108 protein-coding genes, 2 tRNA genes and 1 riboswitch (1 of these 111 running past the window's edge) are annotated in these 113337 nt (G+C 68.4%); of the genes, 40 read left to right on the forward strand and 70 right to left on the reverse strand.

Going from position 1 to position 113337, the window contains the following annotated elements; all coding sequences use genetic code 11:
* Positions 1 to 1489: 1489 nt before the first annotated feature.
* Positions 1490 to 1996 carry a hypothetical protein gene (locus ACH34W_RS22540; RefSeq protein ID WP_395962936.1) on the forward strand — a complete coding sequence of 169 codons (507 nt, stop codon included), beginning with the start codon at positions 1490 to 1492 and terminating at the stop codon, positions 1994 to 1996.
* Positions 1997 to 1999: 3 nt separating this feature from the next.
* Here ACH34W_RS22540 and ACH34W_RS22545 read toward each other — a convergent pair whose 3' ends face one another.
* The 4 genes from ACH34W_RS22545 to ACH34W_RS22560 all read right to left on the reverse strand — a co-directional run bounded on the left by ACH34W_RS22545 (position 2000) and on the right by ACH34W_RS22560 (position 5695).
* Positions 2000 to 2494, reverse strand: a complete 495-nt coding sequence (locus ACH34W_RS22545; protein ID WP_395962937.1) for a DUF6578 domain-containing protein — start codon at positions 2492 to 2494, stop codon at positions 2000 to 2002.
* 757 nt (positions 2495 to 3251) lie between these two features.
* Entirely contained in the window at positions 3252 to 3647 is a 396-nt protein-coding gene (locus ACH34W_RS22550; RefSeq protein ID WP_395962938.1) for a PaaI family thioesterase, read from the reverse strand.
* A gap of 49 nt (positions 3648 to 3696) precedes the next feature.
* Positions 3697 to 4665: an anti-sigma factor RsbA family regulatory protein gene (locus ACH34W_RS22555; protein ID WP_395962939.1), complete on the reverse strand. Its 969-nt coding sequence runs from the start codon at positions 4663 to 4665 to the stop codon at positions 3697 to 3699.
* A gap of 121 nt (positions 4666 to 4786) precedes the next feature.
* Positions 4787 to 5695, reverse strand: a complete 909-nt coding sequence (locus ACH34W_RS22560) for a LysR family transcriptional regulator (protein ID WP_395962940.1) — start codon at positions 5693 to 5695, stop codon at positions 4787 to 4789.
* Positions 5696 to 6268: 573 nt separating this feature from the next.
* Between ACH34W_RS22560 and ACH34W_RS22565 the strand changes: the two genes are divergently transcribed.
* The 3 genes from ACH34W_RS22565 (at position 6269) to ACH34W_RS22575 (ending at position 9544) form a co-directional block, all read left to right on the forward strand.
* The gene (locus ACH34W_RS22565) at positions 6269 to 7336 is read left to right on the forward strand and encodes a TDT family transporter (RefSeq protein ID WP_395962941.1); all 1068 of its coding nucleotides are present in this window, start codon (positions 6269 to 6271) and stop codon (positions 7334 to 7336) included.
* 59 nt (positions 7337 to 7395) lie between these two features.
* Entirely contained in the window at positions 7396 to 7995 is a 600-nt protein-coding gene (locus ACH34W_RS22570) for an NAD(P)H-dependent oxidoreductase (protein WP_395962942.1), read from the forward strand.
* A 121-nt stretch (positions 7996 to 8116) separates the two neighbouring features.
* Positions 8117 to 9544 (forward strand): carboxypeptidase-like regulatory domain-containing protein, encoded by a 1428-nt coding sequence (locus ACH34W_RS22575; protein ID WP_395962943.1) that lies wholly within the window; start codon positions 8117 to 8119, stop codon positions 9542 to 9544.
* Between the two features lie 100 nt (positions 9545 to 9644).
* On the opposite strand, the gene ACH34W_RS22580 is transcribed toward ACH34W_RS22575, so the two are convergent.
* On the reverse strand, positions 9645 to 10721 hold the full coding sequence (locus tag ACH34W_RS22580) for an adenylate/guanylate cyclase domain-containing protein (RefSeq protein WP_395962944.1): 1077 nt from the start codon (positions 10719 to 10721) through the stop codon (positions 9645 to 9647).
* A 40-nt stretch (positions 10722 to 10761) separates the two neighbouring features.
* Between ACH34W_RS22580 and ACH34W_RS22585 the strand changes: the two genes are divergently transcribed.
* Entirely contained in the window at positions 10762 to 11592 is an 831-nt protein-coding gene (locus ACH34W_RS22585) for a MerR family transcriptional regulator (RefSeq protein WP_395962945.1), read from the forward strand.
* A 105-nt stretch (positions 11593 to 11697) separates the two neighbouring features.
* Here the strand turns inward: ACH34W_RS22585 and ACH34W_RS22590 are convergent, their stop codons facing one another.
* The 3 genes from ACH34W_RS22590 to ACH34W_RS22600 form a co-directional block, all read right to left on the reverse strand.
* A complete protein-coding gene (locus ACH34W_RS22590) occupies positions 11698 to 13545 on the reverse strand; it encodes an RNA polymerase sigma factor (protein WP_395962946.1) in 1848 nt (615 codons plus the stop codon).
* Between the two features lie 355 nt (positions 13546 to 13900).
* The gene (locus tag ACH34W_RS22595; RefSeq protein ID WP_395962947.1) at positions 13901 to 15523 is read right to left on the reverse strand and encodes a long-chain fatty acid--CoA ligase; all 1623 of its coding nucleotides are present in this window, start codon (positions 15521 to 15523) and stop codon (positions 13901 to 13903) included.
* A 111-nt stretch (positions 15524 to 15634) separates the two neighbouring features.
* Positions 15635 to 16156, reverse strand: a complete 522-nt coding sequence (locus ACH34W_RS22600) for a SigE family RNA polymerase sigma factor (RefSeq protein ID WP_395962949.1) — start codon at positions 16154 to 16156, stop codon at positions 15635 to 15637.
* A gap of 407 nt (positions 16157 to 16563) precedes the next feature.
* On the opposite strand from ACH34W_RS22600, the gene ACH34W_RS22605 reads away from it, so the two are divergent.
* Together ACH34W_RS22605 and ACH34W_RS22610 are read left to right on the forward strand one after the other, a co-directional pair.
* Positions 16564 to 17604, forward strand: coding sequence for a hypothetical protein (locus tag ACH34W_RS22605; RefSeq protein ID WP_395962950.1), 1041 nt, complete (start codon positions 16564 to 16566; stop codon positions 17602 to 17604).
* A gap of 3 nt (positions 17605 to 17607) precedes the next feature.
* Positions 17608 to 18447 (forward strand): MauE/DoxX family redox-associated membrane protein, encoded by an 840-nt coding sequence (locus ACH34W_RS22610; protein ID WP_395962951.1) that lies wholly within the window; start codon positions 17608 to 17610, stop codon positions 18445 to 18447.
* Between the two features lie 174 nt (positions 18448 to 18621).
* On the opposite strand, the gene ACH34W_RS22615 is transcribed toward ACH34W_RS22610, so the two are convergent.
* Both ACH34W_RS22615 and ACH34W_RS22620 read right to left on the reverse strand, forming a co-directional pair.
* Positions 18622 to 19815 (reverse strand): ATP-binding protein, encoded by a 1194-nt coding sequence (locus ACH34W_RS22615; RefSeq protein ID WP_395962952.1) that lies wholly within the window; start codon positions 19813 to 19815, stop codon positions 18622 to 18624.
* Between the two features lie 569 nt (positions 19816 to 20384).
* The gene (locus ACH34W_RS22620) at positions 20385 to 21356 is read right to left on the reverse strand and encodes a pirin family protein (protein ID WP_395962953.1); all 972 of its coding nucleotides are present in this window, start codon (positions 21354 to 21356) and stop codon (positions 20385 to 20387) included.
* Positions 21357 to 21503: 147 nt separating this feature from the next.
* On the opposite strand from ACH34W_RS22620, the gene ACH34W_RS22625 reads away from it, so the two are divergent.
* Complete coding sequence (locus ACH34W_RS22625) at positions 21504 to 21965, forward strand: MarR family winged helix-turn-helix transcriptional regulator (RefSeq protein WP_395962954.1); 462 nt, start codon at positions 21504 to 21506, stop codon at positions 21963 to 21965.
* Positions 21966 to 22107: 142 nt separating this feature from the next.
* Here the strand turns inward: ACH34W_RS22625 and ACH34W_RS22630 are convergent, their stop codons facing one another.
* Positions 22108 to 22518, reverse strand: a complete 411-nt coding sequence (locus ACH34W_RS22630; protein WP_395962955.1) for a hypothetical protein — start codon at positions 22516 to 22518, stop codon at positions 22108 to 22110.
* A 168-nt stretch (positions 22519 to 22686) separates the two neighbouring features.
* Between ACH34W_RS22630 and ACH34W_RS22635 the strand changes: the two genes are divergently transcribed.
* Positions 22687 to 23436: a M15 family metallopeptidase gene (locus tag ACH34W_RS22635; protein ID WP_395962956.1), complete on the forward strand. Its 750-nt coding sequence runs from the start codon at positions 22687 to 22689 to the stop codon at positions 23434 to 23436.
* Positions 23437 to 23654: 218 nt separating this feature from the next.
* Here the strand turns inward: ACH34W_RS22635 and ACH34W_RS22640 are convergent, their stop codons facing one another.
* The 8 genes from ACH34W_RS22640 to ACH34W_RS22675 all read right to left on the reverse strand — a co-directional run bounded on the left by ACH34W_RS22640 (position 23655) and on the right by ACH34W_RS22675 (position 30512).
* Positions 23655 to 23822 (reverse strand): hypothetical protein, encoded by a 168-nt coding sequence (locus ACH34W_RS22640; RefSeq protein WP_192809922.1) that lies wholly within the window; start codon positions 23820 to 23822, stop codon positions 23655 to 23657.
* A gap of 51 nt (positions 23823 to 23873) precedes the next feature.
* Complete coding sequence (locus ACH34W_RS22645; RefSeq protein ID WP_395962957.1) at positions 23874 to 24767, reverse strand: metal-dependent hydrolase; 894 nt, start codon at positions 24765 to 24767, stop codon at positions 23874 to 23876.
* Positions 24768 to 24868: 101 nt separating this feature from the next.
* A tRNA-Ser gene (locus tag ACH34W_RS22650) sits at positions 24869 to 24957 on the reverse strand.
* Between the two features lie 118 nt (positions 24958 to 25075).
* Positions 25076 to 26203, reverse strand: a complete 1128-nt coding sequence (locus ACH34W_RS22655; protein WP_395962958.1) for an NAD(P)/FAD-dependent oxidoreductase — start codon at positions 26201 to 26203, stop codon at positions 25076 to 25078.
* A gap of 48 nt (positions 26204 to 26251) precedes the next feature.
* On the reverse strand, positions 26252 to 27118 hold the full coding sequence (gene sigJ, locus ACH34W_RS22660) for an RNA polymerase sigma factor SigJ (RefSeq protein WP_395962960.1): 867 nt from the start codon (positions 27116 to 27118) through the stop codon (positions 26252 to 26254).
* Between the two features lie 12 nt (positions 27119 to 27130).
* Positions 27131 to 27496 (reverse strand): signal peptidase I, encoded by a 366-nt coding sequence (locus ACH34W_RS22665; RefSeq protein ID WP_395963132.1) that lies wholly within the window; start codon positions 27494 to 27496, stop codon positions 27131 to 27133.
* A 124-nt stretch (positions 27497 to 27620) separates the two neighbouring features.
* The gene (locus ACH34W_RS22670) at positions 27621 to 27995 is read right to left on the reverse strand and encodes an SCO4225 family membrane protein (protein WP_395962961.1); all 375 of its coding nucleotides are present in this window, start codon (positions 27993 to 27995) and stop codon (positions 27621 to 27623) included.
* A 66-nt stretch (positions 27996 to 28061) separates the two neighbouring features.
* Positions 28062 to 30512: an AAA family ATPase gene (locus tag ACH34W_RS22675; RefSeq protein ID WP_395962962.1), complete on the reverse strand. Its 2451-nt coding sequence runs from the start codon at positions 30510 to 30512 to the stop codon at positions 28062 to 28064.
* Positions 30513 to 30702: 190 nt separating this feature from the next.
* On the opposite strand from ACH34W_RS22675, the gene ACH34W_RS22680 reads away from it, so the two are divergent.
* Complete coding sequence (locus ACH34W_RS22680) at positions 30703 to 31659, forward strand: NAD(P)H-quinone oxidoreductase (protein ID WP_395962963.1); 957 nt, start codon at positions 30703 to 30705, stop codon at positions 31657 to 31659.
* A 13-nt stretch (positions 31660 to 31672) separates the two neighbouring features.
* On the forward strand, positions 31673 to 32206 hold the full coding sequence (locus tag ACH34W_RS22685) for a bacterial proteasome activator family protein (RefSeq protein ID WP_395962964.1): 534 nt from the start codon (positions 31673 to 31675) through the stop codon (positions 32204 to 32206).
* 350 nt (positions 32207 to 32556) lie between these two features.
* Here the strand turns inward: ACH34W_RS22685 and ACH34W_RS22690 are convergent, their stop codons facing one another.
* The 10 genes from ACH34W_RS22690 to ACH34W_RS22735 form a co-directional block, all read right to left on the reverse strand.
* Positions 32557 to 32955 (reverse strand): hypothetical protein, encoded by a 399-nt coding sequence (locus ACH34W_RS22690; RefSeq protein ID WP_395962965.1) that lies wholly within the window; start codon positions 32953 to 32955, stop codon positions 32557 to 32559.
* Between the two features lie 378 nt (positions 32956 to 33333).
* Positions 33334 to 34137 (reverse strand): Cof-type HAD-IIB family hydrolase, encoded by an 804-nt coding sequence (locus ACH34W_RS22695; RefSeq protein WP_395962966.1) that lies wholly within the window; start codon positions 34135 to 34137, stop codon positions 33334 to 33336.
* 257 nt (positions 34138 to 34394) lie between these two features.
* Entirely contained in the window at positions 34395 to 35654 is a 1260-nt protein-coding gene (gene serS / locus ACH34W_RS22700; RefSeq protein WP_395962967.1) for a serine--tRNA ligase, read from the reverse strand.
* A 49-nt stretch (positions 35655 to 35703) separates the two neighbouring features.
* Positions 35704 to 36345, reverse strand: a complete 642-nt coding sequence (locus ACH34W_RS22705) for a hypothetical protein (RefSeq protein ID WP_395962968.1) — start codon at positions 36343 to 36345, stop codon at positions 35704 to 35706.
* Positions 36346 to 36372: 27 nt separating this feature from the next.
* Complete coding sequence (locus ACH34W_RS22710) at positions 36373 to 37176, reverse strand: class I SAM-dependent methyltransferase (protein WP_395962969.1); 804 nt, start codon at positions 37174 to 37176, stop codon at positions 36373 to 36375.
* Between the two features lie 75 nt (positions 37177 to 37251).
* The gene (locus ACH34W_RS22715; RefSeq protein WP_395962970.1) at positions 37252 to 38916 is read right to left on the reverse strand and encodes a hypothetical protein; all 1665 of its coding nucleotides are present in this window, start codon (positions 38914 to 38916) and stop codon (positions 37252 to 37254) included.
* A 74-nt stretch (positions 38917 to 38990) separates the two neighbouring features.
* Positions 38991 to 40628, reverse strand: a complete 1638-nt coding sequence (locus ACH34W_RS22720) for a hypothetical protein (RefSeq protein ID WP_395962971.1) — start codon at positions 40626 to 40628, stop codon at positions 38991 to 38993.
* Positions 40629 to 40691: 63 nt separating this feature from the next.
* Positions 40692 to 41615 carry a prephenate dehydratase gene (gene pheA / locus ACH34W_RS22725; RefSeq protein ID WP_395962973.1) on the reverse strand — a complete coding sequence of 308 codons (924 nt, stop codon included), beginning with the start codon at positions 41613 to 41615 and terminating at the stop codon, positions 40692 to 40694.
* A 95-nt stretch (positions 41616 to 41710) separates the two neighbouring features.
* Positions 41711 to 42160 (reverse strand): DUF4446 family protein, encoded by a 450-nt coding sequence (locus tag ACH34W_RS22730; protein WP_395963133.1) that lies wholly within the window; start codon positions 42158 to 42160, stop codon positions 41711 to 41713.
* Positions 42160 to 43548 carry a glycosyltransferase 87 family protein gene (locus tag ACH34W_RS22735; RefSeq protein WP_395962974.1) on the reverse strand — a complete coding sequence of 463 codons (1389 nt, stop codon included), beginning with the start codon at positions 43546 to 43548 and terminating at the stop codon, positions 42160 to 42162. The genes ACH34W_RS22730 and ACH34W_RS22735 overlap by 1 nt, the downstream gene beginning before the upstream one ends.
* Before the next feature lie 93 nt (positions 43549 to 43641).
* On the opposite strand from ACH34W_RS22735, the gene ACH34W_RS22740 reads away from it, so the two are divergent.
* Positions 43642 to 45870, forward strand: coding sequence for a hypothetical protein (locus tag ACH34W_RS22740; protein ID WP_395962975.1), 2229 nt, complete (start codon positions 43642 to 43644; stop codon positions 45868 to 45870).
* Here ACH34W_RS22740 and ACH34W_RS22745 read toward each other — a convergent pair.
* The 3 genes from ACH34W_RS22745 to ACH34W_RS22755 form a co-directional block, all read right to left on the reverse strand.
* On the reverse strand, positions 45752 to 47311 hold the full coding sequence (locus ACH34W_RS22745; protein WP_395962976.1) for a hypothetical protein: 1560 nt from the start codon (positions 47309 to 47311) through the stop codon (positions 45752 to 45754). The two genes, ACH34W_RS22740 and ACH34W_RS22745, sit on opposite strands and share 119 nt — an antisense overlap.
* The gene (locus ACH34W_RS22750) at positions 47308 to 48039 is read right to left on the reverse strand and encodes a glycosyltransferase family 2 protein (protein WP_395962977.1); all 732 of its coding nucleotides are present in this window, start codon (positions 48037 to 48039) and stop codon (positions 47308 to 47310) included. Before ACH34W_RS22750 ends, ACH34W_RS22745 begins: the two co-directional genes overlap by 4 nt.
* A gap of 150 nt (positions 48040 to 48189) precedes the next feature.
* Positions 48190 to 48528 (reverse strand): STAS domain-containing protein, encoded by a 339-nt coding sequence (locus ACH34W_RS22755; RefSeq protein ID WP_395962979.1) that lies wholly within the window; start codon positions 48526 to 48528, stop codon positions 48190 to 48192.
* A 332-nt stretch (positions 48529 to 48860) separates the two neighbouring features.
* Between ACH34W_RS22755 and ACH34W_RS22760 the strand changes: the two genes are divergently transcribed.
* Entirely contained in the window at positions 48861 to 49232 is a 372-nt protein-coding gene (locus tag ACH34W_RS22760) for a hypothetical protein (protein WP_395962981.1), read from the forward strand.
* Between the two features lie 121 nt (positions 49233 to 49353).
* On the opposite strand, the gene ACH34W_RS22765 is transcribed toward ACH34W_RS22760, so the two are convergent.
* Together ACH34W_RS22765 and ACH34W_RS22770 are read right to left on the reverse strand one after the other, a co-directional pair.
* The gene (locus ACH34W_RS22765) at positions 49354 to 50472 is read right to left on the reverse strand and encodes a sensor histidine kinase (RefSeq protein ID WP_395962982.1); all 1119 of its coding nucleotides are present in this window, start codon (positions 50470 to 50472) and stop codon (positions 49354 to 49356) included.
* Positions 50469 to 51179, reverse strand: coding sequence for a response regulator (locus tag ACH34W_RS22770; protein WP_395962983.1), 711 nt, complete (start codon positions 51177 to 51179; stop codon positions 50469 to 50471). Before ACH34W_RS22770 ends, ACH34W_RS22765 begins: the two co-directional genes overlap by 4 nt.
* Positions 51180 to 51394: 215 nt before the next feature.
* On the opposite strand from ACH34W_RS22770, the gene ACH34W_RS22775 reads away from it, so the two are divergent.
* Positions 51395 to 51565 (forward strand): hypothetical protein, encoded by a 171-nt coding sequence (locus ACH34W_RS22775; RefSeq protein ID WP_395962984.1) that lies wholly within the window; start codon positions 51395 to 51397, stop codon positions 51563 to 51565.
* A 131-nt stretch (positions 51566 to 51696) separates the two neighbouring features.
* Positions 51697 to 53259, forward strand: coding sequence for a long-chain-fatty-acid--CoA ligase (locus tag ACH34W_RS22780; RefSeq protein WP_395962985.1), 1563 nt, complete (start codon positions 51697 to 51699; stop codon positions 53257 to 53259).
* A gap of 275 nt (positions 53260 to 53534) precedes the next feature.
* Here ACH34W_RS22780 and ACH34W_RS22785 read toward each other — a convergent pair whose 3' ends face one another.
* The 5 genes from ACH34W_RS22785 to ACH34W_RS22805 all read right to left on the reverse strand — a co-directional run bounded on the left by ACH34W_RS22785 (position 53535) and on the right by ACH34W_RS22805 (position 59214).
* Entirely contained in the window at positions 53535 to 54383 is an 849-nt protein-coding gene (locus ACH34W_RS22785; protein WP_395962986.1) for an endonuclease/exonuclease/phosphatase family protein, read from the reverse strand.
* Positions 54384 to 54703: 320 nt separating this feature from the next.
* Entirely contained in the window at positions 54704 to 55888 is a 1185-nt protein-coding gene (tuf, locus tag ACH34W_RS22790) for an elongation factor Tu (protein ID WP_395962987.1), read from the reverse strand.
* Between the two features lie 153 nt (positions 55889 to 56041).
* Positions 56042 to 56167, reverse strand: coding sequence for a hypothetical protein (locus ACH34W_RS22795; RefSeq protein ID WP_395962988.1), 126 nt, complete (start codon positions 56165 to 56167; stop codon positions 56042 to 56044).
* Positions 56168 to 56744: 577 nt separating this feature from the next.
* On the reverse strand, positions 56745 to 57779 hold the full coding sequence (locus ACH34W_RS22800; protein ID WP_395962989.1) for an NBR1-Ig-like domain-containing protein: 1035 nt from the start codon (positions 57777 to 57779) through the stop codon (positions 56745 to 56747).
* A gap of 109 nt (positions 57780 to 57888) precedes the next feature.
* The gene (locus ACH34W_RS22805; protein ID WP_395962990.1) at positions 57889 to 59214 is read right to left on the reverse strand and encodes an MFS transporter; all 1326 of its coding nucleotides are present in this window, start codon (positions 59212 to 59214) and stop codon (positions 57889 to 57891) included.
* A 68-nt stretch (positions 59215 to 59282) separates the two neighbouring features.
* Between ACH34W_RS22805 and ACH34W_RS22810 the strand changes: the two genes are divergently transcribed.
* The gene (locus tag ACH34W_RS22810; RefSeq protein WP_395962991.1) at positions 59283 to 60497 is read left to right on the forward strand and encodes an arginine deiminase; all 1215 of its coding nucleotides are present in this window, start codon (positions 59283 to 59285) and stop codon (positions 60495 to 60497) included.
* A 232-nt stretch (positions 60498 to 60729) separates the two neighbouring features.
* Here ACH34W_RS22810 and ACH34W_RS22815 read toward each other — a convergent pair whose 3' ends face one another.
* The 4 genes from ACH34W_RS22815 to ACH34W_RS22830 all read right to left on the reverse strand — a co-directional run bounded on the left by ACH34W_RS22815 (position 60730) and on the right by ACH34W_RS22830 (position 65828).
* Positions 60730 to 61275 carry an ATP-binding protein gene (locus tag ACH34W_RS22815; protein WP_395962992.1) on the reverse strand — a complete coding sequence of 182 codons (546 nt, stop codon included), beginning with the start codon at positions 61273 to 61275 and terminating at the stop codon, positions 60730 to 60732.
* 548 nt (positions 61276 to 61823) lie between these two features.
* The gene (locus ACH34W_RS22820; RefSeq protein WP_395962993.1) at positions 61824 to 63686 is read right to left on the reverse strand and encodes a PAS domain S-box protein; all 1863 of its coding nucleotides are present in this window, start codon (positions 63684 to 63686) and stop codon (positions 61824 to 61826) included.
* A gap of 115 nt (positions 63687 to 63801) precedes the next feature.
* A complete protein-coding gene (locus tag ACH34W_RS22825; protein WP_395962994.1) occupies positions 63802 to 65328 on the reverse strand; it encodes a purine-cytosine permease family protein in 1527 nt (508 codons plus the stop codon).
* A riboswitch (TPP riboswitch) is annotated at positions 65323 to 65469 on the reverse strand. It overlaps the preceding gene by 6 nt.
* 26 nt (positions 65470 to 65495) lie before the next feature.
* Positions 65496 to 65828, reverse strand: a complete 333-nt coding sequence (locus ACH34W_RS22830) for a rhodanese-like domain-containing protein (RefSeq protein WP_395963134.1) — start codon at positions 65826 to 65828, stop codon at positions 65496 to 65498.
* Positions 65829 to 65931: 103 nt separating this feature from the next.
* Between ACH34W_RS22830 and ACH34W_RS22835 the strand changes: the two genes are divergently transcribed.
* Positions 65932 to 66345 (forward strand): SSI family serine proteinase inhibitor, encoded by a 414-nt coding sequence (locus ACH34W_RS22835; protein ID WP_395962995.1) that lies wholly within the window; start codon positions 65932 to 65934, stop codon positions 66343 to 66345.
* Positions 66346 to 66486: 141 nt separating this feature from the next.
* Here ACH34W_RS22835 and ACH34W_RS22840 read toward each other — a convergent pair whose 3' ends face one another.
* Positions 66487 to 67350, reverse strand: a complete 864-nt coding sequence (locus tag ACH34W_RS22840; protein ID WP_395962996.1) for an Fpg/Nei family DNA glycosylase — start codon at positions 67348 to 67350, stop codon at positions 66487 to 66489.
* A 324-nt stretch (positions 67351 to 67674) separates the two neighbouring features.
* On the opposite strand from ACH34W_RS22840, the gene ACH34W_RS22845 reads away from it, so the two are divergent.
* Genes ACH34W_RS22845 through ACH34W_RS22855 form a run of 3 tightly spaced genes read left to right on the forward strand, consistent with a single transcriptional unit; the run spans position 67675 to position 71276 of the window.
* Entirely contained in the window at positions 67675 to 67881 is a 207-nt protein-coding gene (locus ACH34W_RS22845; RefSeq protein ID WP_395962997.1) for a heavy-metal-associated domain-containing protein, read from the forward strand.
* Positions 67882 to 67888: 7 nt separating this feature from the next.
* Positions 67889 to 68920 (forward strand): hypothetical protein, encoded by a 1032-nt coding sequence (locus ACH34W_RS22850; RefSeq protein ID WP_395962998.1) that lies wholly within the window; start codon positions 67889 to 67891, stop codon positions 68918 to 68920.
* 46 nt (positions 68921 to 68966) lie between these two features.
* Positions 68967 to 71276, forward strand: coding sequence for a heavy metal translocating P-type ATPase (locus ACH34W_RS22855; protein ID WP_395962999.1), 2310 nt, complete (start codon positions 68967 to 68969; stop codon positions 71274 to 71276).
* Between the two features lie 110 nt (positions 71277 to 71386).
* Here ACH34W_RS22855 and ACH34W_RS22860 read toward each other — a convergent pair whose 3' ends face one another.
* Both ACH34W_RS22860 and ACH34W_RS22865 read right to left on the reverse strand, forming a co-directional pair.
* The gene (locus ACH34W_RS22860) at positions 71387 to 71632 is read right to left on the reverse strand and encodes a hypothetical protein (RefSeq protein ID WP_395963000.1); all 246 of its coding nucleotides are present in this window, start codon (positions 71630 to 71632) and stop codon (positions 71387 to 71389) included.
* A gap of 71 nt (positions 71633 to 71703) precedes the next feature.
* Complete coding sequence (locus ACH34W_RS22865) at positions 71704 to 72081, reverse strand: hypothetical protein (RefSeq protein WP_395963001.1); 378 nt, start codon at positions 72079 to 72081, stop codon at positions 71704 to 71706.
* A 207-nt stretch (positions 72082 to 72288) separates the two neighbouring features.
* Between ACH34W_RS22865 and ACH34W_RS22870 the strand changes: the two genes are divergently transcribed.
* Together ACH34W_RS22870 and ACH34W_RS22875 are read left to right on the forward strand one after the other, a co-directional pair.
* Positions 72289 to 73065: a hypothetical protein gene (locus ACH34W_RS22870; protein WP_395963002.1), complete on the forward strand. Its 777-nt coding sequence runs from the start codon at positions 72289 to 72291 to the stop codon at positions 73063 to 73065.
* 86 nt (positions 73066 to 73151) lie between these two features.
* Entirely contained in the window at positions 73152 to 73919 is a 768-nt protein-coding gene (locus ACH34W_RS22875; protein ID WP_395963003.1) for an SDR family oxidoreductase, read from the forward strand.
* A gap of 64 nt (positions 73920 to 73983) precedes the next feature.
* Here ACH34W_RS22875 and ACH34W_RS22880 read toward each other — a convergent pair whose 3' ends face one another.
* Together ACH34W_RS22880 and ACH34W_RS22885 are read right to left on the reverse strand one after the other, a co-directional pair.
* Positions 73984 to 75519 (reverse strand): M28 family metallopeptidase, encoded by a 1536-nt coding sequence (locus tag ACH34W_RS22880; protein WP_395963004.1) that lies wholly within the window; start codon positions 75517 to 75519, stop codon positions 73984 to 73986.
* 215 nt (positions 75520 to 75734) lie between these two features.
* Complete coding sequence (locus tag ACH34W_RS22885) at positions 75735 to 76157, reverse strand: MarR family winged helix-turn-helix transcriptional regulator (RefSeq protein ID WP_395963005.1); 423 nt, start codon at positions 76155 to 76157, stop codon at positions 75735 to 75737.
* A gap of 107 nt (positions 76158 to 76264) precedes the next feature.
* Between ACH34W_RS22885 and ACH34W_RS22890 the strand changes: the two genes are divergently transcribed.
* Both ACH34W_RS22890 and ACH34W_RS22895 read left to right on the forward strand, forming a co-directional pair.
* Positions 76265 to 76651, forward strand: coding sequence for a RidA family protein (locus tag ACH34W_RS22890; RefSeq protein WP_395963006.1), 387 nt, complete (start codon positions 76265 to 76267; stop codon positions 76649 to 76651).
* Between the two features lie 98 nt (positions 76652 to 76749).
* Positions 76750 to 77856 carry an alkene reductase gene (locus tag ACH34W_RS22895; protein WP_395963007.1) on the forward strand — a complete coding sequence of 369 codons (1107 nt, stop codon included), beginning with the start codon at positions 76750 to 76752 and terminating at the stop codon, positions 77854 to 77856.
* A 13-nt stretch (positions 77857 to 77869) separates the two neighbouring features.
* On the opposite strand, the gene ACH34W_RS22900 is transcribed toward ACH34W_RS22895, so the two are convergent.
* Positions 77870 to 78478, reverse strand: coding sequence for a TenA family protein (locus tag ACH34W_RS22900; protein WP_395963008.1), 609 nt, complete (start codon positions 78476 to 78478; stop codon positions 77870 to 77872).
* A gap of 303 nt (positions 78479 to 78781) precedes the next feature.
* Between ACH34W_RS22900 and ACH34W_RS22905 the strand changes: the two genes are divergently transcribed.
* Entirely contained in the window at positions 78782 to 79588 is an 807-nt protein-coding gene (locus ACH34W_RS22905; RefSeq protein WP_395963009.1) for a transporter substrate-binding domain-containing protein, read from the forward strand.
* A 239-nt stretch (positions 79589 to 79827) separates the two neighbouring features.
* On the opposite strand, the gene ACH34W_RS22910 is transcribed toward ACH34W_RS22905, so the two are convergent.
* The 4 genes from ACH34W_RS22910 to ACH34W_RS22925 form a co-directional block, all read right to left on the reverse strand.
* Positions 79828 to 80370, reverse strand: coding sequence for a carboxymuconolactone decarboxylase family protein (locus ACH34W_RS22910; protein ID WP_395963010.1), 543 nt, complete (start codon positions 80368 to 80370; stop codon positions 79828 to 79830).
* Positions 80363 to 81223 carry an SDR family oxidoreductase gene (locus ACH34W_RS22915; RefSeq protein WP_395963011.1) on the reverse strand — a complete coding sequence of 287 codons (861 nt, stop codon included), beginning with the start codon at positions 81221 to 81223 and terminating at the stop codon, positions 80363 to 80365. The genes ACH34W_RS22910 and ACH34W_RS22915 overlap by 8 nt, the downstream gene beginning before the upstream one ends.
* Before the next feature lie 62 nt (positions 81224 to 81285).
* Entirely contained in the window at positions 81286 to 81915 is a 630-nt protein-coding gene (locus ACH34W_RS22920; protein ID WP_395963012.1) for a TetR/AcrR family transcriptional regulator, read from the reverse strand.
* 16 nt (positions 81916 to 81931) lie between these two features.
* Positions 81932 to 82207, reverse strand: a complete 276-nt coding sequence (locus ACH34W_RS22925; protein ID WP_395963013.1) for a helix-hairpin-helix domain-containing protein — start codon at positions 82205 to 82207, stop codon at positions 81932 to 81934.
* 165 nt (positions 82208 to 82372) lie between these two features.
* On the opposite strand from ACH34W_RS22925, the gene ACH34W_RS22930 reads away from it, so the two are divergent.
* Complete coding sequence (locus tag ACH34W_RS22930) at positions 82373 to 82846, forward strand: hypothetical protein (RefSeq protein WP_395963014.1); 474 nt, start codon at positions 82373 to 82375, stop codon at positions 82844 to 82846.
* A gap of 263 nt (positions 82847 to 83109) precedes the next feature.
* Entirely contained in the window at positions 83110 to 83391 is a 282-nt protein-coding gene (locus tag ACH34W_RS22935; RefSeq protein WP_395963015.1) for a hypothetical protein, read from the forward strand.
* 72 nt (positions 83392 to 83463) lie between these two features.
* Here the strand turns inward: ACH34W_RS22935 and ACH34W_RS22940 are convergent, their stop codons facing one another.
* Complete coding sequence (locus ACH34W_RS22940; RefSeq protein ID WP_395963016.1) at positions 83464 to 84468, reverse strand: hypothetical protein; 1005 nt, start codon at positions 84466 to 84468, stop codon at positions 83464 to 83466.
* Positions 84469 to 84876: 408 nt separating this feature from the next.
* On the opposite strand from ACH34W_RS22940, the gene ACH34W_RS22945 reads away from it, so the two are divergent.
* Positions 84877 to 85266, forward strand: coding sequence for an ankyrin repeat domain-containing protein (locus tag ACH34W_RS22945; protein ID WP_395963017.1), 390 nt, complete (start codon positions 84877 to 84879; stop codon positions 85264 to 85266).
* Here the strand turns inward: ACH34W_RS22945 and ACH34W_RS22950 are convergent.
* Together ACH34W_RS22950 and ACH34W_RS22955 are read right to left on the reverse strand one after the other, a co-directional pair.
* A complete protein-coding gene (locus tag ACH34W_RS22950) occupies positions 85235 to 85495 on the reverse strand; it encodes a DUF397 domain-containing protein (RefSeq protein WP_395963019.1) in 261 nt (86 codons plus the stop codon). The genes ACH34W_RS22945 and ACH34W_RS22950 overlap by 32 nt on opposite strands.
* A gap of 11 nt (positions 85496 to 85506) precedes the next feature.
* On the reverse strand, positions 85507 to 86370 hold the full coding sequence (locus ACH34W_RS22955) for a helix-turn-helix domain-containing protein (protein ID WP_395963020.1): 864 nt from the start codon (positions 86368 to 86370) through the stop codon (positions 85507 to 85509).
* 147 nt (positions 86371 to 86517) lie between these two features.
* On the opposite strand from ACH34W_RS22955, the gene ACH34W_RS22960 reads away from it, so the two are divergent.
* Positions 86518 to 86790 (forward strand): hypothetical protein, encoded by a 273-nt coding sequence (locus ACH34W_RS22960; protein ID WP_395963021.1) that lies wholly within the window; start codon positions 86518 to 86520, stop codon positions 86788 to 86790.
* A complete protein-coding gene (locus ACH34W_RS22965; protein WP_395963022.1) occupies positions 86787 to 87164 on the forward strand; it encodes an ATP-binding protein in 378 nt (125 codons plus the stop codon). The genes ACH34W_RS22960 and ACH34W_RS22965 overlap by 4 nt, the downstream gene beginning before the upstream one ends.
* A 233-nt stretch (positions 87165 to 87397) precedes the next feature.
* On the opposite strand, the gene ACH34W_RS22970 is transcribed toward ACH34W_RS22965, so the two are convergent.
* The 7 genes from ACH34W_RS22970 to ACH34W_RS23000 all read right to left on the reverse strand — a co-directional run bounded on the left by ACH34W_RS22970 (position 87398) and on the right by ACH34W_RS23000 (position 97092).
* On the reverse strand, positions 87398 to 88240 hold the full coding sequence (locus ACH34W_RS22970; RefSeq protein WP_395963023.1) for a carbohydrate ABC transporter permease: 843 nt from the start codon (positions 88238 to 88240) through the stop codon (positions 87398 to 87400).
* A complete protein-coding gene (locus ACH34W_RS22975; protein ID WP_395963024.1) occupies positions 88237 to 89196 on the reverse strand; it encodes a carbohydrate ABC transporter permease in 960 nt (319 codons plus the stop codon). The genes ACH34W_RS22970 and ACH34W_RS22975 overlap by 4 nt, the downstream gene beginning before the upstream one ends.
* Before the next feature lie 80 nt (positions 89197 to 89276).
* The gene (locus tag ACH34W_RS22980; RefSeq protein ID WP_395963025.1) at positions 89277 to 90587 is read right to left on the reverse strand and encodes an ABC transporter substrate-binding protein; all 1311 of its coding nucleotides are present in this window, start codon (positions 90585 to 90587) and stop codon (positions 89277 to 89279) included.
* Positions 90588 to 90643: 56 nt separating this feature from the next.
* Entirely contained in the window at positions 90644 to 92803 is a 2160-nt protein-coding gene (locus ACH34W_RS22985) for a glycoside hydrolase family 36 protein (protein WP_395963026.1), read from the reverse strand.
* Positions 92804 to 92980: 177 nt separating this feature from the next.
* Positions 92981 to 95140: a CBM35 domain-containing protein gene (locus ACH34W_RS22990; protein ID WP_395963027.1), complete on the reverse strand. Its 2160-nt coding sequence runs from the start codon at positions 95138 to 95140 to the stop codon at positions 92981 to 92983.
* Between the two features lie 255 nt (positions 95141 to 95395).
* Complete coding sequence (locus ACH34W_RS22995) at positions 95396 to 96448, reverse strand: LacI family DNA-binding transcriptional regulator (protein ID WP_395963028.1); 1053 nt, start codon at positions 96446 to 96448, stop codon at positions 95396 to 95398.
* 32 nt (positions 96449 to 96480) lie between these two features.
* The gene (locus tag ACH34W_RS23000) at positions 96481 to 97092 is read right to left on the reverse strand and encodes a TetR/AcrR family transcriptional regulator (protein WP_395963029.1); all 612 of its coding nucleotides are present in this window, start codon (positions 97090 to 97092) and stop codon (positions 96481 to 96483) included.
* Between the two features lie 142 nt (positions 97093 to 97234).
* On the opposite strand from ACH34W_RS23000, the gene ACH34W_RS23005 reads away from it, so the two are divergent.
* Entirely contained in the window at positions 97235 to 98626 is a 1392-nt protein-coding gene (locus ACH34W_RS23005; RefSeq protein WP_395963031.1) for an MFS transporter, read from the forward strand.
* A gap of 10 nt (positions 98627 to 98636) precedes the next feature.
* A complete protein-coding gene (locus ACH34W_RS23010; protein WP_395963033.1) occupies positions 98637 to 99113 on the forward strand; it encodes a pyridoxamine 5'-phosphate oxidase family protein in 477 nt (158 codons plus the stop codon).
* Positions 99114 to 99155: 42 nt separating this feature from the next.
* On the opposite strand, the gene ACH34W_RS23015 is transcribed toward ACH34W_RS23010, so the two are convergent.
* Together ACH34W_RS23015 and ACH34W_RS23020 are read right to left on the reverse strand one after the other, a co-directional pair.
* On the reverse strand, positions 99156 to 100025 hold the full coding sequence (locus tag ACH34W_RS23015) for an aldo/keto reductase (RefSeq protein WP_395963034.1): 870 nt from the start codon (positions 100023 to 100025) through the stop codon (positions 99156 to 99158).
* A 587-nt stretch (positions 100026 to 100612) separates the two neighbouring features.
* Positions 100613 to 100698 (reverse strand) — tRNA-Leu (locus ACH34W_RS23020).
* A 133-nt stretch (positions 100699 to 100831) separates the two neighbouring features.
* Between ACH34W_RS23020 and ACH34W_RS23025 the strand changes: the two genes are divergently transcribed.
* The 7 genes from ACH34W_RS23025 (at position 100832) to pknB (ending at position 110290) form a co-directional block, all read left to right on the forward strand.
* Complete coding sequence (locus tag ACH34W_RS23025; protein ID WP_395963035.1) at positions 100832 to 101584, forward strand: FhaA domain-containing protein; 753 nt, start codon at positions 100832 to 100834, stop codon at positions 101582 to 101584.
* An 11-nt stretch (positions 101585 to 101595) separates the two neighbouring features.
* The gene (locus ACH34W_RS23030) at positions 101596 to 102075 is read left to right on the forward strand and encodes an FHA domain-containing protein (RefSeq protein ID WP_395963036.1); all 480 of its coding nucleotides are present in this window, start codon (positions 101596 to 101598) and stop codon (positions 102073 to 102075) included.
* On the forward strand, positions 102072 to 103661 hold the full coding sequence (locus ACH34W_RS23035; RefSeq protein WP_395963037.1) for a Stp1/IreP family PP2C-type Ser/Thr phosphatase: 1590 nt from the start codon (positions 102072 to 102074) through the stop codon (positions 103659 to 103661). The genes ACH34W_RS23030 and ACH34W_RS23035 overlap by 4 nt, the downstream gene beginning before the upstream one ends.
* Entirely contained in the window at positions 103658 to 105304 is a 1647-nt protein-coding gene (locus ACH34W_RS23040) for an FtsW/RodA/SpoVE family cell cycle protein (protein ID WP_395963039.1), read from the forward strand. The genes ACH34W_RS23035 and ACH34W_RS23040 overlap by 4 nt, the downstream gene beginning before the upstream one ends.
* A gap of 52 nt (positions 105305 to 105356) precedes the next feature.
* Positions 105357 to 106814 (forward strand): penicillin-binding transpeptidase domain-containing protein, encoded by a 1458-nt coding sequence (locus ACH34W_RS23045; protein ID WP_395963040.1) that lies wholly within the window; start codon positions 105357 to 105359, stop codon positions 106812 to 106814.
* A gap of 349 nt (positions 106815 to 107163) precedes the next feature.
* Positions 107164 to 108456 (forward strand): serine/threonine-protein kinase, encoded by a 1293-nt coding sequence (locus ACH34W_RS23050; protein WP_395963041.1) that lies wholly within the window; start codon positions 107164 to 107166, stop codon positions 108454 to 108456.
* Positions 108457 to 108478: 22 nt separating this feature from the next.
* Positions 108479 to 110290, forward strand: coding sequence for a Stk1 family PASTA domain-containing Ser/Thr kinase (pknB, locus tag ACH34W_RS23055; protein WP_395963042.1), 1812 nt, complete (start codon positions 108479 to 108481; stop codon positions 110288 to 110290).
* A gap of 299 nt (positions 110291 to 110589) precedes the next feature.
* Here pknB and ACH34W_RS23060 read toward each other — a convergent pair whose 3' ends face one another.
* From ACH34W_RS23060 to ACH34W_RS23075, 4 genes are read right to left on the reverse strand one after another with little or no spacing between them, the layout of a single operon-like run.
* Complete coding sequence (locus ACH34W_RS23060) at positions 110590 to 111165, reverse strand: anthranilate synthase component II (RefSeq protein WP_395963043.1); 576 nt, start codon at positions 111163 to 111165, stop codon at positions 110590 to 110592.
* 12 nt (positions 111166 to 111177) lie between these two features.
* Positions 111178 to 111363 carry a hypothetical protein gene (locus ACH34W_RS23065; RefSeq protein ID WP_395963044.1) on the reverse strand — a complete coding sequence of 62 codons (186 nt, stop codon included), beginning with the start codon at positions 111361 to 111363 and terminating at the stop codon, positions 111178 to 111180.
* 7 nt (positions 111364 to 111370) lie between these two features.
* Positions 111371 to 111991, reverse strand: coding sequence for a class E sortase (locus ACH34W_RS23070; RefSeq protein WP_395963045.1), 621 nt, complete (start codon positions 111989 to 111991; stop codon positions 111371 to 111373).
* Positions 111979 to 112287 carry a DUF881 domain-containing protein gene (locus tag ACH34W_RS23075; RefSeq protein ID WP_395963135.1) on the reverse strand — a complete coding sequence of 103 codons (309 nt, stop codon included), beginning with the start codon at positions 112285 to 112287 and terminating at the stop codon, positions 111979 to 111981. The genes ACH34W_RS23070 and ACH34W_RS23075 overlap by 13 nt, the downstream gene beginning before the upstream one ends.
* Before the next feature lie 295 nt (positions 112288 to 112582).
* On the opposite strand from ACH34W_RS23075, the gene ACH34W_RS23080 reads away from it, so the two are divergent.
* Positions 112583 to 112840 carry a cell division protein CrgA gene (locus ACH34W_RS23080; protein WP_395963046.1) on the forward strand — a complete coding sequence of 86 codons (258 nt, stop codon included), beginning with the start codon at positions 112583 to 112585 and terminating at the stop codon, positions 112838 to 112840.
* Positions 112841 to 113223: 383 nt separating this feature from the next.
* Here the strand turns inward: ACH34W_RS23080 and ACH34W_RS23085 are convergent, their stop codons facing one another.
* Positions 113224 to 113337, reverse strand: the end of a protein-coding gene (locus ACH34W_RS23085) for a rhomboid family intramembrane serine protease (protein WP_395963047.1). The gene runs 789 nt beyond the window's last position; the window shows 114 of its 903 coding nt (coding positions 790-903); its start codon lies beyond the right edge, outside the window — the gene reads right to left on this strand; its stop codon occupies positions 113224 to 113226.

Below are 113337 nucleotides of genomic sequence, written 5' to 3' on the forward strand. Positions count from 1 at the left end.
TGGTGCATATCTGATGGTGACGGAGCGTCAAGCTGAGAGTAGGGAAATGAAAGGAACTCCCGGTAGCTATGTCGACGTCACGGCACGATTTCGGTTGCCGGAATGACGTCTAGCGAGGTTTATCAGGAACTAGTCCGAGAGCTCAGGCGATATCCTGCGCAGGGGTCTAGTGGCGCCGACATCCTCCGTCGGCTCCATGCGAGGTTGATAACGATCCAGGGCAGGGACCTGAGTGCGTTCACGTTTACTACCTGCCTGATCAAGGCATTCGAAATCGACCTCCCTCTTGCGCAGAAGGCCCTCTGCTGGCAGGAGCTCGGTTGGGGCGGCCAGTTGTCGGATGAAGAGCTGAATCAATTGCTTGGACATTTGGTTCCGCGCTCGGAAGGGTAGATCTTGCGCGGACGAGTCTGAGCGGCGCTCAACCCTGACGGCGCAATGAGGCCCAGAAGTGAGCTTAGTGATCTCGGCCAGCAGACGAAGAAGCGGCTGGGGCGGCAGATTGGTATTCCAGCTGTACTTAACGATCTTTGGCGTGTCGTTATTGGTAGTGGCTTTGTCGGGCTCGGGTTTGGTGGCGTAGCCGCCAGCGGGGCCAGTGCTGGATGTGTCGGATGTCGGTGCTGGATGTGTCGGATGTCGGTGGGCGAGCGGGTGCGTGCTGCGAACAGGCGGCGGATCTCGTTGACTGAGACCGGTGTCGGACTGTGGTCGGGTGTTTGCCCGGCTGGGCGGGGCGTGGTGCTGACCGTGGTGGCACGGGTGACGGCCAGGAAGGCCAGGGCGAGCATGGCCAGGGTGATCTACCGATACCAGGCCGGATAGCGACGGACTGGTAGCGGTACACGGCAGCCTCGTTCTTGGCCGCCTGGAACTCCGCGATGCTCCAACGGGCTCCAGCCACCTGAACCGGACACTGCAAGGTGACCCGCCGGGCGCTGTGACACGGGAAGAACGGCAGCCTCTGCCCGGTCGCGCAGCGGACGGCGGATCAGCAGGGACGTGCTGGGCGGGTGCTGGTCATCAACGCCCAGGCGACGCTGCTGTTGGACATGGACACGCACCGGACCGTCGACATGCTCGACGACTGGCGGGCCGACACTCCTGGCCGCCTGGCCCCAGTCTCACCCAGGAGTACGCGTGATCTGCAGAGACAGGGCGGGGGCCTGTGCCGAAGCGCCCGCCTCGGGGAACTCCTTCCTTGCGATGTCGGCCTTGTCATACGCGCTGGCGTACCTCCTCCATTGGTTGTCAGTCACGACGTCGCCGTTCAGACGCCGCGTGCCACCGGTCCAGCACGTCAGCCACGGCGCCGCAACCACACCGGCTTCCCCCGGAATTGGCTCGTTGCCGTGCTCCGGTACGGGGGGAGGCGCCCGGACCACAAATTGGGCCCCCTGAAGATCTTTTACCCGGCGGCGGTCATCTGTGATCATGGTTCGCTCATCCGCCAGAACGACACCCCGAGAACATGAAGAGGATTCTCATAGTGACTGCGCGTAGAAGGTCGGCCCTGGTCTGTTCAACCCTCATCGCTTCGGCGATCGGCGTCACCGCCCTCCCCGTCGGCTCCGCAACAGCGCACGCCGAGCGAGTGGCAGGCCAGTCATCATCGGTGGACGCCGCCGCCGCCAAGCCGAACTGCAAGCGCAAGCCCGCTGCTACGCCGATCACCGACTACTGGAGGTTCGTCAAGAAGGGCTCCCCGCCCAAGGGGGCCGTGCTGCGATGCGGAACCAAGAAGTGGGGATACCGGCACTTCAGCAAGCGCTGGAGCAAGAGCTTCGAGCGCAACATCTCCAAGACACTGCAGGCACCGAAGCGCATCAAAAAGAGCGGCAGCTCGCTGATCTATTGCCGCAGGTACAACATCAGCACCGCCAAGTACAACTTCAAGGTCGTCTACTCGACCAAGGAGGTCCCCGGGACCTCCACCGGCGACACGGGCATCATCACCTCCACCTGGGACAAGAAGGGCGGCTCCTGCGACCGATGACCCTCACCGCCCGTGGCTGACTACTTCGGCCATGAGAACGAAATCGGCGGGAGGCGGGCAGTCGTCCGCCCCGCCGATTTCGGTCGGCCGCTCGTGCCCCGTGACCTGAACCGTGCGCGAGTCCGTCCGCTGAAGGATCTGCCGAGCGCAGCACACCCTGCGCACAACAACCCGGTACGGCTCGCCGATTCCGAAGTCCTCATGCGCACGGTGCCACAGGAAACCGGTCCCCTGAAAACGCCCGGTCTGAACCGGGCCGTCGACCGCCGACGAGATGCCTCCGAAGTCGGCTCGCGGATACGGTTCGCGTCGGCCGAAATCGGCGACGAACTCGACCGCACCCGATTCGGCCGCCCGCCAGCCGAGCGGCTGCCCACGGTCGGTCGGCTCCGCGGTGAAACCCTCCAGCACCAGGTTGACGCTCAGCTCGGCCCCAGGCTCGAGGGAAGGGCCGCAGCATTCGTACTCCCAGGCGGCGTACCAGATCGGCAAGTGCATCCCCGCCAACCTACCGTTCCGCGTTATGCCCAGGCCGACGAGCGTGAACGGCCGCGATGAACGCATCCCTCGCGGTATCGGCCTTCTCTCACGCGACGTCCAGTTCGTTTCGATCGCGATGGCGGCGCTAGCAGGGCCGTCGAGTTCGATACGTGGTGCCCCGCTACAAAAGCCCTATGCAGGAAACAATCACCACAAACGACACTCTGTTGTCGTTCGGTGCATGTTTCGCCCCGTGCACAGGGGTACGCCAGCACGCATCTGCTCGGCACCATCAGCGAACGTGCCAGACATCCACCGTCCTGGATGGAGGCGAGAACGATCGTCGCAGCACTCCTCACTCCGGCAGCCGGCCTGCTCTTGATGATCTTGATGGAGCATCTGGAATCGGCCCTGCTCCCAAGCTCGGACAACACCCGTTCCGACGACGGTGCATCACCGAGAGACACCACGGCATCGGCAAACGACCGACGTGCCACAGCCCGGCCTGCGCACCGAGCCGCCGCTCGCCGGCATCTGCGCGTCGCCCAATCACCGCGGCGGCTTCGCCGGGATCGACACGAATCCGCGCCACAGGAACTGCGCACCATCCCTCATTGCCCTGTCACGCGTGTTCCTGCGCGCTCGGCGGCTTCCTGCACTGCGAACGAAGTGGCCGTGAAGCAACGCCCGCAGTAACGGAAGCAGCTCCTTCGGAGTAGCGCAGGTCTAGTGGCACCGGCGCCGCCAAGGGGGCGGAGGCTGTTGGCGGGCAGGGTCAGGCTGGGACTGGCATGAAGAGACCGGTCACGTTGGCTATGACACGGCCGGTCGTGAACGTCGCGGTACCTGAGGCGAGCTTTCGGCCTACGCGGGTCGGAGTGACCGTGATGTCGACCCATTCGCCCTCGCGAGCCGTACCCAGAAGGTCGCAGGAGAGGTTGATGGTGACGAGGCGAGCCGGAGGGTCGGTCTGAACGGCCAGGGCGTGCCCGATCACCACGTCGCCGATGGTGGCGATCACGCCGCCGTGGAGCAGGCCGCGGGCGTTCATCTTGGGACCCTCGACGGTGAAGCCCGCGCGGAGGGGATCGTCGGGATGACGGGAGAAGCCGCCGATCGCAGTGAGCAGTGGGCTGGGCCGGTGCCAGGGAACGAAGCCCTCAGAGACCATGCGGACACCGTAGCGGATTTCGGATCAGTGATCTGAAAAAGAGCCGTGGTCAGGTCAGCGCCATGCGGAGGCGTACCAGGGAGCCGTTCGGGCCGGTCCGGATCTCTACCTCGTCGCAGAGCCGGCGGGCGATCCACACGCCGAGGCCGCTGGTGGAGTCCGGGGAGGGGGGCCGGTGACCGACGGCGTGGTAATCCCAGACGGTCCCGCGGCGATCGATCACATCGCAGACGACGACGTCGCCGTCGAGCCAGACGCTGGCCGTTCCGTCGCCGCCGCCGTGTTCGACCACATTCGTCGCGATCTCCTGCACGGCGGCCGCGAAGTCGTCGAGCCGCTCTCCGTTCAACCCATGGTCGAGTGCGGTCAGCATCACCAACCGGCGTGCACGCCTCAGCTCAGAACGGCTGATGTAGTGGGTGGTGACTGGAGGACGAGCCGGTGCCAAGGGCCGCTGGTCGCACTCGGCCGAGAACACGACGGGCTCGACGTAGGCATGGCTCCAGGCAGTGCGGTGACGGTCGACGATCTCGGGATGTGTACGCCGGGCGCCCTCGACGACGTCACGCGGCAGGACACGGGTGTCGTACGGGCACAGGATCCAGGCGGAGCTCTGCGCGAGCGTCAGATTGACGACCGATTCGTAGCGCTGCCAGGCGAGGACCTGGGATGGCGTACGGCCAACCCACCTCGGTTCGCCGATGAGGCGAATCCGACCCGGGCCGGTGTGCTCGCGCAGGCGGCGAAGGTAGGCGCTGAGCGTTCGGCCGGGCGAGGTGTACCAGTCCGCCGCGTTCACGTACATGATGTTGTGCGGATTCCGCACAGTGCGTTGGAGCAGCGAGATGTTGTGCGGGGTGACGACGACGAACGCGGGTTCGCCGCGAGCGAGACCGTCATGCAGGAAGGCACCCGCTCGTTCCGCGAACGTGCGGTCTGAGTCGTACAGAAACGCCTGGTGCACGAATCGGCGATTGCCCCCGTGGCCGTTCGGCCCGGCTGCTCGCGTGGCGACCATTGCAGATCCTCACACGATCGGCGACCACGTCTCGCAGTGTAAGACGGCACAGACGGCCCGTCGAGTAATGACGCCGGTTGCCGCAGAACAAAAGAATTCACCGGATACCTAAATCGTGGTGTCAGCGGCGCGAGCGGCGCGTCAGTGCGAGCAGGTCCCTGGCGGGACCGGCAGGCCGCTGCCCCATCGGCCAGACGGCACGCAGCGGCCGGCTGAGGTCCAGCTCCGGCACCGGAACGGCGATCAGGCGGCCGTCGGCCAGTTCCTCCACAACGGCGAGTTCGCTGACGGCTGCCGGGCCCGCGCCGGAGACGGCCGCAGCCTTGAGCGCGGTGGTCGATCCCAGCTGCAGGAGGGGCGGAGCCGTTCCGCCGTACGAGGCGAGCGCACGATCGATCACCTCGCGCGTACCGGAGCCCTCCTCACGCAGCAGCAACGGAGTGGCGGCGAGCTCGGCGGCACCGACACCGCTGCGACGGCGGGCCCACGCATGGGCGGTGGAGACCACGACGAGGAGCCGGTCGGTCGTCACGACAGCGCCTCCGAGACGCTCGGGAGCGTTCACGCCCTCGACGAAGCCCAGGTCGGCCTCACCGGCGAGGACCTGCTCCGCAACGGCAGCGGAATTGGCGGCGCGGAGCGTGACGGCGGTGTCCGGGCGTGCATGGCGCAGCGCCAGCAACCACCCCGGGACCAAGTACTCGGCGATCGTCATGCTCGCGGCAACCCGCAGATGGCTGTCACGGCGCTCGCGCAGGGCTTCAACCCCGGCGTCCAAGGCGTGCGCGGCGTCCATCACCTGCTGGGCCCACTCCGCCACAAGAGAACCCGCCTTGGTGGGGCGCGAGCCGCGGGGTGAACGCTCCAGGAGAGCCACGCCGAGCTGCCGTTCCATCGACTTGATCCGGCCGCTGGCCGCCGGCTGGGTGATGCCCAGCTCGTCCGCCGCACGGCCAAGGCTGCCCAGCCGGACGACGGCCAGCAGCAGTTCCAGAGCACTCAGCTCCGGTACGCGGTGCGACAGGGACATGATCCCAGTGTAGGCGCAGTCATAAGTTGAGCTTATGTACTCATAGGTCGATGACCTCTACTGATGCCTCCAGTACCGAGCGATCGTCGAGATATGACCACGGCCGTTCCCGTAACCCCGATATCTCCAGCACCCGCACCAACCTCCACGGCCTCCAGACTTCCGCCCCTCACTGCTCCAGCGCCCACGCTTACGGCCAACAAGCCCCCGGCGACCACGGGACAACCGGCCACGATCCCGGCGGCCACCGTTGGCGTGACCACGGCCCCAGAGCCCACGGGCCTGGCCGCCGCAGCCCTCGCGACCACAGCCCCTGCGGCCACGGTCTCGGTGGCCACCGTTGGCGTGACCACGGCCCCAAAGGCAACGGGCCTGGCGGCGACGGGCCCAACCGCCACGCGCCCGGTGGCCGCCGTTGGCGTGACCACGGCCCCAGCGGCCACAGTCCCGGCGGCCACAGTCCCGGCGGCCGCCGTTGGCGTGACTGCGGGCCCGGCGTCCACGGACCCGGCGACCACAGCCCTTCCGACCGGGCGGGGGGCGGGGCTGCGGGCTGGCTTGGGGCGTCTTTCGGTGGGGAGGTTCCGGCACTTTGGGCCGAATTGGTACGCGTGCGTGATGGGGACGGCGATCATCGCTAACGGGGCCAACGCGCTGCCGGTTCGCGTGCCCGGGCTCCATGCGTTCGCGGTCGTTGTCTGGATCATGTCGTTCGTCCTGCTCATCGCGGTCGTCGCCGCCCGTGGCGTTCATCTCGTCTGGCACCGCGACGAGGCTCGGGTCCGGCTCTTCGACGATGCGGCCACCGCAGTCTTCTACGGCTGCCCGCCGATGGCCCTGCTCGCGGTCGGGTACGGCACGCTCGTGCTCGGACCCGACGTCATCGGAACCACCGCCGCCGTGGGGATCAACGCGGTGCTGTGGACAGCCGGGACGTTCTACTCCCTGGCCGTCGCGTTCGGCATCCCGTACCTGATGATCACCCGGCACAGGGTCGGCAGCGCCAATCCCACGTGGCTGCTGCCGGTCGTGGCGCCGATGGTGGCTGCGGCGCTCGGCCCGGCGCTGGTCCCCCACCTGCCGGCGGGCGAGCCGCGGGCCCTGATGGTGTACGCCTGCTACGCGATGTTCGGCGGGAGCCTGCTGGCCGTGCTGATCATCTTGCCGGGGATCTGGTCGCGCCTGGTGGATGAGCGCTCGTTCACGATCACTCTCGTCCCGACGCTGTTCCTGGTACTCGGGCCTCTTGGGCAGTCCGTCACCGCCGTCAACCAGCTCGCCGACGCCGCCCCGGCAGCCGTGCCGCAGTACGCGGACGCCATGGCCGCGTTCGCCGTCCTCTACGGGACCCCGGTGATCGGCTTCGCACTCCTCTGGCTGGCCATCGCGGCGGCCGCGTCCGTTCGGGCCCTCCGCGACGGGATGCCGTTCGCCATGACCTGGTGGGCGTACACCTTCCCGCTCGGCACCTGCGTCACCGGCGCCGCCGCGCTGGCCCGGCGACTGGACCTCGGCGCGATGGCGGCGATCGCGGTCGGGCTCTACCTTCTCCTACTGGCCGCCTGGGCGGTCACCGCGACACGGACCCTCCGCGGCGTGCTGACCGGTCGGCTCCTCCCTCCGCCCGGCCAGTCCAGCTAACGTGATCAAGTCCGGCATCCCGACCATCAGTTCGACATCCCGACCCCCGGAGCTCGCAGATGCGTATCGCCGTCTATCTGGCCCACCCCCGGCCGGGCAGCTTCAACCACGCCCTGTCCGAGGCCGTGATCGACGAGCTCAGCAGGCACGGCGCCGAGGTCGTCTCGCACGACTTGTATGCCGAGGGCTTCGATCCGGCGCTCACCGCGGCCGAGACCGGCACGGTCGAAGCGGCCACTCCCTCGGCTGACGACCACGTGACCCGTTACCGCGCGGAGATCGCCGCAATGGACGCGCTCGTCTTCATCCATCCGAACTGGTGGGGCATGCCCCCCGCGATCCTCGCCGGCTGGGTGCAGCGCGTGCTCGCCCCGGGCGTCGCGTACAAGCTCGGCACCGCCGAGGGCGAGCCCGCCGGGCTGCTGCGCGCAGGCCGCGCCTTGGTGCTCAACACCTCCGATACACCCGCCGATCGTGAGCGCGAGGAGTTCGGCGATCCGCTGCAGCGGGTCTGGGCGGCCTGTGTTCTGCCGTACGTGGGGGTCGCGGACGTGCGGCGTGTGGTGTTCCGTACTGTCACCGACTCCACTGACGCGGAACGGGCCGACTGGCTCCAGCAGGCACGCGACCAGGCCACCGCCCTCCTCCCCGGCACCTAAAAGATCACAGAAGAGTCTCAAACTGGATGCCGCGTCTCATAGCGGTCAACCTGCCCGGCAACCCGCGCGTCCCCTCACGCGAATGATCGCTTCGCGTTGCGACATCTTCCTGAGGTGACCCTTGAGACGTACCACCCTGGCCATCGCCGGCGCGTTCACCCTCGCGGCCGCCGCGATCGCCGCTCCCCCCGCCTTGGCCGCCGAGAAGGTGACCATCACGCTGGCCGGTGACCGGACCACCGTCGACGCAGACCACCGCGACGTGACGATCAGCGGAGTCGTGACCGCAGGCGCGGAGAACAAGCCGGTGGCGGGCGTGCAGGTCGATCTCTCCTCGACCGGGCAGCCGAACATCGAGGATCCGACGACCGACGCCGAGGGCAAGTTCACCGCCACGTACAGCTCGCCCGGCGTCGACGACGAGATCACGGCGAAGACCGGCGTGACCGGCGAGTTGGAGGCCGGGGAGGCGGGCCCGCTGCCGATCAAGGCCGTGCGGTCCAAGACCCGGATGACCATCGCCGCCCCGGGCAGTGCCAGCAAGGACGTGGGCGTTCCGTTCACCCTGAGCGGGCTGGTCGAGTACGAGCCGGCCGAGGCGGCGGGCACCTGGAAGCCGCTGGCCGGCGCGCAGGTCAACATCAGCTTCATCAACGCCGAGTGCACCGGGGGCTTCCCTGTGCCAGGCAGTGTCACGACCGGCAAGGACGGCCAATACGCGACGCAGGTCAAACTTCCCTGCAGCAGCGCCATCAACGCCAATGCCTCCGTCGCCGAGCCCTGGTTCGAAACGACCTACGCCGCCCTTAAGAACGGCGCCATCGTCCGGCCGCGTTCCTCCTTCCGCGACGTGAAGGTCACGATGGACCCGTACGGGCTCGTGAAGGCCTCCGGCGCCGCCGCCACCAGCCCCGTCTACCGCGAGTTCTACGGCAAGCAGATCCTGCTCGAACGTTCGTGGAACGGCCGCAGCTGGTGGACGCACAAGAAGCTGCGCGCCGGCTCCTACGGCCGGGTCAGCGCACAGTTCACCGTCAACCAGTCGAGCTACTGGCGATTCCGTTTCGCCGGGACCGCGGACGCGATGCCGGCCACCAGCAAGTCGATCAAGACGTGGCGCTGGACCACCAAGATGTCGAAGATCTCGGTGTCGCCCGGCAAGGTCCGCAAGCTCAAGTACGTGACGGCCAAGGGCTCGCTCGTCCGCTACTCCCCGACGAGCCGGAAATTCGTCGCGTACGGGGGCCAGAACGTCCGGATCATCTTCCGCTACAAGGGCAAGAAGACCTGGTACCACCTGGCCTGGGACAAGACCGACCGCAAGGGGCGCTTCAGCAAGAAGGTCCGCGCCTACGGCGACGGCTACTACGCCGCGCTCTTCCACGGCGCGGCGAACTTCTGGGCCACCGGCTCCCCGAACGACAAGTACGTGGACACCTACGGCCTCCCCGGCTCCCAGCGCCAGGCGGGCATCCAGTCGTTCCTCACGCCGTTCACCCCGCCCGTGCCCGCGCCCAACAGCATCAGCGGCACGACCCGCGTCGGCTGACCCCAGCAACACCGCTCACCGGGGCCGTCTGCTCTCCTCACCAGAGACCAGGCGGCCCGCGGGAGCTTGACGTCAGCCTTGGTGGCCAGCTGCCTTGGGGTCAGTGGTTTGGGGGATTGGGCGGGCGGGAGGCCCGAGTGGGATTGGCGCGGCGCGGGCGTGGGTGGCTGCGGCGGGGTGGGTGTTCGCTGGTGGGCGGCTTCCTGGTCAGGAGGCGTGGGCGGACGCGGCCTAGGCCTTGGAGGGGGCGGGGGCGTAGGGAGGTGATCTCGTACGCGTCGGAGTCGGTCAGTTCGGCGGCGAGGGCGCTGTCGATGAGGACCGAGTCCGGGTACGCGGTGGCGGTGAGACGGGCGGCCAGGTTGACGGGCGTGCCGAAGACGTCACCGAGGCGCAGCAGGACCTCGCCGTACGCCAGGCCTACCCGTACACGGGGGAATTCGGGGTCCTCCTCGCAGCGTTCGGCGATCCGGAGGCCGATCTCGGCTGCGGAGTGAGGGGCGGTGGCGGTGAAGAGGACCTCGTCGCCCAGTGTCTTGACCATGCGGCCGCCGAGCTCGGCGACGATCTCGGTCGCGGCCGACTCGAAACGTTCCACGAACTCGGCGAGGGAGTCGCCGTCCATGCTCCGGCTCATGCGCGTGAACGAGACGACGTCCGCGAAGCCCACAGCCAGGTGAGCGACTCCGGCGATGGGGTCGGCGCTCGCGGCCGCGGTGCTCGCGGCGGCACGCAGGCCCGCCGCGGTGAGCTGGCGGCGCCAGCCGTGCAGCATGAGGCGCTCGAACGGGGCACGCAGATCCTCCGTGGCGGCGAAGGCATCGACGACGGCCTCCGGGGTGACCGACTGCTCGCTGAGGCGTTGCAGCCAGACGTCACCGAGCCAGCTCGCCAGGCGCCCCATCGTCTGGCCGACCGCCCGGGCCAGTTGCAGCACCAGGTCCTCGTCCACGAGGTCGTTGCCCAGCAGGTCCTTGATCTCGCGCAGCGCCTCGACGTCACCGTCCGTGAAGGCGATCTCTTCGTCCGGGGGAGTGGGGAAGCCCAGGGCTCGCCAGATGCGGCGGGCGTAGTCCTCGCTGATCCCGGAAAGCTCCTCAACCTCTTTGCGGGTGTACCGAAGCGGCCCGCCGAGCAGGGTCACCTCGAGATCGGCGGGGAGCCGTGGGTCCGCCATGGAGCCGCCCTCTTATGTGTCATTGACTGATGTCACAATCGTGGCGCGTAGGATCTTGCTGGTCAAGGTGGACGAGTCCGGCGGGCGGGGCATGGCCGAGTACCGAATCGACGAACTGGCACACACGGCGGGCAGCACGGTCCGCAACATTCGTGCGTACCAGGACCGTGGGCTGTTGCCACCGCCGCGGCTCGAGGGCCGGGTCGGCATCTACGACGACTCGCACCTGGCCCGGCTGCGCCTCATCGGCAACCTCCTCGCCCGGGGCTACACGTTCGCGATCATCAAGGACCTCATCTCCGCTTGGGAGACCGGCAAGGACGTGAGCGAGGTCCTCGGGCTGGAGAAGGTCCTCACCGACCCGTGGTCGGACGAGATCCCCGGCACCGCCCGGGTCGAGGAACTGATCGCGACGTTCGCCGCCGGGCTGGACGACGAGGGCGTCGCCCGGATGCTCCAGCGCACCGTCGAGCTCGGACTGATCGAGCCGGAGGGCGATCACTACAAGGTGCCGAGCCCGCGGTTGCTCCATGTCGGAGCCGAGCTTGTCGCGGCCGGAATCCCCCTCGACTCGGTCCTGGACATCGCCGCCCAGATCCGTGACGACTGCGACGTCATCGCCGGCCGCTTCGTGAACCTGGTGCACGAGCACGTCTTCGCGCCCCTGCACGACGAGTCGAACCCGAGTACCGACGAGATCTCCGAGGTCGCGGCGGTGGTACGCCGTATGCGTCCCCTGGTCAAGATGGTGGTCGACCCGTTCATCGCGCGAGCCATGGAGACCCGCGTCCAGGCGGCCCTCGGCACCCAGCTCGAACTCATCCGTGACCACCTGAACGCCGAAATGCCCCCCTCAGCCGCCGAAGGCTGAGGCCTCCGGACGACGACCCGGCGCTATGGCGGAACGGATCGCGTAACGCTGCACTAGCAATGGCAGGCGACGGTCGCTGAACGGCATTGGGTGGGCTCGGAGCGGTCAGAGCAGGGAGATGCCCCAGACCACGGTGACCTCCTGGCGGCGGCCTTCGGTGTCGGTGAACGTGAGCGTGCTCTGGCCGGGCAGGTTGACCAGGCCGGTGCTCAGTTTGATGGTCACTTCGGCCGAGTCTCCCTTGGACAGGCTGCCTTGGGAGGGGAACGCGGTGACCTGGCCGGTCGACGTCGCCGAACTCCAGGTCACCGGGCCGCGGTGGGCGGTCAGCACGACCCGGGCGGTCTTGGTCCCGTAGAGCTCGACCTTGCCTGGCGCGGCCGTCAGGAGGCCGGGCATCTTCGGCTGTACGGGCGGCAACGGCGGTCCTGGAGACCTCGGGCTCCCGGGGGTCTGCGGGCCGGGTGAGGGCACGGACCTGCGTTCGCCGCCGAGCTGCGGCGGGTTGCCCGGTCCCCCGTCTTGGCCGTTGCCAGGGCCTTGTCCCTGGCCCGGTTGCTGCCCCTGCCCCACGCCGCCAGTGGGTGGCCGGTGCTCGCTCACTCCGGGGAGCGGCTTCATGTCGAGTGGCGACCAGTTGATGATCGACTTGCCCGAGCCCATCACCAGGGCGACAAGCAGGGCGGTGGCCAGTGCCCCCGCCATCCCTCCCCCGGCGAACAACCAGCGCCGCGTCACCGGCGACGGCACGTCGGGCTGGCTGGGCAACCCGTCCGGCGTCAGCGTTCCGCCGCGCGCGACGATGTCGGTCCGGTAGCTGGCAAGTTCCGGGTCGGAGCCCGTGTGGATGACGCGATGCCGCAACGCTGCCGGCAGCACGGGGGCGGGTGCCATCACGAGCAACGCGACCGGCGCGTGCTGGCGGCGCTCATCGCAGGTGGAGCAGTCCTCGGCGGCGTGCCGTTCCAGGGCCGCTTCGTCCAGGCGCGCCGACGTCCCCGTGGGGGAGAGCAGCCGGTCGGTCAATGAGCCATTCCGCTCCACCTGGGCAGGCGTCTGCCGAACGGTCTCCACGTCCTCGTGCCCGCGCTGACCCTCCGCCACTGCGCGCTCTGCGGACGCGGAAGGCGCGGCGGACGCGGAAGGCACGGCGGACGCGGAAGGCACGGCGGACGCGGAAGGCACGGCGGACGCGGCAGACGCCGCAGACGCCGCGGATGCCGCAGACCCGGAGGGCACGGCGACCTCAGCGGCTGCCGCCAGGACCACGGCTACTTCGCGCGAGGCACGACTCTCGTCCTCCTCGCTCCCCTCATCGGGCGAGGATTCGATGGCCTCGACGTGATTCATGAGCTCGCGTTCGGCGTCGCCCGTCTTGCCTGCGCGGGCCGGCTGCGCGCTCTCGGCGCAGCGACGTTCGAGGACGAGGAGCTCCACTTCGACCGCGGTCTTGAGCCGTGCCTGGGCTCGGACCAGCCGGGCGGTCGCGCGCCGGGGGGAGAGCCCCAGCGCCGCACCGAGCTCGATGGAACGCAGGCCGTGCCGCATGGCGAGCAGCAGCGTCTCCTGGTCGGAAAAGCCCAGGCGCGCCAGTGCGGTCTCCAGCAACTCGCGCAGTTCGAGATGGGACGTCTCCGGGAATTCGCCGTCCTTCTCCCAGGTCAATCCCCGGGCCCGGCCACGCTGAAGGCAACGCCGCCGGGCCGCCGCGTACAACCAGGGTCGCAGTCGCAGTTGATCCCGCATTCGCGGAGCGCGGCGAAAAGCGTCGATGAACGTGTCATGAACGACATCGGCAGCGGTCTTGTGGTCCCCGGTCATGGTCACGCAGTAGTCATAGAGACGCTCTGCGTACGCGTCGTACAGCGCGCCCAGGACCTCCTCGTCACCTTCGTTGAGCCGCTGCACCAACGTGCGGTCTGCAGCGACGTCGAAGGAGGACCACCTCGGCATTTGAGCTCCCGGCACCGACGGGCGAGCCTGCCCGTCACGGGCCATCTGGACAATCGGCCCACCTTGCATACACCCATTCGCCCCATGTGCACCACATGATCCTCGGAAATGGCGACGAAGGGTGACTTGGTGGTGAGCAGTGTGTTGCCTGTGATGTTCAGTACGCCAATGACGGAAAACGACGTGTCGAAAACAAAATGTGATGATGCCGATGCCCAACGTGATCAGTCAACTCCAGGGCGGCAATGGGTCAACCGCACAACCCAAAGGTCCGTCGTCCCCGAGTCCAAACGCCGAGCAAACTCCATCCCGCAGGCACACGCCGCACCCGCACTGCGCACCACCCTGGCCGGGCTCAGTCCACTCGTGTCACGTCGAGCTCGCCATCCGCGTACTTCCGCCGCAGCACCTTCTTGTCGAACTTCCCGACTGAGGTCTTGGGTACGGCCTCGATGAACGTCCAGCGTTCGGGCAGCTGCCACTTGGCGATCCGGTCCGACATGAACTCCTTGAGCTCGTCGGCGGTCACCGTCGCGCCCTCACGTACGACGACCGAGGCGAGCGGTCGCTCCTGCCAGCGGTCGTCCGGGACGCCGACCACCGCGGCCTCGATGATGTCCGGGTGGGCCATGAGGTGGTTCTCCAGTTCCACGGAAGAGATCCACTCGCCGCCCGACTTGATGACGTCCTTGGCGCGGTCGGTGAGCACCAGGTAGCCGTCGGACGAGATCGTGCCGACATCGCCGGTGCGCAACCAGCCGTCATGGAACTTGGCCGGATCCTCGTCCAGGTGGTAGGCGCCTGTGATCCACGGCCCGCGGATCTCGACCTCGCCGACCGCCTCGCCGTCGTTCGGCAGCACGGTGTTGTCGTCCCCCACGATGCGCATCTCCAGCCCGGCCAGCAACCGGCCCTGCGTGACCCGGCGCTGCCACATCTCCTCGCCCTCGGCGCCGGCCGGCGCATGCGCAAAGGTGGCCACCGGTGACGTCTCGGTCATCCCCCAGGCCTGCACGATCTGGACGCCGATCTCGTCGAAGCCGCGCATCAGCGACTCCGGCACCGCGGAGCCGCCGCAGGGCACCAGCCTCAGCGAGCTGAGGTCGGAGCCGTGCTCGCGTACGTGGCGCAGGACGTCGGCCCAGATGGTCGGCACCGCACCGGCGACCGTCGGCCGTTCGGTCTCGATGAGACGGGCAAGGGGTTCGGCCTGCAGGAACCGATCCGGCATGACGAGATCGGCGCCGGCCATCACGGCGGCGTAGGGGAGTCCCCAGGCGTTCGCGTGGAACATCGGAACGACCGGCAGCACCCGGTCTGCGGCGCTCAGCCCGATCGCGTTGCCCGTGCAGACGGCCATCGAGTGCAGGTAGGCCGAACGGTGGGAGTAGACGACGCCCTTCGGGTTGCCCGTGGTGCCGCTGGTGTAGCACATGGCGGCGGCCTGGCGTTCGTCGATCTCCGGCCAGTCGAACGTGGCGGGCGCGGCGGCGAGCAGGTCCTCGTACGAGTGGAGCTCCTTGCCCGCCTCCACGAGCGGCGCGGTGTCCCCCGGACCGACGACGATCACGTGCTTGATCGTCTTTAGCTGCGGCAGCATCGGGGCGATGAGCGGGATCAGCGAGCCGTCGAGGAGGACGATCTCGTCCTCGGCGTGGTTGGCGATGTAGACGAGCTGGTCGGGGAAGAGCCTCAGGTTGAGCGTGTGGAGCACGGCCCCCATGGAGGGAATGGCCAGGTAGGCCTCCAGATGCTCGGTGTTGTTCCACATGAACGTGGCGACGCGCTGATCGCCGTCGACGCCCAGAGATCGCAGTGCTCCCGCCAGCCGGGTGGCGCGTTCACCGACCTCGGCGTACGTGCGGCGCCGGGTGCCGTCTCCGGTCCAGGTCGCGACCTCGCTCGCGCCGAACACATCGGTGCCGTAGCGCATGATCGAGGTGATGGTCAGCGGGAAGTCCTGCATCGTGCTCCACACGGCGCGCCTCCAGCAGCAAGCTTCGCGGTTTCCAGAATGGGATTCTTGCCGCAATCGCCCCGAATTGTCAGCACCTGGGGCCCCTCTTTCGAGGACCCGCCACCGGCAGGGTCAGGGGCGCTGGGGCGGGATCTCCGGGAAGTCGCTGCCGAGGCCGGTGTCGTCGCGGAGCTTGGCCATGGCCCTCGAAACAGTGCTCTTGACTGTGCCGACGCTCACTCCGAGCACTTCGGCGATCTCCGCCTCGGGCATGTCCTCGTAATAGCGAAGCATGACGGCGAGCCGTTGCCGGGGCGGAAGCCGGTCGAGTGCGCGGCTCAGTGCGTCGTGCAGTTCGCTCCGCCGGGTGTGGTCATCAATGGGCTGGTCGGGCAGCTCGTCGGTGGGATAGATCTCCAGTTTGCGGCGCCGCCACCACGAGATCTGCGTATTGACCATGGCACGCCGCACGTAGCCGTCCACGGCGGCGCGATCGTTGATGCGGTCCCAGGCGAGATATGTCTTGGCGAGTGCCGCCTGCAGGAGGTCCTCGGCCTCGGCGCGATCGCTGGTCAGCTGCATGGCGTGGCGCAGCAGCGCCGGACCTCGAGCCGCCACGTACTCGCGGAACTCCTCATGCCGCGTCGTGTTCAAATCACCACCGAGCCAGGGGTTAAGGGGATTCCATCGAGCCGCCGGTATTTTGATCTCTGGTAGGCAAGATCCTGATGCTCTTGACGATGGCACGAAGATCGTAATTCTGGGCCAACAGAAAAGGCATATTCGGGTCAACCAGGAGACGATTGCATCACCCTGGTACGTAAATCTCAACCCGCTGTATGACTTATCGGATAAATCCGTCGACAGCCGGGTCACCGCGCGTGACTCTTGACTCACTGTCCTAACAGCTGTGGCCGTGAGTGAAGATTCGATGCCGGAGTTCCGCCATGCCGTTCGCCCGCCATGGAGCCAGGCGTCGCAGTCAGCAGGAGGCCGTACTCGGGGTGCCGTCGATCTGGCGCACCGCTCCCGCTGACGCGAGCCATGCCCCGCTCAGTCCCGTGACCGGGACCATCCTCGACGCCAGCCCGCACCTCCTGGTGCTGCACACGGCCGACGGCGAGATACGGCTGCCGATGACCGAGGCCACCACCGTCTGGCACGGCGGGCGCGGAGGCCCCGCCGCGCTGCGACCGGGCCGCGACGTGATCGTACGACCGGCCGCCGACGGCCTGCGCGCCGACCGCGTCTGGGTGGACATCGGCCGGGTGACCGGCATCATCTTGGCGTGCGGGCGGGACACCGTGGAGGTGGACATGGGCCCTCACCGCGGACGAGCCCATGTGGTGATCCCCCCGCACGCCCTCGGACGGATCCTCGTCCGGCACCCCCGGCTCGAACCCGGCTACCTCATCGACGTCATCTGCGTCCGCTCGCCCGGCGGCCCGCACGCCGTCCGCCCCGGCACGTCCCAGCCCGGCTACCGCGCCGACGACCTCGCCTCCCCGGAACCGGACGCCCCCATACCCGACCCCATCCAGGGCACCGCCACATGGTTTGGCGGCGCCACATGGTTCGGCGGCGCCAGCGATCAGCAGCGAGCCGGCAAGCCAGCGACGACGCCTAAGCTCCGTCCCCGCGCAGCAGATCGTTCCGCCCGAGGCGAAGCAGCAGATCGTTCCGCCCCAGGCGAAGCAGCAGATCGTTCCGCCTCAGGCGAAGCGGCAGATCGTTCCGTCCTAGGCGACATCGTCGGCTACACGTCTGCCTTGAGCGGCGCGGCCTATCCGGCGGTCGACTCTGAGGGGAACGCGGGCGGGTGTCTCGATGCCCCCTCCGGTTGCGTCGCGCTCCCCTATCTGTCGCTGGGCAGTGGGCTGTCGATCCGCAACGAGTGCACGGGGCGTACGGCGGCCGTCCCGGTCATCGAGTGCGGATGTACGGCGGCCCTCTACTGCGACCGGTGCGTGGAGTGCGGCACGTCGCCGCGCGGGCGGGTGGTCGAGCTGACGCCGGCTGCGTTCGTGAGCCTGGGCGGTGACCTGGACGCAGGGTGTTTCAACGCGGTCGTGCGCCCCATGACCCCGAGCATGAGGGGCTGAACGATGGTCACCGTCGTCCAGAACACCCAGGTCCTGCTTCTCGCCTCCGTGCTCCTGGCGGCGTGCCTGGCCAAGCTGATGATCCGCAAGCCGGTGGGCGCTGCACCCGAGCACGTGCACGGCGTGCCGATGCCCGCGGGCCTCAGGCGGGCGACGGCGCTGCGCCAGGGCAGGCCCGTGAACGTGGGGCTCGGGCTCGCTGAGGGCATCCTCGGATTGAGCCTGCTGATCACCTCGCATTTCTCCGTACGGCTCGCCACGACGGTGACGTTCGCCGCCGCCGCGTGGGTGGTCGGGGAGTTGCGCGTGCGCCGTCCGGACGCGGGGTGCGGGTGCTTCGGGGGGTTGAGCACCAAGGGCGTGGGGCGCCGCAGTGTGATCCGCGCGGTGTTGTTCACCGCGGCCGCGGTCGCCTCGCTCGGCGCACCGCGCACGGGTATCGACGTGCTGCGCAATGGCCCCGCCCAGGTCATCCTGGTCTTGGCCCTGGAGCTGGCCCTGTTCGCGGCGCTCTCGCCGGAGTTGTCCGTTCTGCTGGAACGGCATGGGCTCCTCGGGCTGCGGCACAAGCCCCTGGAGCCGTGCGAGCGACGCCGCAGCCCGCTCGCGGAGACGTACGCGACGCTCTATGACAGCGCCGAGTGGCTGCGGTACGAGGAGTCGGTGTCCAGCGCGGCGCCGCTGGACGTCTGGCGGGAGGGCTGCTGGCGGTTCCTGGTCTTTCCGGCGCGGGTGGACGAGCAAGAGGTGGAGATCGTGTTCGCGGTCTCCACGGCCGCCCGTGACCGGACCGTGCGAGCCGCGATCTCACCTCTATTGCGTTCTCTAGCTCCAGCCCCATAGAGCACTAGAGAACGACAGAGAACACCGCTAGAAGAATCTACGAGTCTCTAGAGATAAGACTAGAGATCAGTAGATTCTTGTGAGGAGCCACTTCGATGCAGCTCTATAGAGGCCTCTAGCCCTGAAGCTAGAGAGCGGTATATCCGTGTAGCGGGCGGTCGAGGACGGGTGGGACTAGGCGGGCTGGGCCCTGAGGAACTTGCCGAAGTGCGGAACGGTGAAGGCGACGAGACCACGCTCGGCGCTGTAGATGAGGCCCTTCTTGATGAGGCCGTCGCGGGCGGGCGACAGGCTGGAGGGCTTGCGGCCCAGCTCGTCGGCGACCGCGGACGTGGGCACCGGCTCGTCGCCGAGGGTCGCCATCGCCCGCATGTAGTCGCGTTCGGCCGGGGTCGCGCGTTCGTAGCGGCTGCCGAAGAACCCGACCGCCAGCTCGCTCTCCGCCTCGGGAGCCGCGACCTTGATGTCGTCCGCGGTGATCGGGGTGTCGGGGGCGACATCCCAGACGACCTTGGCGTAGGCCTGCACGAAATAGGGATAGCCGTCGGCCGCGCCATAGAGCGCATCCAGGGCCTCATCGGTGAACGTGACGTCTTCGCGCTGCGCCGGGGCCAGCAGCGCGAAGTCGGCGGAATCCCGATCGAGCCGGTCGATGCGGGCGTAACGGAAGAGCCGTTCGGAATACGACTTGCTCGCCGACAGCACAGCCGGCAGGTGCGGCAGACCGGCGCCGACAACGATCAGCGGCCCGCCGTTCTGCGACAGCTCGTGGCAGGCGGCGCAGAGCGCGGAGACGTCATCGGCGGGGATGTCCTGCATCTCGTCCACGAACAACGAGATCCCGACGCCGACATCAGTGGCGACAGAAGCGGCGTCGACAAAAAGCTCGGTGAGGTCGATCTCCAGATCACCGGAGTCGGCCCGGCCGCGCGCGGCGGGCACGTCGATGCCGGGCTGCCAGCGGTGCACCCGTGCCTTGCTCTTGCCGGTCGGCTCCTCGCCTGCCTGGGCGAACGCCTTGAGGACGCCGAGGAACTCCTCGATCCGTTCCGGGGCGCGATGCCGGGGAGCCAGCTCGCGGATGGCCATGTGCAGCGCGGACGCGACCGGGCGCCGGATCGACTGGTCCGGACGCGCCTCGATCTTGCCGGTGCCCCACAGCCGCTGGATCGCCATCGAGCGGAACGCGTTGAGCAGCACGGTCTTGCCCACCCCGCGCAGGCCCGTAATGATCATGCTGCGCTCCGGACGGCCACGGGCCACCCGTTCGAGCACCACCTCGAACTGCTGGAGTTCACGGTCGCGGCCGGCCAGCTCGGGAGGACGCTGCCCGGCGCCTGGGGCGTAGGGATTGCGCACGGGGTCCACGGTCTCGGACTCTATGAGGCGATATAGCTGTGGCCGTAGATTTGCGTAGAAACTCGTACGGCGTGTCGCGTTCGGCCGCGCCGCCCCGCACCGCGCCCCACGCGCCTCGAGGTCGTCATGGCCGTCGTGGCCGCCCCCGGCCACTGGACGGCCCGTGGAAACCGCCGCCACCATGCCGCCCTCCCTCAGCCCCCGGCCCACCGCCCATCAAGGGACAAGCTCTGCTTGGCCTCACTTGGGCGAGCACGTTCGAAAGATCTGTCGAATCTCTGTTCGACCATTCGAACACACTAGCGCATGCCGTCATCCCCGTCACCCAAGTCTCGCCAATACGTTCGAAGAAGGGATCGGCGAACGGATGACTCCGCCCGCCGATCCGCCGCGCCTCTGATCCGTCGCGCCTCCGATCCGTCGATCCGCCGTCCGTCAGGAAAGCGACTCGTCCGCCGAGGCCCGCCCTTGGTGACGAGCTCGGGCAGCAGCTGCTCGGGCGGCGGCTACTCGGGCGGCAGCTGCTCGGGCGGCAGCTGCTCGATGCGCTGGATCTCGGCATGTGGACCTAGCGAGCCCTACAGGCCGCCCTCAGACATCCCGTGCACGGCCGGGATCGTGCCCAGCCGCCCTTTCTGGAAGTCCTCGAACGCCTGCTGAAGCTCTTCCTTGGTATTCATGACGAACGGCCCGTAGTGCGCCATCGGCTCTCGAATGGGCTGTCCGCCGAGGAGGACGATCTCGAGGTCTGGGGTGCGGGAGTCCTGCTTCTCGTTCGCACGGACGGTCAGCGAGGAGCCCTTGCCGAAGACCGCCGTCTGGCCCAGGTGGACCGGGCGGCGCTCCGCACCGACCGAGCCCTCGCCCGCCAGGACGTAGGCCAGCCCGTTGAAGTCCTCGCGCCACGGAAGGTTGATCTCCGCGCCGGGGGCGAGGGTCGCGTGGATCATCGTGATGGGGGTGTGAGTAATGCCGGGACCGGCATGACCGTCCAGCTCACCAGCGATGACGCGCAGCAACGCGCCGCCGTCGGAGGAGGTGAGCAGTTGGACGTTGCCGCCGCGGATGTCCTGGTAGCGCGGGGCCATCATCTTGTCCTTCGCCGGAAGGTTCACCCACAGCTGGAGCCCGTGGAAGAGGCCACCCGACATGACGAGGTGCTCCGGCGGCGCCTCGATGTGCAACAGGCCCGCGCCCGCCGTCATCCACTGCGTATCGCCATTGGTGATGGTGCCGCCACCACCATTGGAGTCCTGGTGGTTGAAGATCCCGTCGATGATGTACGTGACGGTCTCGAAACCGCGGTGCGGGTGCCATGGGGTCCCTTTCGCCTCCCCAGGCTGATACTCCACTTCACCCATCTGATCCATCATGATGAACGGGTCGAGGTGGCGGTAGTGGATCCCCGCGAACGCCCGGCGAACAGGGAAGCCCTCACCTTCGAATCCGCTCGGCGCGGTCGTGACGGCGAGCACGGGACGCGCCACGGCGTCAGCCGACGCGGCCACGCGGGGCAGGGTCAGGGGGTTGTCGACGCTCACAGCAGGCATCTCGTCTCCTCCGCTAGGGGCCAACCGATGTACACCAGCCCCAACCTGATTGAAAGATAAACTATTCCTCGATGCAGCTCCACCCCAGGTAGATCCCCACGCCGACAAAATTAGTTGAACCTTCAACAGGTGTTCTATACTGCGGATATGAGCGAACCACGCTGGCTCGATGCCGACCAACAGCGCGACTGGCGGGCGTTCGTGGACGGCAGCGTCCGGCTGACCGAACTCCTCGATCGCGATCTCAAGACCAAGCACGGTCTGTCGGTGTCGGAGTACGAAATCCTGGTACGGCTGTCCGAAGCCCCCGAGCGCCGTCTCCGCATGGCTGAGCTGGCCGAACACGCAAGCCAGTCACGCAGCCGCCTCTCCCATACCTGCAGCAGGCTCGAGTCCAAAGGACTCGTCTTCCGCGGCGGCTGCCCGAATGACAAACGCGGCGTCTACGCACACCTGACCGACGAGGGCTTCGACGCCCTGGACCGCGCCGCGCGCGACCATGTCGAGACGGTCCGGGACTACTTCATCGACATCATCGACCCCTCCGACCTGGCCGCCATCGGCCGCGCGTTCACCGCAGTGAACAAACGCATTGGCGAGGCAGGCTGACCCCACGCGGCAGCGCACCCAGCCGGCCTCCTCGGCAGCCTTGCGTGCGCGGTCACAGGGTCCGCGGCCTGAGGGTCCGCGGTCAGAGCGTCCGCGGTCAGAGCATGCGCGGTCAGAGGGTCCGCGGCCAAAGCGTGCGCGGTCAGAGGGTGAGGCCGGTGAGGAAGCCGACCGAGACCAGGGTCAGGAAGATCCAGGCGAGCATCATGCCGATCCCGAACGGGCGCCATGAGCCGCCGACCTTCCAGATCAGGAGGCTGCCCAGGCCGAAGGCCAGCAGGAGCAGCGTCATCATCTGCGGCAGCAGGCTCGGACGGCGGCTCATCATGAGCGGAGCCCACATCATGATGACGTCGACGAGGACGAACGTGCCGAATCCCGCCCCGACGACGAGGATGAAGCGGCCGTCGGGCGCTTGCGGGGCCTTGTCCCAGGGCAGCCGGATGCGCGGCGACGAGTCCCTCGCGTTCTCGACTCTGGAGGCCACAGAGAAGATCTCGTCTTCGAGACTCGGGACTTCTTCGAGACTCGGCAGATTTTCGGGCTCCGTCATGCCGGCTCCCTGGGCCGGGGACGCCGGGACGATGCCCGGTGGGGGGTCAGCCAAACAAACGTGGCGCGCGTCCGCCCCCGTCCCCTTGTATGACGGACGTGCTCACAGACGCACCGTAGCGAACCCAAGGTCCAACACGAAAACGGCCTGACGTGCGATCCTGGTGTTATGGCAGGCAGACGGCTACTGCACTCCGCAGCGTTCTTGACCGCCTTCATTTCCGTGACGGCCGGGATGACCGGATGTGGCAACGGATCTGATTCCGAGCCGGGGTCCTCCGCGCCCGCGACGCCTCCCACCGCCACATCGGCGGCGCCTCCGGCGGCACCCTCGCCGAGCAAGACCCCGCCGCGATTCCGCGCCGAGATCAAGAACGTCTCGGCCGCGGACCTGAAGCACTCCTGGCGTAAGGGTTGCCCGGTGAGCCCGTCCGGGCTGCGGATGATCGAGATGACCTACTGGGGCATGGACCGCAAGCCCCACGAGGGCGGAAAGCTGGTCGTCAACGCCAAGGAGGCCAAGGACCTGGTCGGGGTCTTCCGGACGTTGTTCGACAAGCGCTACCCGATCCGGCGCATGGAGCCGGTGGACGTCTACAAGGGAAGCGACTTCGACTCGATCGAGGCCGACAACACCTCGGCGTTCAACTGCCGGGCCGCGACCGGCTCGGGCAACTGGTCACAACACGCGTACGGCCTGGCGATCGACATCAATCCCTGCGAGAACCCCTACGTCACCGCGGGCGGCAAGGTCGCCCACAAGGACTGCGTGAAATACAAGAACCGCGCCAACCGCGACCCGGGCGTGATCCACAAGGGAGACCAGGTCGTGCGGGCGTTCGCGGCGATCGGCTGGGGCTGGGGCGGCGACTGGAGCGGTACGAAGGACTACCAGCACTTCTCTAGCAGCGGCCGCTGAGCCGCCCCCGCCGACGGGGTCCCGCGTGAACGCGGGCGGCGGGCTTGCGATGGGCGAACGCGGGCCGTGGAGCCTGCACTGGGCATGATCGCGGGCCCGGAGGCCTGCGATGGGTGTGAAGGCGGGCCCGGAGGCCTGCGAAGGGCGTGAACGCGGGCCCGGGGCCTGCATTGGGCGTGAACGGGCGTCTGGCCAGCGGGGCGGTCCCGTTCAGGCCGTCATCCGAGGGCGAGTAGGGCGACGACGAGGACCGCGACGATGGCCACCACGGCGACGGCGCCGATGATGAGGCCGATGTTGGGGCCGGACTTCTCGGTCTGGCCCTGCTGCTGAAAGCGCTGGAACTGCTGGGTCGTGCCAGCTGGATCTTGCGGGTTCTGAGACATGGCCCAGAGGGTAACGGATGGTTTATGCAATTTTCATGCCGGATCACCCGATCACTCCACCTCAGCGGCCTTCGTCTCGACCACGAGCTCGTCCCCCTCGGGTGAGAGTTCAAGGTCGGCGATGATCGACGACAGCTCCCCTGAGCGCCTCAGATGCGTTCCCCCGCAAGGGATTTCCGCCGTTCCCCCAGGCAGCTCGCAGTGCCAGATCCGGCGTGCGCTCAACTCCGGCGACGGTACGTCTATACGTACAGGAGCATCTACGGCAATCCAGCCGGCCAGCAGGCTGTTCAGCCTGGCGGTGATCTCCGGGAGCGCTTCCGCCAGGCCTTCAGCCGTGAACCCGTCCTCCTGCAGCGACCTGCCGATGCGATAGACGTCCCTGCTGCCGTGAGGCACGATCCGCGACGACATGATCGCGAGCGTGTCGAAGTCGGGATGCCCTAGCCCGTCGGTCCGGGGAGCACCCTCGCGCCAGCGTGAGGCCAGCGCCGCGTTGAGGGACAGCGCCATCAGATGGCAGGCCGTGTGCCCCGCCGAGAAGGCCCGCCGCCGTTCGGCGTTCACGACCAGCTCGACCTCGGCCTGGACCGGCACGGCCCGTTCGACCACATGGACGACCAGCCAGTGCCATCCCGCGTCGCCCCGCCGGGCCGGGATGTCGTCCCCGAGCAGCAACACGCCCTCGCCCGGCATCCAGCCCGCGTCCTCGACCGCGATCCCGCCGTCGCCCCCGACGGGCATCCCACCGGTCAGGCAGTCGACGACCCGCTGCTCGATGTCGTTCACCTGGAGAAACCCGATGTCTCCAGGCTGGTCCGGCCAGGTGTGGTCGAGCGGGTGGAACGGCGTCTCCTCCGTCACCACGCCGTAGCCACCGTCGTCCAGGGGCGGCGCAGTGAGCACCGTGGAGCGTCCCGACACGGTCCCGGCCGGGAACGTCACGTGAGTCGATCCCCCGATTCCCCCCACGTTCACCGACGCTACCAGCCGAAACGCGGGACGCCCCCGGCAGGCACGGAGCCTGCCAGGGGCGCACAGCCCTGCGGAGAGTGTGGGATTCGAACCCACGACGACTGTCCCCAGCCGTGGTCGCTTTCAAGGCGACTGCACTAGTCCACTATGCGAACTCTCCTGGCCGGAGACCACGATAGCGGTCGTGCACGAGTGGCATCGACTTCATATGGGGTGTGCCCCGGCGCCTTCCTGCCCGGTACCGGGTCGCCGTAGGCCCGGGTTGTCGTACGTCCGGCCTAGCGCGTCCTCACCTGGGTGGCGGCCGCGAAGATCGCCTCCGGGTCGTCCATCGGCGGCCGGATCACGTCAAGGATCATCTTCTTGATCGCTTTGCCTTCGGCGCCCGCGGCCTGGACCTCGCGATTCCAGCCTTGCGTGTAGATCGCTCCGGCCGCGCCGAGGTCGAGGCAGGTGACGTACGGGGAGGGCGCGAAGTCCTTGAGCGGCAGCCCGAGGAGGTCGGCCGCGGCGTTGTGACCAGCCGTTTTACCGAGGGGAGTCGCATATTGGCAGCTCTGGACGGCGACCTGGCCGGACTCGACGCGTGCCGCCGCGGTGTCCCCGGCAGCGAAGATCTCCCCCGACACGCGCAACGCCGCGTCCACCTCCAGGCGGCCCAGGCGGTCACGGACCCCTCCGACCTGGGCGGTCAACGGGCTGGCCTGCATCCCGGCTGTCCACACCACGGCGTCCGTGTCCAGCCTGGTGCCGTCCGACAGCCGCACGTAGCCGTCACCGACCTCCGTCACGGTGACACCGAGCCGCCGTTCCACGCCGACCTCGTCCAACGCCGCCTCGATTTGCGGGCGGGGTCCAGGCCCGAGTTCCGGGCCGACCACCTTGTCACGGTCGATCAGTACGACCTCGCCGCGTTCGGCCAGCTCGGTCGCCACCTCCAGGCCCGTGAAACCCGCGCCCACAACGACCGCCCGGAACGGGGAACGCGTACGCAGGTAGACGTCGAGCCGTCGGGCCGCCTCCAGGGTGTCGACGTCGAACATGCGCTCCGCACCAGGGAAATCAGGGCGAACGAGGTGGCTTCCCGTCGCCAAGATCAGCCGGTCGTAGCCGACCGCCCGCCCGTCGTCGAGCGTCAGCCGGCGGTGCTCGGCGTCGATCCCGGTGACCACGCCGCGCAGGTGATCGACATCGATCGGCCCCAGGAAACGTTTGAGGGGTACCCGCGCCCGATCCGGGTCGGCCTGATGCAGATACGGCCGCAGCACGAGATCCTCATTGGGTGCGATCAACGTGATCCGAAGATCCGCAGTGGCGCTGGACGCAGCGGTGGCGCGGACGTTCGCCGCCGCAGCGGCGCTCCACACCCCGGCGAAACCGCCCCCGATGACAACGATGTGGGACATCCTCATCTCCCTCTCCTTGGAGTTCGCCAGGGAGACAAGACGCGGGCGTCAGGTGTGACCGATGTGCTGAAGTTTCTCCGGATTGGACTGCCGCCGTACGGACACCACGCGGCCGCCCGCGATCTCGAACGTGTCGATTCGCAGGACCTCGCCGCTGGCCCCATAGGTCACCAGGCCCGGCTCGCCGTTGACCTCGACGGCCTTGACTGGGCCGACCCGGCGTTTCTCCACACCGACCAGCAGCGCCGCGACACGAGCGGCACCGCACACGAGCTTGCGGGCAGCCAGGGCCTTGCCGCCGCCATCAGCGATGTAGACGGCCTCGGGATGCAGCACCTTGATGAGCGCGTCCAGGTCACCGGCCTCGGTCGCGACCCTGAACGCGGCGAGCACCCGATCGTGTTCGGCCCGCGGCACCAGCGGACGTTCCCGGGTCTCCGCCACTCGTTGCCGAGCCCGCGAGGCGAGTTTGCGGGTGGCCGCGGGTGAACGGTCCAGGACCTCGGCGATCTGGTCAAAGGGGACGTCGAAGACGTCGTGCAGGACGAACGCGACCCGTTCGGGCGGGGTCAGTTCCTCCATCACGATGAGCATCGCGGTGCCGACCGACTCGTCGACCAGCACCGGTTCGGCCGCGTCGGGCCCGGTCAGCAGCGGCTCGGGCAGCCACGGGCCGACATAGCACTCCCGCCGCACCCGTGCGGACTTCAGGACGTTGTACGAGAGGCGCGCGGCGACCGTGACCAGCCACGCACGCAGGTCGCGGACCGCCGAGAGATCGGCCGAAGACGCGCGCAGCCACACCTCCTGGACCACGTCCTCAGCGTCGGCGACACCGCCGAGCAGCCGGTACGCGACACCGAAGACAGCCGGTCTGTGCCGCTCCCACTCGCCTTCGAGCGCCACCGTCGTCATCGCGCACTCCCCTCACGCCCCGGGGACCTTGTATCCGGGGATGGAGGGCCAGCGGACCGTCATGACGACCGATTCCTCCTCGGCGCACCAGGAGTGATCGACGCCGCGAGCCCAGACCACATAGTCGCCCTGATTCGCCAGAACGACGTCGCCCTCGGGGAACTCCATCCGGAAACGGCCACTGATCAGGACCAGCAGAGCCGTGCGCTTCTCCCCTGTGGCCCACTGTGCACGCCGTTCACCCCGTGGGTGCACGCCCCACTTGATCTCGACCTCGTCGCTGTGCCGAATGTCGCCCTCGGGCTTGAAGTGGCCCAGCAACCAGCCGTTGTCGCCGGCGGCGTCGACGGCGGCCTTCCCCACGTACACCCCATCCATCACGTCCGGTGACGCTAGCCCACCCATCCACCGGACCGTGAATCAGCCCAACGGATCGCGGCTCGGGCGGCGGATCGCGCGTGTGGAGATCGCGCGTTGGGCGGCGGATCGCGGGGCGGGCGGGTCAGGGTACCGGCACGTTAGGGCGAACGTCGGGATCCAGCAGCCGTCCACGGGTGGCGAGCCGGAGCAGCCAAGCTTGGACGAGACCGATGCCGGTTGTCGACAGATAGAAAAGCACGGTGTCGAGAGCCTGGGGCATGTCGCCCAGCAGGCTTTCGAGGCCGGACAACCCGAGCAGGCTTGCCCCCGACAATGGCAACGTCACCACGACGAGCCAGACGCCGATGAGACTCGCGTCCTCATGGTCGACGAAGAGGCTGTCAGCGAGGACCACCAGGGTCACCACGACGACAAGCGTGGCGTAGACGGCTGGGACGATGATCCCGAACCATCCGGTCGAACGGGCAGCGGCGGCTTCCGAAAGTCGTCTGAACATACCTCCATGGTCCGGTGATCCGGCGGCCCCCACCTGAGTACGCATACTCAGATGAGGGCCGGCTAATCACTCGGACGGGCGCTGGTAGGCGAAGCCGTCGCCGACCACGGCCGCCAGCATGAGGTAGGCCTCGCGAGTGGCGGGAGCGAGCTGCTCCAGCGAGACCTCGGCGCCCTCCTCCAGGTGGTCGTCGTAGGGGATCCGGACGACCGCGCGACAGCGGCTCTCGAAGTGGGACTGCAGCTTGTCGAGGTCCACCTGGCTGCGCGTGCGGTTGCGGACCATGGACAGCACGACCACACCGTTGCGAACGAGGTGACCGTGGTCGTGCGCCTCCAACCAGTCCAGGGTCGCACTCGCGGACCGGGCACCGTCCACCGAGGGCGAGCTGACCAGGACAAGCTGGTCGGCCAGTGCGAGCACGCCCGCCATGGCCGAGTGCAGCAGTCCGGTACCGCAGTCGGTGATGCAGACCGAGTAGTACTGCTCCAGCACGACCGCGACCGCGGAGTAGTCCTCGGCGCTGAACGCCTCGCTGACCGCGGGGTCACGGTCGGACGCGAGCACCTCGAGACGCGCCTCGTTCTGCGAGGTGAACGCACGGACGTCGGCGTAACGACTGATCTTGTCGCGGTTGTTGAGCAGGTCGCGGACCGTGGCCGCGGTCTCCAGCCTTACCTTGTCCGACAGTGTGCCGCGGTCGGGGTTGGCGTCCACCGCGATCACCCGGTCACCGCGCATCGACGACAACATCGAGCCCAGGCCGGTCGTGGTCGTGGTCTTGCCCACGCCGCCCTTCAGCGACATGACCGCCACCCGGTGGTGGCCGCCGGCCACGTTGGTGCGGGCCCGCGCGATGAGGTCCTTGCGGCGCATCTCGGCCTGCGACTCGCCCGGGTGGATGCTGCCCGCAGTGGCCTTGTAGACCGCGCGGCGCCACCCGGCCGACGGCGCGATGCGCCGCTCGCCGAGGAGGTTTTCCGAGCTGAGGCTCTCCGGGTCTTGCTGCTGCGGGGGGTACTGATGCTGAGCCTGTGGGTGGCCATATCCATACGGCGCCCCCTGCGGCGGTCCGTGGGGTGGCCCCTGCGGCGGTCCCTGGGGTGGACCTTGCGGAGGCCCCTGCGGCGGCCCTTGGGGCGGTCCGTACGGCTGTCCAGGGGGCGGCGGGTAAGCAGCGGGCTGCCCCTGCGGCGGAGGTGGCCCCTGGACATATCCCTCAGCAGGCCCAGGACCGTACCCCTCAGCGGGCGGCCCTGGCTGGTATCCCTCTGGCGGCCCTGGCTGATAGCCCTCAGGAGGGCCTGGCTGATAGCCCTCAGGAGGGCCTGGCTGATAGCCCTCAGGAGGCCCTGGCTGGTAGCCCTCTGCCGGGCCGGGCGCGTAACCCTCGAATCCCTCAGGCGGCCTTGGCGGGCCAGGCTGATTTCCTTCGGGAGCGCCGGGGTAACCAGCGCCGCCGTATTCCGGTGCGGGATTGCCGGGCGGCCCGTACTGGGGCTCACCTGCAGGCGGACCCAGCGGCTGCGGACCATCCGCGGGCGGATAGGCGTACGGCTGCTGCTGTTGATGAGGGTCGGGTGCGCCGAACTGCTCCGGCGGATAGGGCAGCGGAGCGTGCGGCCCAAATGCCTCCTGCTGAAGCGCCCCTGGACCGTCGTACGGCGGCTGCTGACCGCCCTCGTAAGGACCCTGCGGAACGGACCCGCCGTCGAACTGCGTCTGCTGAGCCGGGTCATACGGAGGCTGCGGCGGCCCACCCTCATAGGGCGGCTGCGGACCACCCCCGTACGGCGGCTGTGACGCGGGCTGCGGACCACCCTCGTACTGCTGCTGCGCGGGACCTTCGTGAGGAGGCTGCCCACCCTGGTTGTTGCCGTCATGAGGAGGCTGCGGAACCTGACCGCCCTCGTACGGCGGCATCTGCGCCGGCTCGTACGACGGGAAAGCGCCATAGGGAGGCGGCAGCATGCCCCCGTCAAAAGGCTGCGGCATAGGACTGCCGTCGTACGGCTGCTGCGGGCCCTCGAACGGCGGGGGAGTCGCGCCATACGGCGGCGGGGCGGGCAGCTCGCCGTAGGGCGGGAAGCCGGGCGGCGGCGGAATCGCACCAGGCTCGGATCCAGGCGGCGGCGGCTGAGCCTGGCCGGTCCCGGCCGGGTCCTGGAACGGCGGCGGCGCGGCCAGCCACGGGTTGAGCTCTGCCTCGGAGGGCGGTGCCTGAGCACCCTGCGGGGGAGGCTGCGTGGTTTCGAGCTCCGGCGCAGGCCCGGCATCCTGCGGGTCGGCGTGCTCGACACCCTGCGGGTCGGCGCGCTCGGCGTCCTGCGACGCTGAGGCCGACTCCGAGGCCGGGGCACCGCCGGAACGCTTGACGACGGTTGTAGGCGTCGCCTCGTCATCGTCGGCTTCGGGAGAAGGCGGTACGGCGGCAGGACCTGTTGCCTCATTGTTCATCGCGTCGAGGGAGGCCAGGCGCTCCTCCAGCGAACGCCCGTCGTGATCGTTCTTTGCCACCGAATTTCTCCCCTCGGCCATGCCTGTGTAGATCAATTCCGGAGTTTGGTCGGCAATAGCCTCACGGCAGGATACCTGTGGTCCTTTACCACGCATCCACAGACGTACGGCCGTTTCCCCCCTGTTTGCCGGGCTTCCTGGCTCCTCCGCGGCCACCACCACCCCCGCGCTCCCCGGTAGCGTGATCTGTATGCACGCCATCGTGATCCGTGAGCCCGGCGAGCCCGATGTTCTGGAGTGGGCAGAGGTCCCCGATCCGGCGCCGGGGCCTGGGCAGGTCCTCCTCGACGTGGTGGCGAGCGCCGTGAACCGGGCTGACGTCATGCAGCGGCTCGGCTTCTATCCGCCCCCGCCGGGCGCGCCCGAGTATCCCGGGCTGGAAGCATCCGGACGCATCGCGGCACTCGGCGAAGGTGTCACCGGCTGGCAGGTCGGCGACGAGGCGTGTGCGCTGCTGGCCGGTGGTGGATATGCCGAACGGGTCGTCGTTCCGGCCAGCCAGCTGCTGCCTGTACCGAAGGGCGTCAACCTCGTTCAGGCCGCCGCGTTGCCTGAGGTCGTCTGCACGGTCTGGTCCAATGTCTTCATGCTTGGCGAGCTGCGGGCCGGGGAGACCTTCCTGGTGCATGGCGGCGGCAGTGGCATCGGCACCATGGCCATCCAGCTCGCTCGGGCGAACGGGGCCAAGGTCGCCTGCACAGTGGGCAGCGACGAGAAGGCTGCCCGCTGCCGTGAACTCGGCGCCGACCTCGTCATCAACTATCGCGAGGACGACTTCGTCATGTCCGGCCCGTACAACGTGATCCTCGACAACATGGGAGCCAAGTATCTGGCCCGCAATGTCGACTCCCTTGCCGCCGACGGCCGCCTGATGGTCATCGGGTTGCAGGGCGGGACGAAGGCGGAGCTGGACATGGGCAAGTTGCTGGGCAAACGAGCCAAGGTGCACGGCACGGGACTCCGGTCTCGTCCGTTGGACCAGAAGGGCGCGATCGTGGCCGCTGTGCGCGAGCACGTGTGGCCGTTGATCGAGTCGGGGGATGTGCGGCCGGTGGTGGACCGCACGCTGCCCATGTCGGACGCTGCCGAGGCCCATCGGATCCTTGAGCGCAGCGACCACATCGGCAAGATTCTGCTGACCGTGTGAAACTGGAGACATCATGAACGAGCCTTCGAACAACCAGTCCGAGCAGGAGCCTCAGGTTCTCGTGGTCGGCCCGAACGGCATCGCGCTCGAAGGGCCCGGGGACAGCGACGGCGACGAAAAATCGATCACCGACATGGTCGAGCAGCCCGCCAAGGTCATGCGGATCGGCGGCATGATCCGGCAGCTCCTCGAAGAGGTGAAGTCCGCTCCCCTCGACGAGGCGAGCCGTGCCCGCCTGCGCGAGATCCACAAGTCGTCGATAAAGGAACTCGAGGACGGTCTGGCTCCGGAGCTGGTCGAGGAGCTCGAACGTCTCTCGCTGCCGTTCACCGACGGCACGGTGCCGAGCGAGTCGGAGCTGCGCATCGCCCAGGCCCAGCTCGTCGGCTGGCTGGAGGGCCTCTTCCACGGCATCCAGACCACGCTGTTCGCCCAGCAGATGGCCGCCCGCGCGCAGCTTGAGCAGATGCGCCGCGCCCTCCCCGCCGGGATGATCCCGCCCGAAGCAGCCGAAGAGAACCCCCGCCACTCCGGCCCCTACCTGTAAGGGCTCCTGACTCACCTCGGGAGCGCGGTAGAGCGATCTGTCGTGCGGTCCATGGCCGAGGTAACGCCCATGACGACGCCGTGCGCGCCGTGCGCATCTGGGCGCGCTACGACGACACCGACGACACCGAGGAAGGCCCGTGCGTCTGGGAGAGCGCCCGCGAGGGCGAAGCTCTCCCCCCGACGTTTGGCACGGCTGGTAATCCAGCCAACCAGCGCGCCAAGCGCCACCTCCGGTCGGTCGAAGGCCGGTGTCGGTCGATGGCCGGTGGGTCCACCACCGCGCGGTCACAGTCCCTGGCGCACGGGCCCGCCCTCGGCCAGCGGCCGGTAGCCCGGAAGCCGGTCAGGCTATCGGTCGATTCGGACCTTCGGGCCGCAGTCGCTGATGTCCTGGTTGCCGCGGCAGATCATCAGTCTCGCCGAGGTCAGCATGCTGGCGTCCTGCCGAATGTTGACCGGCGCAGATCCGGGGCCGCACAAGGTGGCGTGCTTGACGTGGAAGTAGGAGAAGTCGACGGTCCAAACGCCCCAGAGCGTGAAGCACTCGGAGCTGGTGTTCTCCAGGTTGCCCTGGGCCATCAGGTAGCCGTTCTCGTACCACCTGGTGCCTGAGGCGGTGGCCGTCCCGTGGCCGGCTGACCAGGGAGTCGGGTCTGCCTTGCCGGTTTCGGCCGCAGCAGGCGGCATCGACACCGACAGGCCAGCCAGAAGGGTCGTCACACAGAGGATCGCCCAACGCGCTCTCATGCTTGCCTCCACTCTGTCCGCAGGCGGTGACTCACCTGCTCTCCGATCTCCGATCGCTTGAATCTATGAGCGGACCCACGACGGGACCATCCCTGAATGGACGCCCCATCGGGCATGCCCGACCAGCTCAGGGGCGGTTGTGCGCGGGTGATCTGCGGCTTCCACGGCTCGAACTCCAACACCGCTAGCGCGAGCTCTTAACTCGCCCAGCACCGCCGACCGCTCGCCGTACTCGCGTCCGGTGAGCCGGCTAGCCACCGCGCCAAGGACGCCGATATGCGGTCCGTCGACGTGCGAACGTCGTGGCGTTCGCAGCATCGTTCGTGCCGTCGACAGGACACGGCCGCCAAGCACCCCTCCGCCCCGGGCGATACCGCGTCAGGGGAAGAGCCGTTCCAGGACTTGGGCTACGCCGTCGTCGTCGTTGCGGGCGGTGGTGCCGGTGACGGCCGCCAGGACGAGCGGGTGGGCGTTCGCGACGCCGTACGACGTTCCCGCCCAGGTGAGCATCGGCAGGTCGTTCGGCATGTCACCGAACGCGACGACGTCGGCCGCGGTGATCTGGTGTTCGGCGCAAAACTCAGCCAGCGCGCTGGCCTTCGTCACACCCTGGGCGCTCATCTCCAGCAGCCCGCGTCCCGATGAGTGGGTGACGGTCACGAGGTCGCCGACGGCCTTCTCGGCCTTCTCGGCCAGCGAGTCGGGATCGGCGTTCGGATGGAAGGCGAGCAGCTTGGTGCCGCCTCGGCTGACCAGGGTCTCGCCGTCGACCGGCCGCCCGCCGAGCGCCTCGGCGTCCCAGCGGCCCAGGTTGTAGCGGGCCTCGAAGACGAAGCCGGTCGGATATTCGACCGCGAACCGCAGCTCGGGGACGGCGGCGCGCAGCCGTTCCACCGCCTTGGCGATCACGTCGGGCTCGATCATGTGGGAACGGACGACGGTCTCGGTGTGCAAGTCGTAGACCACGGCTCCGTTGGCGCAGATAGCGATGCCGTTGTGGTCGACCGCGTTCGCGATCTCGTGCATCCAGCGCGGCGGGCGGCCGGTGACCATGACGAGCGTCGCACCGGCACGTTCCACGCGTGCGAGGGCGGCGACGGTACGGGCAGAGATGGTCCCGTCGGAGCGCACGATCGTGCCGTCGAGATCCGTGGCGATCAGCCGCGGCGTGACATCAGACATGACACCTACAGTCTCGCCGCATTTTGATCTTCCTCGCATCCCCGCGCCCCATCCGCAGCGGAAACCCACCCTAGGCGACTCGATCGCCCCATAGCTCACAACGGACCTTTTCCCCGAGCAGGCCCCAGGCGACTTCCCGGGCAGGCCCCAGGCGACCAACCATGCGGATCCGACAAGCAGACCCAGGAACCAGGCGAGCTCAGCAGGCGCGCGAAAGGCCCCGCCGATATCAAGCTTCGGCGGGGCCTGCGCGTTCGTCAGCGCTTGATCGGCTCCAGGACCTCCAGGCCCAGATACTTCTGCAGGGCCTTGGGCACCCGCACCGAACCGTCGGCCTGCTGGTGGTTCTCCAGGATCGCGACGATCCACCGGGTCGTGGCCAGCGTGCCGTTGAGCGTGGCGACCGGCTGGGTCTTGCCGTTGCCGTCGCGGTGCCGGACCGCCAGGCGCCGCGCCTGGAACTCGGTGCAGTTGGAGGTCGAGGTGACCTCGCGGAAGGCGTTCTGGGTCGGCACCCATGCCTCGCAGTCGAACTTGCGCGCCGCGCTCGCGCCCAGATCACCGGCCGCGACGTCGATCACGCGGTACGGCAGCTCGACCTTGGCGAGCATCTCCTTCTCCCAGTTGAGGAGCCGGAGGTGTTCCTCGTGCGAGTCCGCCGGGTCGCAGTAGGAGAACATCTCGACCTTGTCGAACTGGTGCACCCGGATGATCCCCCGGGTGTCCTTGCCGTACGACCCGGCCTCGCGGCGGAAGCACGACGACCAGCCCACGTACCGTCGCGGCAGCGCGTCGATGATCTCGTTCATGTGGTAGGCCGCCAGCGGCACCTCGGAGGTGCCCACCAGATAGAGGTCGTCCTGCGGCAGCTGGTAGACCTCCGCGGCGTGGGCGCCCAGAAACCCGGTGCCCTCCATCGCCTCCGGCTTGACCAGCACCGGCGGGTACATCGGCACGAAGCCGGCCTCGATCGCCTGCTCCATCGCCAGGTTGAGCAGCGCCAGCTGGAGCCGCGCGCCCACCCCGGTCATGTAGTAGAAGCGCGCCCCCGAGACCTTGGCGCCGCGTTCCATGTCGATGGCGCCGAGGCCTTCGCCGAGCTCCAAGTGGTCTCTGGGCTCGAAGTCGAACGTGGGGATCTCACCCACGTGCTCCAGCGTGACGAAGTCCTGCTCGCCACCCGCCGGGGCGCCGTCCTCGATGACGTTCGGCACCACCTTGAGCACCGCGTCGAGCTCCGCCGCCAGCCGGTCCGCCGCGGCCTCGGCCTCCTTGACCTGCTGCGCCAGCTCCTTGGCCCGCGCCAGCAGCGCCTGCCGCTCGTCGCCCTGGGCCTTGGACACCGACTTGCCGAAACTCTTCTGCTCGGCGCGCAGCGACTCGAAGCTGGTCAGCGCGGAACGTCGCCGCTCGTCCAGGTCGAGCAGCGTGTCAACGACGGCCTCATCCTCGCCGCGGGCGCGCTGGGACGCGCGCAGCCGCTCGGGATCCTCTCGAAGAGCTCGCAGGTCAATCACAGACCCGAGGCTACCGGCCCCGGCACCCCCTCCGCGCGCGAGTATCGCCCTACGGCACCGGCCGTTCGGCCTGGGAACGCCGGACGCGCTGGATCCGCTCGTGGATCATCACACTCCCGACGAACACGACACCGCCGAGGCTCACCGCCAGCCACATCAGATCCGGATCCAGCCGGGCCACCACCATCCCGACCAGCACGCTGAGGATGACGCTGTTGACCACGCTGACCATTCCGGCGACGGTGAGCAACATCTGCCCCCGCGCCACCCGCATCCCGCTGCTCCGCAGCACCGCTCCGACCTCATCGCTGTCGGCCGCCGGCGCCATGTAGTCCGCGAGGCCCGGCGCGATCTCGAAGTACAGCCGCCGGAGCCGGTTCATGCGCTGCGCGGCCTGAACGTCCTCGATCGAGATCTGCAACGTCCGATCAAACGTCACCACGCCCAGAAAGAACAACGACAGGAACGTCACGGCGCCGAAAACAGCGAACGATCCACCGAAGTCGGTCACCTGCCCGGCGAAGCTTAACGCCACCAACGCCGTCGACACCGTGCCCAGGAACATGCTGGCTCGCCCGACCGCCTCCGAGGTCGTGGACGACCGGACGGACTGCAGGTTGAAATGCTCGGTCGTGATAATTGACAGCACCGTGTTGGGGTCGGCGTCGCCGAGGGGGGATTTATCGCTCATCCCCGGAGCATGCCACCCGGGGACAATTCACCGCGATCCATACGCCAACAGCGCAAACGCGGGCAGCGAAACCGTTCCGTCGCCCACCGCGTACCGACCGATGATCTCGTCGTACGCCGCCTTCACCGCCGCGACCACATCCGGGCTCTGCCGGCTGAGGATCACCGCGTTCGACCCCACCTTGGCCACTACGCCGGTCTCCCACCACTCCTCGGGGTCGACGACGTGCTCCCAGTTGACCTCGTCGACCCCGGCGTCCTCGAACCCCGCCCCTGCCACCAGTTCCCTGAACGCCTCAGGCTCCCCGTACTCCATGAAGGGCGTCACCGGGATGTCCTCGGGCCACGGCACGCCCACCACCTCCATCGCGTCCCGTACGACGGCCAGCGCCCCGCTCGCCGGCATCCGCCAGCAGGTCAGCGCCAGCCGCCCGCTCGGCCGCAGCACCCGCCGCAGCTCCGTCAGCGCCGCCCCGGGCTCCCCCACATGGTTGATCACGAAGTTGCCCACAACCCCGTCGAACGTCTCGTCCCCGAACGGAGTCTCCGGCAGCACCGCGACCCGCACGTCCGCCCCCGGAACGTTCCGCTCCGCCGTCTCGGCCATCCCCGGCTCCGCGTCGATCGCCGAGACCTTGGCCCCCCGCCGGACCGCACCCGCAGCCACGACCCCGGGACCGGTCCCCACGTCCAGCACCCGAGTCCCGGCCCCAACCCCCGCCGCGTCCAGCAGCGGCTCCACCGTGTACGGGGTCAGCCGAGCAAACCCCCGCTCATACGCCGGCGCCCGCCCAGCCCAGAGGTCGCGCTCGTAAGCATCAAAGTCCACCATGCAAAGCAGGCTATGCCCGCCCCACCGAGCCCCAAAAGACGCGGACCGCCCAACCAAACGGCCCGCGCCCAAGCCCTACCGAACGTCCACGTAATCGCTCGCGCTTCGCACGCCAAGGCAAGAGGAGTCACCCTGGTAGGTCACCAGCCAAGCTCCATCGCGGGATGCCTTGAGCGGCTTGTGGAATCCCCCGTAACGACCGGTCTTCACCGCAGCCATCCGCGTCCACTTCGAGGTGCCGTTGGCCTTGAAGTAGACGTGAACGGTGGCGCCCGAGAGTGGCTTCCACGTACCGCTGAAGTACTGCTTGAGCTGCCCCTGGACCGCGAACATCCGGCCCTTCTTGACCGGCTCCGGCGAAGCGTCGAAACCAGTGATCGAAGTGCGGTGCTTGACGTTCACATAGCGGACCGCGGAGCGCGCGCTGAAGTCATTTCCGAACTCAGGGTCATAGTCGAGCCGCCAAAACCCGTCGCGCGGCACTCTCGCAGAGATGGAGACGAAGCCCTGTGGCCCCGTCAGGCCGTTGGCCTCGACACCCCAGCGCTTCCCATCGGGGGAGAACAACAGGGACATCGGGCCAGCGGACACGGGTGACCATGTGGCGTCCGCCTTGAGCCGCCGGATCTGCGCCTTGACGGTCAATCGGTCACCGGCAGCGGTCGGCTGCGCCGCGAAGGTCATACCGCTCACAGCCGTGCGGTGTGCGGCCGGCGTCGAAGCCCTCGCAAACCCGCGCTCATAGCCCGGTGCCTCGGGAGCGGCGCCATGGTTGTTGAAGTAGGCACGCCATTCGCCCACGCCAGTGGTGATCGTAGAGAACTCGAAGTCGCCGTCGGCATCGGTCTTCACCGGGTGAGCGACGCCCGCACGCCCACTCGCCTCCCAGAACTGGAGCACCACGGTCATCCCGGCGATCCCGGTGCCGACGCCGTTCCCGGTCCAGCGCCGGAGCCTGCCTCTGACGAGGAGCTTCTCGCCGATGACGCCCGATCCCGATACCTCGGCGAAAAGCCGGGTGGACACAAGCCGGTAGCCCGCATTGACCGTGTGATATGCCTCCCCGTAGGGGGCACCCGGGCTGGTCCAGAGATAAAGGCTCGGGTTCTCTGGGGCTATACGAGTCCTCAGGTTGAACCGGCCGTCGGGATTCGTCACCGCTGTGGAGCCGTCGGCGTTCCCAGTGTTCACTCGGGCCTCGGACACCGGCTGCCGGGTTCCCTCCCCGTCGATGTGCACAAGCCTTCCAGTCACGGTGACATCGGGATGTTCGACGTCCGCATGGGACCGATCGGTGGTGACCTCGACGAGGTTGATCTTCAGCCGCTTGTGGAGGGGCCGTTCCATCACCCGGTCGGTTCTGGTGCCGTCCGCATCCACCGCACTGATCTCGACCCGATATTTGGCCACCGGTGGATCCACATAGCGGTCCGACCTCCAGACGCTCGTACCGTCGGAAGCGCTCGTGCGGGTGAAGTCCGTAAGGCTCAGGGCGGGGTCGCTCGCACCTTCCGCATAGAGACGCGCCTCTACACGAGAGATCTCACGGTCCGACGAGACACGGGCGATGAGTCGGAACGGCTCGTCGTAGAACGTTCGCCGCGACCCACTCTCGACGAGAGCCTCGTAGCTGACGATGGTCGTTTCCGCCCGGGTGGCGGCCAGCACAGTCCCCTCTGCTGTCGCCGAGACGCACAAGACAACCAACACTGCGGCCCAGAGGTTCAGGACCCTACGCAATTGCGTCTCCATCTTCGATGTTGAGGTCAACTAGCGAACGGCCACGTAATGGCCAGGGCTTACTTGTTCAGACGTCACCGGACGTCGACGTGGTCGGTGGTGCTCCAAACGCCGAGGTAGGCGGTGCCGCCCTTGTAGGCGGCCTGCCACGTGCCGTCGCGGGAGGCCTTGAACCCCTTCCTGAACGAGCCGTCGCGGCCCGTCTTGACCACAGCCATGCGGATCCACTGAGAGGTTCCATTGGCCTTGAAGTACACGTAGACCTTCGCGCCGGGGCCCGGCCTCCAGGAGCCGACGTGACGGTTGAGCTTGCCTGAGATCGTCAGCGTGCGGCCCTTCTTGACCGGCTCGGGAGAGGCGTTGAACGAGGTGAAAGCCGTCCGGTGGCGCACGTCGACGAACGTCGGGGCGCTGGGGCCCGGGAGGTAGCGGTGGGGGTCGTCGACGATGACACGCCAGTAGCCGTCCCTGTCCGCGACGGGAGCGAGCTTGAAGTCGCCCTTCGCGTCGGCGGTCCCGGCTGAGCGCGTGCGCCAGGTCCGCTTGTCGGTGGAGAACTGCGCCTCCACCCGCGCGCCCGGAGCAATTTCCGCAGAGCCGTCGACGCCTTGGCGGAGGACCCTGCCTCGCACGTTCAGCCGTGCGCCGTGGCCGACGGGCCGTGGCGTCACAGCGAGATTCGTCAGGCGGGGTCGATAGCGGAGAGCGAAAGCGCCTTCGTCCGGCAGGTTCAGCCGTGTGGGCACGAACGACTCTCCGTACGGCTCATAAACGAGGACCATCTTCGCCTGGGCGCGGGCCTTCAGGTGGAACGTGCCCTTGCGAGGGGTGTACTGAGCGGTGATGAGTTTCTGGCCCGAGCCGTCCCTGAGCTGGACGTGTCCTCCCACAAGGGGGACCCATTCGCCGGTGGACGACTTGCGTTCGAGTGTGCCCGTGACGATGATGGGCTGGCCGACCACGGTGGGCTTCCAGTCGAGGGCGGCGCGCAGTCGCGTCTCCGCATGGGCCACGGTCACCGTCCGAGCGGCATACTCGGCGAGGTAGTGGTCAGCGGTCCCGTCGAATGTCATGGTCACCTGACCGCTGCGCCTCTTGAAGACAGAGCCGCTGAACTCCCCGTCCGCGCCGGTCGTCTTCGTCCTGACGATCCCGTCGCTCTTGAACACGACCGGGACTCCGGCGACCGGGCGTTCGTCGCCCTCGCGGTCCTTGTAGATCAGGCGCCCCCGGAAGGTGAGCGGGCCGTGGTCGACACTGAGGGGGTTGGGCGTGACGGTGAATTCGCTGAAGTGCGTCTCGGCCCAAGTGTGGATGCCGCCGGGGAACCTCTTGGTGACCTTGGCACCGGAGGCGTCCTGCGCCTCGACGGTGGCATCGGCCCTGCCCCAAGGCAGTTCCACCGGCTTGGCGCTGCGCCAGGCTCCCTGGCGCGCGGTGCCCGAATACAGGGCGAAGTCATCGACGTAGGTCACGGGCTGGGTGGCCCCCGCCGGAGTGATCCAGACCTTGACCTGGGTGACGTCGTGACCCGACGCGACGCTGACAGTGAGCGGGCTGGACCAGCCGTAGTACTCGTACCGGCTTACCGGGTAGACGGTCAGGTCCTCGGCGGAGGCGGGCGCCGGCGGCATGGCGACGGACGCCACGACAAGGACGACGAGAAGGGTGAAGAGCCTCCGCACCATGACCTCCATGCTTGTGATCGGCATGAAGATGACGTTGGGGCCCTATGCGGGGTTGACATCCGGATGATCACGAAGTGATCACTTGGGTCAGGGTTCGGGGTGGCCTTGGCGGATGGCGGTCAGCCAGGCGGCCGCCTCGGTGAAGTCGGCGTCGTGGGTGCCGCGGCGGATCTCGGGGCGGACCTGGTCGGCGCGGGAATAAGAGCCGAGGAAGCGGACGTCGGCGACGACGCGGCGGAGGCCCATGAGGGCCTCGCCCACGCGGGCGTCCTCGACGTGGCCCTCGAAGTCCATCCAGAAGAGGTAGGAACCCAGGCCGGCGCCGGTGGGGCGGGACTGGATGAGCGTCAGGTTGATGCCGCGCATCGCGAACTCGTTGAGGATCTCCAGGAGAGCGCCCGGGTGGTCCTCGCCGATGAACGCGGCGACGGTGGTGCGGTCGGTGCCGCTGGGGGCGGGAGGAGCGCACGGGCGGCGGAGCTCGACGAAGCGGGTGACGGCGTCGGCGACGTCGTGGATGTCCTCGGCGAGGATCCCGAGGCCGTAGCGGGCGGCGGCGAACGAGCCGGCGAGGGCGGCGTCGTAGTGGCCGTCGGCGACGTGCTGGGCGGCCTCGGCGTTGGAGGTGGCGGCGCGCCACTCGGCGTCGGGGATGTGCTCGGCCAGCCAGCGGCGGCACTGCGGCTGGGCGTGCGGGTGGGAGGCGACCGTCTTGATGTCGCCGAAGTCGGTGCCGGGCCGGACGAGGAGGGCGAACGAGACCGGGAGGTGGATCTCGGAGACGATCTGCAGCGGGTCGCCCATGGCCAGCTCGTCGAGGGTGGTCGGGACCGAGCCCTCGACGGAGTTTTCCAAGGCCACGACGGCCGCGTCCACGTCGTCGCGGCGGAGCGCGTCGAGGGCGGCGGGCACGGTGGCGTAGGGAAGGTGCTCGGCGCCGGCGGCATCCGGCAGGGAGCGCAGCGCAGCTTCCGTGAAGGTGCCTTGAGGCCCGAGATACGCGTATCGCATGAACGTCTACTCCTCCGCCTGTGCGACCGCACGGCGGGTGTGAGGCAGGAATCGAGTCGAGATGACCCCGTGATGGAGATGACCCAGTGTACGCGTCAGGTCTGCGGGGACGGTGTCCGGCCGAAGTCGGGCAGCGGGTCGTCCATCGTGACCACCGGGCCCTTGCCGAGCCGGGCGGCGCGGAGGACCTGGTTCTCCTCGGGGGACAACGATTCGACCGCGTGGCCGTCCCGCACGACCTTGGCGTACGTACGGGTCTCGGTACGGCCGTTGATCGAGCTGATCACGACGCCGTCGCCGGCGGCGTTGATCAGGGCGAGCGAGAACGATCGGTGCCCCGACATCTCCTTGAGGGCGTCGTAGTGCACGATGGCGAGATCGCGCAGCGCCTGGTGGTCCACCGGGCTGCTGGCGACCTTCAACTGCCGCCGGAGCGCGCCCGCGCATTCCTCGACGACTTGGTTGACCCTGTTATGGGCCACCACCGCGATGGACAGCCCGGCCACCCCGGCAACCAATCCGGCGACGGCCACCGCGACAAGCATCACGGGGTGAGCGTACCGACCGGAGGCTCCGATCGAGAAGAATCTGGCCGATCCTTGGCCGCAACCAGCCGATTGACCAGCCAGATCCCCAGAACCACGATCATGGCGACGGCCGCCAGACCGAAGGCGTCCTGGACGATCCGGCCGAAGAAACGTGTGATGAGGAGGTGGTTGGTGCCCGACATCGCGGCGCCGTACCAGGGGAGCGGGAACAGGAAATAGATCCAGAGCCCCGCGGCGACCAGACATCTTCGCGCGTCCCGCCCGTCCCCGGCCAAAGCGCCGAGCACCGCGATCATCCAGACGAGATGGTGCATCCAGCCGACAGGGGACAGCAGGACCGACAACAGGCCGGTGATCGCGATGCCGGCGAGCAGCAGGCTGTAGGCCCCGGGACCGGCGGCCGGGTCGGCTGCCCGCATCAGGTCCGTGCCGTTGAACGGGCGGAGGGCGCTGGACGCGGCCAGGTCGCCGGCGGCGAAGGTGGCACGGCGGGCGAACTTGAACCCCGCGTACCCCACGGCCAGCAGGAAGATGAGCCAGATCAGCGACCGCACCGGGCTCTCGGGGATGATCCGCGCGATCATCCCGTTGAGCGCCTGGTTGGTGGTGGCGGTGATCGATCCGGTCCGTTCGCCGCCCTCCAGAAGTGCCCCGAACCAGAAGTCGACCGAGTCTGACGGCAACAGCGCGAACGCGCCGAGGGTCGCGGCCACGGCGGTCAGCACCGCGTTGCGCAGCGCGTCCCAGCGGCCGGTGATCAGGAAGTAGATCAGGAAGACGCCGGGCACCAGTTTGATCGCGATGGCGATGCCGACCAGCGCGCCGCGCGGCCAGCGGGCGGAACGGGCCGCGCAGTCGGCCAGGCACAGCGCCATCAGGAAGAACCCGACCTGCCCGAACCGCATCTGGTCGTACGAGGGCCACATCCAGGCGCCCGCCCCGACGAGCGCGCCGACCGCGACGGGCGTCCAGCGCCCGGCACGCCGGATCAGGTCGCGGAACGCGTAGCAGATGATGATCGCCAACGCCGCGTACATGAAGACCGTCCACAGCCCCTGGGCCGCTCGCCAGGGCAGCAGCGTGAACGGCACGGCCAGCAGGGCGGCGAACGGCGGGTAGGTGAACGGCAACAACTGCGGCGGCTGCGTCAGCACCTCGTACAGCGGTGCGCCGCGCAGGATCGCGGCCCCGCCGTCCCGGTAGACCTCCAGGTCGACCATGCGCTGGTCAGGCGGGTTGGTCAGCCAGTGCACGACGATCGGCGTGATCGCCGCCACTGCGAGGGCGACACCCGCGAGCAGGATCAGAAGATCCGCTGGGCCGCCCTGCCGCCGGGGTGCACGCGGCGGGAGGGCTCCCCCGCGAACGCCGTTGCCTGCACGCATGTACCCATCCTGGCGTAAGCCGCCCACTACCCTTGACGCATGGCGCAACGGGGGGCGGAAATCGGCATGTACAGAGCCTCCGTGGTCAGATGCATGATCGCACTGGCCGCGCTGCTCGGGGTGGGCACGCTGATCGTTCTCCCGTCGTCACCCTCGCACGCAACCACCGCTTCCGGCCCGCCCACCGCCTCCGGCTCAGGCTCCAACTCCGGTGCGGCGGCACCTTCGCCCACCGTGATCATCGGGGTCCCCGGGTTGCGGTGGAACGACATCACCGAGAAGGACACCCCGGCGCTCTGGGGCCTGACCGGCAAGGGCGGCGCGGGCGCGCTCAGCGTGCGCACGACCCGTCCCAACACGTGCCCGATGGACGGATGGCTGACGCTGTCCGCCGGCCAGCGGGCAAGGCTCGTGAACGCCGACTGCGCACTGCCGTCGGTTCCCGTCGTCGCCCCCCAGACCTCCGGCGGCGTGACGCCTCCCCCGGGCGGGGCCCTCGCCCCCGGCTGGCCGTCGATCAAGGACGACAACGCCGACAGCTCGTACCACGCCCAGGTCGGGCTCCTCGGCGACGCCGTGCACAAGGGCGGCCAGTGCACGACCGCGGTCGGGCCGGGCGCGGTCTTCGGGCTGGCCGACGGCTCCGGCAAGGTCGACCACTACGTGGCCTCGGCCGACAAGGCCACCGCCGCCGACTGGACCAGGTGCTCGCTCACCGCCGTCGACGTGGACGACGTCTTCCGCGTCTTCATGTCGGCGGGGGTCGACGCCGAGGGCGTCCAGGTCCCGGTCACAGCCGCCAAACGCAGCGAGGCCGCGGCCATCGCCGACCGGCACGTCGCCAAGGTCCTGGCCGGGATCCCGGCGAACGCGACGGTGCTGGTCGCCGGCCTCGCCGACGTCGGGGTCAAGGCCCATCTCCGCGTCGCCATCGCCAGCGGCCCCGCATACGGGCCGGGCATCCTCACGTCGCCCGCCACCCGCCAGAGCGCCCTGGTCACGCTGACCGACCTCACCACGACCACGCTGCACCTCCTCGGGCTTCCCAAGCCCCAGGACGCCGTCGGGTCGGTGTGGAAGAACGAGTCCAGCAAGGACACGGCCGCCGAAAAGATCGACGGGCTCACGGAGCAGGACACCGCGGCGCAGGCGATCCACAATGTCCAGGGCCTGTACTTCTGGGTGCTGGGTGGCGCGCAGCTCATCGTGTTCGGGGTGGCGGCGCTGGTGTTGCGCCGCCGCCGGCACGCGCCCGGGTCCCGAGCCAGGATCCTGGGCGGCATGAGGATCATGGCGCTGTTCGGGGGATCGGTGCCGTGCGCCTCGTTCCTCTCCGGGCTCGTCCCGTGGTGGAAGGCGGGTCACCCGTCGCCCCTCCTCGTCCTGACCGTGCTCGCGTTCAGCGCGCTGCTGACCGCGCTCTCGCTGGCCGGTCCGTGGCGGCGGTCGGTGACCGCTCCCAGCCTGGTGATCGCCGCGGTGACCGCGCTGGTTCTGGCGGTGGACGTGATGACCGGGTCGCGGCTGCAGATCGACACACTGATGGGCTACACCGCCACGGTCGCAGGACGCTTCTACGGCTTCGGCAACCAGGCGTTCTCACTGTTCGCGGTGGCGTCGATCCTCACGGCGGCATGGCTGGCCGAATACCCGCTCCGCGACGGCCGCCGGTTCGCCGCCGTCGCAGCCGTCGCGGGGGTCGGCGTGCTGGCGGTGGCGGTCGACGGCCTGCCCGCCTGGGGTGCCGACTTCGGCGGCGTGCTGGCGCTGGTGCCGTCGTTCGCGATCCTCGGCCTGCTGATCTCGGGCCGCCGGGTGTCGGCTGTCAAGGTGGGGTTGTTCTGCCTGGTGGCGGCGGCGTTGGTGCTGCTGATCTCGTACGTGAACGCGCAGAGCGCCAACCCGACCCACCTCGGCCGGTTCTGGCAGGACCTGGTCAACGGGGACGCCTGGGGCATCGTCGCCCGCAAGTTCACGTCGATGGTGGGCAGCATCGAACGCCTGCCCTACACGATCGCCGTGGCGATCGCGGTCGGCTTCCTCTTCTTCGTGCTCATCCGGCCGACGGGCCGCCAGGCCTCGCTGATGGAACGGGCGTACGCGCGCAGCGAGACCATGCGCCCGGCGCTGATCTGCTCGCTGACCGTGGGCGTGATCGGCACGCTGGTGAACGACTCCGGCGTGGTGATCATCTCGGTCGCGTTCAGCCTCGCGATCCCGCTGATGCTCGCGGGGAGCATCCGGGCGCTGGAGCTGGACTCCCGGAACGGCGGCACTCCCGGACCAGAACGATCAGAAGCCCGGTCAGCACCAGCGGGATGACCACCGGCCGGACCACGGTGAACAACCACGACAGCCCGCCCGGCAGACCGATCAGCTTGGGATCGCGCGCAGGCAGGTAGGCGAGGCTCAGCGCGCCCGTGTGCGCCAGCAGGATCCAGTCGAACCGCGACCACGGCAGGAACGCGAGCACCGCCCAGCCGAACCCGTCGTACCAGGGCAGCTCGTACGGCGCGGCGAACAGCCACGCCAACACCAGCGCGGCCGCGATCCGCCTGCTCTCCTCCACGTCCCCGCCGCGCGGAAGGCCACGAGCGAGCAGCCAGACCAGCGCCACCGTCAGGGCAAAGAAGCCGATCTTGATGATCGTGCGCTGGCCGCCCTTGCCCAGCAGCATGTCCACCAGATGCCAGGGGGTCGCGAACGAGACCATGTTGCTGGCCCTCTCAAGCTGGTCGAACGCGTGCGGTCCCGCCAGCGTGAACGCGACCAGCGCCACACCCCCAGCCGCCCCGAAAAGCGCCACCAACCGAAGCAACGCCCCCCGATCCACCCCCCACAGTCCATCCACGCGCCCCCGCACGCCGCGCCCCCGCACAGCACGGCGCGCCAGGACCCAGGCTGGTCCTCCGCCCACTAGGGCGGCGGGCAGTTTGATTGCGGCTCCCGCTCCCACGAGAGCGCCGGTGGCCAGTACGCGCAGCACGCCCACCGCGCCCTTGCGCCCACGGCTGGCCGAGTAGAGCGCCACGGCGGCCACCATGGGCGCGATCGCCAAGACGTCGTTGTGCGCACCTGCGACCAGGTGAAAGAGCAGCAGCGGGTTGCACGTCCACAGCAGGACCCCCCGCAGCCGCCGCTGCGGGCCTCCGGCGCTCCGGTAGAGGATCACCGCCGTGATCACGAAGGCCAGCGCGTTGGTGAACGACAACACGAAGACGGTCAGCCGCATCGACCCGCCGCCGATCCAGGACGCGAACGCCTCCTGGGCGGTGGCGATCGGCCCGTAGACCGACGGGGTCGTCCGCCACTCCTCGACCGCGCCGATCACCGGGTCGCCGGAAAGATCCACTGCCTGTGTCGTGTACGGGTCGTGCCCGGTGGCCGCCATACGCCCGTACGCGGCGTAGTTGAGGTGGTCACTGGAGCCGATGGGCGGCGCGAGGGTGAACGCCGCCGTCACGAGCAAACCCGCGATGAGCAGCGGGAACGGCCGGGGACGCCAGCCGCGCTGGACGGCGGTGAAGCAGAGCCCCAGGCCCGCCACCCCCGCCACGATCCCCACGACCACCAGGCCGATCACGAGATAGGGCGAGGGGTGGACCGTGAGCGAGTACGGAGGTTGCCCCGGCTCGCCGGGCAGCGCGGGCTCCATGGCGGACGGGCCGAGCAGGGCCGTCAGCAGGAAGCACCCGACGCTCCCCCCGATGGAGATCAGCCCGGCCGTGCCCAGGCTGCGGGGATCCCGTCCGGCAGAGGTCACGGGCGGCGGCCGAGGAGCCGGCCCACCCGTCCGACCACGGCGGGATCACGGACGGCCAGCGCGCGCGCCACGTCGCGGAACTGCCGCGCGCGATGCACCTGGGACCGCCAGTCCGTCCCAGTGGCGCGGTGCGCGAGAGGCACCTCGACCTCCCTCACCCGGAATCCCTGGCGCAGCAGGTCGATGGTGAGGGCGGTCTCCACGCCGAATCCGGCGGCGAGCGGCTGGCCGGCCTCGAACGCGGCCCGGGTCAGGCAGCGCTGCCCGTTCAGCGGCGCGGTCGCCGTCCAGCCCGTCGCCCGCCGGATGCCGTCGCGCGACAGCCGGATGACGAAGCCATGCCCGCCGAGCTTGACCGTGGATGAGAACACCGCGATGGTCATGTCCGCCTCGCCCGCCCGAACCGGCTCGACGAGCGGCGCAGCGTCCCGGGCGGTCCCGGCCAGGTCGGCGTCCAGGAACAGCAGGTGGCGAGGCTGATCACGGCCTTCGTCCAGCAGCCGTACGGCCTCGGCGCCGCTCTCCATCGCCGCGCCCTTGCCGCGGTTACGGCTGTGCCGCACGACCCGGGCCCCGGCCTCCCGGGCCACCTGCCCCGTGCCGTCGGCCGAGCCGTCGTCGACCACCACGACCAGGTCGGCACCGGGCAGTTCGAGTGCGGCCTTGACGGTGGCCGCGATCCGCTCCGACTCGTCCTTGGCCGGGATGATCACCGCTACATCCTGCATAGAGGCGATCGTAGCGACGACACGCCGGAGCGCACGGCCCGAACGCGTGAGACCCGCGGGGGAAGGTCCCCCGCGGGTCGTGAATCACTGGATATGCGGACGGATCGGTAAGTGCCGGCCGGGCTCTGGACGCCGAGACGTTCGGAGCGGTCAGCCGGCATCCAGGGCGGCGGGTACCGCGTCGGTCACGGTGAAGACCGTGTCCAGACCGGTCACCTGCAGGATCCGCTTGACTGCGGGACGCGGTGCGGCGAGCTCGAGCGTGCCGCCCTGCTCCTTGAGCCGCTTCATGGCGGCGAGCAGCACGTTCATGCCGGTCGAGTCACAGAACTCGACGCCACTCAGATCGACCACGATGCGGTCGACTTGATCGCGTAGCAACCCCGCCAGCGCGGTCTGCAGCCGAGGCGCGGTGTACAGGTCCAGTTCGCCGGTCGCTGTGACGACGGCGTGACCTCCCTGCGACGAAGTCGAGACGTTTAGCTCCACGCCCGGCACACTATCGGGCTGACGGCCACCGGGCCAGGGAGTTCACCAACTCCCGTGTGGCGCGATCCGTTCAGGCAAGCAGGGATGGGCGTCTACGAGAACGTTTCGCGGATTACACGCCTTTGTGTCCCGGGTGCGCCCGTATCGTCTGCCGCCACCCGCTTTGAGATGGCGATTCGCCGGTCCGGATGACCACCCGGATACTTGGCCGTCACCGGCTCAGCGAACTACGGGATTCCTCCATCATGACCACGCGGAGTGAGGGAGGGTGAACAAGTGAAACAGCGGCAAGCGCACGCGACGTCCGTCGCACACCGGGGGGTGCGCCGCGGATGAAGGCGGAGCGACACACCGATCCGCGGGAGACACGGCTCCGGGAACGCCTGGAGGCCATCAGAGTCCGCTCGGAAAAGTCCAATTCATGGCGTTCGTCCACGCAGTATCTGTCCCGCCTGGTCAACAGGACCGGTTTCGTGCCGATCCGCACCCGGCTCTCCCGCGAGGACCTCACCTTCCTGGCCGGTGCCCGCGACGAGGTGATCGCGTTCGCGGAGCTCGGCGTCCGCCTCCTCGACCTGCACCAGCCCCAGGACGCCGGCGGCATCACCAGCGACCCCAACAGCCCCATTCGCCGCTGCCGGGCGTGCATGTGGCGCTGGCCTTGCCCCACGTTCCGCGCCATCGCCGAGGCCGTCGACCGCTGACCGAGGCCGTGGACGGCTGACCGTTGAAGGCTGACGGCTGACCGCTGCAGTGGACTGCTGACCGATCATCGCCAACAAGTGGATTTGTCGACAAATCGATCGGCACGTCCCCGGCGTGGTGTCAGGTGCCGAGCGGGAGGCGGACGACGAAGCGGCAACCGGCGCCGGCATTGACGACGCCGATCTCACCCGAGTGCGCTTCCACGATGCCGCGGGCGATGGCCAGGCCCAGTCCCGCGCCACCGCCCGGCGTACGGGCGGCCTCACCGCGGAAGGCCACATCGAAGACACGCGGCAGGTCCGCCTCCGGGATGCCACCGCACGCGTCCGCGACGGTCACACAGGCCGCGCCGTCACGGACCTCACCCGTGATCTCGATGGTCCCGTCGCTCGGCGTGTGGCGGATGGCGTTCACGACGAGGTTGCGCAGGGCCCGGCCCAGCTCCCCCGCGTCGGCCTCGACGGGCAGGCCCGGCTGGACCCAGCCATGCAGCCGGATTCCCTTCGCATGAGCGAGCGCCTCAGCACCCCCGACCGCCTCGGCCACCAGGTCGGACAGCCCGATCCGGCGACGTGACAGGCGCAGCGCCCCGGCATGGATACGGGACAACTCGAAGAGATCGTCGACCATCTCGGTCAGCCGGTCGGACTCGACGCGGATGCGCCGGTGGTAGCGGCTGACGGTCTCGGGGTCCCCGACCACCTCGTCCTCCAGCGCCTCCGCCATCGCGCGCAGCCCGGCGAGGGGCGTGCGCAGGTCGTGGCTCACCCATGCCACCAGTTCGCGGCGGGAGGCCTCCAGGGCCTGCTCACGTGCATGCGCGGCGGCCAGGCGGCTGTACGCGGCGTCCAGCTCGCGGGAAAGCTCGGCAAGCTCGGCGGGGAGAGGCTTGGCGGGGACCCTGTAGGAGTCGGATCGTACGGCGTCCACCAGCAGCCGGTTGGCCGCGACAAGCCGGCGGCCCAGCAGGACCGAGACCCCGACGGCGACGATCCCGGCGGCGGTCACGACCGCGAGCACCACCGCGAGGTCATGCTTGTTGATCAGCATCATCCGCGCGATCACGACGATGCCGGAGATCGTCGCCAGCACCGTCGACACCCCGACGACGATCAGCTGGGTGGCGACGGACCGGCTCCGCAGCCGCTGCAGGACGACCAGGCCGACGGCGGCGACGATCCCCGCCGGGAGCGTCGCGTACCAGGCGATCCAGAACAGATCCTCAGGCGGAATGCTCATCCGGCCTCCGGCTCGTAGCGGTAGCCGACTCCCCAGACCGTGACGATCCGCCGCGGCACGGTCGGATCGTCCTCGATCTTCTCGCGCAGCCGCCGGACATGGACGGTGACCGTGGAGGAGTCGCCGAACGACCAGCCCCAGACCTCCTGGAGCAGCTGGTCCCGGCCGAACGCCTGCCGCGGATGGCGCAACAGGAACGCGAGCAAATCGAACTCGCGGGCGGTCAAGGCGAGCTCATCTTCACCTCGGTGAGCCTCGTGGGCGTTGACGTCCACCACGAGATCGCCGTCCCGCAGCACCTCCGTGCCGGTGGGGGCGAGCGCGCCCCGGGCCCGCCGCAGCACCGACCGGACACGAAGCGCCAGCTCACGCGGGCTGAACGGCTTGGTCACATAGTCGTCGGCCCCCGTCTCCAACCCGACCAGCCGGTCTGTCTCCTCGCCCAGCGCGGTGAGCATCACGACCGGGACAGGCGAGGTCTCGCGGAGCCTGCGGCAGACCTCCAGACCGTCCATGCCGGGCAGCATGAGGTCCAGAACGACCAGATCGGGCAGATCACGCTGGGCCCTCCGAAGGGCCTCCACCCCATCGGCCACGCACTCGACCTGGTGCCCGTCGCGCAGCAAATAGCGAGCCACGACTTCGGCCACCGTGGGGTCATCGTCGACGACCAGGATCCGGCCGGTGGTCTCGGCGGGATTCACCATCGAAACCTCACGAGGTCGTCGTTCAGGGACTGCTGCTGGGATCACGTTCTCACGTTACGTCTGACCTGGCCGATCCACGTTCCCCGTCACAACTCCGTAAGAGTTGATCACGCACGTGCCGCCCCGATGGCGGCCTCCCGGGACATACTCAGGGTTGAGGCGGATCGTCCCGAAGGGTGATGACGACCCCCTCCGGCCGCGCGTACGGTGTGGGCATGGGTCGGACAATTCTGACAATCGTTGGTGTCGTGCTCGCCGTATGGCTGCTCATGACGGTCATCGGCGCGATCATTTCGATGCTGAAGCTCTTCTTCTTCATCGGCTTCGTCGCCGTGCTGGTCGTGCTGGCGGTGACCATCGTCTCGAAGATGTCCCGCAACCATTGACGATGTCCCGCGACCATTGACGGGACAGCTGAGAGAAGACTGAGCGAACACGCGGGGCCCCTTGCCCCCCGCTCGCCGGTGACCGCATGATGCCTGAACGAGCAGGCGGTTCACCGGCGAAAGGGGCCCTCGTGCAAGGCCTTACCGAAGTGCTTCGCGACCGTGCGCGGCAACATCCTGACCGTGTCGCCTTCATCGCGGGCGAAACAAAGGTCACTTACCGGGACTTCGACCGGCGGGCCGACCGGGCCGCCGCCGCGCTCGCCGCGGCCGGCGTCGGTCATGACGACCGGGTCGCCATCCTGGACAAGAACTCGATCGAGTACGTCGAGCAGCTCTTCGGCGCCGCCCGGCTCGGTGCCGTCCAGGTGCCGGTGAACTATCGCCTCGCGCCCGACGAGGTCGCCTACATCGTCAACAACGCGCAGGCCAAGGTCTTCATCGTCGGCGCCGATTTCCTCCCGGTACTGGACGCCATCGCCGGGAAACTCCAGCACACGACGCACATGGTGGTCATCGACGGTTCGGGGCACACGTACCTCGACTACGCCACCTGGGTGGGCGCCCATGAGGACCCCGCACCCGTCGACGACAGCACGATCGAGACCGCCAGCACCTTCGTCCAGCTCTACTCGTCGGGCACCACCGGGCTGCCCAAGGGCGTGATGCTGAGCCACGACAACTTCACCTCGGTGTTGCCGCTGACCAACGAGCTCTGGGGCATCACCGGGGACGCGGTGCTGATGGTCGCGATGCCGATGTACCACGTGGCGGGCAGCGCGCTCGCGGTGTGCGTCGTCTTCGACGGCATCACCGGCGTCATCGTGCGCGAACCCGATCCCGTCGGCATCGCCAAGGCGATCGAACGCGACCGCGTCACGCACGTCTTCCTCGTACCGGTGCTTCTCCAGTTCATGCAGCTGATGCCGGAGGTGGCCGAGGCGGACATGTCCAGCCTCAAGCTGCTGCTGTACGGGGCGTCGCCGATCAGCGAGGACGTCATGCGCGGCGCCATGAAGATGTTGCCGGGCACGGAGTTCATGCAGGTGTACGGACTCACCGAGACGACCGGGGCCATCACGACGCTGCCCCCTGCGGACCACGTTCCGGGCGGGCCCAAGCCGGACCGCCTGCGCAGCGCGGGCATCCCCAACCCGCAGTGCCAGCTGAAGATCGTCGATCCGGCCACGATGGAGGAGGTCCCGCTCGGCCAGGTCGGCGAGATCCTCTGCCAGACCCCGCAGAACATGCAGGGCTACTGGGGCATGCCCGAAGCCACCTCGTCCGCTCTCCTCGAGGACAACTGGTTCCGTACCGGAGACGCCGGTTACCTGGACGAGGACGGCTACCTCTACATCCACGACCGCGTGAAGGACATGATCATCTCTGGCGGGGAGAACATCTACCCGGCCGAGGTCGAGAACGTCGTGATGAGCCATCCGGCCGTCACCGACTGCGCGGTCATCGGCGTTCCGGACGACAAGTGGGGCGAGACGCCGAAGGCGATCGTGGTGCTGTCCGAGGACCTCTCCGAGCAGGATCTCATCGACTACTGCCGCGAACGCCTGGCGCACTTCAAGTGCCCGACGTCGGTCGAACGTCGCGACGCGATCCCGCGCAACCCGACCGGCAAGATTCTCAAGCGTGAGCTCCGGACCCCGTACTGGGAGGGCCACGACCGCGCCGTTCACTGACCTGTCGAGCGCCGGGCGATCCGTTCACACGAGATCGCCCGGCCCCCAAGCACCCGCGTCCCGGCACCCGGCACCCAAACACCCGCCGTCCCGGCACCCGGCGCCCAAACACCCGGCGCCCCAGTACCCGCCGTCCCGGCGCCCGGCGCTCCAGCGCCCGGCATCCCGGCGCCCGGCATCCGGCACCCAAGCACCGGCGTCCGGGCGTCCGGGCGTCCGGGCGTCCGGGCGTCCGGGCGTCCGGGGCTAGTTGTTCGGCGTGCGGGACCAGTCGGTCAGCGGAAGTTGACCACGGCCGCGATGGGGCGATGGTCGGATGAGCGAACGGGCTGGTTAGGCACCTCGCAGGCGATCTCCGCACTCTTGCTGGCGAAGATGTAGTCGGTCTTGGCCACGGCCCGCCCCTGGGCGTTCTGATAGGTGCGCTCACCCGCGCGAGCAGCACCCGCAGCTTGGTCGCATTCGCCGAACGAGCGGTAGAGGACGTCGAGAGCAGGCTTCTGCGGCTGGTCGTTGAAGTCACCACCGAAGACCACGCGGCCGACCCCCGCCAGCTCGGTGAGCTTCTGCGTTTGCTTGCGACGCCACTCGCCGTTCGGCTCGTCGCTCAACTGCGCGGTGCAGAGCCGGGTGTTGTTCCAACTTGCGACGTTCCCACAGAGCGACACCTGCCGCCGGGTTCGAGGCGAAGGCAGGTAGACCTTCTCCACACCGGCGATCTCCTGCTGGGCTCCCATGGCCACACCGAACTGCCCCTGCCCGTTAGCGCAGGCCACCGGCTTGCCGTTCGGCTGCAGAACGGGGGCGAACTGCCAACTCCAGCCACTCATTCCGGCCTGACCCGCGATCGCCTTGACGTGCCCGAGGCACACTTCCTGCAGGAACACCGCGTTCGCCTTGACCTTGCGGCCTCCGACCACATTGTTCTTCATCTGGGTGGAGACCGTCCTGACCACCTCGGCGGGCTTGGCGCCGACCGGGCATCGGGGATCGGTGTCACCGCAGACGTTCCAGTTCAGGACGTTGACCGCCGTCGTCTGCGTCCCCTCGGCCACGTCGCTGGCAGGCGGGCTGGGGTCGTCCCCATGCTCGATGGCCGCTCCGGCTCCGGCGGTGACGACCACGACGGCCGCTCCAGAGACGGCAAGCAAAGGGATAAGAGCGCGGGGGGCTCGCACACGGTCTCCATCAATGGATCAAGCGGGGAAGATCACGACGAATCTCACCACATGAACCGGCGCCCGCGCTACGAAAACAAGACTACCCGCGCCATACAATTTCACGTTCTGTCCGCGTCCAGTGACAGACCTGCTGGAACGAGCCAACCGGCCGACCACAGCCGAACGCCCGCCCCAGCAGAACGCTGCTGGGGCGGGCGCGTGCGATGCCCGTATCGTGCCTCGGCGGTGCCCGTTCGGGCCGCGCCGATGCCCGTTGGGGGGCCCTAGTCGAGCAGGGTCGTCACCGTTCCGGCGCCGACGGTACGGCCGCCTTCACGGATGGCGAAGCCCAGGCCCTCGGCCATGGCGACCGGCTTGCCCAGCTCGACCGTCATCTCGACGGAGTCGCCGGGCAGCGCCATGCCGCCCTCGCCACCGAGGTCCACGCCGCCGACCACGTCGGTCGTGCGGAAGTGGAACTGCGGCCGGTAGCCGTGGAAGAACGGCTTGCTCCGGCCACCCTCGTCGGCGGTGAGCACCCGCACCTTGGCACGGAACCGGCTGTGCGGCCGGATCGAGCCGGGTGCGGCGATGACCTGGCCGCGGCGGATCTGGTCCCGCCGGACGCCGCGCAGCAACATCGCCGTGTTGTCACCGGCCTCGGCGTGGTCCATCGCCTGCCCGAACGTCTCCAGCCCGGTCACGACCGAGCCGAACCCGTCACCGAGCCCGACCACCTCGACGTGGTCGCCGACGCGAACCGCGCCCTGCGCCACGACGCCGGTCACGACGGTGCCGCGACCGGTGATGGTGAGCACGTTCTCCACCGGCATCAGGAACGGCCGGTCGAGGATCCGCGGCGGCACCGGCACGTACGCGTCGATCGCGTCGAGCAGGTCACCGATCCGGGCGGTCCAGTACGGGTCGCCCTCCAGCGCCCGCAGACCGGACACCCGGATCACCGGTACCTCGTCGCCGGGGAACCCGTACTCGCCCAGGAGCTCGCGGAGCTCCAGCTCGACCAGGTCGAGGAGCTCGGTGTCCTCGACCATGTCGGCCTTGTTGAGCGCCACCACGATGTGGCGGACGCCCACCTGGTGGGCGAGCACGATGTGCTCCCGGGTCTGCGGCATCGCGCCGTCCTGCGCCGAGACCACCAGCACCGCCCCGTCGATCTGGGCCGCGCCCGTGATCATGTTCTTGACGTAGTCGGCGTGGCCCGGCATGTCCACGTGGGCGTAGTGCCGGGTCGCGGTCTCGTACTGGACGTGCGCGATGTTGATGGTGATGCCGCGGTCGCGCTCCTCCGGGGCTCGGTCGATCCCGTCGAACGGCACGGCGGAGGCCAGCCCTTGCTCGGCGAGCACCTTGGTGATCGCGGCGGTCAGGGTGGTCTTGCCGTGGTCGACGTGACCCATCGTGCCGATGTTGAGATGCGGCTTGCTGCGCTCGTACAGCTGCTTGGCCATGAAACTCGTCCTCACGTACGGAGTAGGAACGCGAGAACCCTCAGGGCGCACCGCCACCAGGCATCGCGTGTCACCGCGTGCCAGACGGGAGGTGGGCCCGTGAGACTTGACCACCCCCCTCCGCTGGTTCTCCGGAGGTGGGACGGAGAGGGGTCAGCTTCGCGCGCCGTCGACGACGACTGCTGCTGCTGCTGCCGAAGCTGCCGAAAGGAAGGCAGCCGACACCGCGCTCAGCAGACCGAGGTCTGCAAGCATGCGGGTGCCGGCTGCGAGGAACATGGGTCCGAGGGTACGGGTGGCCCTCGTCCAAGTCGATCGGTTATTTGGCGGAACGCCGCGTGACGCGTCGTGACGCGTTCCGCCGATACGCGTCGAGACGTCGAGACGCGGCGTGCCTGGTCATCCGCGCCGAACGACCAGGCACGCCGCGTCTCTGGGATAACGGCGGTCCCACATCCCACTGGGAGGGGACATTGTGGTCCTGCTTATTGGCTAAGAGCCATCTATGTATGTCCCGCGAGTCAACGCGGGGGGCCTGTTGACGCCAGGCCCTGCGCTAAACGATGACCAGTTCATTGATGTCGCCGAGCCGCTCGGCGACATCGCCTGACCACGACCGCCGTGGCCATCGAGATATGGCGGGGGCAGGCATATTAGGGCCACGATTCCTTCCGTTATATGAGCGAACACTTTGCGATGAGTACGCATCGGGCCCGAGCGGAATGAATGGGGGCCCTGAGCGGGGAGAGCGACCGGCCGGTTGCTGCACGGCAACGTTGACACGAGCCGCCGTCCCACGCCAAGAGAACTTCGTCCAAGAGGCGTACAGCTCTCGCTGGACAAAAGGAGCCGCAGGTCAGGCGCGTACGACTCGGACGTCCAAGAAGATGGGGCGCTTGGCGGGCAGGGCCACCCGCCCGGACTCGTCGGCCATCTTCCAGAAGATTTTGCAGCGGGTCGGCCGCTTGGCGGCCTGCACGCGGACGCTTATGTCGACGAGCTGGCCGGGCGGGGTCGGCGGGATGGGCACGCTCTGGGGAGCGGGGCACGGAGACGATCCGAGGCGGATCATCTTGCGGCCTTTCCAGTGCACCGTTCCCGAATTGCGGAGGCGCCACACCTTGGTGAAGGTGCTGCCGGCCTTGACACGCGTTCCGTCCTGAATGGTGATGTCACCCATGAACTGCGAGTCGTCCTTGGGCGTCACGTTCATCGCGGTCATGTCGTCCGGCGACTTCTTCACCACCGGGTTGTTCTGCTGCGCGGCCTTCTCCTCCGGCCAGACCAGGTAGGCGGCGCCGCCCGCGACGACGATCGCCGCGGCCGCCGCGGCGGCGATGACTCCGAACGGGAACCGCCGCGCCCCGGGGCGCGGCGAACCGATGTGCACGATCCGGGCGGGCGCCCCGGTGAGGTCGTCCACAGGCCCGTGGTAGCCGTCCACCTGCGCGTGCGGCAGGACCATCTCCGCGGTCGTGCGGGTGTGCGACGGGGTGGGAGCCGGCCGCGCGGGGTCCGGCGGGGCCTTCCCGAATTCTTCGGCGTCCTCGGCCGCCTGCACGGCGTCGCGCGCACTTTGCCAGTGCACGCGCCACTCACGTTCGGTCTCCTCCGCGTCGCGCCCCAGCCGGTCGACCGCGAGGACGCGGACGAACTCCCAGGTCGTTCCCCATGTCGGCAGGTTCCGGCCCTGAGCGGCGGCGGCCAGCGAGGACTTCGACGCTGCGGCGCCGAGCGAGGCCATCTCCGCGTATGAGGGGTCGCCGGCCTCCTGCTTCAGCCGCCACAACCGTTCGGCGAGCCCGGCGACGGGCCCCGACGCCGGGTCCGGCCGCCGAGACCTGCGTCCACGCCGGCCCCCGTCATGTCCCTGATCAACCGCTGAACTCACCCTTGTTGCCTTTCAAGCCTTGATCGAGCTGCCCCCAAGCACCGCAGGATCATGACGACGATACCTGTCCAAACCATCATGGACAGGTGGAGATGGAACACACCTGCTTTTACGGACGCACCCGGGCGGATGTTCGTTCTGTGCGAAGGATCACGTAACCCAAGGCGAGGCCCGCGAACTGGCAGAACGCGATGGCCAACACCAACCCCACTGGCCCAATCCGGTCGGCGAACGTCCCCGTCAGCGCGGCCCCCACCGCCGAAGCGGCGATCTTCAGGCTCCCCCCTGTCGTGTTGACCTGCCCCAGCCGATCAGGCGGCGACTCGCGCTGCCGCAACATGAGCGTGGCCGCGAAGACAGGCCCCTCGCTGATCCCGGCCAGCAGGAAGCTCAGCATGGCCCACGGCAGCGAGGGCGCCAGCGCGAGACTGCCCAAGGCCGTCCCGAACGCGAACAGCCCGGCCAGCATCACCCTCTCGGCGTGACGGACCGACAACCACCGCGCGCAGGCAAGCGACCCGATGAGCGATCCGACCGCCATGGCCGCGAGCATCTGCCCGCCCGCGCTGGCCTCGACCCCGATCCGTTCGGCCAGGAGCACCGCCGTGACGGCGATCCCGCCGAACCCCAGCCAGGCTAGTGTCGTCGCCACCGTCAACGCACGCAGAACGCGGTTGTCCGCCAGTACGGTCAACCCGCCGATCACCACGTCCAGCACGGCCCGCGCCGAGCCTGAGCCCGCGCCGCCGGCGCCACTCCTGCTCGGCTCCGCACCAGCGCCACCGCCACCGCCACTCAGCTCCGCGTCAACGGCCTTCTTGTCTGCGGCCTCCTTGTCTGCGGCCCTCTTGTCTACGGCCTTGCCTTCGGCAGGAGCGCGAAACGGAAGGAGCGGCAAGGCGAGGAGTCCGATAAAGGCACAGGCGACGATCGGGATCCCCGCCCCGCCCCCGCCCAGCCACACCGCGAATCCGGCCGCCAAGCCGGGACCAGCGATGCCCGCAAGGTTGTAACTCGACGCCTCCAGCCCGTACGCCCGAGTGAGCCGTTCGGCGGGCACGAAACGGGGGAGCAGGCTCGTCAGCGCCACCACGATCGGCTCGACGCAGCCGATGACCGCCGCGACCATCAGGGCGAACACGAGCGGCGAGTCACCCGCGATGAGCAGGAGCAGCCCCATGGCGATGGCATAGCCGACGGTCAGCATGAAGGCGAACGGCCTGGGCCGGGTCACCCGGTCCATCGCATGCCCGATGACCGGCCCGCTCAGGATGTACGGCAACGTCATCGCGGTCTGCAGGAATCCCGCGGTCGCGGCGTGGTCGGTGCGCGCGTGGACAGCGAGGACGATGGCGGTCGCCGCACCCTCCGCGGAGACCCGCAACAGGGTCGCCGTGGACAGGTAGAGCGGGAGCGCGGTCGGTCTGCCGATCACCTTTGGATCGTGACATACGGTCAGGGCCGCCCAGAAGACCGGCATCAACCCGACTTAGACTGCGAAACGTGGCACAACCAAAAGCGCATGAGCACCAAGTCACCAGCGAGGTAGGGCGGCTGCGCACCGTACTGCTGCATCGCCCTGGAGCGGAGCTGAAGCGCCTCACCCCGCGCAACAGCGACAAGCTCCTCTTCGACGCCATTCCGTGGGTGGGCCGTGCGCAGGAGGAGCACGACGCGTTCGCCCAGGCGCTGCGGGACCGCGACGTCGAAGTGCTGTACGTGACGGAGCTCCTCCAGGACGCCCTGGAGTACGAGGTGGCGCGGCACGAGGCGATCAGCAATGTCCTCAGCGACCACCGCCTCGGCGGCCAGCTGCGCGGCGTTGTCGAGGGCTATCTGCGTGACCTCGACCCCGAAGACCTCTCCCACACGCTGATCGACGGTCTGGCCCATGAGGAGCTCAAGACCGGCCATGGCCTCGTCTACCGCCTGATGGACCGGCTGGACTTCGTCATCGATCCGCTGCCGGGCCTGCTGTTCACCCGCGACAACAGCGCCTGGATCGGCGACCGGGTCGCCGTGACGAGCCTGGCGATGCCCGCCCGCCGCCGCGAATCCGCCCTCACCGGGCTGATCTACGCCCACCACCCGCGTTTCGCCGGCGTGGTGCCGATCTACAACCCGTCGCTCGAACACGTCGAGGGCGGCGACATCCTCCTGCTCTCCCCCGGCGTGGTGGCCGTCGGCACGGGCGAACGCACCACTCCCGCCGGCGTCGAACGCCTCGCCCGCCAGGTCTTCACCGCCGGTCTTGCGCAGACCGTCCTCGCCGTTCCGATCGAGCAGCAGCGGGCGACCATGCACCTCGACACCGTCTGCACCATGGTCGACGTCGACACGGTGGTGATGTACCCGCCAATCGCCCACTCGCTGACCGCGTTCACGGTCACCGCGGCGAACGGCGACCTGCGCGTCTCGGAGCCGCGTCCCTTCCTCGAAGCGGCCGCCGAGGCCATGGGCCTGGACCGGCTCAAGGTCATCGACACCGGCCTGGACCCGGTGACCGCCGAACGCGAGCAGTGGGACGACGGCAACAACACCCTCGCCGTGGCGCCGCGCCTGGCCGTCGCGTACGAGCGCAACATCGAGACCAACGCCCAGCTTGAGACCGCGGGCATCGAGGTCATCCGCATCAGCGGCAGTGAGCTGGGCAGCGGCCGGGGCGGCCCCCGCTGCATGTCCTGCCCCATCCTGCGCGACCCGCCACCCGCAGCCTGACCCGCCCGCACCAGCCAACCCGCCCAAGACCCGAACAAAACGGTGGGTCGGCTTGGAACGCAGAAAACCCCGGGAGCGTTGGACGTCCCGGGGCTTTCTCGATGTTTGGAGGCTCGGGCGGTGTCGACGGGGGCACGACAGCGCCCGAGCTTGAAGAGGACCATACAAGGTGAGGCAAAGGTCCGGCTAGTCGGGGTATGCCTGACTTGTCGGCCGGAACGATCCGGGCTGGTCAGCCGGGGTAGGCCCGGCCGGTCGCGGCGCCGTACCACGGCTCGTTGAAGACCTTGCCCGTCGCACGAGGCTGCATGTCGGGGTGCTCGTTGAACTCGGGCAGGGCCGCATGGGCCGCGTGGCGCGGCGACGAACCGTTCAAACCCGAGGCATGCGGGGCGAGCAGCTGGGCCCAGACCGTGGTGGCGCCTTCCTCATGGCGGACCCCCCAGCCCTCGGCCAGGGCCTCGACGATGCCCAGGCCGCGGCCTCCCAGGGACGAGAGCGTGCCGGGGCCTCGCCGCGGCACGGTCATGGCCCCGCCGTCACTGACGGCGACCTCGAGCATTTCCCCCTGGTAGGACCAGGTCACCCGGACTTGCCCGGACGGCAGCGCCCGCGCGTGGCGCAGGGCGTTGCTGAGAAGCTCGCTGAGGATGACGCTGGCGTCGTCGACGACGGAGTCGTAGACCCCCGAGGCGGTCAGGTCGGAGCTCAGGCGCTTGCGCGCGATCGCGACGCTGGACGGCGCGTGCGGCAACATTACGACGCTCGATGCCCTCACCTCGCCGTCATCCTTCCTCCTCTAACGACCTGTCTTCCGGTATGACCGAAATGCCCAGGTGGGGATGCCTGGAAACCTCCTGGAAACGGCCCACCACTCGCACAACGAGCGACTGACCATCCGGTCACGGATCTCACTCCTGTACCTGGCGTCTAACGGAACCTCGCCCCCAACGCAACACCAACTAAAGATCTATCCAGCCAACGAAGGATTACTCCTCGCACGCGCGTTTCGTCCGTCACACTGCCGCCACACTGACCTTTCCCGCAGAAATACCGGGCCCGGCCCCATCAAGATCGCTCCAAAAGCCGGTAAAGAGCGCCGATCCCGTCGCCGTTGACCACTATCGGCCCCCTGACCTGTGACCCCGTGGCCAGCATGACGACCGTCACGATATGGCCGTCACGTTACGGCCTTCACGACGCCGCCTTCACGACACGGCCTCACAACGCGCCTTCACGACGCCACCTTCACCACACGGCCTCACGACACGCCTTCACGACGCCGCCTCACAACGCGCCTTCACGACACGGCCTCACAACGCGGCCTCACGACGCGGCCTTCAGTAGTAGGCGCATGCAGGTGCCGGTCGCAGGCCCGGGATGGGCGGAGATCGCCCCGCCCTGGGCCTCGGTGAGGCGTTTGACGATGTAGAGCCCGAGGCCGATGCCACCGAAGCGGCGCCGGTCGCCGGCTTCGCCCTGGACGAAGCGCTCGAAGATACGCTCATGATCGCCTGGTGCGATGCCGATGCCCTCGTCCTGGACGGTGACCAGCACATCGGGGCCCTCCGCCCACGCGCGGACCGTGACCGTGCCTCCGTCGGGCGAGTATTTGAAGGCGTTCTCGAGAAGCTGCCCGAGGACGATGTCGGTGGCCATCGCGTCGCCGGCGGCCGGCGGGAGGTCTGGGGCGAGGTCGAGTTCGACGCGGTGCAGGCTCGACAACGAGCGGAACCCCGACACCACGCCGGTCACCACGCGGGACAGGTCGAACGACTCCATGGTCACGGCGAGCTCGTCGGCACCGGCGCGTGATCCCAGCAGGAGATGCTCCACCAGGCGGCCGAGCGACTGGGCGCGCTCGGCGATCGTGGCCACGGCGGAACGGCGGTCGGCGTCGCTGAGCTCGTCCCACCGGTTGACCAGCGTGCTCGCGAAGCCCTGGACGACGGTGATCGGGGTCCGCAGCTCATGGCTGGTGGTCGCCAGGAAAAGATCCTTGGCCTCCTCCAGCGCCTTGGCCGCGCTGACGTCGCGGAAGTCGACCACGATCTCGCCGGTCTCCTCGATCTCGGCGGCGAGCACGTTGAGCCAGACGCCCGACTCCAGCGGGAAGGTCATCATCTCGCCGGGGTCTGGCTTCTGGAACGGCAGCGGCCGGCCGATCACGTTGCGGGCGGGGAGGCCGGTGAGGGCGTGGGCGGCCGGGTTCCACTGGCGTACGGTGCCGTCGCGGTCGAGCACGGCGATGCCGTCCGCGCTGGAGTCGATGACCGCGCGCTCGTGGGCACGCTGGCGCACGACCTCGGCGTAGGCCACCGCGTTGCCGACCGCCACGCCGGCGTGCCCGGCGAGCAGTTCCAGCAGCTCCAGCTCGGTGTGGCCGATCTTGCGGCCGGAGAAGAGCGCGTACAGCGCCCCGTACGGCTTGTTCTGCAGGAACGAGAGGCCCAGCGCGATCGTGTGCAGGCCGGGCAGCTCGGACCAGACGAGGTCACCGAGCCGGCGTTCGCCGGTGGCCAGCATCACGGTCTTGCCGGACCGGAGCAGCTCGCCGACCAGGCTGGAGCGCAGGTCGGCCGTGGCGCCGCGCATGTGGTCGGGCAGCCCGTACATGCTCACCAGGCGCAGCCGCTCGCCGTCGATCCGGACGAAGCCGCCCGCGTCGGCGCCGGTCAGCTCGATCAGCGCCGCGGTGATCCGGTCGAGCACCACGTCCAGATCGAGCTCGGCGTTGAGGTCGGCGACGATGTCGTTCAGCCGCCGGACGAGGCGTGCGCGTTCAGCCATATGGTGCTGCGCGACCTCGTCCTCCTCGACCGGGTGGTAGACGCCGACCCAGCCGAGGAGCGTGCCGTCGCGGTCTTGCAGGGCACTGGTGTCGATACGGACGTCGATGAGGCGGCCGTCGCGGTGGAACCGGCGGGTGGCGATCGAGATCTGGCCGCTGTCGCCCTCACCCGCCCGCCGCGTCAGCAGCCGTTCCTGGACGGCGTTGTGCTCGGCCTTGAGCTCGTCCGGCACGATCGGCGGCACCTTGCCGAGCACCTCTTGGGCTCGCCAGCCGAACATCCGCTCGGCGGCCGGGTTCCACACCGTGACCCGGAACGAGTGGTCCACGGCCACGATCGCATCGGCCGCGCACTCGATGACCGCACGGAGGATCGGATCGTGGACCGAAAGCTGCACGTCTGTATCGTGCCACCGGATCTTGCACTGGCGCCGGACAACCACCGCCGAAACGTTTCCACCTGACGGGGACTTTGCCCGCAAACCTTCGTCGTCCAGCGCGTCCGCCACCCGTTCAGGCGGCCGAAGAGTCGATCTTGCCTTCGGAACGCCCGGCCGCCCGGCCGCCCCCGCCCCGCGCGACCCGCCCGATCAGGAACGCGGCCAGACCGGCGACCAGGAACGACAGCAGCGAGGCGCTCATCCAGCTCTGCGTGCTGAAGCCGATCGCCTCCTGCACGTCGTGCCAGAAGCCCGCCCACCAGCTCACCGTGCCCGGATTGATCAGCTGGTACGTGACGAACCCGACCGCCCAGGCACCGATCATCCCCCAGCGAGACGGCGCCGAGACCGACGTGTCCCACCGGCCCTGCTCTTCGCGGGAGGACGACCCCCCACGCCCCCCGCCCGCCGAGGAAGAGGTCTTCGCCCCTGAACGCCGGCTCTGCTCCTTGAGAGGAGACGACTCCCCACGCCCCCCGCGCGGCGACCAGGTGGGCTTCGCCCATGAACGCCTGCCCTGACCCAGGAAAAAGTCCACCGCCAGCACGCCGAGCATGGGCACGAACACCGAGCCGATCAGGGACAGGAAGCTGGCATAGTCGCCGATGTTCAGCAGCAGGGCCAGGCCGGTGATCAGCGCGCCGAGCGCGATCGACAGGACGCGCCGGTCGGCGCGGGGCACCAGGTTCTGGATCGAGACGGCGGTGGAGTAGACATTGGCGAACGACTGGTCGGCCTCGCGCAGCACGAAGACCGCGAAGAAGAGCACGCCCAGCGTCACGCCCAGGAACGGGTCGAAGACCTTGGTGGAGTCGCCCGCGACCAGGGCCAGCGCCAGCAGGCCGAGGATGTAGGCGATGATCTGGGTCGCCGAGTAGCCGACGGCCGCCGCGCCGAACGCGCCGCGGGCGGTGCGCGCGTGCCGGGTGTAGTCGGCCGCCACCGGTACCCACGAGATCGAGACGGCCAGCGCCGCGTCGGCGCCGATCCAGAACCCGCCCCATGACCCCTCGGTCAGATCGGGCAGCGGCTCCCGCACCAGCTGGACGTAGAAGTACACCAGCGCGATCATCACCGCGGCGGTCACGTACCGGCGCAACATCCGGACCGAGCCGAGCGGCCAGATCGTCAGGACCGTCGTGAGCACACCTGCCGCGATCACGTACGTCCAGCGCGGCACCCCGTCCCACAGCGCCCGCGCCGCGTCGGCGATGACGATCAGCTCGAACGTGCCCCAGCCGATGAGCTGGGCGATGTTGAGCGCGGTCGGCACGTACGACAGCCGCGCACCGAACAGCCCGCGCAGGAGCACCATCGCCGGCTGGCCGGTGATCGCGCCGGGCGCCGCGGACAGGCCCAGCATCAGCCCGCCGATCGCGGTGCCGACGATCATCGCGACGATGCCCGCCATGATGGACAGCGTCGGCTTGCCGTCCGCCCCGGGGGCCAGCACGGTGTAAGCGCCGGAGAAGGCGAACAGGCTGACCCCGAGGTTGGCCCAGAAGGCACCTTGGTCCCAGAAGCTGAGGACCTTGGGCGCGGGCTCGTCGAGGGTGTACGGAACCTCGTTACGAGGGCGTTCTTTTACGACAGACGTCATCGGGACACACACTCCCTACGCCGGCATTACCCGGACAGGTTCATGCGGTCGGTGACGCCTGTGCCCTTTTGGGAACTGCCCGTTCGGAACGGACGTGTCGCCCTCTCAGCCCGGTCGGCCCGAGCTCCCGCGGTGGGGTACTGGAATAGAACGGGACGAATCGTACATCAGGCCACGTGCGGCGGCCCGTCCGCGCCGCCCTCCATCGGGCGCCCGGCCTCGGCCCAGCGCTTCATGCCCCCGTCGACGTTCTTCGCCAGCCAGCCCGCCTGATTGAGCGCGACGGTCACCTGCGCGGACCGCATCCCGGACCGGCAGATCACGTACACGTCCTGGTCGCGGGGAATCTCCCCGGCGCGGTCACTCAGTTCGGCCATCGAAATGTGCGCTGCCCCCGGCGCATGCCCGGCGTCCCATTCGTACTGCTCACGGACATCGAGAAGGTATGCGCCCTCCGGTACGTCGGCCGCGTCCACGGCCGGGACGTCATCCCCGAAAATCATCACGCCTCCATGGAACCGCGCGAGACCCACCCGCGTCGAATCACCCATGCGGTATCGGACGCTCCTTTTCACGACGCCCGGCCTAGCCATGGTCATCTCAATGGCGGCCTGCGGCTCAGACAAGGCCACGAGCAGCCCCGGTGAATCCTCGTCCACGACGTCCGTCTCGCCCTCGGGCTCCTCCGGCACCCCCAAGGACACACTGACCGTCCAGGTGAAGGCCTCCGCCAAGGCCGCCGCCAAGACCTGGACGCTGTCCTGCGACCCCGCTGGAGGTGATCACCCCAAGGCGGGACAAGCCTGCACGGCCGTCGCCAAGGCCAAGGATCCCTTCCAACCCCCGCCCGCCGGCCAGATGTGCACGAAGATCTTTGGTGGCCCCGAGATCGCCACCGTGAAGGGAACATGGCAAGGTAAGCCTGTAGACGCCAAGTTCACCCGCACTGACGGTTGTGAGCTCTCCCGCTGGGAGAAGCTCGCCCCGCTCTTCGGCGGCGTTCCCAAGAACGGCTGACGAGTCCACCCCGTTCGGACTCTGTCAGCTCGAGACGGGCCCCGGTCGGCGCGCGACCGGGGCCCGTCGCCATCCCTGGACCCGACCTGGGGACTACATGACCTAGGGGCTACCTGCCCTGGGGCTGCCTGCCCTGGGGGGCTACTTGAGGAGCCGCGACATGCGGCGGTCGGCGAGGGGTTTGCCGCCCGTCTGGCAAGTGGGGCAGTACTGCAGCGAGGAGTCGGCGAACGAGACCTCCCGGATCGTGTCGCCGCAGACAGGGCATTTCGCGCCCGTACGGCCGTGCACGCGCAGGCCGGTCTTCTTCTCACCCTTGAGATCCTGTGCCTCCAGGCCGCGGGAGCGCTCCACGGCGTCGCGCAGCGTGGTGACGATCGTGTCGTGGAGGGTCGCTATGTCCTCTTCGGTGAGCGAAGAGGCGATCTTGAACGGGGACATCTTGGCGGCGTGCAGCACCTCGTCGGAGTAGGCGTTGCCGATCCCGGCGATCACCTTCTGGTCGCGCAGCAAGCCCTTGATCTGGGTGCGCCGCCCGTTGACGATCTCGCCCAGGGCGGCGGGGGTGAACGACTCGTCGAGCGGATCGGGGCCCAGCGACGCCACCCCGGGCACGTCGTCGGGATTCCGGACGAGATAGACGGCCAGGCCCTTCTTCGTCCCCGCCTCGGTAAGGTCGAAGCCGGACCCGTCATCCAGGTGCACGCGCAGGGCCAGCGGGTTCTTACCCCCCGGACGTACCGGCCTGGTCGGCACCTCGTCCCGCCACCGCAGCCACCCGGCCCTGGCCAGATGAACGACCAGGTGGAGGCCGTCGATGTCGAAGTCGAGGAACTTGCCGTGCCGGGCGACGCGGGTGACGCTCAACCCGCCGAGCGCGGTGATCGGCGGGTCGTACGTCTTGAGCGCGGAGATGGCGAGAACATCGACGCGGGCGACCCCATGGCCGACCGCGCGCTCTCGCAGGAAGGTGGCGAGCGCCTCCACCTCAGGTAGCTCAGGCATGACTCCAGTATCCGCGACAACGGATGTCCACAGGCCTGTGGATTCCTGTGGACAACTCTGTGTGACAGGCACGATCGCCTGCGGTGCAGGCGAGTTTCGGGGGCTATACCTCTATGAACATGGTCAAAACCATCCCCGAGCTCGCGGCCGATGCGCCCGATGACCTGTGGATAACAAGGGTGCTGGGCATGCCGGCGCGACCGTGACGAGGTTCTCGGAATAACCCCTAGGGGGTAGGGGTTGAATCGGCCACAGGGTTATGGCACGATGAGGACCACGAGATACCCCCCAGGGGTACAAATCCGGAAACTCAGGGAGATGACGATGAGCACCGCCACCTACACCGTTGCCGGGATGACCTGCGGCCACTGCGTCGGCTCGGTCAAGGAAGAGGTCGGCCAGGTCGCCGGTGTCACCGCCGTCGACGTGGACCTCGCGTCCGGCAAGGTGACCGTGACCAGCGACAGCCCCGTCGACGACGCCCAGATCACGGCGGCCGTCGAAGAGGCCGGATACGAAGTGAAGGTGTGAGGACGTCATGAACACCGCGACCAAGCTGGGGGCCTTCGCTCTGGGCCTGGCCGCCGTCTTCGGAGGAGCCGTCGGGGTCGGCGAGATCGTCGGCCCCGTCGGTGCCACGGCGGAGACCGGTGGGCAAGGCAGCGGGCAGGGCGGCGAGCACGCCCATGGCGGCGGCAAGTCCACCTCCGCCAAGACCGGGACGGCCGCCGAGACCGAGACGGCCGCCGCTTCCGTCCCCGGCGGGCTGCAGATCTCGCAGGACGGCTACACCCTGGCTCCGCAGACCACCACGATCACGCCCGGCGAGCAGACCGACTTCCGGTTCACCGTGAACGGCCCGGACGGCAAGCCCGTCAGCCGGTTCGAGACCCTCCACGGCAAGAAGATCCACTTCATCCTGGCCCGCCGGGATCTGTCCGGCTTCCAGCACCTCCACCCAACCGAGGCCGGGGGTGGCGTCTGGTCCGTGCCGGTCAAGGTCCCGAAGGCCGGTGCCTATCGCTTCTTCACCGACGTGCAGCCGACCGGCGCCAAGAAGCAGCTGACGCTGGGCGCCGACCTCACCGCACCCGGGAACTACACGCCCACCGCACTGCCCAAGGTCGAGCAGACCGCAAAGGTCGACGGCTACGAGGTGAAGCTCAACGGCGCTCTCGTCCCCGGCAAGACCAGCAAGCTCACCCTCTCGGTGAGCAAGGCGGGCCGACCGGTCACCGACCTGCAGCCGTACCTTGAGGCCTACGGGCACCTGGTCGCGCTGCGCGCGGGTGACCTCGCCTACCTGCACGTCCACCCGGACGGCGAACCCGGCGACGGCAAGACCAAGCCCGGACCGGAAATCACGTTCTACGCCGAGGTGCCGAGCTCAGGTGCGTACCGTCTCTACCTGGACTTCCAGCACGAAGGCAAGGTCCGTACCGCCGAGTTCACCGCGGTCGCCGGCGCCGCCCCGGCGGCCCAGGCCCCGGCGACCCCCGCCCAGACACCGAGCCAGGCGCCCGGCGATCAGGGCGGCGGGCACGACGACGACGGTCACACCCACGGCTGACAACCGATACAGACACACGCCGAGACAGATCACGAGGAGGAGAGCGATGACTACCGGAGCCGCAACCGGGCAGATCGAGCTGGCGATCGGCGGCATGACCTGCGCGTCGTGCGCGGCTCGCATCGAGAAGCGCCTCAACAAGATCGAGGGTGTGACCGCGTCGGTCAACTACGCCACCGAGAAGGCCAAGGTCGAGTTCCCCGAAGGGGTGAGCCCGGACGAACTGATCGCGTCGGTCGAGAAGGCCGGCTACACCGCCGAGCTGCCCCCGCCGCCCAAGGCCCAGCGCACAGATGACCAGCCCGCCACTGAGGATGAGGACGGGTTGCGGCCGCTGCGTCAGCGGCTGATCACCTCCGTCGTCCTGGCGATCCCGGTCATCGCGATGGCGATGATCCCGGCGCTGCAGTTCGAGAGCTGGCAGTGGTTGTCGCTGACGCTGGCGGCTCCGGTGGTGGTGTACGCGGGCTGGCCGTTCCACCGCGCGGCCTGGACCAACCTGCGGCACGGCGCCGCGACCATGGACACCCTGGTGTCGGTCGGCACGCTCGCCGCGTTCGGCTGGTCGTTGTGGGCGCTGTTCTTCGGCACCGCGGGCGAGCCCGGCATGCGGCACGGCTTTGAGTTCTCGATGACCCGGTCCGACGGCTCGATGAACATCTATCTCGAGGCCGCCGCCGGTGTGATCGCGTTCATCCTCGCCGGGCGCTACTTCGAGGCCCGCTCCAAGCGCCGCGCCGGCGCCGCTCTCAAGGCGCTGCTGGAGCTGGGCGCCAAGGAGGTCTCGGTCATACGGAACGGGCGCGAGGAGCGCATCCCCGTTGACCGGCTCGCCGTCGGCGACACCTTCATCGTCCGTCCCGGCGAGAAGATCGCCACCGACGGCGTGGTCGAGGAGGGATCCTCCGCGGTCGACGCGTCGATGCTGACCGGCGAGTCCGTGCCCGTCGAGGTCGGCCCCGGCGATGCCGTAGTCGGCGCGACGGTCAACGCCGGTGGCCGCCTGCTGGTCAAGGCCACCCGGATCGGTTCCGACACCCAGCTCGCCCAGATGGCCAAGCTGGTCGAGGAGGCCCAGACCGGCAAGGCCCAGGTGCAGCGGCTCGCCGACTCGATCTCCGGGATCTTCGTCCCCATCGTGATCATGCTCGCCGTGGCGACCCTCGGGTTCTGGCTCGGTACGGGCGGCGGGATCGCCGCGGCCTTCACCGCCGCAGTGGCCGTTCTCATCATCGCCTGCCCGTGCGCACTGGGCCTGGCCACTCCGACCGCGCTGATGGTCGGGACGGGCCGCGGCGCCCAGCTGGGCATCCTGATCAAGGGTCCGGAGGTCCTGGAGTCGACCCGGACGATCGACACCGTCGTGCTCGACAAGACCGGCACGGTCACCACCGGAAAGATGGCTCTGGTCGACGTCGTCACCGCCGAGGGCGTGGACGCGGACGAGGTGCTGCGCCTGGCCGGTGCCCTGGAGGACGCCTCCGAGCACCCGATCGCGCAGGCCATCGCCAAGGGTGCGACAGAACGGGTCGGCACGCTCGGCCCGGTCGAGGACTTCGCCAACGTCGAGGGCCTGGGCGTCCAGGGCATGGTCGACGGTCACGGCGTTCTCGTGGGCCGCCCGCAGTTCCTGGCGGAGTGGTCACAACACCTGCCCGCCGACCTGGAGCGGGCGATGACCGCGGCACAGGAGCTCGGCCACACCGCGGTCGCGGTGGGCTGGGACGGCGCGGCACGGGCCGTGATCACGGTCGCGGACCAGGTCAAGCCCACCTCCGCCGAGGCGATCGGGCAGCTCAAGGCCCTCGGGCTCCGGCCCGTCCTGCTCACCGGCGACAACGAGACGGTCGCCCGCACGGTGGCCCGCGCCGTCGGCATCGAGGAGGTCATCGCCGAGGTCCTGCCGCAGGACAAGGTGGACGTGGTCAAGCGCCTCCAGTCCGAAGGACGCACCGTCGCGATGGTCGGCGACGGCGTCAACGACGCCGCCGCGCTCGCCCAGGCCGACCTCGGCCTGGCCATGGGCACCGGCACCGACGTGGCGATCGAGGCCTCCGACCTGACGCTGGTCCGCGGCGACCTGCGCGCCGCAGCCGACGCCATCCGGCTGTCGCGCCGCACGCTGGCCACCATCAAGGGCAACCTGTTCTGGGCCTTCGCCTACAACGTGGCCGCCATCCCGCTGGCGGCGGCAGGCCTGCTCAACCCAATGATCGCCGGAGGGGCGATGGCCTTCTCCTCGGTCTTCGTGGTCAGCAACAGCCTGCGGCTCCGCCGGTTCAAGCCGCTGAGCACCGGCGCGGCCCCGGTCGCCGGAGCCGAGGCCCCGGCCAAGCAGCCGGTCACCACCGCCTGACCGCGCCCACGTCACAACGGGCTCACGGTCACAACGAAGGGCCGTGTCCTCTCCGCTCTGGGGAGGGCACGGCCTTCGCCATTCCACCGGCCTCGGTGGCTCGGCCTTCGTCAGCGCTGCTTCGGCACGACGGTTCCTCTTGGGAGCACCTTGACGCGCAGTCCCTCGCAGAAGGGACACTTCGGCTCGGTCCACGGCGGCTGGCTCGCCATACCAGCGTGGAACCAGGCGACCCCATCACCGCCGAACCCGTCGTCGGCGTGTCGTGCCTCGTATATGTCGTCGTAGGGCCGAAGGCAGTCGAGGCAGTAGAAGTACCATCGCTCTTTGATGACGTGAATCTCCCGAGTTCGCATTGCGATATCCCCGCTCTGCTCATCTGCGGACGAATGGATCACGGAAGGCGCGCACGGTCCGCGCCACGGGTCTACGTCCGGGAGATGTTGAGCGCGATGAGCAGGCAGGCGCCAGGCGTACGGCTGGAGGGGCGAGCGGGCAGCCCGGGTGTGGACGGCGGGCGGCCCACGTGCCACCGCAGGGCGAGCCGGGTGGTCGCCGCGTGGCGCGCGGGAGTCGAATCGAGGTCACGGCAGCCGCCGAAACGCCGGAGGGCCGGGCGGGTGCGGGCTTCGTGCTCCCCGGTGCCCGCCTCGCCGTCGCGCTCGCCCCGTCCCAGCCCGTTGCCGGGGTCGGTGACGGCGCCCTGCGAGTCCTGGACGGGTGGGACGGCCAGGCAGACGCCGGATTCCGCCAAGGTGAGTGCGGTCAGCAGGATGGTCACGGCGAAGATGACCGGCCACAGCATCCCTGTCCTGCGGTCGGCCGTTACCTTCCGGCATCGGCGTGCTGCCACAACGATGACCTTACCTAACGCTGTGTAGGTCAAGCTTTACTGTGTGTAACGATCGGACCTAGTTCGTGTGGCCCATCTCACGCCCGTTTGCACATGTCATATACCCCCTACGGGTATATGGTTCAGGTCATCGGAACCGCTCCGGAACGGGAGGCCACCATGTCCACGACGCCGCACACCACCGACCACGCCGGCCACCACGACCACCACGCGAGCAGCGGTCCCGGCGGCCTCCAGGTCTCGGCGGACGGCTACACCCTCGACCTGCTGGACACGATCATTCAGCCCGGCGAGATCGACTTCCGGTTCCGGATCCTCGGCCCGGACGGGCACCCGGTCAGCGCGTTCACCCCCATCCACGACCGGGAGTTGCACCTGATCGTGGCGCGGCGTGAGCTCACCGGCTTCTGGCATGTACATCCGGAACGCGCCGCCGACGGCACCTGGTCGGTCCGGCTGGACCTGCCCGAGGCGGGCGCCTACCGGGTCTTCACCGACATCGCCCCGCGCGACCTCGGCCGCACGATCACGCTGGGCGCCGATCTCGCGGTGGCCGGACTCTATGAGCCGAAGCCGGTGCCCGAGCCGGCATCGACCTACGCCGTGGACGGCTACGAGGTCGAGATCGAGGGCGGCCTCACCCACGCCGAAGCCCGGCAGCTCACCCTGACCGTCCGCAGGAACGGGAAGCCGGTCACCGACCTGCAGCCCTACCTCGCCGCCTACGGTCACCTGGTGATCCTGCGTGCCGGGGATCTGGCGTACGTGCACGTCCACCCGAACGGCGAACCAGGCGATGGGGTGACCGAGCCCGGGCCCGGCATCACCTTCCACGCGCAGGTGCCCGGCCCCGGCACCTATCGCGCCTTCCTCGACTTCAAACACGGCAATGTCGTCCGCACCGCCGCGTTCACCCTCCTCACCGCCCACCACTAACGGCACCCCGCCCATTTATGTAGCGGTCGATACAGATTACTGCTACCGTGAATCTGTATCGATCACTACATAATGAGGTCAGGGCGATGACGACGCTTGAGGGCAAGACGGCACTGGTGACGGGCGCGAGCCGGGGGATCGGGCGGGCCATCGCCGAACGGCTCGCCGCCGACGGCGCACTCGTCGCCGTGAACTACGCGCGGGATGAAGCCGCCGCCAAGGAGGTCGTGGCGGCGATCACCTCCGCCGGCGGGCGGGCCTTCGCCGTCCAGGCACGCCTCGGAACCGAGGGCGACGTCGACACGCTCTTCGCTGCGCTCGATCTCGGACTGCGCGAGCACGGAGCCGCCCTTGAGATCGACATCCTGGTCAACAACGCGGGCGTCGGCGCGGCCGTCACGATCGAGGACGTCACACCCGCGCTCTATGACGAGGTCTTCGCGGTCAACACCCGCGCCACGTTCTTCACGACCCAGCGGGCGCTCTCCCGGCTGCGCGACGGCGGCCGCGTCATCAACATCACCACGGGCGCCACCCGGATCGCCTTCCCCGAAGCCATCGCGTACGCGATGACCAAGGGCGCCATCGACACGTTCACCCTCGCGCTCGCCCAGCACCTCGGCCCGCGCGGCATCACCGTCAACAACGTGGCACCCGGGATCATCGACACGGACATCAACGCGGACTGGCTCCGCGGCAACGCCGAGGCCGAGGCCTATGCCGCCTCCCGCGCCGCGCTCGGCCGTGTCGGCCAGCCCGACGACGTGGCCGGCGCCGTCGCCTTCCTCGCCTCAGCCGACGGCCGTTGGGTCACCGGCACCACCATCGACGCCACCGGCGGCTCCCACCTCTGATCTGCTGAACGCGACGAAGGCCGCCCGGGCCCCAACGAGCCCGGACGGCCTTCGGCAGGTCAGCTCATCGCGCGCCGGAACCCACGGTGGCCTTGGGAGCCACGCGTGCGCTGGGCGCGAGCGGGTTGTCGGGAATGTCTCTCGTGTTGAAGGCGTACCTGGCCGCCGAGTCGGCGATGGCGTCGGAGTTGACGTCCAACGCGGTCAGGTTGACGTTGGTGATCGTGTCGCAGGCCACGTGGTAGCAGACGTCATAGGCGACTCCCGCGGTGCCGCCGAAGAGGGCAGCCTCAGCGGGCGTCTTGATGCCCTCGGCGCCGGTGAAGATTCCACCAGACGGGATGCCGACCAGGATGAAGGGCCCGTAGTCGGAGCGACCGTCGAAGTCGGTGCCGACGTGCCCGAGGTTTCGGCGATCGAAGAACCTCTCCAGCTGCTTCTCGATCTGCGCCGAGCCCGGCGGGCCCGCAGGCGCGCCCGTGGCGTCGGAGTCGTCACCGTCGTAGAGCTTGTAGGCGTAGTTCGGCGACGCGACCATGTCGAAGTTCAGGTAGAGCCGGATCTTGTCCCGCTCCGCCTGGGACAACTTCGCCACGTATTGGTCGGAGCCGAGCAGGCCGATCTCCTCTGCTGCCCAGAACGCGAAGCGCATCTTGTTCTTAACCGGGAAGTTCCGCATCTGCAGCGCGGTTTCGAGGATCGCCGCGGTACCCGACCCGTTGTCGTTGATGCCGGGGCCCTCCGGGACGCTGTCGAGGTGGGCACCGATCATGACCACGTTGCCGGGCTTGCCGTGCCGGGACTCGGCGATGACGTTGTGGTTGGTGCCGAGGACCAAGCTGGAGTCCACCTTCAGCCGGACGGTCGTGCCCGGGTTGGCGGCGAGCTCGTTGCCGACGGCGAAGCTGGAGAACACCATGGGGATCCCGGCCCGCCACTCACCGATGTTGAGCGGGAACGGATCCGTCCGGCCCGGCTGGCCCTCGTTGAAGATGATGAGGCCCGACGCCCCGGCGCGCCCGGCGTTGAGCACCTTCGTGGCGAACGGGCAGGTGCCGCGCTGGACCAGCGCGATCCGGCCCGCCACGAACCCGTTGAAGTCCGTGGCCTCGCAGCCGCTGGTCGACGTGGGCTCCGGCGTCGGCGGCAGCACGACGTCCACGGCCTGGACCTGCGCCGTCACGTCACCGGCCGGCGACGGCTCGAACGTGACGAAGTCCGTCCCCGGTGTGTAGGTCTTCGGCGTCGGTGACTGCTGCGCCAGGACGGGCGGGGTGTTCTCGCTCCAGCTCTCCACGAAGTTGATCGGGTCGAGGGTCACCTTGTAACCGGCGGCCCGCAACTTCTTGGCGACGTAGTCACGCGAGGCGTTGTAGCCGGGCGTCCCCGCAGCCCGGTTGCCCCCGTTCGCGGTCGCGATTGCCTGAAGGGCGTCCAGGTGCTTCTTCACGTTCTCGCCCTTGACCTTCGCCACCAGCACCTTGGCGAACACATCGTCGAGGGAACCGGCTTCGGCCGGCGCGGACACGGACAGGGGCAGGATCACGGCCGCGGCGACCACTACGGCACCGGCGACCCGCCTGCGACGGCGAATACGCACGCCAACTCCTTTGTTAGGACGAATCGACGTAGACCCCCCGGAACTTCCGTTCCTGGAACGTAACGCCGACCAGCAACAGAGGAAAGGGCGCAATCACCCCGTAGGCCACGCTGGTGCGCCCACAACCGGCCAACCCATCGCAGCCAGGGGCTCACTGGGCCTGATCTGGCCAAACGAGGTCACCGCAGAAGTTCGCCGCAGAACGTGCCGTCGCGTCAGCCGACTGGAGCCTCAGTGCGGAGTGCCGTGACCAAGCCGGATACGCGCGGGTCGCTTGAGGCGTCGTCCAGGGCCTGGCTGAGGGTCTCGTAGTACGTGGGCGACGCGTTCTCCACCGTTGCGCGCCCCTCGTCGGTGATGACCGTGTAGACGCCGCGGCGGTCGTTCGCGCAGAGGTCACGGCGGGTGAACCCGGCGGTCTCCAGGCGCGCGACGAGGCGGCTGACCGAGCTCTGATTGAGGCCGATCAGGTCGGCCAGTTCCTGCATGCGCAGCTCACCGTCGTCGGCGCGGGACAGACGGCACAACGCACGGAACTCCGAGAGCCCGATGCCGTGGCGGCGCTGGAGCGCCTTCGCCAGCTCGTTCTCGACTCGGCCGTGCAACGTCACGACCTGGTCCCAGACCAGCGCGTCCATGAGGTCCTCGCCTTCACCTGTTGACAACAGACTACATGCAGAGCCAATATCTGCATGTGCATGCAACGCATGTACATGCATGAATAATCCACCATCGGGGAGAGACCATGACCATCGAGAAGATCGCCACCACCCCGGACTGGTACGCGCCGTACCGGATCTCGCAGGCGATCAAGGCGGGCGGCCTCATCCATGTCTCGGGCCAGGCGGGCATCGACGAGCAGGGCAAGACCGTCTCCGGCGACTTCCTCGCCCAGGGACGGCAGGCGTTCGCCAACATCGAGCGCGTCCTCGCCGAGGCCGGCGCCGGTTTCGGCGACGTCGTCAAGGTCGGGATCTTCGTGACCGACATGGCGGCCAACCTCGACAAGGTGATCCAGCTGCGCGAGGAGTTCCTCAGCGAGCCCTACCCGGCCGACACCCTGCTTGAGATCTCTTCGCTCGCCCAGCCCGACTGGCAGATCGAGGTCGAGGTCACCGCACTCGCCTCGTAACGCGACTGCACTCGCCCGCATCGCGACCGCGCTCGCCGCAGACGCCCGCGACCACGCACCCGTTGTGATCACTCTGACCCGAGAGAGGTAGAACCACCATGCCCACCAACCCCTTCATGCCCACCAACCCTTTGTTGCGCCCGTACCGACGCGGCACCCTCGATCTTCCCAACCGCATCGCGATGGCCCCCATGACCCGGGGAAGGGCCGACGATCTGACCGGGGTGCCGAGCCCGCTGACCAAGGACTACTACGCGCAGCGCGCCGGCGCCGGACTGATCGTCAGTGAGGGCGTCTATCCGAACGTGCTGGGCAAGGGCGGCCCCGGCATCCCGGGCCTGGTGACCGAGGCGCAGGTGGCGGGCTGGCGCGAGGTGACCGAGGCCGTCCACGCTGCCGGCGGCCGCATCTACGCCCAGCTCTGGCACGTGGGGCGGATGTCACACCCATACGTACTGCCGGACGGGCAGCAGCCCGTCGCCCCTTCCGCCGTACGGATCGAGGGTGAGCAGATCTTCACGTCCAGGGGCTTGGTTGATCACGTCACGCCGCGTCCCCTGACGACCGCCGAAGCCGAGGCGACGGTCGCGGACTTCGCCGCCGAGGCACGGAACGCGATCGCGGCCGGGTTCGACGGCGTCGAGATCCATGGTGCGAACGGCTACCTGATCCAGCAGTTCCTCGCCGAGAACACCAACGTGCGCACCGACCGCTACGGCGGCTCCCGCAACGGGCGGCTGCGTTTCGCGATCGAGGTCGTGGAGGCCGTCGCGGCCGAGGTCGGGGCGGACCGGACCGGGCTGCGGATCTCCCCCGACAACCCGGAGAACGAGATCGCGGAGGAGAACGCGCAGGACACCTACCGGACACTCGTGGACACGCTGGATCCGCTCGGGCTCGCCTACCTGCACGTGATCGAACGCGGCGCGTACGGCGCCCTCGCCGACCTGCGGCCACGCTGGTCGGGCACTTTGATCGGAAACTTCAACGGCCCGGAGCCCACCACGCCGAGCGCGGGTGAGAACGCCCTCAGTGCCGGTTTGGCCGACCTCTTCTCGTTCGGGCGGCACTTCATCGCCAATCCCGACCTGCCCGCGCGCATCGCCTCAGGCGCACCCCTGAGCCCGCCAGACAGAGGTCCCGCCTACGGTGGCGGCGCCGAAGGCTACATCGACTATCCCGCCCTCTCCGAGTCGCGCATCTGAGGGATCACGGCGGTTACAGCGGGACGCTCCAGAAGTCGATCTCGTGCCGCATGCCTTCAAGGAAGAACCTCTCAGCGCGCTCCCGATCGGGCCCGGCCTCGTCGATCATCTGGGCGCAGCGCCTGGTCAGCTCGGCGAAGCCGGGGTCGGCGTAGGTGTCGACCCAGCGCCTGTAGCGCGGCTCGGCCGGGGGGTTCTCGGCGAGCCGGAGCCCGAGCGTCGAGTATCCCCACATGCACGGGTAGAGCGCCGCGAGCCCTTCGCCATACGAGGCGGCGCTGTCCAGGAGGAAGCGGGTGTAGGCGGCGCATACCGGTCCCTTGCTCGCGCCCTCCAGATCTGCGCCGAATTCCGCCGCCAGCGAGCGGTGCAGGGAGAGTTCCTCATGGAACGTGGCGTGCGCGAGATCGACGAGATCCCCGAGATGTGCCGCGGGCGCCTGCCAGGCCAGCCGCGAGAAGACCCGCACGTAGTCGAGGAGGAAGAGGTAGTCCTGCTCCAGCCACGACCGGAACACCGCCTCGTCCAGGTCACCACCCGCGATGCCCGCCACGGTCGGATGCTTCAGCTGCTCTTCGACCAACGGCAGGCCGAGCGCTTCCAGATGTGCCGCGAGACTCATGCCCGCAGTCTCCCACCGGGCCCGGAATGACGAAGACCCCGCCGGACGTCACGTCCGGCGGGGTCCCACGTCGCAGCCGATGTGCGGGGTCGCCTCTCGGCGAAAGGCACAATGCGGCTCCAGCCGAACGGTATTCCGCAAAGGCAAAAGGTGAGGCCCGGGGACACCCAGGCACACCGGCCACCAAATGTAACCGTCACCCGTCTGGGATTGTTCCCCTGTCACCGGCCGTTCACCTCACGGCCGCCAATGAGCCGCCAACGGGCCGCTGCAGGGCCGTCTGGGCGCGGCAGCGTAGAGGTTGTGCAATCTGGCATTGCCCGCACGACAGGAGCGGTGATCCTCGCCCTCGCGCTAACGGGCTGCACGGCGGCCGCAACGGCCTCGCAGAAGAAGACGATCGTGGTCGGCGTCAAGTCCGACCAGCCCGGGCTGGGCCTCCTGGAGGGCGGCTCCCACAAGGGCTTCGAGGTCGACGTCGGCACGTACATCGCCCGGCGGCTCGGGGCGGCGCGCGTCACGTTCGAGACCGTCACGTCGGAGAACCGGGAGCGGCTGCTCGGCGCGGGCAAGGTCGACCTCGTGCTCGCCTCGTACTCCATCACCGCCGAACGTGCGACGAAGGTCACGTTCGGGGGGCCGTACTACGTGGCCCACCAGGACATCATGATCCGCAGGAACGAGCCGGGCATCCGCTCGGTCCGGGACCTGGCGGGCCGCCGCATGTGCGAGGCGAGTGGTTCAGTCTCATCCGAGCGCGTCACCCGCGGGCTGGGCATCGCGACTCGGCTTGTGCCGTCGCCGTCCTACAGCGACTGCTTCAAGAAGCTGCTCGCCGGCCAGGTCGACGTGGTGTCCACAGGCGACCTGGTCCTGGCCGGGTTCGCGGCCAGGGCGCAGGACCGGGTACGGATCACCAACACCCCGTTCACCGACGAACGGTATGGGGTGGGTCTGCGCAAGGGCGACATCGAGGGCTGCGAGCGCGTCAACAAGGCGATCACTCAGATGTACCAGGACGGCACGGCCTCCCGCCTGCTGCGCAAGTGGTTCGGCCCCGCCGGGCTCCAGCTGACCGAGTCGGTCCCGGAGTTCGAAGGCTGCTCCTGAGTTCCGGAAGCCGCTCCTGAACGTCGGAAGTCGCTCTGAACGACGAAGGACCCCGCTCGACACGGGGTCCTTCGTCGGGGCCGATGCGCGGGTCGCCTCACGGCGAAAGGCACAATGCGGCTCCAGCCGAACGGTATTCCGCAAAGGCAATAGGTAGGGCCCGGGGGACACCAGGCACACCGACCATCACATGTAACCGCGGTCGCCTCCGAGTTGTTCCCGGCCTCCCTGTGTAGCGATCACCGGCGTGGCTGGTCGAGCTCGATTCGCAGCGACTTGATCACGGTGGCGAGCATCTCGTAGTGCCCGGCGAGCATGCACAGCTCGACGCACTCCCTGGGAGACAGGTGCCGGCGCAGCCCCTCCCAGGCCGGGTCATCCAGATCGCCGTGCGCATGCATGTGATCGACGGCGGTGAGCATGGCCCGCTCGCGCGGCGTCCAGCCGTCGGCGGCCGGGCCCAGGCCGAGCCGCGTGACATCGTCCGCGTCCACACCGGCACGGCGGCCGATCCGGATGTGGTGCTCGAACTCGTACGCGCAGTCCCGGAGATGGGCGACCCTCAAGATCACGAGCTCGGTCTCGCGGCGCGGGAGGATGCCGCGTGGCATCAGCCGGCCGCCGAACCGGGCCCAGGCCCGGAAGAGCTTGCGATGCCTCGCCAAGGTCAGGAAGAGATTCGGGGCGGTCGTGCCGCCCGAAAGGCCCACCAACTGGATGGCCACCCAGTTGGGCAGCCCGACCTCACGAAGTCCGCCGGGCGGGATACGGGGGTCAGACACGGGCATCCTTCTCCGGCGGGTCGAGGTATCTGGTCATCGCGGTGTTCAGTGCCCGCATGATCAAGTTGTACACCGCTGGAACGTGGCGCTGGACCAAATAGACACACCGGATATCGCCGGACGTAAAGATCAGGTATTTGTCGCGTTCGACGCCCCGGACGAGGGCCCGTGCCGCCTGATCAGGCGAGACGGCGCGCTTGCGGAACAGCGCGATCGCACGCCGGGCCCGGGGCGCCTCCCTGTCGATGCCGACGATGTCCACGCTGTTCACCAGCGGTGTGTCGATGCCGCCGGGGCACACCAGGCTCACGCCGATCCGATGCCGGCGCAGATCGAAGCGGAGCACCTCCGACACTCCGCGCAGGCCGAACTTGCTCGCGCTGTACGCGGCGTGCCAGGGCAACCCGAACAGGCCCGCCGCTGACGACACGTTGACCAGATGCCCGCCGCGCCCGGCGTCGATCATCGGCGGGACGAACGCCTCGATGACGTGGATCGGGCCCATGAGATTCACGTCCACCATCCGCCGCCAATGCCGGTGCGCGAGCCGGTCGACCGTGCCCCAAGCCGACACTCCGGCGACGTTCATGACCACGTCCACGCTCCCGACCTGGGCGTGCACGCGTTCAGCCAGCCGCAGCACGTCGGCGTGGTCGGTGACGTCCACGGGCTCGGCGAGGACCACGTTCGCGCCGGTGGAGCGGATGGCGCCGGCCGTCTCTTCCAGGCCGTCGGCATCGATGTCGGTGAGCACCAGGTCGGCGCCGCGCGCCGCCGCGACCAGCGCCGTGCTCCGGCCCAGCCCGCCTGCCGCGCCGGTGATCAGGCACGTCTTGCCGGACAAACTCGTCACGGCGCACAACCTAAACGGCTATAGACATTGATGTCTATAGCCGTAGACACCAATGTCTATGGCTAGCCGGTCATCAACCGGGCGACCATGGCGACGAACGGCTCCCTGAGTGCGGCCAGCGCCGCGTTATCCCCCGTCAGCACACGTGTCGTGACCAGCGAGATCAGCGCACCCACGACCGCCTCGCACGCAAGTCGCTGTTCCGGGGTGGTGGCGCCGAAAAGCTCGGCCGCCCATTCGGTCAACGTGGCCTGCACGGTCAGCCGGCGGCCCAGCACCTCGACGCCCGCCGCGTACACCTCGACGAGAAAGACCCTGGCCGCCTCGGGCTCCGCCGCCAGCCCCGCCAGGTACGCCCCGACCACCCGGTCGAACCGTTCCAGCGGAGTGCCCCCGAGCCGCAGCGCCTCCTCCATCCGCTCCGCCAGGATGTCGGTGACCAGCTCGTACGCGGCGATGAAGCACGCCTCCTTGTTGGCGAAGTTCTCGTAGAAGGTCAGCCGCGACACCCGGGAACGTTTGAGCACATCGGCGACCGACGTCGCGACGTACCCCTTCTCGGCGGTCACCTCGACCATCGCCACCAGCAGACGGCTTCGCTGCTGGGCGGCGACCTCTTCCCGGGTCAGACCGTGCGACCCGCCCGACAACGGCTCGGCGGAATGTGTGCGCAACGAGGACGGCTTCTCCACCCGGCCATGCTAGAAGTCAGCGGCTCCCGGCGAGGATGCGCTTGCGTTCACCGGTGTACTCCCACCAGGGCCGGCCCGGCAGCCCGTCGGCCTGGTCCACGGCCGACATCACGGTGTCGAGCAGGCACGGGTCATGCCGCACTCCGTCCGCCGCGCACATCTCCTCGAACAGTTCGAACGCGTCCCGCCCTGCCAACTGGCCGATCCGCGTGATCCCGATCCGCGCGAACTTGCGGGCAATGGCCGGGCCGACGTTCGCCAACGTGACCAGGTCCTCTCGTTCATTACTCATGACTCCACAAGACCAGCCCCGCCCGAGTCCCGTCTTGTCGGAATCGGACATAAGACCGCCCCGCCGGGCAGATCCACCACGCACCCGGCGCTCGCCGAGGAGGAGACCGTCTGCGTTCGCCATGCTTCGACGCGCGTCGAATTTTCGGCGGCCTAGCGTCGGGCCATGGCAGAGGAAACACCGGCCACCGACGACCGGCCACCGTCCCAGGTCGTCAACGAGATGGTCGATCACGTCCTGCGTCTCGCGGCCACCTGGCCGGCCTGGGACGGCACCCCGCGCGCGATCGACGACCGGACCTACACCCCGCACAAGGCAATCCGCCGCGTGGTCGACCATCTGGTGGACCACCTGGCCGAGATCGAAGCGCGCCTGGCCGGGGTGGGGCCGATCCCCGACCACTGGCACGCATCGTCGTTCACCGACCCGGCGGACCTCGCCCCGTTCACCCAAAAGGACCTGGACGAGGCACGCAGCCGTCTCACCCGGCTCGCGCAAATCTGGACCGTCCGGCTGGACGCACTGTCGCCCGATCAGCTCGACCACTCGCCCGGCGACGGCTGGACGTTCCGCCAGATCGCCTTCCACCTGACAGAGTCCGCCTACTACGCCGACGCCGTAGGCGACCCATCGGCGTGATCCCGGTGCACGCCGAGGCGTTCGGCTACTGCCGCCTGCTCAACTTCGCCCGTTCCTGGACGCAGCCGGAGAGCGAGTCGTGGAGGTCTGCCTCCGGGCGGGCAGTGCCACATCCTTCTATGTGGCCCGACACCCCTCCGCGTCGTGTGCCCGTCTTCCTAGTCGGCTGCGAAGCTGCGCTGGGGAAACCTTCAGCCGGTGATGGCGTTGGAGGCGTAGCATCGTCGCTGGTCCCAGGGGCGAGCGAGGTGGAGCTAGAAGGTATGAGCTATCCGCCGGACGGCTGCACCTATGAGGTCTCTTACAGTCTTGGCAGGCGTGGCTTCTCTGTGGAGCGCTTCCAGGATGAGTTTGAGCTGATGCGCTGGTTCAGGGAGATGGAGGAGCGGGGCGCCTTCGATCCCCAGGATTTCGAGGAGCCGGACGAAGACGGCCGAAACGGATACCAGATCTTTTGCGTCACGGACACTCAGCGCGTTGAGATCAGCTACTTCCACTATCGCCTTGTGCGGGCTCGCATCGAGAGAAAGCATCCGCTGATGTGAGCTGGTCCGGCTGATCGTGGTGTCACTACGCCGGGTCGGGTCAGGGACGCGTGGGTTGCTGCGCAGTGCAGGTCAGCGCGCGAGATGCTCCCTCAGGCCGGGCGGCCATGCCTCGAGATCCCGGTTCACCAGCAGCTCGGCGTGCTCAGGGGCCCCTTCGACCCGGAACAGCACGATCCGCCCCTCCGGCTCTGGAGCGACCACGGTACGGTACGCGATCTTCGATGCGTCGAAGGGAAAGTCCCAGTGCACCAGCCGGCCGTACACCCGGCCGTCGGCCACCAGTTCGGACCGCCCCACCCACCGGCTCCGCGGGCTGCGCACCACCGCGCGGAGCAGGAAGCTCCCCGGGTGCGGCCAGCCCGGATCGGACTCGTCCACGACCATGGCCGAACCTGTCCGCAGCCGCAGCGGCTGCGTGGTGGCCTCGGTCAAAGCCTCCAGCAGATCCTCGTCCGCGACCGTGATCAGCTCGACCAGCGCCGACGCGTCCACGGCGTCGACCTCGCCGTACACGTCATAGAACGAACCCGCGAGACCCCTGGCGAGCGCGGGATGCAGCGCCGGGATCTCGGCCGCCTCCCGGAACACGTGGCGCTTGGCCTCCCAGGGCACCGGACCGGCACCGCTGATCAGGCGATCCCAGTGGGACCGCGGCAACTGGAGGGTCAGCGCTGTGAAGACCCGCGACGCCTCGCGCGATTCGAAGTAGTCGACCCAGAGCCCGTACTCGGCCGACTCGGCCACCGGGCCCGGACCGTGCATCAGCATCGCGGCGAACTGGCGCACGATCCAGTCCTGTAGTACGTGGTCACCATGCAACCAGCACATTCGCAGGTACATCAGGATCCCGTAGGACGGGAACATCTGGTGCAGCAGGACCCATGCTGCGGCGTTCTCGGCATCGGTCCCGAGAAGGTTCAGCCCGTGCGGGTTGAACTCGTCGTGGGCGTCCGTGGTCTCCAGCACGAGATCCACATCGGCGTCGACACGCAGCCGGTCCAGCCCGATGTCCACGAGTTCCCGGTCCCACCTGAAGGTCCCGATCAGCGGAGGGGGCGATGTCGGGTCTGACATTCCGCCAACTTTAGTGAATGGTCGTCATCGGTTATCCGGTGGGACGGCCTCTCGCCCAGTTAGTGTCCCGTGCCCTCACCGGCTCGGCCACCAGCACCACTTCACCCTCCACAGCGATCGCCTCGCTACGAGCGGGAGGGCAACCCACCACCGCGGATCCCGATGGGCGTGTCCGTCCTCCTCCGCCACCCGTTCGTGCACCATCCGGGTGCTTGAGCAGTGCGGCATGCCTCGCGCTCCATCCGCGCGTACCAGGCACGGCATTCCTCGTCGCCAATGTGCTCGGAGAGCCGGAGTTCCGTCCCGCGCCCGCCAAACCGTGCCCATGCCGCCCCAAGCGGCTCAAGGGTCCGTTGTCGGCCCACCAGCTGACAAACGCCACCATCCAACCGGCCGCAGAATGTCCGTGTGACACCTTCACTCTTCGAAGCTCTGGAGGCGGACGACGCGAGGACCGTTCAGTGGCATCTGGAGCAGGGCGCCGATCCCAACGCCGTGGATCCACGCTGGCCTCCGCCGTTCGCCTGGCCGCCGCTGAGCGTGGCGGCGACCCGAGGCAACGCCGAGATGGTCCGCCTACTGCTCTCCTACGGCGCGGACGTGAACGTGCGAGATTCAGGCGGAGGAACCCCTCTGATCTGGGCCTGCAACGGCGAACACCTCGACTGCGCCCGCGCCCTCCTCCAAGCAGGCGCCGACCCGACCCTCCGCAACAACGACGGCTACACCGCCTACGGCCGCACCCCCATGCGCAACCAGGAGCTACTCAACCTGCTCCGCCACCACGGAGGCTCTTAAGCCGACCCAACAGAACCCCGAACTCAGCCTGATCCAGATAAAGCTTCGGCCCCTCGGGGTCCTTAGAGTCCCGCAACCCAACCACCCGGCTGGGCAACCCCGCCAGCTCAACGCAGGAGGTGTCGTTAGCCGAGCCACTATGGCTGCTCTTCGTCCACAACGCTGCCAGCTCCACACAGTCGGAGTCATTAGCCATGCCGCTGTAACTACTCTTCCGCCAGTTGGTCATCCTGCTCTCCGTCACCAAGTTCCTAGTTCGTGGAGCACTTGGGCGATCCGCTCACGCGTCTCTTCGACGGAGAGCGACGCCTCACGTAGTTCCTCAAAGGCAACGCTATAGCTCGCCACCTCCGATTCATCGTCCACGAAGACGACCTGCGTCAGGCTGTGAACGGCGCAGACAGTGAAGCTGCCCGCCTCAACCTCCAGCAGGCTGAACGCACCGTCCGCGCCCGGGTGGTTCGCGATCTCGAAGGGCAGGATTCTCAACACGATGTTCCCACGGCGGGAAACGTCCAGCAGATGATGAAGCTGCTCGTGCATCACTGCCGGACCGCCGATTTGATGCCGGATGGCCGACTCACCGATTACGGCTTCCATCCGGGCAGGATTGGCGCCTTCCAACACCTCTCGCCGTGCCATGCGGAAGGCAACGGATCGATCAACATCCCGGTCGGGGTAGAGCCGTTTCAACGACGACATGATCGCTCGCGCGTAGTCGGGTGTCTGGAACAACCCATGGATCACGTTTGGTTGGTAGGCCAGCAACGCGGACGCGTCCTGCTCCAGGCGCACGTAGTCTCCGACAACCGGAGCCTGAGCGAGATCGCCGTAGCGCTTGACCCAATCCTTGGAGCGGCCCGCCGCAGCTAGTCCCAACAAGGATTCCTGAAGATCGGCTTCGACGTCCCCGTAGGTCATCAGGATGTAGTTGACCTCGCGTGGGCGGATCGTGACCTGGGCGTTCTCAATTCGGTGGAGGGCGGACTTGGACATCAGGAGGAGGTCGGCGGCCTCGTCGAGACCTAGGCCGTGCTCCTCGCGCAGTTTGCGCAGCTGAGCACCAAGTCGCCGCATGCGGAAGGTCGGGGGTCGCTTGGCCATGACACGCATTGTGATCGATCGGTCACAGATTTTCGAGGGATCCGTTCAAAATCGGGAAATCCCACTTTCCGCGCTTCCCGAGGTCCGCGATTCCCCATGTCTGGGAAGGCGATTGTGCGGCTTCACCAGGGCTTTCATGCTTGAGCGATGACACCGGACGAGAGAAGATTCAGCCTTCTGACCGGCTTGGCCTGGGAACTGCGGCGGATGTCCATTGGGTCGTACGTGACGCTGCCTCGTACAGGCGAAGCGGTGCTGTATGTACGCCGCCCTGGGGGCGCGCTTCTCTCCGTACTGGCCGTCCAGCACAACGGGCGCTGGCTCCTCATGTGGAGCCCCAGCATGTCTGCGTCTGGCGACGACGTGATTCTGGCGGCGCGGCGGATCGCGACGTTCGTGCAAAGTGGATGCGCTGCATGAACGTGCTGGGGGCGATCAGTCTGCCGGGAGTCGCCAGGTCGGCTCCTGAGGCACGCGCGTTCGTACGACGGCTGGCAGGTTCGTCGGAGCTGGCGTTCACGGACGAGACGTTGGCCGACATGCAGCTCTGTGTGGACGAGCTGGTCGCGAACGCCTGCGAGCACACGGCCTCGGGCCTGGGCGGCCGGGTGACGGTGACCGTGGCGAGGGGGCGCGACCGGCTGCGCGTCAGCGTGATAGACGAGGGCGGCGCCGACACCAAGCCTTCCGTCCAGCACGAACTCTGCGGCGAGAACGGCCGGGGCCTACGGCTGGTCGAAGCGCTCTCCCAGCGATGGGGCGCCGAGAGCACCACCGTGTGGGTGGAATTCTAGGCAGCGCCACACTCCTCTCGCGGTGACCCCGGCCACCGACGAGACGTTCTGCCCGACCCCCACCGAAGCTGCCCTGGCAGCCGCGGAGCACATCAAAGCGGAACACCAACGCAGCTCGCGCTACGAGGTGTTGGCGTCTGCCCAAGGAGCAGCCGGCGAGCTCAAGCCCAACGAGACGGACGACTGCCCTAGGTGACCGACGTCCGTTCCGCTCCGGCGACGCTGCGTGGAGCTCACTTGACTGCGCCGCTGGTGATGCCGGAGATGATCCTGCGTTGGGCGATCGCGAACACGACGATCAGGGGCAGGCTCATCAGGATGACGTAGGAGAAGATGAGGTGCCAGTTGTTGAGGTAGAGCCCGGCGCTGGCGACGCGGAACAGGTTGAGGGGAAGCGTGTCGATCCGCCCGCCGATGACGAAGAAGGCGTAGAAGACGTCGTTCCACACGTACAGGCAGACCAGGATGGTCGCGGTGGCGAGCACGGGCCGGAGCATGGGCAGCACGACGCGCCAGAAGACCATGATCGGACCTGCGCCGTCGATCTGGGCGGCCTCCTCCAGGGAGGCGGGGATGGTTCGGACGAACCCGGTGACGAAGAAGATCACCGTGGACATGTAGATCCCCATGTAGACGCCGATCATGCCCACCGCGCTGCCGGCCAGGCCCAGCTGGCGCAGGAGCAGGACGACGGTGACGACGGCCGGGGGCAGCACGATCCCGCTGATGGCCAGCGCGTACAGGACGGCGTTGAGGCGGGTGGCACGGCGGGCGAGGATCCAGGACGCCATGGAGCCGACGATCAGAACGCCGGTCACGACCGGAACGACGATGAGCAGGCTCCCGAAGAAGGCCGCGGCGACCTCTCCGTCGGCCCAGACCTCGCGGAGATTGTCCATCAACTGCCAATGGCCGGGCAGCGACAGATCCGGGTTGAGCGCCTCGCCGCGGGATTTCGAGGCGGTGACCAGCACCAGCCACAACGGGACCCCGATGGTGACGACGGCCAGAGCCGTGCCGACGAAGGGCTGTAGCCGGGACCAGAACGGCACGTCGCTCATGCTGCGTTTGGTCACAGGATCTCCTCCCGCTTGCGAAGCACATAGATGACGGGAAAGGCCATGATCGACACCAGCAGGAACAGGATCAGGCTCATCGTGGTGGCCTGGGCGAACAGTCCCTGCCCGAAGGTCCGGTAGATGAAGATGTTGAGGATCTCGGTGGTGCGGGCCGGGCCGCCGCCGGTGGTCGCCTGGACGATGTCGAATCCGTTCATGGACCCCAGCAGCGCGGACGACACGCTGAACGTGACCGCCGGGGCGAGCAGCGGCCACTTGACGGTCCAGAACGTCCGCATGCGGGAGGCGCCGTCGATCCGGGCCGCCTCGATGATGTCCTCCGGGATGGTCTTCAGCCCGGCCAGGTAGATCAGCATGGACAGGCCCATCCACTTCCAGGAGTGGATCGCGGCGACCACGACGAGCGTCCAGGTCGTGTCACCGAGCCAGGCGTAGTCGACGTCGGTCTGGAGCACGGCGCCGAGCAGCTGGTTGACGCTTCCCTCGGGTTTGAGCAGGGCCTGGAAGATGTAGCCGACCGCCAGCGCGGACATCAGGACCGGGATCAGGAAGAACGTGCGCAGGATCCGGTTGACGCGGTTATCGCGCTCCAGCAGGACCGCCAGGCCGAAGCCGAAGAGGTTCTGGAAGACGGCCACCAAAACTGCGTAGAAGACCGTGATGCGCAGCGCGCGGAACAGGGTCCCGTCGGAGGTCAGGTCGCCGAAGTTGTCGAACCCGACCGGGTGTATCTCGCTCTTGAATCCCGACCAGTCGGTGAAGGCGTAGATGAAGTTGAACAGCGTCGGCAGGAAGAAGAAGACGAGGAGGATGGCGAATGCCGGAGCCATGAACCACATCGGGTGCGTGCGCCGGTTGATCCGCGAGGTGGTGCTGCGCCTGCCTGCCGTCGGCGTACGCGACGGGGGCGGGCCGGACACCCGCCGCACGGCCGTGTCCTCGGCCATCACCATGAGAGCTCCCTTTCGTGCGGGGGACGTGGCGGCGGGACACCTGTACGGTCGCCGCCACGTCCTTTGCAGGATGTAGGCCGTCAGAAGCCGGGTGCCCCGGCGGCCTTGGCGAGCTGTTCGAACTGCTTCTGGGTGGTCGAGGCGACCTTCTCCGGCGACATGGTGCCGTTGATCATGTCGGCGAGGTTGATGTACAGGTCGGGGTTGGCGACCGCCTGGGCCTGCATCGAGCCGACGGAACCGGCCAGTGAGGCGTGCACGTCCACCAGCGCCTTGGGCACGCCGGGCGGGTTGGGGACGGCGGGCTGCAGGGAGACGGTGCTGCGGTCGGCGATGAAGTCCTTGTAGCCGGTCCCCATCCAGAACGACAGCAGTTGCCTGGCGGCGGCTTCGCGCTTGGCGTCGCCGGTCTTGAACGCGACCAGGGCGTTGGACTGGTCCGGAATGAAGGTGCCGACGTTGCCGGACGGCGAGATCGGGAAGAACCCGATCTTCTTGTCGAGGGTGGCGGTGTCGGCACTGGCCTGGAGCTGGCCGAAGAAGGAGTTGACCTGGACGACCATGGCGGCCTTGCCGTCGAGCAGGGCCTTGCCCTGGTCCTCGAACTTCGCGGTCTTGATGTCGGAGTTGAACAGGCCCTCGTCGATCAGTGACTTGTACTTCTTGATCGCGTCCAGCACGACCGGGCTGCTGAAGGTCTCCTTCTTGGTGTTGACCTTCTCCCAGAGACCGTCCTTGGCGGCGTCGGCGAGCTGCACCTGGACCCACCACTGGGTGGACCACCGGTCGCCGGCCATCTCGTAGAACGGGGTGACGCCCTTGCCCTTGAGCGTGCGCGCCAGCTTGACCATGTCGTCGAAGTTCTTCGGCGTGGCCGTGACCCCGTTGGCGGCGAAGACCTCCTTGTTGTAGTAGACGCCTTCGACCGCGGGGCTGGTGACGAGCGCGGCGTAGCGGGTCTGGTCAAGGAGCCCGGTCATGTCGCGCAGCTTCGGGTCGAGCTTGGACAGCCACGGGGCGCCGGTGAGGGGCTGCAGGTTGGCCCGGGCGTTGATCGCGGTCAGCATCGACGCGGTGGGCTGCCAGAACGCCAGGTCGGGCTTGTCACCGGTGGCGACCTTCGTCTGGATGCCCTGCTCGTACGGGTCGGGGATGGTCACGACCTGGACCGTCGCGCCGGTCGCCTGCTGGAAGTCGGCGATGACCTTCTTGGGGACGGTGTTGCTGTTCTGGGCGGCCCAGATGGTCAGTTTGACGCCGTCGAGCTTGGTGCCGGCGTCGGGCCAGGTGACCGCGCTGTCACCGGCGGGGGTACTGGCCGAGGGGTCGCTGCATGCCGCGAGTCCGAGGGTGAGCGCCACAGTGGCGGCGAGAAACTTCCTTCTTCTCATCGCGCTGACCTTCCTTGGGGGGTGGGCCGACCTGCGACGCGGGTCGGCGAAATCTACTAGATGGGACGAAGTCGGATGAATCGGGCAGCCACCGGCTCGGTGCCGGTGGGGGCGACGGTGAGCAGTCCGGTCGCGGCGTCCCAGCGGCAGGTCCATTCCGGGAGGTGCCGCGGGTAGAGGGTCTCGATCTCGATCTGCCGGCCGACCAGGTGTGGAAGGGCCAGTACGGTTTCGCGGGCCAGTACGGTTTCGCGGTCCAGTACGGTTTCGCGGTCCAGTACGGCGTCACCCCCGTTCCCCGGACGCCGCCACACTCCTAGATAGGTGGCGTCGGCCGAGCGCAGCGCGAGGCTGAGCCAGGAGTCGTCCCAGCGGGGCAGCCCGAGGGGCCATAGCGGTCCGGCGGTCGCAAGGTCCGCGCGGATCTCGTGGTGGACGCGGACGGCGGCGCGCACGGCGTCCAACTGGTCGTCCCGCATGGCGTCGAGGCGCCCGGACAGGTAGAGGCGGCCGAGCATCCCCGTGCACACGGCGAACGCGAACTCCTCGTCCGACATCTCGGGCTGTGGGTAGGCCCAGCTGGCGGACTGCTCGGGTAGCACCGACATCGGCGCCGCCACGGCGATCGGCGGGTAACGGAGGAAATCCTGCTGGTCGCTCGTGGACTGCACCTGCATCCGGGACAACAGGGCGTAGTCCATCCGCATGCCGCCGGACGCGCAGTTCTCCAGGATCAGCTCCGGGTGCCGGTCCAGAACGCCGTCGAGCCACGCCAGGTGCGCGCGGTTGTGCGCCAGCAGTCCCGCGCCGACGCCGTCGGCGTGCAGATCGGTGCCCGCGCCAGGATTGACGTTGTAGTCGAGCTTGAAGTACCCGACGCCCAACTCCTCGACCAGCCGGTCGACGACCTGGTCCAGATGCGCGACCGCGCGGGGATGGCGCAGGTCCAGGTGGTAGCGGCCGTGCTCCACGACCTGGACTCCGTCGCGCTGCCAGAACGCCTCGGCCGGGAGCTTGTCGGCCATCGGGCTGCGGACGCCGATCACCTCGGGTTCCAGCCACAGGCCGGGCACCATGCCGCGACGGCGGATGTGGGCGAGGACCTCCTCGATGCCGTGCGGAAACCGGGTCTGGGACGGCTGCCACTCGCCGACGCTGTCCCACCAGGTGCCTCCGTCGTCATACCAGCCCGCGTCGACGCAGAACACCTCCGCTCCGACCGAGGCCGCCGCGTCGATCAGGGGCAGGAGCTTCGCGGTGGTGGGATCGCCCATCAGGGTGTTCATGTAGTCGTTGAAGACCACGGGCAGTGCGGCGCGGTCCGGGTGGGGCCGGACGATGGCCCGCCGGTGGGCGGTGAGCGCCGCAGCCGCGCCGTCCAGACCGGCGGACGACACGGCGACCGACACCGGCACCGTGGTGAACGACCCGCCGGGTTCCAGTCTCCGCCGCCACTGGTGGTCGAGGTCGGTCGGCCCGAGCAGCGCCAGGTAGGCGCCGTCCCGCCGCTCGCCGACCTCCCACCGCCAGGCGCCGTTGTGCTCGATCTGCCACAGCCAGGCCTGGCCGCCGTCCCGGTCGACGAGACCGCCGGTCGGCAGTTTGCGGCCGGTCGACCAGGTACCGGTGCTGACGACGTCGAGACCGCCGCGTCCATCCTGGCCATGCAGCGGGAGGCTCAGATCGACGGCCGCCCCATCCCGCAGGCGCCGACGGGACCACCTGCCCTCGCCGAGCCACTCGCTGTCGCCCTGAACGACGTCGAGGGTGTCGACCGGGCCTCCCGCGAATCCGGCGGCGAAGGAGGTGACGGCCAGCAACAACACCGGTTCGGGCCCATGGTTGGTCACCCGCGTCCAGACCTGGCAGGCGGCGACCCCGTCGGCGGAACGGAAGAACACCTCGGCTCCCAGCCCGGTGTCCTCGTCGAGCAGGTCGATGCGCAGCAGATGCCAGTTCCCGTCCCGGTTCTGCTCGCTGCCCTGGTAGACCAGCCGCCGGCCGACGACCGTCTCGGAGAAGCGGTTGGAGACGTGAGCCCGGCCCGTGCCGGGAGTCAGCAGTTCCACCAGCGGCTGGGCGGCTCGCGCGGGGTGGTCGGGCTCGCCGTCCGACAGGGACGCGACGGAGACCGGACCGTCCGGGGACACGTCCACCACGAGCCTCAACGCCGAATGGCCCCATGCCAGCCGGGTCGCGGTCTGCGATGTGATCAACTGTTGCTCCCTTGAGGGTCATTGACACTTGGGTCGCCGGTCGCCGGTCGCCGGTCGCCGGTCGCCGGTCGGCGGCGGGTCGGCGGGTCGGCCGTGAGGCGACTCGGTGGGCCGGGCCGGCTCCGCAGGGTCGCTGCGGAGCCGGACCGGCTTCAGCACCGCGCGATCGCCGGCAGGTCAGCCGACGGGCGCGGCGATCCGGATGAGATCGAGGTCGGGGACGAAGCCGGAGCCGTTGGCGAAGGTGATCGTGTTGGCGCCGGCCTTCAGATCGACGTCGACGACGGTGGTGCGGAAGGTCGACCAGCTCAGCGTGTTCCGGAAGTACGAGCGCCTCGCGGGCCCGCCGTTGACGCTGATGTCGGCGCCCCGGTCGACGATGTTGTTGTTGTACTGGTGCTCCCCGACGACTTCCGCGTTGGCGTAGCCGACGACCATCCGGTAGCGCCCTGCGGCCGGGACGGTCACGTTGTTGAACCGCAGCGTGTTGGCGGCGCCCCTGCCGATCCAGCCCACGTACTGCCCGCCGGACGCGGCGAAGCTGGACGCGACCACGGCGGTGCCGGACAGGGTGTTCGCGCCGGACTCCGCCTCGTAGGTGGAGATCGTGCCGGTCGTGGCGGCGACGTCGAGGTGGTCGACGTTGATCGCGTCGCGGTCGTCGGCGGCGTAGGCGCTGACGTCGATCCGGTTGATGCCCGCAGGCAGGAACATCTTGGTGGTGACCGTGTTCCAGGTGTTCCAGTTCGCCGTGCCCGGCAGTGCCAGGTCGGTGAGGCCCGAGCCGTTGAGCCGCAGCCGGATTGAGCGGTTCGCCGGGGCGCCGCTGTACGGGCCAGCGGAGTAGCGCAGCGCGACGTTGTAGTAGCCGTCGTCCGGCACACCGACCACGAACCTGGTGCTCGCGTCGGTGCTGCCGCCGTAGCCCTCGCTGAAGGACGTGCCCGAGTAGCCGGTGTTGGAGCCGTACTTCACCTTCGCCGTCCCGGCCAGGTCCGCGTACTCGGCCTCGTAGCGGGAGGACGAGGCGACGCCGGTCAGGTCTTTGTCCGGCGTGATGACCACGTGGTAGGCCGAGGTGCCCTTGAGGCCGGTCAGCGGGATGGAGATCTGCCCGCCGGACGACGTGAAGTCCCCCTCCTTCACCAGGTACGGGCCCTTGGACGGGTCCGTGCCCGAGCCGTCGACGCCCCACACCGAGGCATGCACAGTCCCGCCCAGGTAGGACGCGGTGCCGAGCCCCTTGACGACGAGGTCGGTGTCATACGTGCCGCTGGCGGGGTTGTTGCCGCCGAAGATCACTCGTGCCTGTTTCTTGGCCGGGTCCAGCGCCGCCAGGCCCTGAAGTGAGCTGCTCGTGCTGGGCGGCGCGACGGCCACCGTGCGGCCGGTCAGCTCGCCGTACCACTTGTAGAGCCACCAGGCTCCGGTCGCCTGGTTGTTCCTGGTGACCAGGTCGTTGAGCCCGCCGGCCGTCGTCCAGTACGCCAGGCACCCGTCGACCTTGCTGTTCTCGAAGCGGGCGACGTACTGGACGAGATTGCCGGGGACGCCGAGGTCGCCGCTGATGCGCGCGTACTCGTTGATCGAGATCGGACGCTTGCCGATGCCCAGGTCGGCCTCGATGTCGCGGTAGTCGGCGAGGTGCTTCTCCCAGTCGGTGAAGAAGTCATTGTTGAGCTCGTGCCAGGTCACCACGTCGGGCAGGACGCCGTTGTCCCGAGCACGCGTCATGAAGGTGCGCATGTCGGCCGCGCGATAGGAGGCGAAATTCGGGCCCGCGATCCGCGCGCCGGGATCGATCGACTTGATCTTGTCGTGGACGCGCTTCCAGTGGTCGGCCAGGCGGGTGACGTCGTCCCGGTACCAGATGAGGTCGGGTTCGTTGAACGGCACGTACACGTACGACGTGCGGTGCGGATCGGCGACGATCTTCCGGGTCATCGTGTCGACCTTGGCGAGGTAGTCGTCGATGCCGAGGTTCTCGTACGGCCACTGCGCGTAGACGTCCTGCATGTAGACCTGGATCTCGCGCCCGCCGGCCCGCTTGAACATCGGCGCGATCTTCAGCGCGTCCCCATTGGGATGCTGCAGCCCATCCGGCGCCATCTGCGCGGTGACCCGCGGCTTGAGCGCGGCCAGCATGGTCTCGTTCGGGATGCCCTCGTCGCCCAGCCCGTACAGGAATCCGGTGGCGCCGTAGTGCAGGGCGCCCGTGCTCTTCGACAGGTCGACGGTCAGCTGCGTGGCCGCCGCGGCCACGCCGGGCGTCACCGACAGCACGCCTGCGGTGACGGCCACGGCGACCGTGGCCGCGCAGGTTCTCCTCAGTTTCATCGGCGCTGCAACCTCCTTGCGGGGGTGGACATCGGCCTCAGGGCCGAGAGGTTGAGTGCGGCCACGGGAACGAATGTTTCCGCAGCATCAGGGGTGTCCAGCGGCCGATGTGACCGGTCACATCGTCGGCTCAGTGTGACCGGTCACACAGCATCCGGAAAGAGGGCGTTACCAGGTTGTTACAAGGCCAGGCGTACGCAGGCGGGATGTCAGCGGCCGCGCAGGCACCGCGTCAGCGACCGCGCAGGCGCGGTGTCAGTGGCTGCGTGGGGGCGCCGTGGATTCGCGGATCACCAGGCTCGGCGGGGCCAAATCGACCGCGGGCTGGGGCAGGCCGGTGACCTCGGCGACGACGGAGGCCAGACAGGCACGCCCCAGGCCGACGAAGTCCATGCGCACCGTGGTGAGCGCCGGGGTCCAGTACGCCGTGCTCGGCATGTCGTCGAAACCCACGATGCTGACGTCGCCCGGCACATCCCGGCCCGCCTCGTACATGGCACGGCGGACGACGAGCGCGGTGTCGTCGTTCCCGCAAAGGATCGCGGTCACCGACGGGTCGACCGCCAGGCGCCGGGCCGCCTCATAGGCCGAGCGGGCATCCCAACCCGCGGTGAGCACCGGCGGAACGGGGGCCCCGGTCTCCCCCAGCGCGTCCCGCCACCCCGCCTCACGGCCGCTGGTCTCGGTCTCCGACGGGATCGCCAGGTGATGGACCGTGCCATGCCCCAGCCCCAGCAGATGCCGGGTGGCGTCGGCCGCGGCCGCCCGTTCGTCCAGGCAGATGGCGATCCGCCCGGTCCCGGGGAGCCCGCCCGCCTCGGTCGCGGCCACGGCGGGAATGTCCGATGGAAGCGCCCGCAGCACCTCGGCACCGGCTGCGTCGAAGGCCACGACCACGACTCCGCCCGCACTGGGGTCGCTGACGTACTCGGCGGCCCTTCCCACATCGGCGACGTCGTCAGAATCGATGACGCGCACGCCGACGGCCAGTCCCTCCACCCGGGCCGCCTCCTCGATCCCCTGGAGGGTGCAGGCGTAGCCGTACAGCATCGTGTCCGACGTCACCACGGTCACGGCCTTCGCCCGGCCCGAGCCGAGAGTGCGCGCGGCCCGGTTCGGCCGGTATCCCAGCCGCCCGATGGCCTCCAGCACCTGCTGGCGGGTCTCGGGCCGCACCCTCGGCGAGTCGTTCAGAACCCGCGACACCGTCTGGTACGACACTCCCGCCATCGCCGCAACGTCACGAATGCTAGGACCGGCGTCACGACGCCTGCGGGACGGCGGTTTCTCCAGTTGCGGGCCTGTCACCGCTCCATCGTCGGCGCCCGCCAAACCCCCGGTCAAATGGCGCCGAGCTCAGCCGGGTAAACCTGCATGGCGAAGGTGGCCACGCGATTGAGCTCTTCGGCGGTCGCGCCGTCCTGAGACTGGCGCGACATCCCCTGGATGGTCGCTGCGTAGAACGTGGCGAGGCCTTCAACGTCAGTATCCGCAGGAACCCTGCCCGCCTTGACGTCGCCCTCAATACGTTCGGCGAACGAACGCTTGGCGGCGACGCGGTAGCCACGCAGCACCTCCTCGACCTGCTCGGCCTCAGGGCCGTGGTTGACCGCGGCGGTGATGATCAGGCAGCCGGGCGGGTGCTCGGGATCGCAGTAGTTGACGGCGGCCTCACGAAGAACACGTTCCATGGCCTGGCGGCCCGTGGGCTCCTCGGCGAGAGCGCGGGTGGTGAACGCGCCGTGGGTCTGCTGGTAGCGCTCGACGGCCTCGTTGAAGAGCTTCCGCTTGTCGCCGAACGCCGCGTACAGGCTCGGCGGCCGGATCCCCATGGCGGCGGTCAGCCCCGCGATCGACGTCGCCTCGTAGCCGTGCCGCCAGAACTCCCTGAGGGCCTTCTCCAGCGCCGCGTCGCGGTCGAAGGCCCGGGGGCGGCCGGGCGTTCTGCTCATGACCTCATTGTATAGCGGTCGATACAAATCTGGACGGTTCCTCTGGAGTAACCGAGCGCACCGCAAAGTGCGTTCTTCCGGACCCACCCGGGCCGCAGCACGCTATTGCCGGTTACCACAAAGAACTGATGAAGGAGCCGGCATGTCCGATAGATGGGACGCGCGAGCGTGGAGCGTGTTGTTCGTCCTGTGCGGCGCGATCTTCCTGGAGGGGATCGACGTGGCGATGCTGAACGTGGCGTTGCCCGCCATCCGCGCCGACCTCGGCCTCTCCACCGGAATGCTCAGCGGGGTGGTCAGCGCGTACGTGCTGGGCTACGGCGGCTTCATGTTGCTGGGCGGCCGGGCTGCCGACCTGCTGGGACGCCGCCGGATGTTCTTGTTCTGGCTCGGGGTCTTCCTGGCGTTCTCGGGCTTGGGCGGGTTCGCGACCGAGGGCTGGCAGCTGCTCATGGCGCGGTTCGTGACCGGTGTCGCCGCCGCGTTCATGGCGCCCGCCGGGTTGTCCCTGGTCACCTCGAACTTCCCCGAGGGCCCAAAGCGCAACAAGGCACTGCTCGTGTACGCAGGGACGGCGGCAGGCGGGTTCTCGCTCGGTCTGGTCGCCGGAGGCTTGCTGACCGCTCTCGGCTGGCGCTGGGTGTTCTTCGCCCCGGTCATCCTGTCGGCGGTGATCCTGCTGGCCGCGATCCCGCTCATCAAGGACGACGCCGCACGTGAACGCGGCCGCTTCGACATCGCCGGATCGATCACCGCGACGGGCTCGATGTTGCTGCTGGCGTACGGCGTCGTCCGGCTGGAGCACCCCACCGAGAAGCCCATCGTGACCATCGCCTCGTTCGCCACGGGCCTGATCCTCCTGGCGGCGTTCGTGATGATCGAACGACGCTCGGCCGCGCCGCTGGTCCGGCTGGGCATCCTGCGCTCAGGCCCACTGGTGCGAGCCAACCTCGGCGCGCTGCTCTTCGTCGGCTCGTTCGCCGGCTTCCAGTTCCTGGTGACCCTCTACCTCCAGGAACTCCGTGGCTGGTCGGCGCTCCAGACGGGCCTGGCCATGCTGGTGATCGGAATCGACACGGTGCTCGCCCCGACGCTGACACCCAAGCTGGTCAACCGCTTCGGGAACGTCCGCGTGATCTTCGTTGGCCTGCTGCTCTCCACCGCGGCATACGCCCTCTTCCTTCCGGCCGGTCTCGACTGGGCCTACACCCTCATGCTCCCGAGCATGGTGCTGCTCGGCCTGGCCTTCTCGCTCACGTACGGGCCGCTCACCATCGCGGCCACCGACGGCATCGCGGAGGAGGAGCACGGATTGGCAGGCGGTCTGCTCTACACCTCGATCCAGTTCGGCCTGGCGCTCGGCATCTCGACCGTCAGCGCCGTCAACGTCGCCGCCGGCGCGGGGCTCGACGGGTTCCGTACCGCCCTGATAGTGCCCGTCGCCGCGGCTGTCATCGGCTCCGCCATCACCGCCACCGGCCTGGCCCGCAGAACCCCCGTGGTCCCGGCCGAGCCCGTCCCCGCTCAGCTCTAAGGAGAACGTCATGGCCACAAAAGTGGAGACCTTCACCGAACTCCAGGACGAGTTCGACGCCTACATCGGCGACATCGTCTACGCCACGATGACCACGGTCGACAAGAAGGGCCGCCCGCGCGCCCGCGTCCTGATCCCGATCTGGGAGGTCGTGGACGGCAAGCCCGTCGGCTGGCTCGCCACGTACAAGACCCCGGTCAAAGAGGCACACCTGGCGAACAACCCGCACACCACGTTCTCCTACTGGACCAAGCGGCAGAACGCGGTCGCCGTCGACACCATCGCCGAATGGGTCGACGACCTGGACATCAAGAAACGTGTCTGGGACCTCTACAGCAGGACGAGCCCGAAGGGTGCCGGATACGAGCTGGGGCAGTTCTGGACGAGCCCTGCGGACCCCAAACTCCACGTTCTGCGCCTGGAACCCTGGCGCGTCCAGGTCATCCGAGGCAGGGACCTCCGCAGCAAGATCTGGCAGCCGAACTAACCAAAAGGGGCCGGTGGGAGCCAACTCCCACCGGCCCAACGGTTACACCTCCAGCTCAGAAAGCCGCTCGTACTGCTCATCGGACAACTCCACACCACCAGCGGCGAAGTTCTCCTCCAAGTGCGCGATCGACGTCGTGCCAGGGATCGGGAGCACGGTCGGGGACCGCCGCAGCAACCAGGCCAGCGCGGTCTGCGCGGGGGTCGCGCCGACCTCCTTGGCCACCACCGCCACCGGACCGTCCGCCCCCGCGTGCTCGCCCATGGCCACTGGGAAGAACGGGATGAACGCAATGCCGTTCTCGGCTGCGTAGTCCACAACGTCCTCGTGCTGGCGGGTGACCAGGTTGTACATGTTCTGAACGCTCGCGATCGGCGTGATCTCGGCAGCGTCCCGCAACTGCTGCACGGACACCTCAGAGAGTCCGATGTGCCGGACTTTCCCTTCGTCCCGCAGCTGCTTCAAGGCCCCGATCTGATCCGCGAGCGGCACGTCCGGGTCGATCCTGTGCAACTGCAGCAGATCGATCCGTTCCACCTGCAACCTGCGCAAGCTCAGCTCGGTCTGCTGGCGCAGGTAGGCCGGGTGGCCCAGCGGCACCCACTCCAGCGGCGACGGCCGCACCACGCCGACCTTCGTCGCGATCACCAAGTCGTCCGCATAGGGACGCAGCGCCTCGGCGATCAGCTCCTCGTTCTCCCCGAGGCCGTACGAGTCGGCCGTGTCGATCAGATTCACACCCAGCTCCACGGCCCGCCGCAAGACCGCCGAGGCCGCCTCACGTCCCACCGGCGCCCGCCAGATGTGTCCCATCCCCGGATCGAACCCGGGCTCCGGCGGCGCCGCGAGCCGCATCGCCCCGTACCCGATCCGGTTCACCCGCAGATCGCCGCCCAGCTCGAACGTTCCCATGTCATTTCCTTCAAGCTTGAACCACTAGAGACATCCGAGATGAACCCCGCTCACACCCCACCCATTCCGCCCATGAGCGAGTCTGTGACAGCGTTCACACAAAGGATTGGATATCTCTGTCGCGGGCAAAGTGCAGAGAGATCACAGACGGACACGAACGTGATCACGGCCTGGGGATACTCCCGTAAGGCCTAAATCTGTGCATAACATCCCGCTAGAGGTAAAGCCGTGGCCAGGACGGGTGGCCAGAGCGCGCCAGGCCAGGGAGAGTAAGGACATGTCCTCTCGCACCCCTCCGCGACGCACGTCCGCGCACCCCAGCGGCCCGTGCATCGAGGGGTGCGTTCGACACCGCGAAAGGCTCGCACCCCGGAAGGCATCAGGGCGCTGCGGAAGGCTCGCACCGTGGAAGGCGTCAGGGTGCTGCGGAAGGCTCGCACCATGGAAGGCGCCGGGGTATGGGGCGGAGCCCCATCGGGGGCGTGGGGGCGGAGCCCTCACATCGGGGGTTCCAGGGGGTCGCCCCCCTGGGCAAGCACAAGAGGCAGCGGCTCGCGCTTTCGGCGAGCACACCGCCTCTACCTCGTTGGTGGGCGAGGAGGGATTTGAACCCTCACATCCTTTCGGACACACGGACCTGAACCGTGCGCGTCTGCCGTTCCGCCACCCGCCCGGGGTGTCGCACCGGCCCCCTTGGGGCGTGCTCGAAAAGGCTAGCACGGGCCCAGGAGTGGTTAGGTATCCAGATACTTGGAGCGAACCTTCGCACCGATACGATCGTCTACCAGTGGGGAAGGGAGGTGCCCGTGGGCGTCATTCAGCGCTTCGAGCGAAGGCTTGAGGGCATGGTCGAAGGAGCCTTCGCCCGGGCCTTCAAGTCTGAGCTGCAGCCGGTCGAGGTGGCCAGTGCTGTCCAGCGCGAGATGGATGATCGTGCTGCGATCGTGGCTCAGGGCCGGACGCTGGTGCCGAACGACTTCGTCGTCGAGATCTCGGAGCAGGACGGCCAGCGGCTACAGGTGTACGCAGACAGCCTGAGCCAGGAGCTGGCGAATCTGGCCCGCGAGTACGCGAAGGAGCAGGGGTACTCCTTCGTGGGGCCGGTGCGTGTCCGATTCGAGAACGCCGGCGATCTGGCCACGGGCATGTTCCGGATCAGGTCGGGCGTCATCCGGGGTACGACGGTGGAGGGTGGCGAGATCCGCCAGCCGCCGACCGATGTGCCACGGGGGCCGGCCGGTGCGTTCGGGGGCAATCCGCGGCTGCTGGTCACCACGGCCGTGGAGGGCACGCCCGCCACACAACGCACGTATGACATCAATACTCCGGTGACCTTGCTGGGTCGCGGCACCGACTGCGACCTGCGACTCGTCGACCCGGGCGTATCCCGGCATCATGCCGAGATCCGCGTAGAAGGTCCCGAAATCGTTCTCGTGGATCTAGGGTCGACCAATGGCTCTTTCGTAAACGGTCAACCAATCCGGCGGGTGACGCTCGTCGATGGTTCCCGCGTCACGATGGGCCGGACGACCCTTGTGTTCCGCCGCGACAGGGAGTAACCCCGACTCCGATGACCCCATTCACCCTCACGCTGATAAAGCTGGCATTCCTCGCGGTGCTGTGGCTCTTCGTCATCGCGGCCGTCGGTGTGATCCGGGCCGACCTGTTCGGTTCGAAGGCCGCCACGCGGGCCGCCAAGCCCCAGCCTGCCAGGGCGGCCAAGCCGCCCAAGCAGCCGCGGGCTCAGCAGCAGCGCAGTGCCCCGACGAAACTGGTCGTCGTCCAAGGCGAACGGGCAGGGACCGTCATTGATCTCACGGGGGTGCCGATCACCATTGGTCGGGCGAATGACGCCACGCTGGTGGTGACCGACGACTACGCTTCGACCCGGCATGCCCGAATTTACGCGCAGGACGGTCAGTGGATCGTGGAAGATCTCGGGTCGACCAATGGCACCTACCTCGGCCGCACGAAGGTGAGCCGGCCGATGCCGGTGCCCCCGGGCGTGCCGGTCCGTATCGGCAAGACCGTGATCGAGCTGCGCAAATGACTCTGGGAATCCGCTACGCCGCGCGCTCCGACGTCGGCATGCTGCGCGAGGGCAACGAGGACTCGGCATACGCGGGCGCCCATCTGCTCGCGGTGGCCGACGGGATGGGCGGGCACGTCGGCGGCGAGATCGCCAGTGCCGCCGCCATCGAGGCGCTCCGCAGGCTCGACAAGGAGCTGCCCGCCACCGAGCTGCTCGCCGCGCTCGAGCACACGGTCAAGTCGGCCAACGACAACCTGCACCGCATCGTGGAGTCCGACCCTGCCCTGCAGGGCATGGGCACCACGCTGACGGCGATGTTGTGGGCGGGCAACCAGGTCGCGCTGGTGCACATCGGTGACTCCCGCGCCTATCTGCTGCGCGACGGCAGCCTGTTCCAGATCACGCACGACCACACCCTGGTCCAGTCGCTGGTGGACGAGGGCCGGATCAGCCCGGACGAGGCGGCGTCGCATCCGCAGCGTTCACTGCTGCTGCGCGCGCTGGACGGCCGGGGTGAGGTCGATCCCGACCTGTCGCTGCGAGAGGCCAAGGTCGGCGACCGGTATCTGCTGTGTTCCGACGGCCTGTCCAGCGTGGTCACCGCCGAGACGATCTTCCAGGTGCTCACCGATGTGGACGACGCCGACCAGGCGGTCCGCAACCTGATCGACCTGGCCAACCGCGGCGGCGGTCCCGACAACATCACCTGCGTGGTGGCCGACGTCGTCGACTTGGGCCAGCAGCAGCCACCGACCGGTCCCGGGCGGGCCGTGGGGGCGGCGGCCAACGCCACGCCCTCGTCCGATCCGCCCGGCGGCGGTCCTGGCGGTGCGGCTCCCACGGCGGTCGACACGCCGGCCGGACGCGCCGCGCAACTGCGCGACACCATGCCCCAGCCGCCGGTGGCGGTGGACGAGATGCCGCCGCCCTCCGCCGCCCCGATGAACGAGCCGATGGGCGCGGCGCCGCCTCCAGGCACCATGCCGCAGCCGATGTCGCGGCGCGACGCCCGGCGGGCCGGCGGCGGTGGCATCCGCCGCTGGACATGGCTCATCGTGACCGCAGGCGTGGTCGTGATCGCGCTGCTCGCAGGCAGTTTCGCCGTTGTGAAGTACCTGCAGGGCGGCTACTACATCGGCGCTGAGAAGGGGCAGGCCTTGCTCTTCAAGGGCAGACCTGACTTTCCCCTTTCCAAGAAGGCCGACCAGGCGGTCCAGCCCAACCCGCCGATCCTGCTCGCCGATCTGCCCGTCGACCGGGCTCAGGCCGTCCAGGACAACTACGAGGTCAAGGGTCCCGCCGCCATCAACGACCTCAAGGCGGTCGTCTGCAAGTACACCCTCCAGCAGGAGGCCGGCAAGGTGGTCATCATCAAGGGCCGCGGGCAGAAGAGCTGCAAGGAGGCCAAGGCCAAGGGCAGCGAGCTGAAGACGGCCGACCTGCCCCAGGCCGATGCCACCGCCGTGGAAAAGGGCATGTACACGTTCATCGGTGTCGCCGCCGCAGACCGGAAGCTCACCGATCTGACCCGGCTGAGGGACCGGTGCGTGGCCAAGGACCCGCAGCTCAAGGACTGCCCGCAGGACGGGGCGAACAAGCAATGAGTTCGATCGGACGGCAGATCCGGGCCCAGCTTCCGTACACCAAACGGAACGCGGCATCACTCGCGCTGCTGATCTTCGCGATGGTGCTGACGCTGTCCGCCTTCGCCGAGGTCGGCCTGGCGCGCGACGGCGAACTCCCGATCGGGCTTCCTCTGTACGGCGGCGGCCTGGTCGTACTGGCCTTCGCCGCCTACTTCGCCCAGGCGAAGTTCGCCCCGTACGCCGACCCGTTGCTGCTGCCGCTGGCGGTGGCGCTGAACGGGGTCGGCCTGGCGATGATCTACCGTCTCGACCTGGACACCAGCAAGACCAAGATCGATGCCGTCGCGGCCGGGCAGAAGCTGGCGGAGGACGAGGCGTCCGCACCCGGCCAGCTGATGTGGACGTTCGTCGGGATCGCCATGTTCGTGGTGGCGGTGCTGATCATGCGGGACACCAAGAACGGTGAGGGTCCGCTCGCGATCAGCCCCAAGACCATGCAGCGCTACACCTACATCGTCGGCCTCTCGGCGATGGTCCTCCTGCTGCTGCCCATCGTGCCGGGCCTCGGCGGCTCCGTGAACGGCGCCCGCGTCTGGATCTTCATCGGCCCGTTCTCGGTGCAGCCCGGCGAGTTCGCCAAGCTGATGCTGGTCGTCTTCTTCGCCGGCTACCTGGTCAACAAGCGGCAGGCGATGTCGCTGATCGGCAAGAAGATCGGCCCGATCAGCCTGCCCCGCGCCCGCGACCTGGGCCCGATCATGGTGATCTGGTTCTTCGCCCTGGGCGTGCTGTTCGTCCAGAAGGACCTGGGCACGGCGCTGCTGTACTTCGGCCTTTTCATCTCGATGCTCTACATCGCCACGCAGCGGGTCTCCTGGGTCATGATCGGTGTCGGCCTGCTGGCGGTCGGCATCTTCATCGCCACGCTGCTGCCGTTCATGAGCCACGTCAACCAGCGCATCAGCATCTGGCAGAACCCTAAGCCGTACTTCGACGGCGGCTGCCTGGTCGACAACAGGGTCACCCCGGTCAACCCCGACACCGACATCTACAAGCAGGTCAAGGCCGAACTGGAAGCCAAGGCCGTCGAGTACGAGCGGGCCGGCAACAAGCAGAAGGCAAAGAACACCCGCCTGATCGCTCCCGGTTCCTACGCCTGCAGCAACAAGCTCGGCGGTGAATACTCCGACAGTGCCCAGCTGATGAAGGGCCTGTTCTCGCTCGGTGAGGGCGGCGTCCTCGGTACCGGCCTCGGCCAGGGCGAGCCGTGGCGCACACCCTTGTCCTTCAGCGACTTCGTCTTCGACTCACTGGGTGAGGAACTCGGCCTGACCGGGGTGATGGTGTTGCTGTTGCTCTACGCGCTGATCGTGCAACGCGGGATGAAGACCGCCATCGCCGCCCGCGACCCGTTCCTGAAACTTTTCGCGGGTGGAGTCTCGTTCGTACTGGCATTGCAGGTGTTCGTCATCGTCGGTGGCGTGACCAAGCTCATCCCGCTCACCGGTCTGACGACACCGTTCCTCTCGCAGGGTGGGTCCTCGCTGATGGCGAACTGGATCCTGATCGCGATCCTGGTCCGGATGAGCCACGACGCGCGCAAGCCCGCCCCGCAGGCGATCCAGGACGAGGGCATGACCCAGATCGTGAGCACGAGGTAGGGATCGTTATGAACGGCACGCCCGTCGAACGCAGGATGTGGAGCGATCACTCATGAACATGGACAAGCCGCTTCGCCGAGTGGCGATCTTCGGCCTGTTGTTGTTCTTCGGGCTGATGGCGCAGGTCAACTACGTGCAGGGCAGCCAGGCGGAGAAGCTCCGCACTGACCGCAACAACTCGCGCCAGTTCCAGAACCTCTTCAACGAGCCGCGCGGCACGATCATGGCCGGCCCGGACGTCCTGGTGACGTCGGTCGAGACCAAAAAGAGCAACCCCAAGTGGGGCCGGGTCTACAAGGACGGCGAGATCTTCGCCCCGATCACCGGCTACTTCACCAACGCGGCGGGCACCGGCGGGATCGAAAGGGCCTACAACCTGCTGCTCAGCGGCCAGGACAAGCGCCTGGTGAACCAGGAGTGGTTCGACACGTTCATCGGCAAGAAGGCCAAGGCCGCCAACGTCCAGACCACGATCGACCCCCAGGCCCAGCGCGTTGCCTACAACGAGCTCAAGCGCAGCACGACCCGCGAGGGCGGGGCCGTGGTGATGGACATCAAGACCGGCGCGCTCAAGGTGCTGGCCTCGTTCCCGTCCTACGACCCGACGACGGTCGCCCCGCAGACGGGCACAGCAGGCGTCAAGCGGTTCGACGAGATGAACCGGGATCGGGCCAAGCCCAACGTCGACAAGGCGATGAGCGAGGTCAACTTCCCCGGCTCGTCGTTCAAGGCACTGGTGGCAGCCAGCGCCCTGGAGAACGGGATCGGCAAGGACTCCGGCGTCCCAGCGCCCCGGACCTTCCTGCTGCCGGGGACGAACACCACGCTGCCCAACAGCCACGAAGGCGGTGCCTGCGGTCAGGGCCAGGCTCCACTGATCCAGACGTTCGCCGAGTCCTGCAACACCACCTACGGCATCCTGGGCTCGCAGCAGCTCGGCAAGGACAAGGTCACCGACACGACGAAGAAGTTCGGCTACGACCAGCGCATCGAGGTCGAGCCGAACATGTCCTCCGCCAAGAGCACCTTCACCGCCGCCAACGCCGACGGCGCGCAGACCGCACTCGCCTCGATCGGCCAGGGCAGCAACTCCGCCACCCCCTTGCACATGGCGATGGTCGGCGCCGCCGCGGCCAACAAGGGCAAGATCATGAAGCCGTACCTGATGGAGAAGGTCGTGTCCGGTGACAGCCAGAACGTCATCGAAGAGGCCGACCCGAAGGAGTTCGGCCAGGCCATGTCCGCCGACAACGCCGACCAGCTGGCCGACCTGATGCGCGAGGTCGTCCGTTCCGGCACCGGCAAGTCGCTGGCACAGTTCAACATCGCCGGCAAGACCGGTACCGCCGACATCGACGGCGTCGAGTTCAACAACCGCTGGTTCGTGGGGTTCGCTCCCATCGAGAACCCCCGCTACGCCTTCGCCGTCTACACCGTGGGCGACGGCTCCGGCGGCGAGTTCGCCGGCCCGGTCGCCGGCAAGATCATGCAGGCGGTGCGCAAGGATTGAGCAGCCCCGCCACCCCGCCCACCGGCGCGTCCCGCAGGGTCGCGCCGGTGCGGCATGCCACGGCAAGGGTGGCGAACCCTGCAACACAACCACCTGCCCCACCCCACGTAGGCGGCAGCGCGTCCGCGTCGGAGCGGCCAGAGGCACGCGTGACGCAGCCCACAGCGCGAGCACATGTAGGCGGCGATGGTGCGGCGCTGAGCCAGATCACGGCATGGGTGGCGCAGACTTCAGGAGGTCGCCTGAGCGCTGACGTGGGCGCGCCTAGACTGACGGCGACCCAGTCGAACGGCGTGGGCGGCGATGCGGTTGCGTCAGCACGGGTGGCGCGGGTTGCAGGGGAGGTCGCATGAGTGGCGACTTCCTGCTCAACGAGCGGTACAGGCTGCTGGAGCTGCTGGCCACCGGTGGGATGGGCGAGGTGTGGCGGGCTCAGGACGAGGCCCTGGCGCGTGAGGTGGCGGTCAAGCTCCTGCGCCAGGAGCTGGTGTCCGACGACCGTGCGTGCGGGCGGTTCGGCGCGGAGGCGCGCTTCGCGGCCGGGCTGCAGCACGGCGGCATCGCCCAGGTGTACGACTACGGCGAGCAGGACGGCCGGGCCTACTTCGTCATGGAGCTGGTGCCCGGCGAGCCGCTCTCAGCCCTCCTCGACCGCACCGGCGCACTGACCCCCGAGGCCACCCTCGACCTGGTCGCCCAGGCCGCCCGTGCCCTGGCGGTCGCGCATGATCACGGCATCGTGCACCGCGACGTCAAGCCGGCCAATCTGATGATCGCTGCCGACGGCACGGTAAAGATCACTGACTTCGGGATCGCCCGGGCGTTGTCGGCCACGAGCTCGCAGACGCAGACCGGCATGGTGATGGGCACCGCCCACTACATCTCGCCCGAGCAGGCCTCCGGCCAGGAGATCACACCCGCGTCGGATCTTTACTCCCTCGGCGTGGTGGCGTACGAGTGCCTGACCGGCAACGCCCCGTTCGACGCCGACACCCCCGTGGGCATCGCACTCAAGCACGTCCGCGACGCCCCGCCGGAGCTGCCGTCGGCCGTCCCGGCCACCGTCCGGTCGCTGATCTCCACTCTGCTCGCCAAAACCCCTGCCGAACGCCCAGCCGGCGCGAAACAGGTGGCCGAACAGGCCGAGATGATCCGCCAGACTCTGCTTCTCGGTGGAGATCAGGAGCTTTTGCCGGAGTTTGACGGGGGCGGCAGGCCGGATAACCTCACGGAGGTGCCCGGGCAAAGACGCTCGGCACTGATGTACACGTCGGTGACCGCCGGCGTCGTCCTGCTCGGGGTCATCGTGGTCGGCTCGCTGTGGCGCGGCTTCAGCTCGGCAGGTCTCGTGGAGACCCGTAGCCCGCTGCCGACCGTACAACCAGGTGGCGAGCCTCCGTTCACGACCACACCGACCGTACAACCGCGACCAACGCACGGGCGGTTGCCAATAGTTCCCGGCCGCCCGTCAACTTCCAGGCCGTACAAAACGTCCCAGAAGAAGCCCACCAGGAAACCCACCAAGAAAACTCCCACCGCCCCAACACCGACACCGGCGGAAAGCAGCACGACTCCGTCGACTCCGAGCCCAGTTCCCTCACCCACGGACAGCGGGGAGCTAGGTTCAGAGGACAAGGTGTAGACGTACGAGGGAAAGTGCACATATGAGTCAACCTCGGCTGCTCGGCGGCCGCTACGAGCTCGATGGCGTCATCGGGCGCGGCGGCATGGCCGAGGTCTACCGTGCCCGAGACCTGCGCCTCGATCGTGTGGTCGCCATCAAGACCCTCCGGTCCGACCTCGCCCGCGACCCCACGTTCCAGGCCCGGTTCCGCCGCGAGGCCCAGTCGGCCGCGTCGCTGAACCACCCGTCAGTCGTCGCCGTGTACGACACCGGCGAGGACACGATCGGTGACACCTCGATCCCGTACATCGTCATGGAGTACGTGGACGGCAGCACGCTGCGCGACCTCCTCCGCGAGAACCGCGCGCTCATGCCCGAGAAGGCGCTGGAGATCACTGACGGCATCCTGCGTGCCCTCGACTACAGCCACCGCGGCCAGATCGTGCACCGCGACATCAAGCCGGCCAACGTGATGCTCACCCGCAATCACGATGTCAAGGTCATGGACTTCGGGATCGCCCGCGCCATGCACGACGCGGCGTCCACGATGACCCAGACGGCCCAGGTGATCGGCACCGCCCAGTACCTGTCGCCCGAGCAGGCCCGCGGCGAGCGCGTGGACGCCCGGAGCGACATCTACTCCACGGGCTGCGTGCTGTACGAGCTCCTCACCGGCCAGCCGCCGTTCACCGGCGACTCCCCGGTGGCGATCGCCTACCAGCACGTCCGTGAGGAGCCGGTCCCGCCGTCCCAGGTCGACCCCGAGATCCCCCAGTGGGCCGACGCCATTGTCCTCAAGGCGATGGCCAAGGACGCCGACCACCGCTACCAGAACGCCACGGAGTTCCGCCAGGAGATCCAGCGCGCCATCCACGGCCAGCCCGTCGCGTCCACCGCCGCCTCGACCATGCTCATGGGCGGCCAGCAGCAGCATCCGCAGGGCACCCAGGTCATGGGCGGGATGGCTCCGCGCACCCAGATGCAGGGCTCAGTCGGCACCGGCTACGACCTGCCGCCGGTCCAGTACGACGACCAGAACCTCGATCGTCGCGGGGGCGGAGGCAAGAAGGCCGCCCTCTGGATCACCCTGGCTGTCCTCTTCATCGGCGGCGCCGCCGTGATCGGAATGCTCTTGTCCGGCGGCGACGATAACAACGGCGTCGACCCGCCCAAGCAAATCGCCGTTCCGACCAACATCGTTGGCCAGACACAATCCGCCGCGACCAAGGCGATCGAGGACGCGGGACTGACGGTCGGCGAAACCACGGGGCAGTACAGCAGCAAGTACGATAAAGGCTCCGTCATAAACTCAAACCCGGCGCCGGGCGATAAGGTCCCGCCGGAGACCAAGGTGGCCCTCGTCATCTCCAAGGGCCCGAGGCCGCCCTCGACGGTCGAGGTCCCTGACGTCAAGGGCAAGTCCCAAACCGAGGCTCAGCAGGAGCTCACCTCGAAGGGCTTCCGGACCATCACCAAGCAGGAGAGCTCCAGCAGCGTTGAGCAGGGCAACGTCACCCGGACCAACCCGTCCGGCGGCGAACAGGCGAAGAAGAACTCGATCGTCACGATTTTCGTCTCATCCGGCACCGAGAACGTCCAGGTCCCGGACCTGTCCAACAAGAGCGCCAAGGCGGCCTGCAGTGAGCTGAGGCAGTTGCGGCTGAGGTGCGAGACCCAGATCCTGCAGCCGCCTGTGGGCACCACCGTCCCGCCGGGCTTCGTCTACCAGCAGACCCCTCCGGCCGGCTCCACGCTCGCCCAGGGCGAGACGGTGACCATCCTCGTCGCCCCCAAGCAGCAGCAGAGCCCGTCGCCCGGCATCACCCCGCCTGACCTCGGAGGCGACGGCTAACGTAGCCGTTCAGCGATAAAGGCCTCACCTCCTTCTTGATAGTTGGAGGTGAGGCCTTCTGGCTTCTGCCCGGGACTGCGGCGCGGCAGGGACCCGGATGCGAGGTGCTCGGACGCGGAAGGGGCCGGGCGCGGCAGGGCCAGGGCGCGGAAGGGCCCTGGACGCGAACGAGGGCTTCCGCCACTCGGGGGCAATGGCGGAAGCCCTCTGTCATGGTTTTCGGATCACGGGGGTCCGGTGTTACAGATTTCTCCCGGAAACTTCTCCCGAGATGGTCGAACGGCTCGCAGCGGGGGCGGTCATACGCTAGAAGCGCAGGTCGCGAGCCAGCTGCGGAGCAGGTCGTGGCCGTGGGCGGACAACACGGATTCCGGATGGAACTGGACTCCCTCGATCGGGCGGGCGCGATGGCGGAGCCCCATGTTCACGCCGTCGGGCGTACGAGCGGTGCTCTCCAAGTCCGAGGGGATCGTCGCGGGCTCCACAGCGAGCGAGTGGTAGCGGGTGGCCTCCAGGGGACTTGGGAGCCCCTGGAAGACTCCTCGGCCGTCGTGGTGGATCTGGCTGGTGTAGCCGTGGACGATCTCGGGGGACCGGGAGACGACCGCTCCGTAGACGTGGGCGATCACTTGATGGCCGAGGCAGACGCCCAGGAGCGGCGTGTGCCGTTCATGGGCGTGCCGGACGAGGTCCAGGCAGATCTCGGCGTCGGCAGGGTGGCCTGGCCCGGGACTCACCAGGATGCCGTCCACGGAGGCGTCGGCGAGCGTCACGTCCGAGCGGTCCTTCACCGTGCACTCGGCCCCCAGTTCGAGGAGGTACTGCACGATGTTGAAGACGAAGCTGTCGTGGTTGTCGACGACGAGGAGACGCACGCCCTCAGTGTGTCAGCGGCGGTCGGGGGCGGGGGATGACGGGGTGTTGATGACACCGCGGTCGAACTGGATCTTGGGTTCGAGCCATGGGAAGACCACGTACCAGAGGACGGCCGCGGCGGCGAGGATCAAGGCTGCGGCGATGGCGGTCTTGGCCTGCCACTGACCGGGCAGGTGGCGCCAGATCCAGGCGTACATGGCTCTCCTAGGCGCGGCGGGGCAGCTCGCCGGTCAGCTCACCGAAGATGATCAGTCGCTGGGCGGCGGAGTACTTGGGGTGGCATGTGGTGAGGGTGATCAGCGGCTTGCTGGGCTTGTCCTTGGGCTTCAACGGGACGGGCGCGGTGACCTCGACGGCGGAGGGCTTCACGATCCTCTTGCCGGTCACCTCGTAGACGTACTGCTTCTGCCGCGTGTCGATGAGGATCTTGTCGCCTGCCCGGAGCTCGGCCGCGCGGTTGAACGGGGCGGAGTAGGTCGTCCGGTGGCCCGAGACCACGAAGTTGCCGACCTCGCCGGGCAGGGCGCTTCCGGGGTAGTGGCCGGGGCCCTTGCGGAGGTCTGCGAGCTCGACGCCCTCGATGATGACGAAGCGGTACTTCGGACCGAAACGCGGGATTCGGATCATGGCCAGGCCCTTGCCGAGCTTGACCTTCTCCGTGGTGACGTTCGGCGCCTGCCAGCTGTTGAGGAGCTCCTTGTTGAGCAGGTCCTGCTGCTGGCGGGTGTATCGGCCGGTGCCCCAGAGCGTGTAGGTGACGAAGAGGAGCATGACCAGGCCGGCGGTGATGCACAGCTCGCCCAGGTTACGGATCAGAATCCGCACTGCGCGTCTCCTCCTATGGCACCGTCATCTCCGGGGAGCCGTCGCGGATGCCCCACGGCGGTGATCGTGAACGGCGGCGAGCAGACGACCCCTTGAAGGATCAGAGTATTGCCCATGCAGTTCCTGGAGATCACGCGTTGGTCCATAATTTGCGTTCCGGCCGCACCGCCCGTCCGGAGGGCGTTCCCGTCCGTCTGGTGTGTGACGAGGCCGTCCGGGCTGACCTGGCGGCCACAATCTTGTTGCCGCGCATCGTCCAGGGTCGCGTACCGCGAAAATCGCGCAACGCAGTGAATCCAGAGCGCACCGCAAGCACGTCGGCGCGGGTCTGAATCTCCTTGACTCGGGCGTCAAGGCGGCCGACCTGATGGGAATCGCTTCCATCTGATGGCGAAGCCGCTGGTAGTCGGCGGGTTCGTAGCGGGGCCGGCACTGCTCGGCGATGATCAGTGCCACAAGCGTGAGGCCGGGAATGATGCTTCCCCACGTTCGACGCCGTACGCTGCTCACCAGCGACTACGCTAAACGACAAAACACCCATGCGCGGACCGGCGCTCCGGCCGTCGCCCGCCCGAGGAGATCGATCCCACCGTGGCCAAGTCCAAAGTGCGCAAGAAGGCCGTCTACACGCCGCCGCAGAAGTCGAAGGCCCCCGAGGTCAGCCCTCGGTTCCTGGTCCCGACGATGATCACTCTCTGGCTGCTCGGACTAGCCTGGATCGCAGTGTTCTACGTGACGGCGAGCACAGGCACCGACGTACCGGTCATGAGCGACCTGGGCAACTGGAACCTGGGGATCGGCTTCACCGCGATCATCCTGGGCGTGATTCTTTCCACGCGCTGGCGCTGATCAAGCCGCCTACCCACATTCGGGTCGCGTAATCCACCAGAGTTATCCACACCCTGGGGATTTCCCGGCCAGTTTCCCACAGCTTTTTCCACAGGGAAGCATCTCGAGGGCCGCCGCCCACCCAAAGGCGGCGGCCCTCGCACGAACACCAAGCCCCCTTTGGCGACCCTCCACTCAGGTTCGCCGCCGGAGTCGCGCCCGACCTGGGCCACACCCGCTGAGTTGCGTCTGACCTGGGCCACGCCCGCCGACTGGCTCCCGACCTGGGCCAACGGGCCCTCGGCCCTCGGCGTTGAACGGGTTGTTGCAGCGGTACTTGCCAGATGACTCCAGCCCAGGAGCTGACCCGGGCCTCGCATTGTGGAGGCCCGGGCCAGGCTGGGTTAAGCCACCCCTGCCGTTAGGTCGGCCGTCTTGACCATCACCAGGACCGCGAACAGCACCAGGGTCAATACAGGTGCGGCGATGTGGACGAGTTGGCGTTGCTTGGCCGGAGC

It is taken from the genome of Actinomadura sp. 6N118 (assembly GCF_044326415.1).
In the GTDB taxonomy this organism is placed as follows: Bacteria; Actinomycetota; Actinomycetes; order Streptosporangiales; family Streptosporangiaceae; genus Spirillospora.

Excerpts from the sequence above, each read along its gene's own strand:
- ACH34W_RS22635 (WP_395962956.1), top strand. The coding sequence starts at position 22,687 with ATGGCAGGCAGACGGCTACTGCACTCCGCAGCGTTCTTGACCGCCTTC.
- ACH34W_RS23045 (WP_395963040.1), top strand. The coding sequence starts at position 105,357 with ATGAACATGGACAAGCCGCTTCGCCGAGTGGCGATCTTCGGCCTGTTG.
- ACH34W_RS22630 (WP_395962955.1), bottom strand. The coding sequence starts at position 22,518 with ATGACGGAGCCCGAAAATCTGCCGAGTCTCGAAGAAGTCCCGAGTCTC.
- ACH34W_RS22865 (WP_395963001.1), bottom strand. The coding sequence starts at position 72,081 with ATGCTGTGGCCGGTCATCTTCGCCGTGACCATCCTGCTGACCGCACTC.
- ACH34W_RS22680 (WP_395962963.1), top strand. The coding sequence starts at position 30,703 with ATGCACGCCATCGTGATCCGTGAGCCCGGCGAGCCCGATGTTCTGGAG.
- ACH34W_RS22895 (WP_395963007.1), top strand. The coding sequence starts at position 76,750 with ATGCCCACCAACCCCTTCATGCCCACCAACCCTTTGTTGCGCCCGTAC.
- ACH34W_RS22710 (WP_395962969.1), bottom strand. The coding sequence starts at position 37,176 with ATGGTGGACTTTGATGCTTACGAGCGCGACCTCTGGGCTGGGCGGGCG.
- ACH34W_RS22695 (WP_395962966.1), bottom strand. The coding sequence starts at position 34,137 with ATGTCTGATGTCACGCCGCGGCTGATCGCCACGGATCTCGACGGCACG.
- ACH34W_RS22720 (WP_395962971.1), bottom strand. The coding sequence starts at position 40,628 with ATGCCGATCACAAGCATGGAGGTCATGGTGCGGAGGCTCTTCACCCTT.
- ACH34W_RS22625 (WP_395962954.1), top strand. The coding sequence starts at position 21,504 with ATGAGCGAACCACGCTGGCTCGATGCCGACCAACAGCGCGACTGGCGG.
- ACH34W_RS22705 (WP_395962968.1), bottom strand. The coding sequence starts at position 36,345 with ATGAGCGATAAATCCCCCCTCGGCGACGCCGACCCCAACACGGTGCTG.
- ACH34W_RS22765 (WP_395962982.1), bottom strand. The coding sequence starts at position 50,472 with ATGAGCATTCCGCCTGAGGATCTGTTCTGGATCGCCTGGTACGCGACG.
- ACH34W_RS22730 (WP_395963133.1), bottom strand. The coding sequence starts at position 42,160 with ATGCTTGTCGCGGTGGCCGTCGCCGGATTGGTTGCCGGGGTGGCCGGG.
- ACH34W_RS23035 (WP_395963037.1), top strand. The coding sequence starts at position 102,072 with ATGACTCTGGGAATCCGCTACGCCGCGCGCTCCGACGTCGGCATGCTG.
- ACH34W_RS22860 (WP_395963000.1), bottom strand. The coding sequence starts at position 71,632 with ATGCGAACTCGGGAGATTCACGTCATCAAAGAGCGATGGTACTTCTAC.
- ACH34W_RS22735 (WP_395962974.1), bottom strand. The coding sequence starts at position 43,548 with ATGCGTGCAGGCAACGGCGTTCGCGGGGGAGCCCTCCCGCCGCGTGCA.
- ACH34W_RS22950 (WP_395963019.1), bottom strand. The coding sequence starts at position 85,495 with ATGACCAACTGGCGGAAGAGTAGTTACAGCGGCATGGCTAATGACTCC.
- ACH34W_RS22760 (WP_395962981.1), top strand. The coding sequence starts at position 48,861 with ATGAAGGCGGAGCGACACACCGATCCGCGGGAGACACGGCTCCGGGAA.
- ACH34W_RS22840 (WP_395962996.1), bottom strand. The coding sequence starts at position 67,350 with ATGCCTGAGCTACCTGAGGTGGAGGCGCTCGCCACCTTCCTGCGAGAG.
- ACH34W_RS22900 (WP_395963008.1), bottom strand. The coding sequence starts at position 78,478 with ATGAGTCTCGCGGCACATCTGGAAGCGCTCGGCCTGCCGTTGGTCGAA.
- ACH34W_RS22955 (WP_395963020.1), bottom strand. The coding sequence starts at position 86,370 with ATGGCCAAGCGACCCCCGACCTTCCGCATGCGGCGACTTGGTGCTCAG.
- ACH34W_RS22580 (WP_395962944.1), bottom strand. The coding sequence starts at position 10,721 with ATGGCGGACCCACGGCTCCCCGCCGATCTCGAGGTGACCCTGCTCGGC.
- ACH34W_RS22560 (WP_395962940.1), bottom strand. The coding sequence starts at position 5,695 with ATGTCCCTGTCGCACCGCGTACCGGAGCTGAGTGCTCTGGAACTGCTG.
- pheA (WP_395962973.1), bottom strand. The coding sequence starts at position 41,615 with ATGCGATACGCGTATCTCGGGCCTCAAGGCACCTTCACGGAAGCTGCG.
- ACH34W_RS22750 (WP_395962977.1), bottom strand. The coding sequence starts at position 48,039 with ATGCAGGATGTAGCGGTGATCATCCCGGCCAAGGACGAGTCGGAGCGG.
- ACH34W_RS22825 (WP_395962994.1), bottom strand. The coding sequence starts at position 65,328 with ATGACGTCTGTCGTAAAAGAACGCCCTCGTAACGAGGTTCCGTACACC.
- ACH34W_RS22795 (WP_395962988.1), bottom strand. The coding sequence starts at position 56,167 with ATGTTCCTCGCAGCCGGCACCCGCATGCTTGCAGACCTCGGTCTGCTG.
- ACH34W_RS22845 (WP_395962997.1), top strand. The coding sequence starts at position 67,675 with ATGAGCACCGCCACCTACACCGTTGCCGGGATGACCTGCGGCCACTGC.
- ACH34W_RS22570 (WP_395962942.1), top strand. The coding sequence starts at position 7,396 with ATGCGTATCGCCGTCTATCTGGCCCACCCCCGGCCGGGCAGCTTCAAC.
- ACH34W_RS22855 (WP_395962999.1), top strand. The coding sequence starts at position 68,967 with ATGACTACCGGAGCCGCAACCGGGCAGATCGAGCTGGCGATCGGCGGC.
- ACH34W_RS23005 (WP_395963031.1), top strand. The coding sequence starts at position 97,235 with ATGTCCGATAGATGGGACGCGCGAGCGTGGAGCGTGTTGTTCGTCCTG.
- ACH34W_RS23050 (WP_395963041.1), top strand. The coding sequence starts at position 107,164 with ATGAGTGGCGACTTCCTGCTCAACGAGCGGTACAGGCTGCTGGAGCTG.
- ACH34W_RS22670 (WP_395962961.1), bottom strand. The coding sequence starts at position 27,995 with ATGTTCAGACGACTTTCGGAAGCCGCCGCTGCCCGTTCGACCGGATGG.
- ACH34W_RS22665 (WP_395963132.1), bottom strand. The coding sequence starts at position 27,496 with ATGGATGGGGTGTACGTGGGGAAGGCCGCCGTCGACGCCGCCGGCGAC.
- ACH34W_RS23065 (WP_395963044.1), bottom strand. The coding sequence starts at position 111,363 with ATGTACGCCTGGATCTGGCGCCACCTGCCCGGTCAGTGGCAGGCCAAG.
- ACH34W_RS22610 (WP_395962951.1), top strand. The coding sequence starts at position 17,608 with ATGGTCACCGTCGTCCAGAACACCCAGGTCCTGCTTCTCGCCTCCGTG.
- tuf (WP_395962987.1), bottom strand. The coding sequence starts at position 55,888 with ATGGCCAAGCAGCTGTACGAGCGCAGCAAGCCGCATCTCAACATCGGC.
- ACH34W_RS22835 (WP_395962995.1), top strand. The coding sequence starts at position 65,932 with ATGGCGGCCTGCGGCTCAGACAAGGCCACGAGCAGCCCCGGTGAATCC.
- ACH34W_RS22550 (WP_395962938.1), bottom strand. The coding sequence starts at position 3,647 with ATGGTCTCTGAGGGCTTCGTTCCCTGGCACCGGCCCAGCCCACTGCTC.
- ACH34W_RS22590 (WP_395962946.1), bottom strand. The coding sequence starts at position 13,545 with ATGCCGAGGTGGTCCTCCTTCGACGTCGCTGCAGACCGCACGTTGGTG.
- ACH34W_RS22890 (WP_395963006.1), top strand. The coding sequence starts at position 76,265 with ATGACCATCGAGAAGATCGCCACCACCCCGGACTGGTACGCGCCGTAC.
- ACH34W_RS22655 (WP_395962958.1), bottom strand. The coding sequence starts at position 26,203 with ATGTCCCACATCGTTGTCATCGGGGGCGGTTTCGCCGGGGTGTGGAGC.
- ACH34W_RS22935 (WP_395963015.1), top strand. The coding sequence starts at position 83,110 with ATGAGCTATCCGCCGGACGGCTGCACCTATGAGGTCTCTTACAGTCTT.
- ACH34W_RS22990 (WP_395963027.1), bottom strand. The coding sequence starts at position 95,140 with ATGAAACTGAGGAGAACCTGCGCGGCCACGGTCGCCGTGGCCGTCACC.
- ACH34W_RS22620 (WP_395962953.1), bottom strand. The coding sequence starts at position 21,356 with ATGCCTGCTGTGAGCGTCGACAACCCCCTGACCCTGCCCCGCGTGGCC.
- ACH34W_RS22850 (WP_395962998.1), top strand. The coding sequence starts at position 67,889 with ATGAACACCGCGACCAAGCTGGGGGCCTTCGCTCTGGGCCTGGCCGCC.
- ACH34W_RS22980 (WP_395963025.1), bottom strand. The coding sequence starts at position 90,587 with ATGAGAAGAAGGAAGTTTCTCGCCGCCACTGTGGCGCTCACCCTCGGA.
- ACH34W_RS22740 (WP_395962975.1), top strand. The coding sequence starts at position 43,642 with ATGATCGCACTGGCCGCGCTGCTCGGGGTGGGCACGCTGATCGTTCTC.
- ACH34W_RS22925 (WP_395963013.1), bottom strand. The coding sequence starts at position 82,207 with ATGAGTAATGAACGAGAGGACCTGGTCACGTTGGCGAACGTCGGCCCG.
- ACH34W_RS23010 (WP_395963033.1), top strand. The coding sequence starts at position 98,637 with ATGGCCACAAAAGTGGAGACCTTCACCGAACTCCAGGACGAGTTCGAC.
- ACH34W_RS23000 (WP_395963029.1), bottom strand. The coding sequence starts at position 97,092 with ATGAGCAGAACGCCCGGCCGCCCCCGGGCCTTCGACCGCGACGCGGCG.
- ACH34W_RS22960 (WP_395963021.1), top strand. The coding sequence starts at position 86,518 with ATGACACCGGACGAGAGAAGATTCAGCCTTCTGACCGGCTTGGCCTGG.
- pknB (WP_395963042.1), top strand. The coding sequence starts at position 108,479 with ATGAGTCAACCTCGGCTGCTCGGCGGCCGCTACGAGCTCGATGGCGTC.
- ACH34W_RS22975 (WP_395963024.1), bottom strand. The coding sequence starts at position 89,196 with ATGGTGATGGCCGAGGACACGGCCGTGCGGCGGGTGTCCGGCCCGCCC.
- ACH34W_RS22965 (WP_395963022.1), top strand. The coding sequence starts at position 86,787 with ATGAACGTGCTGGGGGCGATCAGTCTGCCGGGAGTCGCCAGGTCGGCT.
- ACH34W_RS22885 (WP_395963005.1), bottom strand. The coding sequence starts at position 76,157 with ATGGACGCGCTGGTCTGGGACCAGGTCGTGACGTTGCACGGCCGAGTC.
- ACH34W_RS23040 (WP_395963039.1), top strand. The coding sequence starts at position 103,658 with ATGAGTTCGATCGGACGGCAGATCCGGGCCCAGCTTCCGTACACCAAA.
- ACH34W_RS22555 (WP_395962939.1), bottom strand. The coding sequence starts at position 4,665 with ATGGTCGCCACGCGAGCAGCCGGGCCGAACGGCCACGGGGGCAATCGC.
- ACH34W_RS23015 (WP_395963034.1), bottom strand. The coding sequence starts at position 100,025 with ATGGGAACGTTCGAGCTGGGCGGCGATCTGCGGGTGAACCGGATCGGG.
- ACH34W_RS22940 (WP_395963016.1), bottom strand. The coding sequence starts at position 84,468 with ATGTCAGACCCGACATCGCCCCCTCCGCTGATCGGGACCTTCAGGTGG.
- ACH34W_RS22685 (WP_395962964.1), top strand. The coding sequence starts at position 31,673 with ATGAACGAGCCTTCGAACAACCAGTCCGAGCAGGAGCCTCAGGTTCTC.
- ACH34W_RS22875 (WP_395963003.1), top strand. The coding sequence starts at position 73,152 with ATGACGACGCTTGAGGGCAAGACGGCACTGGTGACGGGCGCGAGCCGG.
- sigJ (WP_395962960.1), bottom strand. The coding sequence starts at position 27,118 with ATGACGACGGTGGCGCTCGAAGGCGAGTGGGAGCGGCACAGACCGGCT.
- ACH34W_RS22640 (WP_192809922.1), bottom strand. The coding sequence starts at position 23,822 with ATGTCTCAGAACCCGCAAGATCCAGCTGGCACGACCCAGCAGTTCCAG.
- ACH34W_RS23030 (WP_395963036.1), top strand. The coding sequence starts at position 101,596 with ATGACCCCATTCACCCTCACGCTGATAAAGCTGGCATTCCTCGCGGTG.
- ACH34W_RS22930 (WP_395963014.1), top strand. The coding sequence starts at position 82,373 with ATGGCAGAGGAAACACCGGCCACCGACGACCGGCCACCGTCCCAGGTC.
- ACH34W_RS22690 (WP_395962965.1), bottom strand. The coding sequence starts at position 32,955 with ATGAGAGCGCGTTGGGCGATCCTCTGTGTGACGACCCTTCTGGCTGGC.
- ACH34W_RS22770 (WP_395962983.1), bottom strand. The coding sequence starts at position 51,179 with ATGGTGAATCCCGCCGAGACCACCGGCCGGATCCTGGTCGTCGACGAT.
- ACH34W_RS22870 (WP_395963002.1), top strand. The coding sequence starts at position 72,289 with ATGTCCACGACGCCGCACACCACCGACCACGCCGGCCACCACGACCAC.
- ACH34W_RS22775 (WP_395962984.1), top strand. The coding sequence starts at position 51,395 with ATGGGTCGGACAATTCTGACAATCGTTGGTGTCGTGCTCGCCGTATGG.
- ACH34W_RS22545 (WP_395962937.1), bottom strand. The coding sequence starts at position 2,494 with ATGCACTTGCCGATCTGGTACGCCGCCTGGGAGTACGAATGCTGCGGC.